Raw genomic sequence first — 115343 nt, forward strand, 5'->3', positions numbered from 1 at the left:
CGATGGTAGTGTGGGGTCTCCCCATGTGAGAGTAGGGAACTGCCAGGCATCAAATAAAGCAGAAAGCTCAGTCGAAAGACTGAGCTTTTTTGCGTTTTTGTCCTCCGGGGAGGGTGCCGGTACGCCTCCCCGGTGGCGCTGCGCTTACCGGGGCTACGGATCCGTAGCCCGGACAAGGTGCGCAGCACCGCCTCCGGGGAAAATCCCGCCATACCCGCACCATTATCTTCATTCAAAGCAACATAAAACCCCGTCATGGCAAACCCTTCGCCATAATCCACTTTTTCCTTGCCTCTGCGCTGGCGTTGATCGCGAAAACCGTGCTTGCGAAAAAAAATGTGAATGCAATCACATATAAAGATATAACAATTATATAACATTTAGTTTACTAACTAATTTGTCTGCGTGACGTGGTACGCCCGACAAGACAGACTGCAGTCTTTGCTGGAGCAATATAACAATGACAGAGAGTAGCATTACCGAACGGGCCGCGCCGGAGCAGGCCGATACCCGTCGTCGTATTTGGGCAATTGTTGGCGCTTCCTCGGGAAATCTGGTTGAGTGGTTTGATTTTTACGTCTACTCATTCTGCTCGCTCTATTTTGCCCATATCTTCTTTCCCTCCGGAAATACCACCACTCAACTTTTACAAACGGCAGGCGTATTCGCCGCCGGATTTCTGATGCGTCCTATCGGTGGGTGGCTGTTTGGTCGGATCGCCGACCGCCGCGGACGTAAAGCTTCCATGCTTATTTCGGTCTGTATGATGTGCTTTGGTTCACTGGTGATTGCCTGCCTGCCGGGCTACGCGGTCATCGGCACCTGGGCTCCAGCGCTGCTGCTGTTGGCCCGTCTGTTTCAGGGGCTGTCGGTCGGTGGAGAATATGGCACCAGCGCGACCTATATGAGTGAAGTGGCGATTGAAGGAAAGAAAGGCTTCTATGCCTCTTTCCAGTACGTCACGTTAATTGGCGGTCAACTGCTGGCGGTATTAGTGGTCGTGGCGCTCCAGCAGGTGCTGAGCGACGAAGATTTGCATGCCTGGGGATGGCGTATTCCTTTTGCTCTCGGGGCAGTACTGGCTATCGTCGCGCTGTGGCTGCGTCGCCAGCTGGACGAAACCTCGAAGCAGGAGACCCGGGCGCTGAAAGAGGCTGGCTCATTTAAAGGGTTGTGGCGTAATCGCCGGGCTTTCGTGATGGTGTTGGGCTTTACTGCCGCCGGATCGCTGACCTTCTATACCTTTACTACCTATATGCAAAAGTATCTGGTCAACACGGCGGGCATGACGGCCAGCACCGCCAGCGTGATCATGACCGCGGCGCTGTTCGTTTATATGCTGGTTCAACCGCTGTTCGGCGCCTTTTCGGATAAAGTTGGCCGCCGTACCTCCATGCTGTGCTTTGGCGTGCTGGCGACATTATTTACCGTGCCTATCCTGAGCGCCTTGCAAAAAGTGAGCTCACCCTATGCTGCCTTCGGCCTGGTGATCTGCGCCTTGCTGATTGTCAGTTTCTATACCTCGATCAGCGGCATCCTGAAGGCCGAGATGTTCCCGGCGCAGGTTCGCGCGCTTGGGGTAGGGCTGTCCTATGCCGTCGCGAATGCCCTGTTTGGCGGCTCGGCGGAATATGTCGCGCTGTCGCTGAAATCGGCGGGGATAGAGCACGCGTTCTACTGGTACGTGACGGTGATGGCGGCCATCGCCTTCCTGGTCTCCCTGATGCTGCATCGCAAAGGCAAAGGCCTGCGTCTTTAGCCGTTACTGGTGCGCCAGTTGCCAAACAGCGTAGCCGGTGGTCGCGCCGGCTACATCCCAGGCGAAATCCTTCCAGCTCCAGCCGCTGCCTGCCGGGCGGCTGTCCCAAAGCTCTTTTGAGGCGCCGAGGCTGACGGAAAACATCAGGCCGATAGCAGCGCTGCGGTCCCGGCTGTAACCCTGATGTTGCGCATATTCATTGCCGGCGGCAGACAGCATCGCCGAGGCCAGAAAATGCTGGGCTTTGTCCTGACCGGACCATGCATCATTTGCCATGTGGCTGCAGCCCGTTAACATCAGCGAAGCAATCACGATTATCGTACGCATAGCGCTTCCAGAAAAAAGCCCCGTCGAGGCGGGGCTGATTGTCAGAGAATACGGCTGATCAGCCGGTCAATGCGGATCCGCCGCAGTCGGCGGATCAGTTTACGCACTTTCACCGGATAGTCGGCAATACTTTGCAGATCCCGATAATGTTTCACCACCGTGGTGTGGGTGCGGATGAGCTTCAGCTCTTTCTCCCGCATGGCTCCCAGCTGCTGCTTTGGATCGTGGATCAGAATGGCATTTTCCAGATCGAGTCGCCAGGCGCGCGGGTTAAGGTTGTTGCCGGTGAGCAGCATCCACTCGTCGTCAACCCACATGCCCTTCAGGTGGTAGCTGTTATCGTCATCCTTCCACAGGCGGACGATCAGCTGATCGGTATTCACATAATACTGCAGCCGGCTGAGGAAACGCCGCAGGTTGATCTCATACAGATAAGGAAGCGCGCCGATGATTTTAAACGGCTGATCTTCCGGAATATAGAAATCGTTCGCGGTTTTATCGCCGACAATAATCTCCACCTGTTTACCGTCGCGCAGCAGCTGGATGATATTTCTTACCAGCACGGCAGGAAGGTTGAAGTAGGGGGTGCAGATCGTTAACTTGTGCTCGGCACAGGGCATCAGGTGAAAGATAGTTTTGTTCAGCAGGCTGGATTTCCCCAGGCCTACCAGCGGGGTGACGGAGAGTTCTTCGTCACCGGCGATGCCGACAAAATGGTAGCTGCGGTCGCGCAGCTCCTGACGGTACTGGCGAATATCGTTTTTGATTTCCGGACTTTTTGGCCGATCCGGTCTGTCGAGACGATTCACGCCGCGTCCCTGAACCAGATTATTGTCGACCCAGTCGAACATGACGTCCGCCATTTTGCCGTTACGGATGCACTGATAGCGGTCATAGCGGTACTTATCATGCTGATGCAGATAAACATCGTTCAGGCTGGCGCCGCTGTAGAGGACGCAGTCATCAATAATAAAGCCTTTGAAATGGAGAACGCCGAGCGCCTCCCGGGTGTTAATCGGCACGCCGTAAACGGGGATCTCTACGCCCGGATTTTCATTGGCCATCCGACAATACCAGTCAGCATTGGTGTTGGAGGCGGCGGCGCCGATACGGCCACGTTGAGCGCGGTGCCAGTCAACGAGGACGCGAACATCCAGTTGCGGACGCTGACGTTTGGCGTCATAAAGGGCCTGCAAAATTCCTTTTCCGCCATCATCTTGCTCCAGGTAGAGCGCAATAATGCATATACGCTGAGTGGCGTTGGCAATCCGGGTCAGTAACGCTTCCCTGAAATCCGCAGGGGCGTAAAAGAACTCTACATCATCAACTGACTGAGAAAGCTTAGGGAGTTGGGCAAGGTGTTGTTGATGTTTATTACGCTTAAATTTTGACAACATCACAGTGCGTTTCTTCTCTGTTTATTGAAGGGTCTTCTGTACCATGCAGACGACGTAAGCGGGCAATAATACCATTACTACCCGCTAATGTGGTCAACAATTGCGGTCAGCGTCGCGCGATTATCCCTGATTCAGGGGCAGCGACAGACTGACAATCCCATCTTCCAGCTGAATATCAACGGTGAATCCCAGCTTTCTGGCGAGGCCGATCATGCCTCGGTTATTCGGCATCGTAATCCCATTCAGCCGTTGCAGGCCATGGCTTTGCGTATAGGCGATCAGCTTTTCCAGCAGCCTTCGCCCCAGGCCTAACCCTTTCAAATCTGAACGGACCAGCACAGCAAACTCGGCATCAATATTGTCAGGGTCGGAGATCGCCCGCGTCACGCCGAGGATCTCGCTCTGTTCCGCGGTGGTCCTGACGGCGACGAACGCCATTTCTCGATCGTAGTCGATCTGGGTCATATTGGCTAAGTCGTCATGGGTAAATTCGTTGATCTCACTAAAATAGCGATAATAGAGATCTTCTTTGGTGACCTGAGCGATAAACGCGAGCAACTGCGGTTCATCTTCCGGAAGGATCGGCCGGAACAGACAGCGATCGCCATTTTTCATCACCACCCACTCCTCCAGCTGGTGCGGATAGGGACGAATAGCGAGACGGCTTTCACTGTCGCCGCTAAAGGGAGCAAGCCCCAGGGTAACGTCCAGCGCCGTAAACTCGTTGCCGGAGGCGAGCAGGGGATGAATATCCAGCCGCTGGATCTCCGGGCAGTCGACGATCAGGTTCGAGACCTGAACCAGCAGCTGGCTTAAGCCTGCGATATCCAGCGGTCGCAATGCGCTGCGGCCGCGGATCTTCTTATTTTTGATCGCCTGGATCACCAGATAACGCGCCAGGTTCATATTCAGCGGCGGCAGCGCCACAGCGGCCTGGTCCTCGGCCCGCCACTCCACGCCGCCTTCGCCCAACATAATCAACGGGCCGAAGAGGGGATCGTGCTCAACCACCACTCTCAGCTCCTGGGCGCCGGCGCGATTGGCCATACTCTGCACCAGCAGGCCATGAATGCGCGCCTGGGGCCAGGCCAGCCTGACGCGATCGATCATCGCATCCGCTGCCTGCTGTACTTCTGCCGCGGTACGCAGATATAACATGACCCCCTGTACTTCTGATTTGTGCGGAATATCCGGGGAACGCAGCTTCAACGCAACCGGAAAGCCTATCTGCTCAGCGATATGCACCGCTTCCGCGCTGTCAGCGGCGATCCAGGTTGGCAGTGTGTGGATACCGTAGGCCCGGAGCACCGGGCTGACCTCATGGGTATCCAGCGTGGTGGCGCCGTCATCTATCGCTTGCTGGAGCAGAGCATGCGCTTCGCTGGTATTGGCGGTTAACGAGTCCGGCAGCACTGGAGTCTCGCGCAGCTGTTTCTGGTTACGGCGGTACTCGACCATATGCATAAAGGCGGTAATGGTGCCCTCCGGCGTGCGGTAGGTGGGAAGGCCGGCATCGCTGAACAGCCGTCGCGCCTCCTGGGAAGAGAATTCGCCGCACCAGTTGGTCAGCACGGTGACATATTTGCCACGCGGATGGTGCTTCAGGGCGTCTATCAGCGCCAGGGCGCTCTCGGTGCCCGGCGCGGCGGCGCTGGGCGAGTGGATCACCAGCAGCGCGTCGTAGTCCTGACTGTTAAGCAGAATGTTCACCGCCCGCTGATAGTGTTCGCTGCTGGCGTCATCGCGTAGATCCAGTGGGTTGGCGATCTCAACGCCGCCCGGCAGCGCCTGGCGCAGGGCGTCGCGCGTCTCCTCGCTGAGGGTCGCCAGCTTACCGTTACGCAACCAAAGCTCATCCAGCGCCAGCGCCGCCGGCGCCGCGCCGTTGCTGACGATCATCAGTTTTTCACCGCGCAGCGGGCGCATATGGCTCAGGGTTTCTACGGCGGAGAACAGCTCATGGGTATCCTGGACCCGCAGCAGACCAGCACGCTGGATGGCTGCGTCCCATGCCGGATCCATCCCTGAATTGACGTGCAACAATTTCTGCGCCGCAGGACTACGGCCGCTTTTGATCACCAGGATTGGCTTGTTTCGCGAGGCGCTGCGCGCGGCGGAGACAAACCGGCGCGCGTCGCTGAGATGCTCAAGGTAAAGCAAAATGGCGCTGGTTTTGCTGTCGCGGGCCAGAAAGTCCAACAGGTCATCGACATCTATATCCAGGCTATCGCCCAGCGCGATGAAGTAGGAAAACCCCATCTCGCGCTGTTGCGCCCAGTCAAGGATGGTGTTGGAGACGGCGGCCGACTGCGAGATAAAGGCCAGTTTACCGCGGTGGATCGCGACCGGCGAAAAGCTGGCGTTCAGGCCTTGCCACGGCGCCAGCAGCCCCAGGCTGTTTGGGCCGAGCAGGCGCATCTGATAGCGTGCAGCGCATTCGAGCAGCGCCGGATACTGTTCCGGCTGCGAAGAGAGGATGATGCAGGTCTTGCAGCCTTTCTGCCCCAGGGCTTCGAGCAACTCGAGATTACGTCGCGCGTTGGTACAAAGCACCGCCAGATCCGGCGTAAACGGCAGCTTCTCGATGGTGGGCCACGCCAGCACCCCAAGCACCGCCTTCCAGGCGGGGGTCACCGGCAGTACCGGGCCATTGAAGCCGCCGGCTAGCAGGTTGCGCATCATGAGATAGCCAGCGCGCTGCGGCTTCATTGATGCGCCAATAACGGCGATGGATTTTGGTCGCAGCAGCGCTTCCAGGCCTCGTTGGCTCATACCGGTCTCCTTTCATCCCAGTGACCGAATGATTTTAAACGTTTTCCACCTGGCCCGCTGTGATACTGCCCTTATGCTGGGTTTTTCCCGCCAGGTAGCGGGTCCGGAAGCGGGTGAAGTGTTCGCCAAGCGCTGCGGCGGCCGGCGCATCGCCCGCCAGATCCAGCAGGGCGATGGCCACTTCCGCGGTACAATATTGTCCGTCGGCGTGCGCCTCGCGCAGATGGTAGGCTGAGATGCGCGACAGATCGACGGAGATGAGCGGCAGCGCGTCCAGATAAGGGCTCTTACGGAACATTTTACGCGCTTCGGTCCAGGTGCCATCGAGCATGATAAACAGCGGCGGTTTGCCGGACGGTGGCGCGCTCAGGACCTGGCGCTCCGGTGCGGCGTAGGAGGCGGGGAACACCACCATCGGCTGGTAATCGGGATGGGCGACCAGATCGAGCAGCCCCTGCGGCGGCTCGGTTCTCGACCATTGATAAGCCTCGGTATTCGGCAGAATATCGGCGATGAGCCGGCCGGTGTTGCTGGGCTTCATCGGCTCCGTATCAAACATCACCAGGCAGAAACGGCTGGTAGCCTGCGCCGGCGTTAACGTGGCGCACAGGCACTGCTTGAGCGGCAGCAGACAGCGCTGGCAGCGGCGGATGCGGTTGCCGCGAGCAAGGAAAGGGCGGGTGGCTCGCGCGAGACGTTCGGCGCGCAGGCGAAGGACAGCGTTATCAGTCATGGGAGTCGCTAGTGAAAAACGCTATTGTCGCAGAGGCGAAAACGGGGCACAAGCGGTGCCCCGGAGGGATTACTGCTGTCCGGCTTCGTTCAGCCAGCTATCAAATGGCGCTTTTGGCACCGCGCCATTGAGCATGTCGATCACTTCGCCATTTTTGAACATCATAATGGTCGGGATGCTGCGGATACGAAACCGTGCGCTAAGCTCACGTTCCGCTTCGGTGTTAACTTTCACAAAACGCATCTTCCCGCTACGCTCTTCCGCGACGTCTTCAAAGATCGGCGCGAAGCTGCGGCAGGGACCGCACCATGGCGCCCAGAAATCGACAACGACCGGCAGATCGTCCTTTAAGAGTTTATCCAGCGTTGCCCCGGTCGCGTTGATGACGTCGCCATCAAAAAGATCGTGACCGCAGCGTCCGCACTTTGCGCCATCCGCGCTACGATCGTCCGGGAGGCGGTTCAGAGCCTGACAACTGGCACAAACGGTATTCATAACTAACCTCTGGTTATGGGTTGCAACGTGGCACGTGGCCGATATGTTTCTGTGATGTTACATATTATCGATTAAGTGTTATTTAAGGACAATGCGTTTTGTTCGATGAGTGCAATAGAGGCCGTCTTTTAAACGAAATCATGGCGAAGCGATGACACATCGGGTAATCTGCGCGCTTCGCGCAGCGCAGGTGGAGAAAATTGATGAGCGACGAACTGAAAAATAAAAGCGGCAAGGTCAAAGTGATGTATGTCCGCAGTGATGATGATTCTGACAAACGCACCCATAACCCACGTACCGGGAAAGGGGGAGGTCGTCCAGGAAAATCTCGTGTTGACGGCCGCAGCCGCCCTGCGCGTGACGAACGAAACAGCCGCGGTGACGATCGTAAACGCGATGACCGCAAGCGTGATGAGCGCAAGCGCGATGATTTTAATCGTGACGATGCGTCCCCGTGGCGTACCGTTTCTCGCGCTCCTGGCGATGAGACGCCGGTAAAAGAGGATCACGGCGGGATCAGCGGGAAGAGCTTTATCGATCCGGAAGTACTGCGTCGCCAGCGCGCGGAAGAGACCCGCGTGTATGGTGAAAACGCCTGTCAGGCCCTGTTCCAGAGCCGCCCGGAAGCCATTGTCCGCGCCTGGTTTATCCAGAGCGTGACGCCGCGCTTTAAAGAGGCGCTGCGCTGGATGGCGGCTAACCGTAAAGCCTATCATGTGGTTGATGAAGCCGAGCTGGCGAAAGCCTCCGGGACCGATCACCACGGCGGCGTCTGCTTCCTGATCAAAAAACGCCACGGTACCTCTGTTGCCCAGTGGGTCGCGAAGGCCGCAGAAGAAGATTGCGTCCTGGCGCTGGAGGACGTGGGTAACCCGCACAACCTCGGGGCGATCATGCGCAGCTGCGCGCACTTCGGCGTGAAGGGTGTTGTGGTTCAGGATGCCGGCGTGCTGGAGTCCGGCGCGGCGATCCGTACGGCGGAAGGCGGTGCGGAACATGTTGAACCGATCACCGGCGACAGCTTCATCGATACTCTGGATCAGTTCCGTCAGGCGGGCTACGCGATTGTCTCGACCTCCAGCCATAATGGTACCCCGCTGTTTAAAGCCGAGCTGCCGAAGAAAATGGTGCTGGTGTTAGGCCAGGAGCGCGATGGCCTGTCGGATGCAGCGATCTCCAGCGCGGACCTCAGCGTCGCCATCGATGGTACCGGCAATGTCGAAAGCCTGAACGTCTCTGTGGCGACCGGCGTCCTGCTGGCGGAATGGTGGCGTCAGAACAAGGCGTAATACCTGTCCCTGAATACAAAAGCCAGCTGATGCTGGCTTTTTTTATGGCTGTCGATCACTCGCTTTCGGCGGGAAGGACCGGCATCCAGTCAATCGGCGCTTCGCCGCGATCGGCCAGCCACTGATTGGTCTGCACGAAATGGTTGCTGCCAAAGAAGCCGCGATGCGCGGAGAGCGGTGAAGGGTGCGGCGCCTTCAGTACGCAGTGGCGCTGGCGATCGATAATCGCGCCTTTCTTCTGCGCATGGGAGCCCCACAGCAGAAAGACCACCCCCTCGCAGTGCTCATTGATTAACGCGATTACCTTATCGGTAAACGTCTCCCAGCCGAGGCTGGCGTGCGAGTGCGCCTGCCCGGCGCGGACGGTCAGGACCGTATTAAGCAGGAGCACCCCCTGGCGCGCCCAGCTTTCCAGGTAACCATGGGTAGGGCGGGTAAAGCCAGGGATAGTGGCCTCCAGCTCTTTGTACATATTCAGCAGCGAGGGCGGGATCGCGACGCCCGGGCGAACCGAGAACGCCAGACCGTGGGCTTGCCCCGGGCCGTGATAGGGGTCCTGACCGAGAATGACGACTTTGACATCGCCCAGTTCAGTAAAGCGAAACGCATTAAAGACATCTTTTTGCGGTGGATAGATGGTGATCCCGGACTGGCGCTCTTCGGCGACGGTCTTCAGAGTATTGAGAAAATAGGGTTGTTGCTTTTCATCCGCCAGCACGTCATGCCAGGTTAAAGGGGTGGTCATCTTGCTCTCCTGCAAAGGGTCATCGCTATAGCTTAACGGCTTCTTTCTACAGAACAAAATCGGCACGGCTTGACGCGGGCCTTTATGCAAAAAAAATTGAAAATTTACAAAATTATTTATAGCGGCTTATGGCGTAACTTGATGTAAAACAATAAAATCCTTGCATACCCACTTAGAGTGAGTGGTTTTTATTGATTTACATCAAAGAATGCCGAGGGTGCGGCTGATATATATACACTCATACAACAATGGTTTTACCAATTGGCCGCGAAGAGGCCAAAATCGAATAAACACTGCCTGGGAGGCATCAAATGATTACTGGTATCCAAATTACTAAAGCGGCAAACGACGACCTGCTGAACTCTTTCTGGCTGCTGGATAGCGAAAAAGGCGAAGCGCGTTGCCTGTGCGCCAAAGGTGGTTTTGCGGAAGATGACGTGGTGGCGGTCAGCAAACTGGGTGAAATCGAATACCGTGAAATCCCGGTAGACGTGAAACCAGAAGTTCGCGTGGAAGGCGGTCAGCACCTGAACGTTAACGTGCTGCGTCGCGAAACCCTGCTGGACGCGGTTGAGCATCCGGAAAAATACCCGCAGCTGACCATTCGTGTTTCCGGCTACGCGGTACGCTTCAACTCCCTGACACCGGAACAGCAGCGCGACGTTATCGCTCGTACCTTTACCGAAAGCCTGTAAGGCTAACGCCAGATGTGAAAACGCCGGGATATCCCGGCGTTTTTTTTACTCTTCGCTGGACGCTGATGGCGTCCCGGTCGCGCTTGGCTTCCGGCGCTTACCGATATTTTTCGTATCGCGGTGGCGCTTCTTCACCCGCGGCTTCTCTTTTTCTTTCTCTTTTTTCTCGGCGCGTTTCGCCAGCACTTTCTTCGATGGTTTACCGGTCAACTTCTCGCTTGGCGCGCGGGTTTTGGGTCGCAATTCATCAATCACGCGAGCTTTCAGCGGTTCTTCAACGTAGCGGCCGATCTTGCCCAGCAGCAGGTGATCGTGCGCTTCAACCAGCGAAATCGCGGTGCCTTTCTTACCTGCACGGCCGGTACGACCGATACGGTGCAGATAGATGTCGGCGGTGCGCGGCATATCGAAGTTAAAGACGTGGCTGACGTCCGGAATATCGATACCGCGGGCGGCGACGTCGGTGGCGATCAGCACGTTTACGCGGCCGTCGGTCAGACGCTTAATGGCTTCGTTACGCTTGGCCTGCACCATCTCGCCTTCCAGCCAGCAGGTGTTAATCCCCGCTTCACGCAGCCAGTTGGCCAACTCATGCACGCGCTCGCGCTTGCGCACAAAGACGATAGCGCGGGTAGCTTCCGGCTGTTGCAGCAGATTCACCAGCAGCCTGGTCTTATGTTCGATATCGTCCGCGCGATAGTACCATTGATGGATTTTCTTACGCTCGCGAGTCGACGGGGTAGCGGAAACTTCAACCGGCTCTTCCAGCAGGCGCTCAGCGAAGTCTTTGATCGCATCGCCTTCCAGCGTCGCGGAGAACAGCATGGTCTGCTTGCGCCAGCGGGTTTCACCAGCGATGGTTTCGATATCCTGCGCAAAGCCCATGTCCAGCATGCGGTCGGCTTCATCGAGGATCAGGGTCTCGACGGCGCGGCAGTCGAAGTTCTCTTCTTTTATATACTGCAGCAGGCGACCAGTGGTGGCGACCACGATGTCCTGGTTTTCGCTGAACACTTCCGCGTGGTTCATGTAGGCTACGCCGCCGGTAATGGTGGCGATATCCAGATGGGTATGCTTCGCCAGCTCGCGGGCGTGGTCAGCCACCTGCATCGCCAGCTCACGGGTCGGCGTCAGGATAAGAATACGCGGCGGGCCGGATTTCTTACGCGGGAAATCGAGCAGGTGCTGCAACGCTGGCAGCAGATACGCCGCCGTTTTACCGGTGCCGGTCGGCGCTGAACCGAGAATGTCACGGCCATCGAGCGCAGGCGGAATAGCGGCGGCCTGAATGGCTGTCGGGCGAGTGAAACCTTTATCCTGGAGGGCTTCCAGCAGGTTTTCATCGAGTTCAAGTTCGGAAAAAGTCGTTACAGTCATGTTCTACCTCTGAGTGGGCCGCCGATTATAGACGTTACTGACGTAATGTTCATCTGTTTGTAAGGCTATCTGTTCTCCGGTATTGTGCATAGCCTTACGTTCAGGAGTTTTTTGTCGGCAAGGTTATTGAGGATGTCTCAGTCGAAGTTTGCGCTGCCGCGCAATGGTTTTACCTTCAAACAGTTTTTTGTCGCCCACGATCGTTGCGCGATGAAGGTGGGTACCGACGGCATTTTGCTCGGCGCCTGGGCGCCGATTGCCGGGGTGAAACATGTGCTGGATATTGGCGCCGGCAGCGGCCTGCTGGCGCTAATGCTCGCGCAGCGTACCGGCGATGATGTGCGTGTCGATGCGGTCGAACTGGATGAGGAGGCCGCCGCCCAGGCGCAGGAAAATGCCCTTGCGTCGCCATGGGCTTCGCGGGTTGAGGTCTGTCAGGCCGATATTCATCAGTGGCAGCCGCCGCAGACCCGACGCTATCAACTGATAATCAGTAACCCGCCCTTTTTTGCGGAAGGGGTGCCTTGCGCCACCTCGCAGCGGGAGCAGGCGCGGTATACCACGACGCTCGATCACGCTTCTCTGCTGACCTGTGCCGCTGAGCATATCACCGAAGAAGGCTTTTTTTGCGTGGTGCTGCCGGTCGATATCGGTAATGCGTTTATCGAACGGGCAACCGCGATGGGCTGGCACCTGCGACTGCGCACTGACGTGGCGGAGACCGAGATGCGGCCGCCGCATCGGGTGCTGCTGGCTTTCTCCCCGACGGCGGGGGAGTGTTTCAGCGACAGGCTGGCGATCCGCGGGCCAGAGCAGCAGTATTCAGAAGGCTTTACCGCTCTGACCGAGGATTTTTATCTCTTTATGTGAGCCAGGGGCGACAATATCGACGGACCGCTGTTCGGCAGCGGCTGCGGATAGTCAAGGGTGTAATGCAGTCCCCGGCTCTCTTTGCGCAACATCGCGCAGCGTACGATAAGTTCCGCCACCTGCACCAGATTGCGCAGCTCCAGCAGATTATTCGAGACGCGGAAGCGGGCGTAATACTCATCCAGCTCCTGCTGCAGCATGGTAATGCGCCGCAGGGCGCGCTCCAGCCTGCGGGTGGTGCGCACAATCCCCACGTAATCCCACATCAGCAGGCGCAGCTCGTGCCAGTTATGCTGGATAACCACCAGTTCATCCGGGATCTCCACCTGACTTTCATCCCACGCCGGCAGGGTGCTGACCTTCTGGGCCAGCGGCAGGCGACGGGCAATATCTTCTGCGGCGGACCAGCCGTAAACCAGACACTCCAGCAGCGAATTCGAGGCCATACGGTTCGCGCCGTGCAGCCCGGTATAGCTGACTTCGCCGATGGCGTATAACCCATCGACGTCGGTGCGGCCATTATCATCCACCATCACGCCGCCGCAGGTGTAATGCGCGGCAGGGACGACCGGCACCGGATCTTTGGTTAAATCAATTCCCAGACCGAGCAGCTTTTCGTAAATCATCGGGAAGTGCTGGCGAACAAACGCCTCGGGTTTATGGCTGATATCAAGGAACATACAGTCAACGCCAAGGCGCTTCATCTCATGATCGATGGCGCGGGCGACGATATCGCGTGGGGCCAACTCGCCGCGTTCGTCAAAGTCCAGCATAAAGCGGGTGCCGTCCGGGCGTTTAAGGTGGGCGCCTTCGCCGCGCAGCGCTTCGGTCAGCAGGAAATTGCGCGCCTGCGGATGATACAGCGCGGTGGGGTGAAACTGGTTGAATTCCAGATTCGCCACCCGGCAGCCCGCCCGCCAGGCCATCGCGATACCGTCTCCGGAAGAGACGTCGGGGTTAGTGGTGTATTGATAAACCTTGGCGGCTCCGCCGGTGGCGAGCACCACCGCCTTCGCGCTGCAGGTTTCCACGCGCTCTTTATTGCGGTTCCAGATCCATGCCCCGACCACCCGGCGCGTGCCCGGCAGGCCAATCTTATCCGATACGATCAAGTCGACGGCATTGCTGCGCTCAAGGATGCGGATATTGGGATGGGCGAGGGCTTTATCGACCAGCGTCGTCTCCACCGCTTTGCCGGTAGCGTCGGCGGCGTGAAGAATGCGCCGATGGCTGTGGCCTCCTTCGCGCGTGAGATGATAGCTCTCTTCGCCATTGGCCTGGACCTGGGTGTCAAACAATACGCCCTGATCGATAAGCCACTGGACGCATGGCCTGGCGTTGCTGGCGACAAAGGTGACCGCATGGCGATCGCATAACCCTGCGCCGGCGATCAGGGTATCTTCGACATGGGATTCAATACTGTCGGTCTCGTCGAAGACGGCGGCAATCCCGCCCTGCGCATAGAACGTCGAACCTTCGCTGATCGGCCCTTTGCTCAACACCGTCACCGAACTGTGCTCTGCCAGGCGCAGCGCAAGAGAGAGGCCGGCAGCGCCGCTGCCGATAATCAACACATCACAAGAGAAGTCAGGAGTGGTATTCATCGTCTTTGTTTAATTTACTAAACACATTTAGCTCACAATAGCACCAGCTCGTGAGGAATCGTACAATTTTTTTTAACGGGCGTTGTGACGGCTAAACAGCAGACGAGCGGAAACGGTCTGGAGCACAGCGAAAATGAGACGCGTGGCAGGTTGATGGCATTGGATTTTATAGTGAAATAAACGCCGTGTTACGATACCCTTCAGACGGGCCTGCGCTTTTTCTTATTGACTAACCTATCGTTTAGCAACCTGGGCATATAATGATTGATAACGATCTGCCGCCGTTGCCAGACAAAAAACAAAAGCGTAACGGAACTTTATTGTTTTCATACACTCCAAGAGTCAGCTTGCTCATAATGCAGATTTTGGGTGGTGTTTTGAAGACGCATGGGAATTGGGTTTGGGGAGACATTACCTCGGATGAGCGAGCAGTTAACGGATCAGGTCCTTGTTGAACGGGTCCAGAAAGGAGATCAGAAAGCGTTTAATTTGCTGGTAGTGCGCTATCAGCATAAGGTCGCGAGCCTGGTTTCCCGCTATGTACCGCCGGGCGATATCGCTGACGTCGTTCAGGAATCGTTCGTTAAGGCATGGCGTGCGCTGGACTCTTTCCGGGGAGATAGCGCTTTTTACACCTGGTTATACCGTATCGCCGTCAATACGGCGAAGAATTATCTGGTTGCTCAGGGACGCCGTCCGCCGTCCAGCGATGTTGACGCCAACGAGGCGGAAAACTTCGAAAGCGGCGGGGCGTTGAAAGAAATTTCGAACCCTGAGAACTTAATGTTGTCAGAAGAACTGAGAAAAATAGTTTTTCGTACCATTGAATCGCTTCCGGAAGATTTACGCATGGCAATTACGTTACGGGAGCTGGATGGCCTAAGCTATGAAGAGATAGCCGCTATCATGGATTGTCCGGTTGGGACGGTGCGTTCGCGTATCTTCCGGGCGCGAGAAGCTATTGATAATAAAGTTCAACCGCTTATCAGGCGTTGACGATAGCGGAATACTGGAAAAGGGTATCAGGCATGCAGAAAGAAAAACTTTCGGCTTTAATGGATGGTGAAACGCTGGATAACGAACTGCTCAACGAGCTGAGTCGTTCTTCTGAGATGCAAAAAACCTGGGAGAGTTATCACCTTATCCGCGATACGCTGCGTGGCGATACCGCAGAGGTGCTGCAATTTGATATCTCCGCCCGGGTGATGGCCGCCATTGAAAATGAGCCCGTTCGTCAGACGGCGCCGCTTATTCCTGAATCTCAGCCCGCACCGCACCAGTGGCGGCAGATGCCGTTCTGGAACAAAGTGCGTCCGTGGGCCAGCTCACTGACCCAGATGGGTGTTGCCGCCTGCGTATCGCTTGCGGTTATCGTCGGCGTCCAGCACTATAATGGGCAGTCTGATGCCGCTCAGCAGCCAGAGGCGCCGGTGTTCAATACGCTGCCGATGATGGGTAAAGCGAGCCCGGTAAGCCTTGGCGTACCGGCTGACGTATCAGCAGGTAGCGGCCAGCAGGCTCAGGTCCAGGAACAGCGTCGGCGGATTAACGCCATGCTGCAGGACTACGAACTGCAGCGCCGCCTGCACGCTGAGCAGCTTCAGTTTGGCCAGGCCCAGACTCAGCAGGCCGCAGTCCAGGTGCCGGGTTATCAAACTTTAGGAACGCAATCGCAGTAATGAAGCAACTTTGGTGTGCCATGTCGCTCATGGCAGGCAGTCTGTTGTTCTCTGTCAACGCCTCGGCTGATACATCGTCCGGGGCGTTGTTGCAGCAGATGAACCTGGCCAGCCAGTCCCTCAATTATGAGCTGTCTTTCGTCAGCATCAGCAAACAAGGCGTTGAGTCGCTGCGCTATCGTCACGCGCGACTGAACAATCAACCGCTGGCGCAGCTTCTGCAGCTGGACGGTCCGCGCCGGGAAGTGGTCCTGCGCGGTACGGAAATCAGCTATTTTGAACCCGGCCTCGATCCGTTCACCCTGAACGGCGACTATATCGTCGATTCGCTGCCGTCGTTGGTTTACAGCGATTTCAAACGTCTCAGCGCAGCCTATGATTTTATCTCCGTGGGCCGTACCCGTATCGCCGACCGCCTCTGCGACGTGATCCGCGTCGTGGCTCGCGACGGCACGCGCTATAGCTTTATCGCCTGGCTGGACGCTGAGACCAAGCTGCCGCTGCGCGTCGATTTGCTCGACCGCGACGGTGAAACGCTGGAGCAGTTCCGGGTCGTCTCTTTCAACGTTGGCGATAACGTCAGCGCCAGCATGGAGACGCTGGCGAAAGCGAATTTGCCGCCGCAGCTGTCGGTGCCTGAAGGGGGCGACAAAGCCAACTTCAACTGGGCGCCAACGTGGCTCCCGCAGGGCATGACTGAGGTCTCCAGCAGCCAGCGTCGTCTGCCCACCTTTGATGGTCCGGTAGAATCACGTCTCTATTCCGACGGCTTGTTCAGCTTCTCGATCAATATCAACCGCGCCACCGCGGCCAGCAGCGACCAGCTGTTGCGCACCGGCCGACGCACCGTCAGCACGACGGTACGCGATAACGCGGAGATCACCGTGGTGGGCGAACTGCCGCCGCAGACGGCGAAGCGTATCTCAGACAGCATTAAATTCAAGGCAGTACAATGATCAAAGAGTGGGCCACCGTGGTTTCCTGGCATAACGGCGTGGCGCAGGTGCACTGCGACGTTAAAGCCTCCTGCAGCAGTTGCGCCTCCCGCGCCGGCTGCGGCAGCCGGGTATTAAACAAGCTGGGGCCGCAGACCAGCCATACCATCAGCGTGCCCTGCGAGCAGCCGTTGACGGCGGGGCAAAAAGTGGAGCTGGGGATCGCCGAGAGCAGTCTGCTGGGTTCGGCGCTGTTGGTCTACATGGCGCCGCTGGTGGGTCTGTTTGTGATGGCGTCGATCTTCCAGGTGCTGTTTGCCAGCGATATCGCTTCGCTGTGCGGCGCGCTGCTGGGCGGCGTCGGCGGGTTTCTGGTGGCGCGCGGTCTGTCGCCGCAGCTGGCAGCGCGCCAGTCGTGGCAGCCGGTGATTCTGAGCGTCGCGTTGCCGCCGGATCTGGTGCGTATCGAAACGCCTTCCTCCGACATGGGTCAGTGATTTCACTGGCCCTTATCTTTATTTACCCTTCCTGTTACAACGCCACAATTTCTGCGGTTATGCTGGATCTAACAGCATTTCCTGGTTTCAAGGATGTAGTGTAGAATGCGGCGTTTTCGGATTAAAAAACGTCAGGCACAGTACAGCGGCCTCATGATACTCGTAAGGCATAATTAACTCTAAATATGAAGAATATACGTAACTTTTCGATCATTGCTCACATCGACCACGGTAAGTCGACGCTGTCTGACCGTATCATCCAGATTTGCGGTGGCCTTTCTGATCGTGAAATGGAAGCCCAGGTTCTGGACTCCATGGATCTTGAGCGCGAACGCGGGATCACCATCAAGGCGCAGAGCGTCACCCTGGACTATAAGGCCAACGACGGTGAGACCTATCAGCTGAACTTTATCGACACCCCGGGCCACGTGGACTTCTCATATGAAGTTTCCCGTTCCCTCGCCGCGTGCGAAGGCGCGCTGCTGGTGGTTGACGCCGGGCAGGGCGTAGAAGCCCAGACCCTGGCCAACTGCTACACCGCCATGGAGATGGACCTGGAGGTCGTTCCGGTACTCAACAAGATCGACCTGCCTGCGGCCGACCCTGAGCGCGTAGCGGACGAAATTGAAGATATCGTCGGGATCGACGCCCACGACGCGGTGCGCTGCTCGGCGAAAACCGGCGTCGGCGTGACCGAGGTGCTGGAGCGTCTGGTGCGCGATATTCCGCCGCCGGAAGGCGATCCGGACGCGCCGCTGCAGGCGCTGATTATCGACTCCTGGTTCGATAACTACCTCGGCGTGGTGTCGCTGGTACGAATTAAAAGCGGCACCATGCGCAAGGGCGACAAGATCAAGGTCATGAGCACCGGCCAGGTCTATAACGCCGACCGTCTGGGCATCTTCACGCCGAAACAGGTTGACCGTACCGAGCTGAAATGCGGCGAGGTAGGTTGGCTGGTCTGCGCGATCAAAGACATCCTTGGCGCGCCGGTGGGCGATACCCTGACCGCCGCCCGCAACCCGGCAGACAAAGCGCTGCCTGGCTTTAAGAAGGTGAAACCGCAGGTGTATGCCGGCCTGTTCCCGGTAAGCTCCGATGATTATGAAGCTTTCCGCGACGCGCTGGGCAAACTGAGCCTCAACGACGCCTCTCTGTTCTACGAGCCGGAAAGTTCTACCGCGCTGGGCTTCGGCTTCCGCTGCGGCTTCCTCGGTCTGCTGCACATGGAGATCATTCAGGAGCGTCTGGAGCGTGAATACGATCTTGACCTGATCACCACCGCGCCGACGGTAGTTTACGAAGTGGAGACCACCTCCAAAGAAGTTATCTACGTCGACAGCCCGTCCAAGCTGCCGCCGCTGAATAATATTCAGGAGCTGCGTGAGCCGATCGCCGAGTGTCACATGCTGCTGCCGCAGGAGTTTCTCGGCAACGTGATCACCCTGTGTGTGGAGAAGCGCGGCGTGCAGACCAACATGGTTTACCACGGTAAACAGGTGGCGCTGACCTACGAAATCCCGATGGCGGAAGTGGTGCTCGACTTCTTCGACCGTCTGAAGTCTACCTCCCGCGGCTATGCGTCGCTGGACTACAACTTCAAACGCTTCCAGGCGTCGAACATGGTACGCGTCGATGTGCTGATCAACGGCGAGCGCGTCGATGCGCTGGCGCTGATCACCCACAACGATAACGCGCCGTATCGCGGCCGCGAGCTGGTGGAAAAGATGAAAGATCTTATTCCGCGTCAGCAGTTCGACATCGCGATTCAGGCGGCCATCGGCAACCACATCATCGCGCGCTCTACCGTGAAACAGCTGCGTAAAAACGTGCTGGCGAAATGCTACGGCGGTGACGTCAGCCGTAAGAAAAAGCTGCTGCAGAAGCAGAAAGAAGGTAAGAAGCGTATGAAGCAGGTCGGTAACGTTGAACTGCCGCAGGAAGCGTTCCTCGCCATTCTGCACGTTGGTAAAGACGGCAAATAACCCTAAGGAGTTGGCATGGCGAACATGTTTGCCCTGATCCTGGTGATTGCAACCCTGGTGACGGGCGTTTTATGGTGCCTGGACAAGTTCATTTTTGCACCGAAACGTCGTGAGCGTCAGGCCGCTGCTCAGGCAGCGACCGGCGAGCAGCTGGACAAAAAGACGTTGAAGAAAGTCGGCCCGAAACCGGGCTGGCTGGAAACCGGCGCATCGGTTTTCCCGGTGCTGGCGATCGTTCTGGTGGTACGTTCATTCATTTATGAGCCGTTCCAGATCCCGTCAGGTTCGATGATGCCGACTCTGCTGATTGGCGATTTCATCCTGGTGGAGAAATTTGCCTACGGCATTAAAGATCCTATCTACCAGAAAACGCTGATCGAGACGGGTCATCCGAAGCGCGGCGACATCGTGGTGTTTAAATATCCGGAAGACCCGCGCCTGGACTACATCAAGCGCGCGGTGGGGCTCCCGGGGGATAAAGTCACCTACGATCCGATTGCCAAGCAGGTCACTATTCAGCCGGGCTGCAGCTCCGGACAGGCCTGCGGCAACGCGCTGCCGGTGACTTACTCCAACGTGGAGCCGAGCGATTTCGTTCAGACCTTCTCCCGCAGCAACGGCGGCGAAGCGAGCAGCGGTTTCTGGCAGCTGCCGAAGGGCGAAACCAAAGCCGACGGCATTCGCCTCACCGAGCGTCAGGAGACGCTGGGCGACGTCACGCATCGTATTCTGATGGTGCCGATTGCTCAGGATCAGGCTGGCATGTATTACCATCAGAGCGGTCTGCCGCTGGCCACCTGGATTGTGCCGCCGGGTCAGTACTTCATGATGGGCGACAACCGGGATAACAGCGCCGACAGCCGTTACTGGGGCTTTGTGCCGGAAGCAAACCTGGTCGGGAAGGCCACCGCTATCTGGATGAGTTTTGAAAAGCAGGAAGGTGAATGGCCGACCGGCGTGCGGTTATCGCGCATTGGTGGAATTCATTAATTTCATCTGCTGAATTCACGCCGCTGCTGTTATCGCAGCGGCGCGAATTATTTAGTATTTAAATCCATTCAAACTAACGACATCCCGTGTCGTTGCGTATAGAATATCCCCCCGAAGTTTTTGGTTGTCGCTCTGCCGGGTGACACTGCACACGAAAGCGTATTGGTCTGTTTCAACTTACTGTTTGAAGCGTATGCTCAGGTCGGTTTCGTGTGCTGCATCTTTGACGCATTCATTTATTGGTAACGCATGAACCCCATCGTAATTAATCGGCTTCAACGAAAGCTGGGCTACACTTTTCATCATCAGGAGCTGTTGCAACAGGCATTAACTCACCGCAGTGCCAGCAGCAAACATAATGAGCGCCTGGAGTTTTTAGGCGACTCCATTTTAAGTTTCGTGATCGCTAATGCGCTGTATCATCGCTTTCCTCGCGTGGATGAAGGCGACATGAGCCGTATGCGCGCGACGCTGGTGCGTGGCAACACGCTGGCGGAAATCGCCCGCGAGTTTGAACTGGGCGAATGCTTGCGCCTCGGGCCGGGCGAACTGAAAAGCGGCGGTTTCCGTCGCGAATCGATTCTCGCGGACACCGTTGAAGCGTTAATTGGCGGGGTTTTCCTCGACAGCGATATTCAGAACGTTGAACGCTTAATCCTCTCCTGGTACCAGACTCGTCTGGACGAAATCAGCCCGGGCGATAAGCAAAAGGATCCGAAGACGCGTCTGCAGGAGTATCTGCAGGGTCGTCATCTGCCGCTGCCGTCCTACCTGGTAGTCCAGGTGCGCGGCGAAGCGCACGATCAGGAATTTACTATCCACTGCCAGGTCAGTGGCCTGAGTGAACCGGTGGTTGGCACAGGTTCCAGCCGTCGTAAGGCGGAGCAGGCTGCCGCCGAACAGGCGCTGAAAAAGCTGGAGCTGGAATGAGCGAAGAAAAAAGTTATTGTGGGTTTGTCGCCATCGTGGGTCGTCCAAACGTTGGCAAATCCACGCTGTTGAATAAGCTGCTTGGGCAGAAGATCTCGATCACCTCCCGTAAAGCGCAGACCACCCGTCACCGCATCGTCGGCATCCATACCGAAGGGCCGTATCAGGCGATTTACGTCGATACCCCGGGCCTGCATATGGAAGAAAAGCGCGCCATTAACCGCTTAATGAACAAAGCGGCCAGCAGCTCTATTGGCGATGTTGAGCTGGTCATCTTCGTGGTGGAAGGCACTCGCTGGACGCAGGACGACGAGATGGTGCTCAACAAGCTGCGCGACGCGAAAGCGCCGGTGATCCTCGCGGTCAACAAAGTGGATAACGTGCAGGAAAAAGCGGATCTGTTACCGCATCTGCAGTTCCTCGCCAGCCAGATGAATTTCCTCGATATCGTGCCGATGTCGGCGGAAACGGGGACCAACGTCGACACCATTGCGTCGATCGTGCGTAAGCATCTGCCGGAAGCGATCCATCACTTCCCGGAAGATTATATTACCGATCGTTCTCAGCGCTTTATGGCTTCCGAAATCATCCGTGAAAAACTGATGCGTTTCCTCGGCGCTGAGCTACCGTACTCCGTCACCGTGGAAATCGAACGTTTCGTGACCAACGAGCGTGGCGGTTACGACATCAACGGCCTGATCCTTGTCGAGCGTGAAGGGCAGAAGAAGATGGTGATTGGCAACAAAGGCGCCAAAATCAAAACCATCGGCATCGAAGCGCGTAAGGACATGCAGGAGATGTTTGAAGCGCCGGTGCACCTCGAGCTGTGGGTCAAAGTGAAATCCGGCTGGGCCGATGACGAGCGCGCCCTGCGCAGTCTCGGTTATGTTGACGACCTCTGAGTTAACGCAACGTGGATGGATGGCAGCGCGCCTTTGTCCTGCATAGCCGACCGTGGAGCGAAACCAGCCTGATGCTGGACGTCTTCACGGAAGAATCCGGTCGCGTGCGCCTGGTTGCCAAAGGCGCACGCTCCAAACGCTCGAATCTTAAAGGCGCTTTACAGCCCTTTACCCCCTTGCTGGTTCGCTTCGGCGGCCGCGGCGAAGTCAAAACCCTGCGCAGCGCGGAAGCTGTCTCGCTGGCGCTGCCGCTCAGCGGCATCACCCTCTACAGCGGTCTTTACGTTAACGAGCTTATCTCCCGTGTGCTTGAGCACGAAACGCGCTTCTCCGAACTCTTTTTTGACTATCTGCACTGCATTCAGGCGCTCGCCGGGGCCAGCGGCTCGCCGGAGCCTGCGCTGCGGCGCTTTGAGCTGGCGCTGCTCGGACACCTGGGCTATGGCGTGGATTTTCTCCACTGTGCCGGGAGCGGCGAGCCGGTGGACGACACCATGACCTACCGCTATCGCGAAGAAAAAGGCTTTATTGCCAGCCTGGTGATTGATAACAACACGTTTACCGGGCACCATTTGAAAGCGTTGGCGAGTCGCGAGTTTCCTGATGTTGATACGTTGCGCGCCGCAAAGCGCTTTACCCGTATCGCCCTGAAGCCCTATCTCGGCGGCAAACCGCTCAAGAGCCGGGAATTGTTTCGCCAGTTTATGCCCGCGCGAAAGGCGCGAGCGGATAATACGAATAATGATTAACGAGGATTGTCATGGCTGAATTACTGTTAGGGGTCAATATTGACCATATCGCGACCTTGCGTAACGCCCGCGGCACCGCTTACCCGGATCCGGTTCAGGCGGCTTTCATTGCCGAACAGGCCGGCGCCGACGGCATAACCGTGCATCTGCGCGAAGACCGCCGCCATATCACCGATCGCGATGTGCGTATCCTGCGCCAGACGCTGCACACCCGCATGAACCTTGAAATGGCGGTCACCGAAGAGATGCTGACGATCGCCTGTGAAACCAAACCGCATTTCTGCTGCCTGGTGCCGGAGAAGCGTCAGGAAGTGACCACCGAAGGCGGACTGGACGTGGCCGGCCAGCGCGACAAGATGCGTGATGCCTGTCAACGCCTGGCGGATGCCGGCATCCTGGTCTCCCTGTTTATCGATGCGGATGAAGCGCAGATCAAAGCGGCAGCGGACGTTGGCGCGCCCTATATCGAAATCCACACCGGCTGCTATGCCGATGCTAAAACCGACGCCGAGCAGGCGAAGGAGCTGGAACGTATTGCCAAAGCGGCCACCTACGCCGCCAGCCTCGGCCTGAAGGTCAATGCGGGTCACGGTCTGACCTATCACAACGTGAAAGCGATTGCTGCGCTGCCGGAAATGCATGAGCTGAATATCGGCCACGCGATTATTGGCCGGGCGGTAATGAGCGGCCTGAAAGAGGCGGTGGCGGAAATGAAACGTCTGATGCTGGAAGCGCGCGGCTAATGGCCATCCTCGGGCTGGGTACCGACATCGTCGAGATCGCCCGCATCGAGGCGGTGATCGCCCGCAGCGGCGATCGCCTTGCCCGCCGGGTGCTAAGCGACCATGAATGGAGCATCTGGGAGCAGCACCAGCAGCCGGTGCGTTTTCTGGCGAAACGCTTTGCGGTCAAGGAAGCGGCGGCGAAAGCGCTGGGGACCGGGATCCGCAACGGGTTGGCCTTTAATCAGTTCGAAGTTTACAACGATGAGCTGGGCAAGCCGAAGCTGCGGCTATGGGGTGAGGCGCAACGGCTGGCGGAACGACTGGGGGTGAGCCATATTCATGTCACGCTCGCCGATGAGCGCCATTACGCCTGCGCCACGGTGATTGTCGAAAGCTAAGCCGGGAAGCGGTTAAATTTTATCCGCGTGGTGCATCAGAACGAATTTATCCCACAGCTGTTCTTCATTCTCGACGTGTGCCGGATCTTTCAGAATGGTATTTGGGATCGGGCACACCTTCTGGCAGGTGGGCGTGTCGTAATGGCCCACGCATTCGGTGCAGCGGTCGCTGTTAATTTCATAAATGCTGTCACCCATCGAAATGGCCTCATTAGGGCACTCCGGCTCGCACATATCGCAGTTGATGCATTTTTTGGTAATTAACAGCGCCATCAGGAAAATCTCAGAAACAACACAAACAGGGCGGGCATTATACGCCCATTTTCTGCTCAGACCAGCTTTTTCACCAGCGCTTCGCTATGGCGAATGCGCTCCGGCGCCCGCTCCAGATCCTGCTGCACCAGCCCCATAAACAGCAGGTCGGTGAGCATCATTTGCGCGCTGGTGGAAGAGATGGCCGCGCTGCGCGTCGCCTGCTCTTCGGCGATGGTGTACAGGCAGTGGGTCGCCTGCTGCTGCAGGGCGTTAGGGCTAAAGCCGGTGATCGCCAGGATCCTGGAGCCCACGCGCAGCGCTTCACCGGCCGCCATATTGATCTCCCGACGCTCGCCGGAGTAAGAGATCGCCAGCAGCAGATCGTCGCTGGACATGGCCTGCACCGTCGCCAGCAGGGCGTGCATATCCTGCTCCGAAACAGCATTAACGCCGATCTTCATCAGCTTCCAGCTAAAGTTACGCGCTACCAGGCCGGACGCGCCAATCCCGGTGACGATCACCCGCCGGGCGTTGCGCAGCAGCGTGACGGCTTCCCGCAGCGTCTCTTCAGTGTTGACGTCCAGCGAGGCATGCATGGCGGCGACATTGTCTTTAATGAGTTTCTCGCCCACCAGACGCAGCGGGTCGTCACCGCGAATGTGGTTATGTACCGGAACGGAGTGCGGATCCGGGCTGCTGGCCAGCGCTTCACTCAGCGCCAGCTTCAGCGCCGGAAAGCCTTTGAACCCCAGTTTCTGGGAAAATTTAACCACGCTGGACTGACTCACACCGGCTTCCACCGCCAGCTGTTGCGAGCTGAGGTGCCGGGTGTCATCGGGTTGGCTCAGAATAAAATCGGCCAACTTTTTGTCGCTCGCCGCCAGGGTGGGATAGCGCTGACGAATACGCGTTAAACAGTTCATTGGAGCTCCGCTGGAGCCGTCCGGCTCGTGTCTGACAGAATTTTTATTCGATTATAAGGGGTATACCACGAATTAAAAATTCATAAGCCACAATTTTTCCTTCGCCTGCTAATTTAATTCTTCCTTAACGGCAGGGATGTTTTCCCTCTTCATGGCATAAGACTGTTAAGCTTACCCTAACGAGAAGCGAATCCTGAGAGAAGGAGGCAGTTTGCAGCACAGTGAACGGAGAGTGGTGTTTTTCGATCTGGACGGAACCTTGCATCAACAGGATATGTTCGGCAGTTTTCTGCGCTACCTGCTGCGCCATCTGCCGCTGAACCTGCTGCTGGTGGTGGCGATGGGGCCGGCGATCCTTGCCGGGTTGGCGGTGTGCGGGCGGGCGGCGCGCTGGCCGATGAGCCTGCTGCTGTGGGCGTCAACCTTTGGCCGTCGCGAGGCGGTACTGAAGCGGCTGGAAGCGGAGTTTGTCGGCTGGTTTCGTCATCATGTGACGGCGTTTCCGGTGGTTCATGCGCGGCTGACGGCCTACCTGACCAGTACCGATGCCGACGTCTGGTTGATCACCGGCTCGCCGCAGTCGCTGGTGGAACAGGTCTATCGCGATACCCTCTGGCTGCCGCGGGTGAATCTGATAGCCAGCCGCACCGCGCGCCGCTGGGGCGGCTGGGTATTGACCCTGCGCTGCCTGGGCCATGAAAAGGTGGTGCAGCTGGAGAAAAAGATTGGCGCTCCGCTGCAGCTGTATAGCGGCTATAGCGATAGCGAGCAGGATAACCCGTTGCTCGGCTTTTGCCAGCATCGCTGGCGGGTCACCCCGCAGGGAGAGCTGCAGCAGCTGGAGTAATAGTGTGTAATTGATAGCTCCCATGTATAATGCGCCCCGCTTTTTCTGCTGGAGTGGCTGCTGTGTCTGACCTCGAACTCAATGATGAATACTGGATGCGTCATGCCCTGACGCTGGCGAAGCGCGCCTGGGAAGAGGGCGAGGTGCCGGTGGGCGCGGTGCTGGTGCATAACAATCAGGTCATTGGCGAGGGCTGGAACCGGCCGATAGGCCGTCACGACCCCACCGCCCATGCGGAAATTATGGCCTTACGCCAGGGCGGGCTGGTGCTGCAAAACTATCGCCTGATCGACGCCACGCTGTACGTGACCCTCGAGCCCTGCGTGATGTGCGCGGGCGCGATGGTGCACAGCCGTATCGCCCGCCTGGTGTTTGGCGCCAGGGATGCCAAGACCGGCGCCGCCGGCTCGCTGATGGATGTTCTGCACCACCCGGGAATGAACCATCGGGTTGAGATTAGCGAAGGCGTGCTGGCGGGATCCTGCTCTGCCATGCTGAGCGACTTCTTCCGCTGGCGGCGGGAAGAGAAAAAAGCGCTGAAGAAAGCCCGGGAGCAGAACGGGGAAAGTTAATACAGGTGGCCGGGGAGTTTCATCCGGGCATTATCCATCTGTTTATCGGCGCGAAACTTGAAAAAGGGCAGGGTGGTCTCCTGCGGCTGTTCGAGCTCATTGGGGAGCACCGCCGGGTAATCCTCCGCCAGGGCCAGCGTTTGCTGCTGCTGGCGCTCCTTTTCTGACAAATAGCCGACAAGGCTTATCTGATATTTGCGGATGTTTTCCACATAAGCGTAGGCCTCATGGCCGCGGGCATAGCCGTATTTAAGTTTGCTGTAATAGGGTTTCTGGCTCAGCAGGGGTAAACGCAGCTTAACGTCTGCCCAGCTGTTGGGATTGCCTTTCTGTTTGCGGGTGAGCGCCATGGCGTCCAGCATATGGGCATAGCCCATATTGTAAGCGGCCAGCGCAAACCAGATGCGTTCATCTTTCGGGATCGAATCCGGCACTTTATCCATCATATCCTGTAGATAGCGCATACCGCCCTCGATGCTCTGCGCCGCATCGGTCCGGTCAGTCAGCCCCAGACTCTGCGCCGTATTACGCGTAAGCATCATCATGCCGCGCACGCCGGTAGGCGAGGTGGCCTGCGGATCCCAGTGGGATTCCTGCCAGGCGATGGCGGCCAGCAGGCGCCAGTCGATCTCGCGGGCGTACTTTTCAAACAGCGGCTGCACCTCCGGAAGAATGTTTTCCACCGCGCGCAGGAAGGTGCGGGTATCGACATAATCGAAATCGTTGCCGTGGCCGAGGTACTTCTCTTCCAGGCGCGCCAGGGTGCCGTCTTCATTAATATTGTTGAAGAAATCAAGCATCGCCGCCGACAGCGAATTATCGTCGTCCCGAGCGCTGAACCAGGTGACCGGCTGTTCGTCGGTGATATCGAGGGCTACCGCCAGCTCCGGATGGACGCGCTGAAACAGGCTGACGGCCACCGAGTCGGCGATGGTGTAATCGAGTTTGCCGTCAATCACCGCCTGCATCAGCGCGGTGGTGCCGCGCTTTTCGTCCACGCGCCAGGCAAGATCCGGGTATTTCTCCGCTTTCAGTACCTGCAGGTCGTTGATCGCCACGTGACCCGGGGCGATGGCGAGCTGCTCGGCGGTCAGCGCCGCGAGGCTGCGCGGCCGGGTATTGCCGACGCGATAGACCAGCTGTTGGGAAACGGAGTAGTAGCCAGGGCCGGCCTGGTAGTTTTTCACCCGCTCCTGGTTATAGACCAGCCCGGCGGCCAGCATATCGGCCTGACCGTCGTCGAGGTCGTCAAACAGCTGGCTGATGTTCTGGCGGACGGTTATCTTAAGCGTCACGCCGAGGTAGTCGGCAAACTGCTTCGCCAGTTCGTAGTCCAGGCCGAAGGTTTTATTGTTCATGGTGGTGAAGGTCATCGGCGAGTTGATGGTGCTGATGCGTAACTCGCCGCGAGCGATAATGCCCGCCACCCGGTTCTCCGGTTTACCGGACCAGGGGATCGACGGCCACAGGGCAGCCGCCAGCAAAAGGGTGACAATGCCGATGAGCAGATAATTAATCTTTAATTTTTTCAGCGCGTTAATCTTCTGCAGCTTCAGGTTCCTCAGCAGGCGATGTCCGGAAAAAACGCAAGGTTGTCGTCGAATGAGCGGCATTCTGCTTAAGAATGCGCCAGTTGGCAACTTATTCGCGATGGACGTCACATTTATTGATAAACAGCATCAATGATTTTATTTCTACGCAAACGGTTTCGTCGGGGCGCAGGATTCACTATAATGACGCCCGTTTCCCCCCCTGGCTCACCCTGAAAGCTTCGAAGACGAGAGACTTATGATGGAAATTTTGCGTGGTTCACCTGCACTGTCGGCATTCCGTATTAATAAACTGCTGGCACGATTTCAGGCGGCCAACCTTCCGGTAAGCGCCATATATGCCGAGTATATTCATTTTGCCGATCTGAACGCCCCGCTGAGCGCTGACGATCGCGAGCGCCTGGCGCGACTGCTTAAGTATGGCCCGAGCTTAAACAGCCATACCCCGACCGGTAAATTACTGCTCGTGACCCCTCGCCCTGGCACCATCTCTCCCTGGTCTTCTAAAGCTACCGATATCGCCCATAACTGCGGCCTGGCTCAGGTTGTGCGTCTGGAGCGCGGCGTGGCGTATTATGTTGAAGCCTCGACCCTGACCGAAGCGCAGTGGGCTGCGGTGGCGGCGGAACTGCACGACCGCATGATGGAGAGCGTCTTCGACGCGCTGGAAGCGGGCGAAAAGCTGTTCGCTCACCATCAGCCGACGCCGGTGACCAGCGTTGACCTGTTGGGCGAAGGGCGTCAGGCGCTGATTGACGCCAACCTCCGTTTGGGGCTGGCGCTGGCAGATGACGAAATTGACTACCTGCAGGACGCCTTTACCCGTCTGGGACGCAATCCGAACGATATCGAGCTGTATATGTTCGCCCAGGCGAACTCAGAGCACTGTCGTCACAAAATTTTCAACGCCGACTGGATCATCGACGGCGAACAGCAGCCGAAGTCGCTGTTCAAAATGATCAAAAACACCTTCGAAAAAACGCCGGACTACGTCCTGTCGGCCTATAAAGACAACGCCGCGGTGATGGAAGGGTCTGAAGTGGGGCGCTATTTTGCCGACCACCAGACCGGACGCTATGACTTCCATCAGGAGCCGGCGCACATTCTGATGAAGGTGGAAACCCATAACCACCCGACGGCCATCTCCCCATGGCCGGGCGCGGCAACCGGCTCCGGCGGCGAAATCCGCGATGAAGGCGCCACCGGCCGCGGCGCGAAGCCGAAAGCGGGCCTGGTGGGCTTCTCGGTTTCCAACCTGCGCATCCCGGGCTTCGAACAGCCGTGGGAAGAAGATTTCGGCAAGCCGGATCGCATCGTCACCGCCCTGGACATCATGACCGAAGGCCCGCTGGGCGGCGCAGCGTTTAACAACGAATTTGGTCGCCCGGCGCTGAACGGCTACTTCCGCACCTATGAAGAGAAAGTCACCAGCCATAACGGTGAAGAGCTGCGCGGCTACCACAAACCGATCATGCTGGCCGGCGGTATCGGCAACATCCGCGGCGAGCACGTGCAGAAGGGCGAGATTACCGTCGGCGCGAAGCTGATCGTGCTGGGCGGTCCGGCGATGAACATCGGCCTCGGCGGCGGCGCGGCCTCTTCCATGGCCTCCGGCCAGTCCGATGCCGACCTCGATTTCGCCTCCGTCCAGCGTGACAACCCGGAAATGGAGCGTCGCTGTCAGGAAGTGATCGACCGCTGCTGGCAGCTGGGCGACGCCAACCCGATCCTGTTTATCCACGACGTCGGCGCCGGCGGTCTCTCCAACGCCATGCCGGAGCTGGTCAGCGACGGCGGCCGCGGCGGTAAATTCCAGCTGCGCGATATCCTGAGCGATGAGCCAGGCATGAGCCCGCTGGAGATCTGGTGTAACGAATCGCAGGAACGTTATGTCCTGGCGGTCGCCCCGGAGCAACTGCCGCTGTTCGACGAGCTGTGCCGCCGCGAGCGCGCGCCTTATGCGGTTATCGGCGAAGCCACCGCCGAGCAGCACCTGAGCCTGAGCGACAGCCACTTTAACGATCAGCCGATCGATCTGCCGCTGGACGTCCTGCTTGGCAAAACGCCGAAAATGACCCGCGACGTGCAGACCCTGAAAGCCCAGGGCAGCGCGCTGGATCGCCAACCGATTACCATCGCCGATGCGGTTAATCGCGTTCTGCACCTGCCGACGGTGGCCGAGAAAACCTTCCTCGTGACCATCGGCGACCGCACCGTGACCGGCATGGTCGCCCGCGACCAGATGGTCGGCCCGTGGCAGATCCCGGTGGCCAACTGCGCGGTCACCACCGCCAGCCTCGACAGCTACTACGGCGAAGCGATGGCGATGGGCGAGCGCGCCCCGGTTGCTCTGCTGGACTTCGCCGCCTCCGGCCGTCTGGCGGTTGGCGAAGCGCTGACCAATATCGCCGCCACGCAGATTGGCGAGCTGAACCGCGTGAAGCTGTCGGCTAACTGGATGGCCGCCGCCGGCCACCCGGGCGAAGACGCGGGTCTGTATGAGGCGGTGAAAGCGGTGGGCGAAGAGCTGTGCCCGGCGCTGGGCCTGACCATTCCGGTCGGCAAAGACTCAATGTCGATGAAAACCCGCTGGCAGGAAGGCAGCGAGCAGCGTGAGATGACCTCTCCGCTGTCGCTGGTGATCTCCGCCTTCGCTCGTGTCGAAGATGTTCGTCATACCGTCACGCCGCAGCTCTCGACGGAAGATAACGCCCTGCTGCTGATCGACCTCGGTAAAGGGCACAACGCGCTGGGCGCGACGGCGCTGGCGCAGGTCTATCGCCAGCTCGGCGACAAGCCGGCTGACGTGCGCGATGTCGCGCAGCTGAAAGGCTTCTGGGATGCGATGCAGGCCCTGGTGGCGCAGCGTAAACTGCTGGCCTACCACGACCGCTCCGACGGCGGCCTGCTGGTCACCCTGGCGGAAATGGCCTTTACCGGCCACTGTGGACTGGAAGCGGATATCGCCGCGCTGGGTGACGACCGTCTGGCGGCGCTGTTCAACGAAGAGCTGGGGGCGGTGATTCAGGTCCGCGCCGCAGACCGTGAGGCAGTGGAAGCCATTCTGGCGGTTAACGGCCTGGCGGACTGCGTGCATTACCTCGGTAAAGCGGTCGAGGGCGATCGCTTCGTGCTGACCGCCAGCGGTCAGACGGTGTTTAGCGAAAGCCGCACCACCCTGCGCATGTGGTGGGCGGAAACCACCTGGCAGATGCAGCGTCTGCGCGACAACCCGGCCTGCGCCGATCAGGAGCATGAGGCGAAAGCCAACGACGCCGATCCGGGCCTTAATGTGAAGCTCTCGTTTGATATTAATGACGACGTCGCCGCGCCGTACATTGCCACCGGCGCGCGTCCGAAAGTGGCCGTCCTGCGCGAGCAGGGGGTGAACTCTCACGTTGAAATGGCGGCAGCCTTCCATCGCGCCGGCTTTGACGCCATCGACGTGCATATGAGCGACCTGCTGGCGGGCCGCACCGGTCTGGGCGATTTCCATGCCCTGGTGGCCTGCGGCGGCTTCTCCTACGGCGACGTGCTGGGGGCAGGCGAAGGCTGGGCAAAGTCGATTCTGTTCAACGAGCGCGTGCGCGATGAGTTCGCGACCTTCTTCCATCGTCCGCAGACCCTGGCGCTCGGCGTGTGCAACGGCTGTCAGATGATGTCCAACCTGCGCGAGCTGATCCCGGGCAGCGACCTGTGGCCGCGCTTTGTGCGCAACCAGTCTGACCGCTTTGAAGCGCGCTTCAGCCTGGTGGAAGTGACGCAAAGCCCGTCTCTGCTGCTGGAAGGCATGGTTGGCTCACAGATGCCGATTGCGGTCTCCCACGGCGAAGGGCAGGTGGAAGTGCGCGACAGCGCGCATCTGGCCCAGCTGGAGAGCAAAGGTCTGGTAGCGCTGCGCTTCGTGGACAACTTCGGCAAAGTGACCGAAACCTATCCGGCGAACCCGAACGGTTCCCCGAACGGTATCACCGCGGTGACCAGCGAAAGCGGGCGCGCGACCATCATGATGCCGCACCCGGAACGCGTCTTCCGCACCGTAAGCAACTCCTGGCACCCGGAAAACTGGGGCGAAGACAGCCCGTGGATGCGTATCTTCCGCAACGCGCGTAAACAGCTGGGTTAATCTTCCCGAAGCGTGTCTCGCGAACGTATCGGCCCCCTGCTCAGGCAGGGGGCTTTTTTTTATCTGTGACGGCCGGCACGCCAGGGTGTCGGGAATCACCGACAACTGGCATATTGCAGTGTCGCCAAAAGGCGACACTTAAGTTGTTGATTTAAATGATGAGTAACCTGGGGCATATTTAGTGTCGCTAATCGGCGACATCATGGATAAAAAGTATACAGCGCTGGAATGGTTGGATTTTATGGTGAAAGTCATATATATCAACGTGTTAATAAAATGTTTTGAAAGATGGCATAGTTCATGCATAATATTAACCAGTGGCTCATTCACCTTCTTATGTCAGCCCCTTCGGGACGCGCTACATAAACTTCGAATGACGCACAAACAGGTGCCTGCCGTCCAACTCCTGATAACAGCCTGGCTTTATCAGACATCGGGCGAAACGTCGAGTAAGGCACCGCCTCATTTCTCAACAAAGCCAGGCCTTGCGCCTGGCTTTGTTGTTTCTGCGGCGCCGTGGCGACGGGTATCGCTTTTCTCCGCCGCGCTCCTCAGTTAGCATCGACCAGAGCTAATGATTGAGACCACACCCTTGAAGCGACTCTCTCTTTTTCCCCGTTCGCTGCGTCAGCTGGTGACGCTCTCCTTTGTGCTGATCCTGCTGCCGTTGCTGGTGCTGGCCTGGCAGGCCTGGCAGAGCCTCAATGCCCTCAGCGCCCAGGCGGCGCATATCAACCGCACTACGCTGGTCGATGCCCGCCGCAGCGAGGCGATGATCAATGCCGCGCTGGAGATGGAGCGCAGCTATCGCCAGTACTGCGTGCTGGACGATCCGACGCTGGCGCGCGTCTATCAAAACCAGCGGCAGCGCTACAGCCAGATGCTGGACGCGCACGCCGGCGTGCTGCCGGACGAGAAGCTCTGGCAGGCGCTGCGCCAGGATGTCAGCGATCTGGCGCAGCTGCAGTGTAACAACAGCGGCCCCGACGCCCAGGCAGCCGCCAGACTGGAACTGTTCGCCAGTAATAACAGCGACATGGTCCAGGCGACCCGGGCGGTGGTCTATTCCCGCGGCCAGCAGCTGCAGCAGGAGATTGCCGAGCGCGGCCAGTTTTTCGGCTGGCAGGCGCTGGTGCTGTTTCTGCTGAGCCTGGCGCTGGTGCTGCTTTTTACCCGCATGATCATCGGCCCGGTGAAAGGCATCGAAAGAATGATCAACCAGCTGGGGGCAGGGAAGTCGCTGGACGACGCGGCATTGTTTACCGGCCCGCGCGAGCTGCGCTCGGTGGGCAAGCGCATTATCTGGCTCAGCGAGCGCCTGGCATGGCTGGAGTCGCAGCGGCATCAGTTTCTTCGCCATCTGTCGCATGAGCTGAAAACCCCGCTGGCCAGTATGCGTGAAGGCACCGAGCTGTTGGCCGACCGTGTCGCCGGGCCGCTGACGCCGGAGCAGCAGGAGATCGTCGAGATCCTCGACAGCAGCAGCCGCAACCTGCAAAAGCTGATTGAACAGCTGCTGGACTACAACCGCAAACAGGCCGACGGCCCGGTAGCCCGGGAAGAAGTGGACCTGGTGGAGCTGGTGGAAAACGTCGTGGCGGCGCACAGTTTGCCCGCGCGGGCTAAACTGATGCATACCGAGCTGGCGCTGCGGGCGCGGCATTGTCTGGCAGAGCCTGCGCTATTGATAAGCGTAATGGATAATCTCTACTCCAATGCGGTGCACTATGGCGCTGAATCCGGTAACATTCGTATCCATAGCTACCGGCACGGAGAGCAGGTGCGTATTGATGTCGCCAACAGCGGCGAACCGATCCCGGCCGCGGAAAAGAATATGATTTTTGAGCCCTTTTACCAGGGGAGTCACCAGCGTAAAGGGGCCGTAAAAGGCAGTGGACTGGGGTTAAGCATCGCCCGCGACTGCGTCCGTCAGATGCAAGGGGAGCTCAGTCTGGTTGACGCCCCCGCCGGGCAGGTCTGTTTTCGCATTACGCTTCCCTCAGCGCCGGAATAATCCAACTAATGAATCGATATCGGGGAACTATGTCCCAATTCCTGGCCTGGCGCCGTTCCCTTAGCGGATGGCTGCTCTCAGGCATTGCTTGTCTGACGCTGGCGGGGTGTTCCGCCGGCTTCTCGCCGCATAGTGCGGAAGGTGCCGCCGCCCCCGGGCAGGCGCAGCATCAGGTGGCCGATTTTGTCGCGGTGGACTGCGCCGATATCTGGGCGCACAGCAGCGATGCCAGCGACAAAAACCCCCTCTACTGGCTGCGGGGCATTGACTGCGCCGATCGTCTCGCGCCGGCGCAGGCGCGAGCGGAGGCGAAACGCCATACCGACGACAGCTGGCAGGACGCGTTCCGCCGCGGCATTCTGCTTGCCGATGCCAAAATTACCCCTGACGAGCGCCGCGAGCTGGTGGCGCGTCTCGACACCTTCAGCCCGCAAATCGCCGTTCAGGTCCGCCCGCTGTATCAGCTCTGGCGCGACGGGCAGACCCGTCAGCTGCAGCTGGTGGAGGAGCGAGCCCGCTACGCGAAGCTTCAGCAGTCCAGCGATAGCGAGCTGGAGACGTTGCGCCAGCAGGAGCAGTCGCTGCGCGAACAGCTGGAGTTGACCACCCGTAAGCTGGAGAATCTGACGGATATTGAACGCCAGCTCTCCAGCCGCAAGCCGGGCGGCAATTTCGGCAGCGAAAAAGTGCCGGAGGTGATCCATGACGATCCGTAAACCGGCGCGTTTGCTGCTGGTGGATGACGATCCGGGGCTGCTGAAGCTGCTGGGCATGCGCCTGGTCAGCGAAGGCTATAGCGTGGTCACCGCCGAGAGCGGCCCGGAAGCGCTGCGCGTGCTGGGGCGTGAGAAGGTGGATCTGGTGATTAGCGATCTGCGGATGGATGAAATGGACGGTCTGCAGCTGTTCAGTGAGATCCAGAAGGGGCAGCCCGGCATGCCGGTGATCATTCTCACCGCCCATGGCTCGATCCCCGACGCGGTGGCGGCCACCCAGCAGGGCGTCTTCAGCTTCCTGACTAAGCCGGTTGATAAAGACGCCTTGTATCAAGCCATTGATGAGGCGCTGGAGCAGCGCTCGCCAGCCACCGACGAAGCCTGGCGTCAGGCCATTGTCACCCGCAGCCCGCTGATGCTGCGCCTGCTCGAGCAGGCCGGGATGGTGGCGCAGTCCGACGTTAGCGTGCTGATTAACGGCCAGAGCGGGACCGGGAAGGAGATAGTCGCCCAGGCGATCCACAACGCCAGCCCGCGTCATGACAAGCCGTTCGTGGCGATTAACTGCGGCGCGCTGCCGGAACAGCTGCTCGAGTCCGAACTGTTCGGCCATGCGCGGGGCGCCTTTACCGGCGCGGTCAGCAACCGCGAAGGGTTATTCCAGGCCGCCGAAGGCGGTACGCTGTTTCTCGATGAGATTGGCGATATGCCGGTCGCCCTGCAGGTGAAGCTGCTGCGCGTCCTGCAGGAGCGTAAGGTACGCCCGCTCGGCAGCAACCGCGATATCGAGATCAACGTGCGGATCATCTCCGCCACCCACCGCGACCTGCCGAAGGCGATGGCTCGCGGCGAGTTTCGCGAAGATCTGTTCTATCGCCTCAATGTGGTTAACCTGAAGATCCCGCCGCTCTCCGAACGCACGGAAGATATTCCGCTGTTGGCCAACCATCTGCTGCGTCAGTCCGCCGATCGCCATAAGCCGTTCGTGCGGGCGTTTTCCAGCGATGCGATGAAGCGGCTGATGGCCGCCAACTGGCCGGGCAATGTGCGCCAGCTGGTGAACGTGATAGAGCAGTGCGTGGCCCTGACCTCGTCGCCGGTGATCGGCGATGCGCTGGTGGAGCAGGCGCTGGAGGGCGAGAACACCGCCCTGCCGACCTTCGTGGAGGCGCGCAATCAGTTTGAGCTGAACTACCTGCGCAAGCTGCTGCAGATTACCAGGGGCAACGTCACCCATGCCGCGCGGATGGCTGGACGCAACCGCACTGAATTCTATAAGCTGCTGTCGCGCCATGAGCTCGACGCCAACGACTTTAAAGAGTAGCTCCGCAACATAGCGCAAGTTATGATACGGTAAGCAACCGGTTACGCGACTAAGACAGGAACACCATGAAAAAGATTGATGCGATTATTAAACCTTTCAAACTGGATGACGTGCGTGAAGCGCTGGCCGAAGTCGGCATCACCGGGATGACGGTAACGGAAGTGAAAGGCTTTGGCCGCCAGAAAGGGCACACCGAACTCTACCGCGGCGCGGAGTATATGGTGGATTTTCTGCCGAAAGTGAAAATTGAAATCGTGGTGACCGACGATATCGTCGATACCTGTGTGGATACCATCATCCGTACCGCGCAGACCGGCAAAATCGGTGACGGTAAAATCTTTGTCTTTGATGTCGCGCGCGTGATTCGTATCCGTACCGGCGAAGAAGACGACGCGGCGATTTAACGCTCGCCGCTCGCTGTAGTATTGCCGGGTGGCGCTGCGCTTACCCGGCCTACAAATCCCCGCGTCGTCGGGGCTTACAGCACCTTATGCGGCCCGAAGCATTCGTAATGAATGTTGCCGCTGCTCACGCCCAGATCTACCAGCTGCTTCGCGGCAAACTGCATAAACGCCACCGGGCCGCAGAGATAGAACTGCATTTGCGGGTCGCCGATCTTGCCGGCCAGGGCCGTTAAATCCATCAAACCTTCGCTATCAAACGCGCCGGATTCACGGTCCGCTTCGCTCGGGCTGCGATACCAGACGTGAGATGTAAACTTCGGCAGGGTTTCACCCAGCGTTTTAACTTCGTCCGCGAAGGCGTGCACGTCGCCGTTCTCTGCCGCATGGAACCAGTTCACCTGACCCTGATGGCGGCTCTTCGCCAGCGCATCCAGCATCGCCAGCATCGGCGTTTGCCCGACGCCGCCGGAGAGCAGAGTGACCGGCGTCTGCGGTTCAACGTTAAGGAAGAAGTCCCCGGCCGGAGCCGCCAGATAGACCACATCGCCTTCGCTGGCATGGTTATGCAGCCAGCTGGAAACCTGGCCGCCTTCTTCGCGTTTAACCGCGATGCGGTAGCCCTTGCCGTCCGCTTTGCGGGTCAGGGAGTACTGGCGAATTTCCTGATATTCGAAATCTTCCGGCTTCAGCCAGATGGCCAGATACTGGCCAGGCTGGTAATCGGCGACCGGCTGGCCGTCGACGGGCTCGAGCTCAAAGCTGGTGATAAGCTGGCTGCGCGGGGTTTTCTTCACGATGCGGAACGCGCGGGTCCCTTCCCAGCCGCCGGTTTTACTGGCGTTTTGCTGATAGATCTCGGCTTCGCGGCCGATAAAGACGTTCGCCAGCACGCCGTAAGCTTTCCCCCAGGCATCAAGGACTTCCTGACCCGGGCTGAACATTTCATCGAGGGTCGCCAGCAGATGGCTGCCCACGATGTTGTACTGCTCCGGTTTGATCTGGAAACTGGTGTGTTTCTGGGCGATTTTTTCCACCGCCGGCAGCAGGGCGGGCAGGTTATCGATATTGCTGGCGTAGGCGGCAATGGCGTTGAACAACGCTTCTCGCTGGTCGCCGTTGCGCTGGTTGCTCATATTGAAGATCTCTTTGAGCTCCGGGTTATGCGCAAACATACGATCGTAGAAATGGGCGGTTAATTTTGGTCCAGTCTCTACCAGCAGGGGGATGGTGGCTTTGACCGTAGCGATGGTTTGAGCGTCGAGCATAGCGTGCTTCCTTGTGTGTTACTTTAATGATGTATTTTAAATGCATCTTAAGGAAATAACCCTGCGTTGTAAATGGTTCTTTAACACTTTCCGCCGTTGCAGTTACAACATGAAGAATTTGCATCACAATCCTGAAAAGAAATCCGTTGATACTGAGAGAGGCGTTATTGCTCAAAGCCTTGTGTCATGCGGAGCCAAACGTTTGCGTAAAATCCTTTGTCAAGACCTGTTATCACAGAATGATTCGGTTATACTGTGGGCCGTTGTCCAATCGGACCGCCTTTTTAGGCCGAAATTTTATTGTTAGCTGAGTCAGGAGATGCGGATGTTAAAGCGTGAAATGAACATTGCCGATTATGATGCCGAACTGTGGCAGGCTATGGAGCAGGAAAAAGTACGTCAGGAAGAGCACATCGAACTGATCGCCTCCGAAAACTACACCAGTCCGCGCGTGATGCAGGCGCAGGGCTCTCAGCTGACCAACAAATATGCTGAAGGATATCCGGGCAAGCGTTACTACGGCGGCTGCGAATATGTCGACGTGGTTGAGCAGCTGGCTATCGACCGCGCGAAAGAGCTGTTCGGCGCTGACTATGCTAACGTCCAGCCGCACTCCGGCTCCCAGGCTAACTTTGCCGTCTACACCGCGCTGCTGCAGCCGGGCGATACCGTGCTGGGGATGAACCTGGCGCAGGGCGGCCACCTGACTCACGGCTCTCCGGTTAACTTCTCCGGCAAACTGTACAACATCATCCCTTACGGTATTGATGAGTCCGGCAAAATTGACTATGACGACATGGCGAAGCAGGCTCAGGAACATAAACCGAAGATGATCATCGGTGGTTTCTCCGCTTACTCCGGTATCGTTGACTGGGCAAAAATGCGTGAAATCGCTGACAGCATCGGCGCATACCTGTTTGTCGATATGGCGCACGTGGCAGGCCTGATTGCCGCTGGCGTGTATCCGAACCCGGTTCCGCATGCTCACGTCGTGACCACCACCACCCACAAAACCCTGGCGGGTCCGCGCGGCGGCCTGATCCTGGCGAAAGGCGGTAGCGAAGAGCTGTACAAGAAACTGAACTCTGCGGTATTCCCTAGCGCGCAGGGCGGCCCGCTGATGCACGTTATCGCGGCGAAAGCGGTGGCGCTGAAAGAAGCGATGGAGCCAGAGTTTAAAGTTTACCAGCAGCAGGTTGCGAAAAACGCCAAAGCAATGGTGGAAGTGTTCCTGAACCGCGGCTACAAAGTGGTGTCTGGCGGTACTGAGAACCATCTGTTCCTGCTGGACCTGGTGGATAAAAATCTGACCGGTAAAGAAGCTGACGCTGCCCTGGGCCGCGCCAACATCACCGTCAACAAAAACAGCGTGCCGAACGATCCGAAGAGCCCGTTCGTAACCTCCGGTATCCGTATCGGTTCTCCGGCAGTGACTCGCCGCGGCTTTAAAGAAGCGGAAGTCAAAGAGCTGGCTGGCTGGATGTGTGATGTGCTGGACAATATCAATGACGACGCGGTCATTGAGCGCGTGAAAGGCAAAGTCCTGGATATCTGCGCCCGCTTCCCGGTTTATGCGTAAGCGTTAGCGTTGACATCAAAAAGGCCGCGTTTGCGGCCTTTTTTGCGTCTGGAGATTAGCGGCGGTCGAGCGAAATCGCTCCGGGGCCGGTTACCGCCAGCAGCAGGAAAGCGCCGGCGATGCTGACGTTTTTCCAGAAGTTAATCATGTTCGGCAATACCGCATCGCCAGTCATATCCCAGTAGTGATGGCCAATCACCGCGGTGCCCAGGGTGTAGAAGATAAAGATGACCGCCAGCGGGCGGGTGAAAAAGCCCAGCACAATTAAAATGGCGGCAGGCACCTCCATAATGACGGCGATAATCGCCGCCAGGGTCGGCATCGGCGCGCCGGAGGCGGCCATGTACTGCACCGTACCGTCAAAGCCCAGCAGTTTGGGGTAGCCAAAAAGAATAAACAGAACTACCACGGCGATGCGGGCGATAAGCAGTAGCAGAGAGCGGGATGCGCCAAAATCAAAATAGCGGAGTGTGTTCATAATCAGCTCGTTATGAGAGAAGTGTCCTTTAAACGTAATACACGTTTTTGCTTCCCGCCACGTTAGTTCTGGCAACATCCCCGGTCCGCTGAACAACGAAATTACCGCATTTTTAACGGGACGCTTTCATCGCATAGCGTTTCGGCGTTCACCGCTTGACCACTCTGGATGAGCTTGCGCAGCGTGCGGATCTCGCGACCGTGATTGAGGGTGACCGCGCCGGTTAACACGCCGTCCGACAGCTGGAACCAGATCGCTTTGCGATCGGCGGGCGCTCCCCGACACCACCGCTGCCTGTTGGATGGCGCTGTTTAATTCTGGTGACAACGAATCTCATTGGCAGGGGCGGGGGCACTTTGATACCCGGTTATATGAATAATTTTAATACCGTACAGGGGGGCGGGTTAAAGGCGAAGCACCGATACTGGCGTTGTTAATGGCGTGGAAAAAGAGCGAACTAAAGCCCGCCCTAAATGATTATATTGAGCTAGCGCATCTACGGCCCATACCGGACGACAACTCAAAAAGTAGTATTTTTTTGAATGTGTCTATTGTAATCAATTATTTCTGTGATTTAAGGTATTCATTAAATTGTTTTTTCGTTTTGTCATCAGCTTTTTGATACCAATACTTAAGCATTTCAGATGTCGTAGCTTGTAACGCCGGATCATCATTTTTATATCTTTTACTGGGAACATTTTCATTATTACCTTCAATCGGTCCTGTCAATAGTGCCGATTGAGAACTGATTGCAGCGGGACCGTTATGATTATTATAATTTCTGACTTCTTTTTCATAATCCCGTGCGATCTGAATTCCGTTTCCAGGAAGCGTATCTTGTGTAACCGAGAGTTGTTCGCCCTTGTCCGTTTTTATTTGCCAGGATAAGTTTTTTATCCCATCTTGTGCTTCAGTGAATGTCCAGTAGTTAGGCATAATCATTCTGGCATGCGTTGAATTGATGGTGAATTTTGCAATGACAGTGTCACTATCATAAGTTCTGAAATCATCGGTACCTTGTTTTACCGTAGTTCTGAATTTAAATACGATCTGATTTTCGCCATCAGGAAGTTTTAAGTCATTTGTAGAGCTAAAGATAAAACGATCTTTATCATAGTTCTGACCATTTACAACATAAATAGTGACTTCATCTGGAATAGTTAATGTTGATTGGGCCAAAACTGGAGTAGTACAGGTAAGTAGGACGGCAGTAAAGATTTTTTTTATATTTTTCATGATGGCTCCAAACTGGTATTTTTATTAAGTTCTTGAGTAAAACTCCCTACCTGTAGCATCGTTAAGTAGGGAGTGTTTTTTTATCAATAGCTATAGAATGCTTTTAAGCTTTCAAGCGCACGATGTGGCGTCTGATAATCAAAGAAGCTGGTATCCTCAACCGCACTCGTTTCCCCAACAACCCATCCAGCTCCCTTAACATCTATGGCAATGGGATCCCAGTACGAGATGCCTTCTACAACGCCTGTGTTATACATGGCTCGGAAATACTCCTTCATATATTTCAACTGTCCTTCAGGCGTAGCCCCATAGTTTTCTGGCCCATCCGGATCAAGGTTGTTAGCGACAATGAGCGATTGAATATCAGCGGCTCCGAACTGTGTTTTTAACGTCCATGGATAGCCTACCTCACAGATCATTACATGCTTATCAGAATATTTTGCGATATGGTTTACAAAGTTTGCCATTTCACCAATAGACATGTTGGTCCAGAATGGATACATGGATGCACCAATAAGGTCATAGTTGAGACCATATTTCCTGGCATCATCAATCCATCCCTCATAAAACTGTTGGTTAGGGACGGTAAGATGGATGACAACTTTCGTTTCAGGAGAAACTGCTTTCACGGCTTCATAGCCTTTCTGCAAAAGTTGGTAGTACTCTTCGCCGCGAGTTACCCCAGCAACACCATCATTAATTTCATTTCCAATGGAAATATATTCAGGCGTAACGTTATTTGCTTTAAGGGTCGTCATCACTTTATAGGTAAAATTATATAATGCTTTTTGTAGCGCGGCACCTTTAAGACCTTCCCAATCTTTTGGAACCGCCTGCTGTGCTGGATTAGTCCAGAAATCACTATAATGAAGTGACAGGAACAGAGTCATGCCATGATCTTTTGCTGCTTTGGCCGTTTTAACTGCATCGTTCAAGTCCTGAAACCCTTCCTGTAAACGATAAGACTTACCGTTAAGATCTACCGGTGTGCCAGGTTTGTTATAAATACGGATCCGCGCGAGATTGAAGGCATTATCCTGAAGAATACTGAGGACATCCTTTTCATTCCCTTTCTCGTCAGCCCATTTACCGCCAACTGAATAAGTGAGATTTCGATATGTGATATCACCACCAACGTGCATAGCGGTGGGGGGGACTCCAGGTTGAGGTTGCGGTAGTAATTCAAAATTATCTGCAAGTAACCATTGACCTGCATTTCCCTTTGAACTCACTCCAATCGTACAGTTACCTCCGGATACCTGGATTTGCTGAGATTCGACAATAGTCCAGTGATCTGTATTCCCTTCGGTTTTAGGAATAGCTGTATGTGAATCTGCCCCACCGCAATTCCGGGTGAATATTTCGGCCACTGATTGCCCGCCACTACTTTGTGTATACGCCCGCAAGTAGTATTTTCCGTCTTTAATGTTTTTCAAGACATGGAAGGATTCAACAGAATACGCACTATCAGACTTATGCCCGAGACTGGTATTATCATAATGGCCCTTAGAGGCAATATAGCTTGCATTCACATCGCCTGTCGACGTCCAGCCATTTTCTGCCAGAGTAGTAGATGATGCCTGAACACATCCCTGAAAACTGAGAAGCGCAGTTGCGAATATGAACAAACCTATTTGTTTTGACGTTTTTTTGTTTCTCATTATAAATCCTCTCGAAATTATAACCGAGTTAAGGTGTGATATGTTTAGTTATGATTAAAACATGAAGATAACACCAGCTGCTGAACGGTCATCATCAATGATGCGATAATTCACAAGTTCTGAATCTTCGTTAACCAGGCTAAAACGATGATCGAACCACAGTTGTACGTTCGCAGTAAGTTTATAAAGCACACCTGCTTGTATATATTCCGCCATGTCAAAGTTACCGGCTGTTTTATCTTTTACTTTACTCTGGACATATGAAATGGAAGGGCGTAACCCGTTATCAAATTGATACTGTAATACAAACTCCATGTTCTGTGTTTTGTCTGCCGTTTTGTAATCAGCCCATGATTTATTTATGGGAGTAAGATTTCTGGTCTCTGAGTAGACCGATGCGAGGTATAGATGATCAGAAGTATAGAGTCCACCAATCCCCCACGCTTCAGCATATTTCTCCCCCTCCGACTCGAGGGTGTTTTGTTTTTGAGTGCGACGAGAATTGCTATAGGCACCCGTCAAGGTTAACCCTTGGGCGATCTGATAACTTAGAGAATAACCATAACCCTCACCATTTTCTTTATCCGGGTCATATCCCTCACGTTTTGCTTGATACTGTAGTCCAAAATCAAGGCCAGAAAGTTTGCCAAAAAAATCCTCATTCCGATAGGTGAGCATGCCATCACCACGGCTAACCATAAAGTTGTCTGATGCATTTGTCCATGTATCACCAGAGAAGTAAGGCGCGATATCGGTATAGCGTTCAACATCGTATAAAACGCCATAGTTTCGCCCATAATCCAGTGAGCCAACATTAACCATTTTTAGGCCAGCAAATTGTTGTCGGACTCCACCATTTGAGCTCCATTCATTTTCACCGCCGGTAATACGGTATTGCCAGAATCCGTAGCCAGTAATATCACTTGTGACCTTTGACTCCCCATAAAACCCCAAATCAACAAGTGATTTATCGTAATTGCCATCACTATTGAACTCTCTACGAGAATTCATTCCACCATATAAATCTACTTTCGTTCCATTCTTGTTGTAAATTTCTATCGCTTGCGCATGATCTATAAATAAGACAATAGGAATCATAACGGCTAATAGCTTAGCTTTATTCACTTTTATCTCCAGTAAAATACAGTAGGCATTGTTAGGCAAGCTGGCGTTGAGTTAATAACACCAGCTTTATTTTTTAATTTGTTAATTTAGATTTTGAATTTATGGTCGTAAATAACGTCCAGATGAATATCTTTTAAGTCCAGTCCGGCCCGCTCCTCTGATTCAATGTAAATATTGTCTTCCGTTTTTTTAGATATGATGAGTTTGACGTTGTTGCCAAACCGTTTTATATGTCGAAGGCTGACGAGCCATGTCGTTCCTTTATAGAAGTCATCGGCAACAAGAATATCGTCAACATATAGCTGAGCAATGTCTCCGATATAGTCAAGACAAATTAATGCATCAGAATTATCGGCTAGGTTGATGTTATCTATATTTAACCGCCAGGATTTAATCTGATCGGTTTTTGATAATAGGAGTTCTTCGCTACCCAGAGTTTCAGGAATCTCAGTAGTAATTTCGTGGTACTCAATACAGTTCGTGAGTGAAGGTTTATGATATTCATGTTCAATAAACTTCGAGCCGTTCCAATGAAACCAGGATAGATCACTGTTAGCTTGTCGGTAAGCAGTAAGATATTCACCATCCCGGAATAGATCTGCTGGTGAATAAAATATCTCTCCTTCGAGGACAAACAGTTGTTCAGCCTGTTGCTGTGTCAATGTAACAACGTTTATGGAAATGCCTTCGCTCTGATGTTTAAAAGTGCTATCAAGACCTGCACGAACTTTATTAGACGAACCATCGGCCCAAGTGAATTCAGCATCAATACCATCCAGAGCCATAAAGAATACTGTGTTGTCATGTTGATATAGCAACTGAGCCGTGGCATAAGCGAGCGTATTGCCGCTGATATTCAGGTTATAGGGTAGAATGAAATAGCTCCCTGACGGAACGTGCAGACCCTGGTGCGGGAATGTCAATGTACCGTTGGCAACCGGAACGACAAATTGTACGCCGTCATGCGCGGAAAGATTACTATGTCTTTGATAGTTATTAACAAAAACATAGCCACTTTGCCCGTTTGTGCGTAACCCATAGCGTAAGGAATGTGTGTCATAGCGTCCATCAAGTTCTATTGCTTGAAACTGTGGATGCATTTTTCCCAGTGAATCACCAAAGGCGTTCAGGAAATGGTGCTGAATTTTTAGCTTACCGTACTGTGGATTTATCTGCCCAAACTCACCAATAGGCGCCTGGAAGTCGTAGCTACGTACGGGCAAATCATTTGGGTAACCCGTTGCTTTTGACTCCTGCATTGTATGCTTTTGGCCAATTGGATTGGTGCCGCCACGGTACATGTAGTATCCCGGCATATTATTGCCACAACCAATCTTAACCATCGCAAGTGATGCTGCGTCATCTGGGCTAATGACAGGGCGGCGATGATGCGTTACCTGAACGCCTGGCCCAATTTCGCAAGTTGCAAAAGGATAAAGGTCGTATTTCATCTGAAACACATCATCATCCGTCTCTTTGGCGATAATGAGATCTTTTCCGATGGAGTGGTCATTTCGCGCAGGCAGGAAAAAATAGTGTGAAACCGGCTCAAGCTGCCTGGTATGCTCTTCCCAGGGGGCATCCGCGTATCCACCAAATACAGGCAGAACATCCCGTTCAGGAATTGCTGCGCCGTAGGTCGCATTCCAGCCCGTGGCGGTATAAATCGGTGCCTTTAGTCCCAGTTCGAGAGCAAGATCTTTTAGCGTTTTGATGTGGGCTGCGTTATCCGTCAGTTCGTTCTCCAACTGAATGGCGCAAATCGGGCCACCTTCCTCAAACAGGAAACCACTCATCTGGGTTTTCAATTGACGCCAGTAGCGTGTTACGTAGTTTAGGTATTCCGGATCATCAGTGCGTGTCCTGCAGCCTTTTTTCACTAACCAATCCGGGAAGCCACCGTTTCGTAGTTCTGCGTGGCACCATGGGCCTATGCGCATAACAACCTCTAATCCGCACTCCTGAATTAGGGTGAGGAAGTGCCGTAAATCATAATTTCCCGTGAAGTTAAACTGTCCTTCCTCCTCTTCATGGAAAATCCAGAAGACATAAGCAGCAATGACGGTGATGCCTCCTGCTTTTATCTTCAATAGTTCATCTTTCCATATCTCACGATTAACACGCCCGTAGTGGATTTCTCCCATTATTGGAATCCAGCACTCGCCATTTTTCTCAAGATAATGATTAGTCACTTCTAGTGAAGTGTTTCCATTATGGCCGCCAAGATTAAGGTGTCCACGCAATAAGTTAGAGGGTTGTTCATTCTTAAAATGATAAATCATTATGCATTCTCCATATATTTTAACTATTTTTTGTTATGCTGGTGTTGACTCTGAATATGGCTTTACTCTTTTTTTGTCTTTATCTTCTAGCATAATTGAAGAGAAAATCGTAAAGGTGCCGGCAATAGAACCAAAGATAATATAAGCGTTAACAAAGCCAACTGAATCGTAGAGATACCCTGCGAGTGGTGAGTAAATAGTGGTAGCTAATGACGCAGAAAATAACATCAGAAGATATACTGTAGAAGAGAGTTTGTTATCGAAGTTAGCTGCGATAAACTTGAAGAGTGATACGACAATTAATGGTTTTTCGATGGCATGTGCCATTTTCATTGATGCTATCCAGATTGGGCCCAGTTCAATCGCAGAACCTAAAATTCTCGCCGTCATGATTGTGCCAGCCAGGATTAATGCTTTTTTTGCACCGATGCGATTAACGAAAAACGGAACTATGGCAAGAAATACCGTTTCGAAGCACACCTGAATAGAGCCTAGAACGCCAAACCAATGGTTGCCTTCTGCTCGAGTAGTAAATTGCATAGAGAAATATTGGGCGAACTGCTGATCGTAAGTATCATATATCTGATTCACAAAAAGCATGAAAATCATCAACATCCAAAATTGCTTGTTTTTGAGCAATTCTAACGCGTTTACTACCTTGAGTGATTCCGTTGCATTAACTTCATCCTTGGTTAAATCAATGCGGGTAAAAAGAAAGCAAAACCCTGCCAGTAGGATGGCTATACTTCCCATCCAGAAAGGAATGTCAGGATTTGAGTCGATATATTTACCGGTCAACCAGGTTGCGAATGCCCAACCTAATGACCCCCACATCCTTACTCTTCCGTATTCGAATTCATACCGTCTGGATACTTTATCAAGATAACTGTCTATAACACCGCAGCCAGTATTAAATATAATGCCCAGATACACACCGCCAAGCACCGCCCCGACCCAAAAGGCATTGACCAGTAATGGTGCATAGACATAGATAAAAAATGGCCCAACAGGCAAAAGTAATAAAATTAAGAACCATACCAGCCTTTTCTTGAGGCCTAGTTTATCTGAAATATAGCCAAAGATAGGCTGCATCAGTAAAGCAATCATGGCATTAATCGAATAGATAATGCCAATGTTGGTGGCACTTATACCTAAGTGTTGAGTGGTCCAAATCACAAAAAATGACATGGTCGCTGACCATGAAAAAAGGTATAAAAAATCAAAGGCACTTAGCAATACATAATTTTTCCTGCTTGTAAGGTTCATCTTAAAGCCTCGCCCACACGAATATTTAAAATGTGCTTTGTCTGGTATTTTTCATGCAAACGACAATGCACGTTATTTATTCTATAAAGATGTATCCACAGATTATGTAAGTGCATAATCTGTTTTTATCCAGAATCTGAGTGGTAGCGTAGAGCAACAAGTGCTGGCGGACTTTGCGCCGAGATTTATATTTCAGTAAACAAAGATTACTAATCGTCTTTTATGCGGTGATGGAAAATGACCGGTCAATCAGGCGTGTGCCAACGCGGCTTCAACATATAGATAGCCAATGCCGGTGATCTGCTGCTGGCGGGTCAGATTGCCGAAGCCTATCTGCGTTTGACGCATGCGAACGGCGTCGCCCTGGTCAAAAGGTGTAAAACCAATCTGCCGATAGATAGTCTGTAGCCATCTGTCGCCGAATTCACAGCTGCGACCATAGAACCAAATTTGGTTAATATTTAGAATATTCAGGAGATTATATAGCGTTAACCCAATGGCATTCGCCGCTTCTTCAACCCACTGCACCACCTGCTCGTCGCCGTTGTGCCAGGCGTCGATGAGCTGGCTGCTGGTCATATTTTCTGGGTCTAAACCGGACGATATAGGTTGTGATTTCAACCACACTCGTGCCTGTTTTTTTAGCGCCGAGAGTGATGCGACGGTTTCCAGACAGCCGTAGCGTCCGCAATCGCAGGCAGTGCCGTCACGATCGAAAATCGTATGCCCAATCTGACCGCTGCCGTTGAGCATCCCGCGGTAGATTTGGCCGTTGATGACAAATGATGAACCAATACCGTAGTCGACATTGACGATACAAAAGTCCTGACGATTACCGCTATTTTGCCACTTCTCAGCCAGCGCTAGCATGATGCAGTCGTTATCGACGCGAACCGATACTCCCAGACGTTCCTCCAGCAGGTACTTAATCTCAATTGGTTTTTTCCACGGTGCCTGCGGCATTGTTTGCGAGACACCCGTATCAGGATCCACCTGACCATGAACCCCAAGCGCAAGATTGATTCGCCGTCCCGGGCATTTTTTTTGCTGTTCACGCCACAATGCTTCAATGGCTGAAAGCAGGTGTTCTGGCGTGGGGGCGTTAATCTGAGTCTGGAGAAATTCGCCGACAGGCGTCATTTGCGCATCGATTAGCTGATTTTCAATGCTGGTGGGCGTGACGTTCATGCACAGAATCAGCGGTCCCTCCTTGGGGATCTGATAGTGCCCGCTGTTCATCCCACGCGAGCTGAGGTTTTCGCTGTAGTGGCTGAGTTTCCCTTCGCCAACCAGTTCGTCGAGGATCTTGCTGATCGCTGGAATAGATAACCCGGTGTGCGTGGCCAGTTGCGATTTACTCAAACGCTTATAGCGCCAAATCAGCGTCATAATTGCTCGGCGGTTGTGCTGCCTCACCGTTTGGTTATTCAGTCCTGCTATCTGCATATTACTAAACCTTGTTAATTGTAATGCGTGAGCATTGCGCAATTTACCGGAAATTAACTCCTCTACACTGCCATCCTATCGTATTTCACTGTGTTTTGTTTACTGGAGAATGATTATGTACGGAGTGGTTAAGGTCTGGAAGGAGACCCTTACGTTACCAACGTGGACAACGGGCAACGAAGACGCAAACCCGATGTTTCTCGAAAAGCGTGTGTATCAGGGGTCGTCGGGCGCGGTGTATCCCTATGGGGTGATTGACACCCTGACCGGCGAACGTGAGATGCGTGATTATCAGGCAGTATGGATGGAGAATGATTTCATTCGAATTATGCTGTTACCGGAACTCGGCGGCCGTATTCATCGTGCGTATGACAAGGCCAAACAGCGCGATTTCGTCTACTACAACGAAGTGGTGAAACCCGCGTTGGTTGGGCTATTAGGGCCTTGGATCTCCGGCGGTATCGAGTTCAACTGGCCTCAGCACCATCGTCCAACCACTTTTATGCCCGTTGATTTCACCATTACGCAGGGTGAACAGGGTGAACAAACGGTGTGGATGGGGGAAGTCGAACCGATGCGCGGCTTACAGTTGATGGCTGGCTTCACGCTGTACCCGGACAGGGCGCTCGTGGAAATTACCGGCAAAGTGTTTAACGGTAACGCCACACCGCGCCATTTCCTGTGGTGGTCAAACCCAGCGGTGAAGGGGGGAGACGATCACCAGAGCGTATTCCCGCCAGACGTCACGGCGGTGTTCGATCACGGTAAACGTGCCGTCTCGTCATTTCCTATTGCCACCGGTACCTATTACAAAGTGGACTATTCCGCGGGTGTCGATATCTCTCGCTATAAGAATGTGCCAGTCCCCACTTCCTACATGGCGGAAAAGTCAGAATATGATTTTGTCGGCGCCTGGCATCACGGCGAGCGCGGTGGCTTGCTGCACGTGGCGGATCATCACATCTCGCCCGGAAAAAAACAGTGGTCATGGGGGCACGGCGAGTTTGGTCAGGCTTGGGATCGTCAGTTGACCGACGAAAACGGCCCTTACATTGAGCTGATGACCGGGGTGTACACCGATAACCAGCCGGACTTCACCTGGCTTGCACCGTATGAAGAGAAGGTTTTTGTACAGAATTTTCTCCCCTACAGTGAGCTATCGTCGGTGCAGAACGCCAGTACCCGGCTGGTGATGCGTCTTGAACGTCAGGCGTCGCAGCTGGCGCTGGGGCTGTATGCCGTTGCGCCGCTGCACGACGTGCGGGTGGAAATTCGCGATGGCGAGCAAACGCTGTGGCGTACGCAGGTGACGCTGGAGCCGGGCGAAAGCTGGCAGGAGACGCTGGCGGAGGGGTGGCCGCAGCGCCTGACCATGGCGGTGTTAGCCAGCGATGGTACGCCGCTGCTGCAGTATGAGGAGCACATTCCCGAAGCGACGCCGCTGCCCAACGCCGCCAGCGCGCCAAAGCAGCCACACGAATTGCATAACCCTGAAGAACTTTATTTCATCGGCCAGCATATTGAGCAGTACAACCACGCCAGCCGTTACGCCGAGGATTATTACCGTAGGGCCATTGAACTGGACCCGGAGGACTATCGCAATAACGTGGCGCTGGGCAATCTGGCGCTGAACCGTGCCGACTGGCTGATGGCGCAGCGCTGTGCTGAATTGGCGCTGGCTCGTGCACATCGACTGAACAAGAACCCACGCGATGGAGAAGCTAGTCTACTGCTGGGGGCGGCTTTCGAGCGTCAGGGCGAAGTGAGCAAAGCATGGGATAGCTACTATAAGGCAAGCTGGAGCGGCAACTGCCGCGATGCGGCGTTTTATTCGTTGGCGCGGCTGGCGATGGTGCGCGGCGATGAGGCTGACGCGCTGGCAAAGGTTGAACTCAGCCTGCAGTTTAATGGCAGTAATAACCTCGCGATGGGGTTGAAAGCGCTGGCGCTTGCAACAACGCAGAGTCAACAGACGGCGTTGACCTACATTGACCTGGCGTTGAAAACGCACCCGCTGAGCTATGTGTTGCACTATGCGCGTTGGGCCATTAGCGGCGATGAGGCGTCGGGCGACGCATTGCGTCAGGTGACCGGGGGACGAGGTATTAACGCCAGTACGCTGGCGGGGTGGCTGGTATCGCTGGGTAAAAAGCAGGCGGCTAGCGAACTGCTGGCGCTGCTGGACTGTCAGGAAACATTGCCGCTGCTTTGGCAGGCTTCGCTCAGCGACAACCCGCAGTCATATCTACTTAATGCCCAGCGCAGTTTTGCCAAATGCGTCCGCTTCCCCAATACGCTCGATGAAGTAGTGATGCTGCAATCTCTGCAACAGGACGCCTTTGCCTGTTATCTGCTCGGTTGCTTCTGGTACAGCAAACGTCGCTATGATGATGCCATTGCCTGCTGGCAGCAGACGCTGGCGCAACAGCCCGACTTTGCGCCCGTGCACCGGTTGTTGGGGATCTACGCCTGGAATAAACAGCATAACGCCCAACTGGCGAGCCGCTATTTACAACAAGCGGTGGCACTGGAGCCAGACAACGCCCGCTTCTTATTTGAGCTGGATTATCTCAACAAACAGCAGGGCCAGAGTCGGGAAGCGCGGCTGGCGTTACTGACGCCGCGTCGCGAAGTGGTGCTCAAGCGTGACGATCTCACTGCCGAGTTGCTCAGCCTGTGGAATGGCGTTGGGGAATATGCCGAGGCGGCGCAGGTGCTGCGCGAACGCGATTTCCATCCTTGGGAGGGCGGGGAAGGGAAGGTAACGGGGCAGTATCTGCTTAACCAAATCCATCGTGCGCTGACGGCGATGTCCCTGGGCGATAGCGGCCTGGCGATAGAATTACTACAGCAGGGGCTACGCTATCCGCTGAACCTGGGGGAAGGGCGCTTGCCGGGGCAGACCGATAACGACATCTGGTATCTGCTGGCGCACTGCCATCAAATGCGAGGCGAAGACGCGCTGGCCGTTCAGGCGCTGTCGCGGGCGCTGCTGGGGGATTACGGCCTGAGCGCCGGGCGTTACTACAATGACCAGCCCGCTGACTATTTGTTCTGGCAGGGTATGGCGATGCGGGCAAACGGTCAGTCTTCTGAAGCGGATGCGCATTTCCACAGCTTCCTCGACTGGGTAGAACAACAGCGTGACTGCGTGCCGGAAACGGACTTCTTTGCCGTATCGCTGCCGGATCTGGTGGCGCTGGACGTCAGCCCGGAGCAGCAACATCAGCAGCACTGCTTGTTTATTGAAGCGCTGGGCCATCTGGGGCTGGGGAATGTATCCGCCAGCCAGCAGGCGATGCAGCGGCTTCTGCAGCTGAACCCGGCTCACGATAAGGCGCATCTGATTCGTCATGCCCTGCAAAGCGGCATTTTTTCCTGAACCTCAATGGGCGGGCCTGGCCCGCCTGAACCCTACTGTTCCCTGCGTTTCCCTTATAGAGGAATCATTATGAATAATGCGCAGACACATCTCAAAATGGGCTACGTCTGGACTATCTGTCTGGTCGCCGCCTGCGGTGGTTTACTGTTTGGCTATGACTGGGTAGTCATTGGCGGCGCAAAGCCATTTTATGAAGCCTGGTTTTCTATTACCGATCCGGCACAGTCCGGCTGGGCGATGAGTTCGGCGTTGGCGGGCTGCGTTTTCGGCGCATTAATCTCGGGATGGTGCGCCGATAAACTCGGGCGCAAGCGGCCCTTAATACTGTCCGCCGTGCTGTTCAGCGCCTCGGCGTGGGGGACGGCGGTCGCCAGCAGTTTCGATATGTTTGTGATTTACCGCATTGTGGGCGGCGTGGGGATTGGTCTGGCTTCCGCTCTCAGCCCGCTTTACATTGCCGAAGTCAGCCCGGCAGAAAAAAGAGGGCGCTTTGTTGCGATAAACCAGCTCACTATCGTGATTGGCGTGCTGGCCGCTCAGCTTATCAACCTGATGATTGCGGAACCCGTGGCGACGGGAGCGACACAGCAAATGATTGTCGAAACCTGGAACGGGCAGATGGGCTGGCGCTGGATGTTCGGCGCAGAACTGGTGCCGGCGCTGGCGTTTCTGATACTAATGTTCTTTGTTCCCGAATCGCCGCGCTGGCTCATGAAGGCCGGGAAGCCCGAGCGCGCCCGCGCCGCGCTGGAACGCATTGGTTCCGCCGACTATGCAGACAAAATATTACGCGATATCGCGCACACGCTGGAAAATGATAACCACAAAATCTCCTATAGCGCGCTGCTGGCTCCGCAGGTAAAACCGATCGTTATCATCGGCATGGTCCTCGCTGTCTTCCAGCAGTGGTGCGGAATTAACGTCATCTTTAACTACGCACAGGAGATTTTTGCCTCGGCGGGATTCGATATTAACAGCACGCTGAAATCGATCGTCGCAACAGGGATCGTCAACCTGGTGTTTACCCTCGCCGCGCTGCCGCTGGTGGATAAGATCGGCCGCCGTAAACTGATGCTGCTCGGCGCTTTCGGATTGACGCTGATCTATGTGCTGATTGCCGGCGCTTACGCCATGGGCATTATGGGCTGGCCGGTACTGTTGTTGGTGCTGGCGGCGATTGCCATTTACGCTTTGACCCTGGCGCCGGTCACCTGGGTGCTGCTGGCGGAAATCTTCCCCAACCGCGTTCGCGGACTCGCCATGTCTTTAGGTACCCTGGCGCTGTGGATTGCCTGTTTCTTGTTAACCTACACTTTCCCGCTGCTTAATGCCGGTCTGGGCGCGGCGGGCAGCTTCCTGCTGTATGGTGTTATTTGCGCCGCCGGCTATCTCTATATCCTGCGCAACGTGCCGGAAACAAAGGGGATCACTCTCGAAGCCCTGGAAGAACAGCTGGCGCAACGCCATACGGGCGTTAATGCGGCGAAGCAGGAGCAGATGCGCTAATGGCGGAAGCGTGGATTCTGGAGAACGCGCATCTGCGGATGTGCGTCTCTTCTCTGGGCGGCAAAGTGCAAAGTTTATTCTCGCGGCACTATCAGGCGCCGGTGCTATATGAAAATCCCGCCGGCGGCATGTTTCCGATGCTGCCGATGGCCAATCGCGTTGCCGGAAATCGCTTTATTTTTCAGGGACGCGAGATAGTCCTGCCACGTCACCACGCCGACGCGCATTTTTTTCTCCACGGCGACGGTTGGCTGCAGCGTTGGGATATCATTGCGCGCGGGGGCGATTTTTGCGTGTTACAGCTACGTCGGCAGCATGTCTGCGGTTTCGATTACCTGGCGCAGATCCGCTATCAGTTGCAGGGTAACCAACTGATAGCGTCGCTGATGCTTACCCACTGCGGTAGTACGCCTATGCCCTACGGCGGCGGTTTTCATCCCTTTTTCTCCTTTGATAAGCGCAGCACGGCGCAGTTTGCCGCCAGTGGCTACTGGCCGGAAGGGGAACAGCACCTGCCGCTGGACTGGCAAAGCCATCTTCCCGGCTATGCCGATTTCAGCCACCCGCAGTACGGTGAGGATCGCTGGCTAAACGTCGGCTATTCCGGCTGGAGCGGGCGGGCGAGGGTGATTAGTGATGTGATGGATGTCACAATTCTTTCGCAAACTCCGTGGTTGATGCTTTTCAGAATGCAGGATGAACCGTTCCTTTGCCTCGAGCCGCAAACTCACCCGGTAAACGCCCATAACATGGACGGCCAACCGGGGCTGCGGGTTTTGGGCACTGGAGATACGCTGAACTTTTCGCTAACAATAGACGTTCAGGGGCGCGGATAGCGCCATTTTTGGGGCGAGGGCCTCTTGCACCCGCCCCGCTTTATCGCCAGACTGTCGCCTCCATTCGGGAGGGAATCATGGTCTTGCACTCCACGCGCTGGCTGGCGCTCAGTTACTTCACCTACTTTTTTAGCTACGGTATTTTTCTGCCCTTCTGGAGCGTCTGGCTGGCCGGTAACGGACTGACCCCGGAAACCATCGGCATCTTGCTCGGCGCCGGTCTGGTAGCCCGTTTTCTCGGTAGCCTGCTGATCGCCCCGCGGGTGAGCGACCCCTCCCGGCTGATCGCCGCGCTGCGCGTGCTGGCGCTGTTAACCTTGCTCTTCGCGCTGGCCTTCTGGGCCGGCAGCCACGTCGCATGGCTGCTGGCGATCATTGTGGGCTTCAACCTGTTCTTTTCGCCGCTGGTGCCGCTGACGGATGCCCTGGCCAATACCTGGCAAAAGCAAATCACCATGGACTATGGCCGGGTGCGGCTATGGGGCTCCATCGCCTTTGTGATTGGTTCGGCGCTGACCGGCAAGCTGGTGAGCCTGTTTGATTACCGGGCGATCCTGCTGATGCTCAGCCTGGGCGTCGCCTCGATGCTGCTCGGCATGCTGCTGAAACCGTCGGTGATGCCCGAGGGGGCGTCGCGCCAGCAGCAGGGGGCCGGACTGGCGGCCTGGCTGACGCTGGTGCGCCAGAGCTGGCGCTTTCTCGCCTGCGTTTGCCTGCTGCAGGGGGCGCACGCCGCCTACTACGGCTTTAGCGCCATTTACTGGCAGCAGGCAGGCTATTCGGCCTCGGCGGTGGGCTATTTGTGGTCGCTAGGCGTGGTGGCGGAAGTGGTGATCTTCGCGCTGAGTAAAAAGGTGTTCCGCCGCTTCAGCGCGCGGGATCTGCTGCTGCTCTCTGCCCTGTGCGGGCTGGTCCGCTGGACGCTGATGGGCTGGACCACGGCGCTGCCGGGGCTTATCCTCGCGCAGATCCTTCACTGCGGCACCTTTACGGTGTGTCATCTGGCGGCGATGCGCTATATCGCCGCCCGCCAGGGCAGCGAAGTGATCCGCCTGCAGGCCGTCTACTCCGCGGTGGCGATGGGCGGCAGTATTGCCATCATGACCGTCTTCGCCGGCTTCCTCTACCAGCACCTGCACCAGGGCGTGTTCTGGGTGATGGCGCTGCTGACCATCCCGGCGCTGGCTATCCGGCCAAAAACGGTGGCGGCCTAGTCTTCGAGCATCGCGCAGATATGCTGCTGCTGGCGTTCAGTGAAGCAGTTCTCCGCGTGGATCAGCGGCGGTGAAAACAGCGGCAGCGCCGTCGCATAGGGGGTGACGATAAGCGTCACCCCTTTGGGCGCCCCCTCTTTCTGAAAGCGCTCTACGCTCTGGTATTTGATGTTCAGCGGCAGCAGCGTCAGTTCGCGCAACTGCTGCTCCAGGGCCGCCTCCATATCCGGATTATCATCGGTCAGCAGCAGGACCTGCTTCTCATGCAGGTCGCTTTTCTGCATCAGCCAGGCGCCAAAGATCACCGCGATTAAGCCGGTCTCTTCCTCATTAAAACGGACGTGCCAGGCCTCCTCGAATTCGCTCAATGCCGCCTGGGTGGTGCGCAGTAAGCGAGGATAGAGCCGGCTCACTTCCTCTGTGAGCGTGTTATCGATGCCGATAGCAAACACGCTGCGGATCAACGCCTGCGACAAGTGAATATAAAGCTGATCGCTCAGCCCCTGCTCGTCACTGAACGACCTGCCGGCGAGCATCTGGAAGCGGTGGATCAGGCCGGAAATAGCCAGCCGCAGGCGTCGATCCTGCGGGTGACCATCGCGAAGCGGATCGGGGGTTTTGAGCATCATAAACAGCAGCGAGAGGAAAAAAGGCTCTCCGACATGCGGCGTCGCGCCGACCCGACGCTGCCAGTGGCGGACAATCTCCTGCGCCAGGGTGAATTCGGCGGCGGTCTGCGCCCAGCGTTGCTGTTCATCATTGAAGTCGGGTGAATATCCCCGGTGATGCTCAAGCAGACAGTACTGCAGGTACAGGCGCAGAAACTGAACGTCCCGGCAGTCGAACTGGCGATTGAGCGCTCGCGCGCAGCGGTTCACCAGCGCCTGCAGGTTAGTATCATCGTACAGGGTACGGGCGATGCCTTCCTGTTTAAGCTGCGTTTTCAGCGCCGGGATAAAATGATGGTTAACGAACTGCGGGCACAGGCGCAGGCCCCGCCGCAGCGCATGCAGCAGGCATAAACGTTGGTCGAGCGCGGCGCCTTCAATCCGATAGCTGCCGTCCACCTGTGACCGAAGGGTCAGGCGGTGGTAACGCTGAATTTCGCGTCCGGTCTCCTCAATATCCTGCCGGGCCGTGGTCTCATCAACGAGGTTGATTCTGCCAAGCCGTTCAGTCGTTACCGACTGTCCGGGCAGATAAAACATCAGGAGCACCTGGCTACGGCGCTGTGGACTGGAAAGCGCAGATGGTGGTTCAATGACGGTCATCATCTGGTAAGTTCCAGTTAGGGTTTCCGCTAAGAATAGACAATGACAGCGGCGGGGGCAGGGAAGTGCGCCCGCTTTAGCTCAGGATTGCTGGCGAAGTTCACAGAATTTTTCACGTGAGGAACAGATGAACAGAGTGAAACAATGCACCAGCGCGGCGTTTTTCATGGTTTTATCATGGACAGCCGCCGCGCATCCGCATAGCTTCATCAGTTTGCAGAGCGAGCCGGTGGTCAAAGAGGGCTTGCTTAGCGGGTTTAAAATGCGCTGGACGATGGATGAAATTACCTCATCGGATCTGCTCTACGACGCCGGAAACGCTAAACCAGGCAGCGAAGTATGGAAAAAACTGGCGGCGGAGGTGATGGCCAACGTGCTCGGCCAGCACTATTTCAGCGAGCTGTGGCACAACGGCCAGCGGGTGAAATTTGAAAATCGCCCCGACGGCTACGGTCTTGAGCGCGACGGCCTGCAGGCGGTACTGACCTTCACCCTGCCGCTGGCGACGCCGCAACCCGTTGCCGGACAGACATTTACCTTTTCCACTTTCGACCCGACCTACTATGTCGACATGTTTTATGACAAAGATAGCGATTTTTCCCTGCCCGCAGCGCTGCAGGCCGACTGTAAGGCAACGGTAATGACGCCAAAACCGAATGACAAAATGCTCTCATACGCCCAGTCGCTGGATAAAGCGGATGCGCCGCCGGAGGATATGGCGCTGGGCAGCTATTTTGCCCAGAAGGTGACCCTGACATGTCAGTAATTTTTACCCCGCGCACGCGCGCGTCGCGCTGGAAAGCGCTGTGGCCGTTGGCGCTACTGCTGGCCGTGAGCGTCACGGGCGGCTTCTGGCTGTGGCAGGCCTGGCCGCAGGTGCTGATGCAGAGCGCGGTCTGGCAGCGCGCGCTCAATCTGGAGCTCAGCCGCCTGCTGCAGGCGGTGGCGGAGAATCCGGCGGCGGCGGGGCTGTCGCTGCTTGGGTTCAGCTTCGTTTACGGGGTGCTCCATGCCTTAGGGCCCGGCCACGGCAAAATTGTCATTACCACCTGGCTTGCCACCCATCCTTCGAAGTTGAAATCGAGTATTAACCTGACGCTGGCCGCCTCTTTATTGCAGGGGCTGGTGGCTATCGCGCTGGTGGTAGTGGTGCTGACGCTGCTGCAGCTGCCGGCGCGCCAGCTGCATCTCAGTAGTTTCTGGCTGGAGAAGGGGAGCTATTTGCTGGTGGGCGCGTTAGGTCTGCTGCTCTGCTGGCGGGCGCTGAAAAAGCTGCGTCTGCTGCTGAGCCGGCCAACGTTTACCGCGTTTACCCCGCATCATGTTCATAACGAACACTGCGGCTGCGGGCATCAGCATCTCCCGGCCCCGGAGCAGCTGCAGGCCGGCGACGACTGGCGGGCTCGGTCCGTGATTGTCCTGTCGATGGGCATGCGTCCCTGCTCAGGGGCGATCATGGTCCTGCTGTTCAGCAAGGTGATCGGGGTGTTCAACTGGGGGATGGCGGCGGCGCTGGCGATGGCGGCAGGGACCTCATTGACTATCACGGCGTTGGCGCTGCTGGTGCACAGTTTTCGCCAGCTGGCGGTGAAGCTGGGTCGGCATCAGGCGCCGCCGCTGTGGCGTCAGGTGGGCTGGCTGACGCTGGCGCTGGCCGGCGGCGTGGCGCTGCTGGTGGCCGCTGTCGTGATGTGGAGTAGCGCGATCGCGCCAGGCGGCGGTTTGCGGCCGTTTTAGAACATAAAAAAAGGAAGCCGCGGCTTCCTTTTTACATCTGCAAGAGATTAACGCTTCAGCGCGTCGCTCAGCTGCTCGCGCATATTCGCCAGCATCGCTTTCACCACACGCGGGTTACCGGCAACGATGTTGCCCGTCAGCATATAGTTATGACCGCCGGTGAAGTCGCAAACGATAGCGCCTGCTTCACGGGCGATCAGCTCGCCTGCGGCGAAATCCCATGGTTTCAGGGCAATTTCAAAGTAACCGTCAACGCGGCCGGCGGCAACGTAGGCCAGATCCAGCGCGGCGGAGCCGGTGCGGCGGAAATCGGCGCATTCGGTGAACATGTTGCCGAGAATATTCATGTAAGTGGTGGCGTGCTGCTTCGCCTTGAACGGGAAACCGGTCGCGATGATGGTGCCGTCGAGGTCGCGAGCGTTGCTGCCGCGCAGACGGTAGCCGTTCAGCTGCGCGCCCTGGCCGCGGGTCGCGGTGAACAGTTCGTTACGCATCGGATCGTAAACCACCGCGACTTCAGTACGGCCTTTGATGCGTACGGCGATGGAAACAGAGAAGTGCGGCAGACGTTTAACGAAGTTGGTGGTGCCATCCAGTGGATCGATAACCCATTGAACATCCTGCTCTTCACCAGCGTGTTCACCGCTTTCTTCGGTGATAATGGTGTGCTGCGGGTAAGATTTGCGAATGGTTTCGATAATAATCGCTTCGGCGGCTTTATCGACGTTGGTCACAAAATCATTGCTGCCTTTCTGGCTGGTTTCTACGGTGTCTGGCGTTTCGTAGTGTTTGGCAATTAAATTACCCGCCTTGCGCGCGGCGCGCACGGCGATGTTCAGCATCGGATGCATCGGTCTCTCTCACTGGATGTTAAAGAACGGGAAAAAACGGCGCATATAATAACAGCGAATTCTGCTTATGTCTCCGTTTTATGGTAGCATGCCCGAATAATCTTTAGCCGAAGAACCATAATGCTGCAAAATATTCGAATCGTACTGGTAGAAACCTCCCACACCGGCAATATGGGCTCCGTTGCCCGCGCGATGAAAACCATGGGCTTAACCAACCTGTGGCTGGTCAATCCGCTGGTGAAACCTGATTCCCAGGCCATTGCGCTGGCCGCGGGCGCCAGCGACGTCATTGGCAACGCGCAGATCGTCGATACCCTTGATGAAGCGCTGGCGGGCTGTAGCCTGGTGGTTGGCACCAGCGCGCGCTCCCGCACGCTGCCGTGGCCGATGCTCGATCCCCGCGAATGCGGCCTGAAAAGCATCGCCGAAGGCCAGCATGCGCCGGTGGCGCTGGTGTTTGGCCGCGAGCGCGTTGGCCTGACCAACGACGAACTGCAGAAGTGTCACTACCATGTGGCCATCGCCGCCAACCCGGAGTACAGCTCGCTGAACCTGGCGATGGCGGTGCAGGTTATCGCCTACGAAGTGCGGATGGCCTGGCTGGCGGCGCAGGAGCAAGCGCAGCCGGCGGTTGAGCACGAAGAAGCGCCGTACCCGCTGGTGGATGACCTGGAGCGTTTCTACGGTCATCTTGAGCAGACGCTGCTGGCGACGGGCTTTATTCGCCCGAATCATCCGGGGCAGGTGATGAACAAACTGCGTCGTCTGTTCACTCGTGCGCGCCCGGAAAGCCAGGAGCTGAACATCCTGCGCGGCATGCTGGCCTCGATTGACCAGCAGAATAAAGGCAAGTAACCGCGTTGATGCCGGATGGTGCTGCGCTTATCCGGCATGCAAATCACGCGGGCCTTGCTATCTCCTGGTGGGTGAGAGCCGGGGTGAGGGCGCCCGGCAACGCGGAAGGAAAACGGCACGGAAAGCCAAATACCTGACTAAAACAGTCAAGTAAATAGTTGACCAAATTACTCGGGAATGTCAGACTTGGCCCTGCTATGCAATACCCATATTAATAAAAAGCCCGGCCAGGGGCGAGTTTGAGGTTAAGTAAGACATGAGACTGACATCTAAAGGGCGTTATGCCGTGACCGCGATGCTTGACGTTGCGCTCAACTCTGAAACGGGCCCGGTGCCGTTGGCAGATATTTCAGAGCGTCAGGGAATTTCGCTTTCCTATCTGGAACAGCTGTTCTCTCGCCTGCGTAAAAATGGCCTGGTTTCCAGCGTTCGTGGCCCAGGCGGCGGTTATCTGTTAGGTAAAGATGCCGGCAGTATCGCCGTCGGCGAAGTCATTAGCGCCGTGGACGAATCCGTTGACGCCACCCGTTGCCAGGGCAAGGGCGGCTGTCAGGGCGGCGATAAATGCCTGACTCACGCGCTGTGGCGCGATCTGAGCGAACGCCTGACCGGCTTCCTGAACAATATCACCCTCGGGGAACTGGTGAATAACCAGGAGATCCTCGATGTTTCCGGTCGTCAGCATCAGCACGAAACCCAGCGCAATGCGCGCACCCAGGACGCGATCGACGTTAAACTGCGCGCCTGAGTGACCCGTCCCGTTTCGGGCTGCGGCTGACAGGGCGAGGCAGCGCGAAACGGCGGGACAACGATTATAAAGAGCTTTCAGAATCAGGCCGGGATGCTCCGACATTCCGTGTACTCGGTCGTACATCAAGCCGGTTGCCTGATTCCTTGCATTGAGTGATGTACGGAGTTTAAGAGCAATGAAATTACCGATTTACCTCGATTACTCCGCAACCACGCCGGTGGACCCGCGTGTTGCCGAGAAAATGATGCAGTTCCTGACCATGGACGGGACCTTTGGTAACCCGGCCTCCCGTTCCCACCGTTTTGGCTGGCAGGCTGAAGAGGCGGTTGATATCGCCCGCAATCAGATTGCCGAGCTGGTCGGTGCCGACCCGCGCGAAATCGTCTTTACCTCTGGTGCGACTGAATCCGACAACCTGGCGATCAAGGGTGCAGCCAACTTTTATCAGAAAAAAGGCAAGCACATCATCACCAGCAAAACCGAGCATAAAGCGGTTCTGGATACCTGCCGTCAGCTGGAGCGCGAAGGCTTCGAAGTGACCTACCTGGCGCCGCAGAGCAATGGGATTATCGATCTGAAAGAGCTGGAAGCGGCGATGCGTGACGACACCATCCTGGTTTCCATCATGCATGTGAATAACGAAATCGGCGTGGTGCAGGATATCGCTACCATCGGCGAGATGTGTCGCGCCCGCGGTATCATTTACCACGTAGACGCCACCCAGAGCGTGGGCAAGCTGCCTATCGATCTGAGCCAGCTGAAAGTTGACCTGATGTCCTTCTCCGGTCACAAAATCTACGGTCCGAAAGGCATCGGCGCGCTGTACGTGCGTCGTAAGCCGCGTATTCGTATCGAAGCGCAAATCCACGGCGGCGGCCACGAGCGCGGTATGCGTTCCGGTACTCTGCCTGTTCACCAGATCGTCGGCATGGGTGAAGCTTACCGTATCGCCAAAGAAGAGATGGAAAGCGAGATGGCGCGTCTGCGCACGCTGCGCAACCGTCTGTGGAACGGCGTGAAGGATATGGAAGAAGTGTACCTCAACGGCGACCTCGAGCAGGGCGCGCCGAACATCCTAAACGTCAGCTTCAACTATGTTGAAGGCGAGTCGCTGATTATGGCGCTGAAAGACCTGGCGGTTTCCTCCGGTTCAGCCTGTACTTCCGCGAGCCTTGAGCCATCCTACGTGCTGCGCGCGTTAGGCATGACTGATGAACTGGCGCACAGTTCTATTCGTTTCTCTTTAGGTCGTTTCACTACCGAAGAAGAGATTGACTACGCCATCAACCTGATTCGTAAATCCATTGGCCGTCTGCGCGAGCTTTCTCCACTGTGGGAAATGTTCAAACAGGGCGTGGATCTGAACAGTATTGAATGGTCACATCACTAATTCGGCACCAATAAGGAGAATTCATCATGGCTTATAGCGAAAAAGTTATCGATCATTACGAGAACCCGCGCAACGTCGGCTCTTTTGACAACAGCGACGAGAACGTCGGCAGCGGCATGGTCGGCGCGCCGGCCTGCGGCGACGTGATGAAGTTGCAGATTAAAGTCAACAATGAAGGTATCATTGAAGACGCGCGCTTCAAGACCTACGGCTGCGGTTCCGCTATCGCTTCCAGCTCTCTGGTCACCGAGTGGGTGAAGGGTAAATCCCTGGACGAAGCGCAGGCGATCAAGAACACCGATATCGCCGATGAACTGGAGCTGCCGCCGGTGAAAATTCACTGCTCTATTCTGGCGGAAGACGCGATTAAAGCCGCGATTGCGGATTACAAAAGCAAACGTGAAGCAAAATAATTAGTTGAGGTTTTGTTATGTCGATTACTCTTAGCGACAGTGCAGCAGCGCGAGTCAATGCCTTCCTGGCAAACCGCGGAAAAGGGTTTGGCCTGCGCCTGGGCGTGAGAACCTCCGGCTGCTCAGGTATGGCCTATGTACTGGAGTTTGTTGACGAGCCGGCGGCTGAAGACACCGTGTTTGAAGACAAAGGCGTGAAGGTCGTGATCGACGGCAAAAGTCTGCAATTCCTCGACGGCACGCAGCTGGACTTCGTCAAAGAAGGCCTTAACGAAGGGTTCAAGTTCACTAACCCTAACGTCAAAGATGAGTGCGGCTGCGGCGAAAGCTTTAACGTATAATCGGTACTCCCCAACCCCACCGCGGTCACGCCGCGCGTGGGGTTTTCGTTTAGATGCATGACCCTGAGGTTACTATGGACTATTTCACCCTCTTCGGGTTACCAGCCAGCTATACCCTCTCGCTTGAACAACTGGCTGTCCGGTATCAGGATCTGCAGCGCCAGTACCATCCGGATAAATTTGCCAGCGCGCCCGCTGCGGAACAGCTTGCGGCGGTTCAGTATTCCGCCACCATTAACCAGGCCTGGCAGACGCTGCGCCATCCCCTGACCCGCGCAGAATACCTCCTCTCGCTGCATGGCTTCGATCTGGCCAGCGAGCAGCATACCGTTCGCGATACCGCGTTCCTGATGGAACAGCTGGAACTGCGCGAAGAGCTGGATGAGATCGGCCAGGCGAAAGACGAAGCGCGGCTGGAAGGCTTTATCAAACGAGTGAAAGCGCTGTTTGATACCCGCCATCAGCTGATGGTTGACCAATTGCATAATGAGAGCTGGGAGGCGGCGGCGGACACGGTTCGTAAGCTCCGTTTCCTCGATAAACTGCGCAGCAGTGCTGAAGAACTCGAAGAAAAACTGCTCGATTTTTAATTTTCGGAAGCAATTATGGCCTTATTACAAATTAGTGAGCCCGGCCTGAGCGCCGCGCCGCACCAGCGTCGTCTGGCTGCCGGTATCGACCTGGGCACCACCAATTCTCTGGTGGCTACCGTGCGTAGCGGCCAGGCCGAGACTCTGCCCGATCATCAAGGCCGCTATCTGCTGCCGTCGGTGGTGAATTACCACGCATCGGGGCTGACCGTCGGCTATGACGCCCGGCTGAACGCCGCCCAGGATCCCGCCAATACCATCAGCTCCGTGAAACGGATGATGGGGCGCTCCCTCGCCGATATCCAACACCGCTATCCGCATCTGCCGTATCAGCTGCAGGCCAGTGAAAACGGCCTGCCGATGATCCAGACCGCCGGCGGCCTGCTGAACCCGATTCGCGTCTCCGCCGATATCCTGAAAGCGCTGGCCGCCCGGGCCACTGAAGCGCTGGCCGGCGAGCTCGACGGCGTGGTCATCACCGTCCCCGCTTACTTTGATGACGCCCAGCGTCAGGGGACCAAAGACGCGGCGCGCCTGGCGGGTCTGCACGTGCTGCGCCTGCTTAATGAACCGACCGCGGCGGCTATCGCCTATGGCCTTGATTCCGGCCAGGAAGGGGTGATTGCGGTCTACGATCTCGGCGGCGGCACCTTTGATATTTCTATTCTGCGCTTAAGCCGCGGGGTGTTTGAAGTGCTGGCCACCGGCGGCGACTCGGCCCTCGGCGGCGATGATTTCGATCATCTGCTGGCGGACTACCTGCGCGAGCAGGCGGGCTTCAGCGACCGTAGCGACAACCGCCTGCAGCGTGAGCTGCTGGATGCCGCCATCGCGGCGAAAATCGCCCTTAGCGATGCCGAGGTGGCGCACGTTGAGGTCGGCGGCTGGCAGGGCGATATCACTCGCAGCCAGTTTAACGATCTGATCGCCCCGCTGGTAAAACGCACGTTAATGGCCTGCCGCCGGGCGCTGAAAGACGCTGGCGTTGAGGCGCAAGAGGTGCTGGAAGTGGTGATGGTCGGCGGTTCCACCCGCGTGCCGCTGGTGCGCGAGCGCGTCGGCGACTTCTTCGGTCGCACCCCGCTGACCTCCATCGACCCTGACAAAGTCGTCGCCATTGGCGCGGCGATCCAGGCCGATATTCTGGTCGGCAACAAGCCGGACAGCGAACTGTTGCTGCTCGACGTTATCCCGCTGTCGTTAGGGCTGGAAACCATGGGCGGCCTGGTGGAGAAAGTGATCCCGCGTAATACCACCATTCCGGTGGCCCGCGCCCAGGAGTTCACCACCTTCAAAGATGGCCAAACGGCGATGTCCATTCATGTGATGCAGGGCGAGCGTGAGCTGGTGCAGGATTGCCGCTCCCTGGCGCGCTTTGCGCTGCGCGGTATCCCGGCGCTGCCGGCGGGCGGGGCGCATATTCGCGTCACCTTCCAGGTGGACGCCGATGGCCTGCTGAGCGTCACGGCGATGGAAAAGTCGACCGGCGTGGAAGCCTCTATTCAGGTGAAACCGTCTTACGGTCTGACCGATGGCGAAATCGCCACCATGATTAAAGATTCGATGAGCTACGCCGAACAGGATATTCAGGCGCGCATGCTGGCTGAACAGAAAGTGGAAGCCGCACGCGTCCTGGAGAGCCTGACAAGCGCGCTGGCCGCCGACGCCGCGCTGTTAAGCGCCGCGGAGCGTCAGGCTATCGATGCCGCTGCGGAGCAGGTACGCGCCGCCGCGGCAGGCGACGACGCCGACGCCATTAAAGAAGCGATTAAAAATATCGACACACAAACCCAGGAATTCGCCGCCCGCCGTATGGATCAGTCGGTCCGTATCGCGCTGAAAGGCCAATCCGTGGACGAGGTTTAAAATGCCAAAAATTGTATTTCTGCCCCACCAGGACCTGTGTCCGGATGGCATCGTTGTGGAAGCTGAGACCGGTGAAACTATTCTGGATGCGGCGCTGCGTAGCGGCATCGAGATTGAACACGCCTGCGAAAAATCCTGTGCCTGCACCACCTGCCACTGCATCGTGCGTGAAGGCTTTGACTCGCTGGCGGAAAGTACCGAAGATGAAGACGATATGCTGGATAAAGCCTGGGGACTGGAGCCTGACAGCCGCCTGAGCTGCCAGGCGCGCGTCACTGACGAAGATCTGGTCGTTGAGATCCCGCGTTACACCATCAACCACGCACGCGAGCACTAATATGGCACTGAAATGGACCGACAGTCGTGAAATCGGCGAAGCGCTGTATGACGCTTACCCTGACCTCGACCCAAAAACCGTTCGCTTTACCGACATGCATCAGTGGATTTGCGATCTGGAAGAATTTGATGATGACCCGAACGCATCCAATGAAAAAATTCTCGAGGCGATTCTGTTAGTCTGGTTAGACGAAGCCGAATAATTTTCGCATCATGATTTATGCGGCGGTATAAAGTCGGATGAATCATTGAGCGAGAGAACGTTACGGGCTGCCATACGGTGGCCCGTTTGCTAAGAAGGATAATGATAATGACCGAAGCCATGAAGATTACGCTTTCCACTCAGCCAGCCGATGCGCGCTGGGGAGAAAAGGCGTCTTACAGCATTAATCATGACGGCATCGCCCTGCATCTCAACGGCAAAGACGACCTGGGCTTGATTCAGCGCGCGGCGCGTAAAATTGACGGCATGGGGATCAAGCATGTCGCGTTAAGCGGCGAAGGCTGGAACACCGACCGCGCGTGGGCGTTCTGGGCGGGTTATAAAGGCCCGAAAGGCACTCGTAAAGTTGAATGGCCGACGCTGGACGATGCGCAGAAAAGCGAGCTGGATAACCGTCTGACCATTATTGACTGGGTGCGCGATACCATCAATGCGCCGGCGGAAGAGCTGGGCCCGGAACAGCTGGCGCAGCGCGCCGTCGACCTGCTGTGCAGCGTGGCGGGCGAGAAGATGAGCTATCGCATCACCAAAGGCGAAGATCTGCGTGAGCAGGGCTATCTCGGCCTGCACACCGTGGGCCGCGGCTCCGAGCGTCCGCCGGTTTTGCTGGCGCTGGACTATAACCCGACCGGCGATAAAGAAGCCCCGGTATACGCCTGTCTGGTAGGTAAAGGCATCACCTTTGATTCCGGCGGCTACAGCATCAAACAGAGCGCCTTTATGGATTCAATGAAATCCGATATGGGCGGCGCGGCGACTATCACCGGCGCCCTGGCCTTCGCTATTACCCGCGGGCTGAACAAGCGCGTGAAGCTCTATCTGTGCTGCGCCGACAACCTGATCAGCGGTAACGCTTTCAAACTGGGCGATATTATTCATTATCGCAACGGCAAAACCGTCGAAGTCATGAACACCGACGCCGAAGGTCGTCTGGTGCTGGCGGATGGCCTGATTGACGCTTCGGCGCAGAAGCCGGAGCTGATCATCGATGCCGCCACCCTGACCGGCGCGGCGAAAACCGCGCTCGGCAACGACTACCACGCGCTGTTCAGCTTTGACGATGCGCTGGCGAATCGCCTGCTGGCGAGCGCCCAGGCGGAAAATGAAGCGTTCTGGCGTCTGCCGCTGGCCGAATTCCACCGTCATCAGCTGCCGTCTAATTTCGCGGAACTGAACAATACCGGCAGCGCCGCCTATCCGGCCGGCGCCAGCACCGCGGCGGGCTTCCTGTCCCACTTCGTGGAAAACTACCACCAGGGCTGGCTGCATATCGACTGTTCGGCAACCTACCGCAAATCTGCCGTTGAGCAGTGGTCGGCGGGCGCGACGGGGCTTGGCGTACGTACTATCGCCAATCTGCTGACGGCTGAGTAATGGCCTTGCCGGGTGGCGCCACGCCTACCCGGCCTGGAAAATCCGCAGGCCCGTGCGGACGTAGCGCCGCCGGGCGATTTTTAAAGTAGCCAAACTATGTCCGAAACCAAAAACGAATTAGAAACCCTGCTGGAAAAAGCGGCTACCGAACCCGCTCATCGTCCGGCATTTTTCAGCGCGCTGCTTGAGGCCACCGTCTGGGTACCAGGCCGTGCAGCCGATGGCGAGCAGATTGTCGAAGATAGCGCGCTGGATCTGCAGCACTGGGAAAAAGATGACGGCACGTCGGTCATTCCGTTCTTCACTTCACTTGAGGCCCTGCAGCAGGCGGTGGAAGACGAACAGGCTTTCGTGATGATGCCGGCCCGCACGCTGATGGCGATGACTCTCGGCGAATCGCTGTTCCTCAACCCGAAGCTGCCGAACGGTAAAGCGTTCACCCCGCGCGAAATCAGCCATCTGCTCGGGGAAGAGGGCAGCCCGCTCAGCACCCAGACGGTGCTGGAAGGGGGCGAAGCGCTGCTGCTGTCTGAAGTCGCCGAGCCGCCGGCGCAGATGGTGGATTCGCTGATCACGCTGTTCAAAACGCTGAAAACCGTCAAGAGGGTGTTCCTGTGCTCGATCAAAGAGCACGCCGACGCGCCCGCTAATCTGCTGATCGGCATTGAAGCGGAAGGGGATATCGAGTCCATCATTCAGACCACCGGCAGCGTGGCCACCGATACCCTGCCCGGCGATGAGCCGATCGATATTTGCCAGGTGGTGGAAGGCGAGAAGGGCATCAGCCACTTTATGATTGCCCATATCACGCCGTTCTATGAAAAGCGCTGGGGCAGCTTCCTGCGCGATTTCAAACAAAACCGTATTATCTGACAGCGGGGGCGGCTGCCCCCGGTTTCAGTATGCTTACAGCTCGATGCAAAAGCGGGGTTGCAAAGGTTAATGCAGGGCGGCAACGATCCGCGGATAGGCTGACACCATGTTATAGAGCAGAAATCCCGTCACGCACAGCGTGACGACGCCGTTGAAGAGCGCCATATCCCCGCGCCAGGCCCGGCACCTTTCCTCTCCCAGCAGATAGCGTAGCGCTGCTACCAGCCCGGCGAGCAGCACCATCAGAAAACCCAGCAGCGCCTGATGACCATAGGTGATCAGCGGGACGTCTGCCAAAGTGACGTCGAGAAAGCGGGTATAAACGGAAACGGGCGCAGGAACCAGGCTTAACCATGTCCGGTTCCATTGCGGCCAAAAATAGAGGATTGCGCCGCCGACCAGCAGGCCAGCGATGCCTCCCAGCCAGGGAAGGCGCGGGGAATAAGCAGAATGTGGGTTGGAGACTAATGCCATTTTCACTCCTTGTGGTGCCATCAGGTTATAGATTAAACGCTCAATCCTGGCGCTGGCCCCGACGGCGCGCGTTAATCGCGCTATCGGTGGGAGATGGTGAATTAGTCAGGACAACCTTCGAGCCTGGCGTAAAGATCCTCATGAATATATTCCAGCTCCAGCAAGGCGCCATCGCGTGACTCGTTGAGGGCTTGTTGATGCTGCCATTCGTCGTGGCTCTCCTTTCCACCGGTAAAAATCCCCTGCAAATATTCAATCAGCGACGATTCTGCCAGCCAAAGCTCATTCTCTTTACCCTCGAAGCGGACGACAGGATATTCACCCTGTTCATCACGCTCGGTGACGTAGATAAATACCTGCTGATCCCCGGGATGGCAGAGGCGAATCAGGGCAGGAAGACGCGGATCGTCATTCCAGACGGGCATTAGCTCTTCAAAATCCAGCCCGATCATATCAAGGCCATTCATATAATAAGCCTCTTCATCCAGTGAGTCGGAAAGCAGGACGCCATGTTCATCAATGGCGTTCAGAACTGATTCCAGCACCCGTTGACCGTAGGGGCTTGTCAGCTGGCAATCGTAGGCCAGCAGCGCTTTCAGACTCTCCGGAAGCGCCACGGTTTCGCTATTTTGCGGATCACGGTATTTCCGGACGCGCAGGCGATCCACTTCGTCTACGGGCATCGGTTTCGGGGTGGGATTGCGGTTGTGCTTGTGTACGACATCCATGAGATCCGCTAATGAAAAAGCCATCATTCAATTTCCTTATATAGTGGGCGGCAGTAAAGCCAACACGGCAGGCGCAAGCCCTGCGGCAGCACAGAGTAGCTGGTTTAGCGACTGGCAGGAGAATGAGGCGGAGAAAATCAGAAATTATTTAGTGGCCGCGGGACGGGACGTCCGCGGCCATGCGGCGTTTACTGAGCGGCAGGAGCCGGTTCAATCGGCAGATCGCTGCGCGCTCCCCATTCGCTCCATGAGCCGTCGTACAGGCAGACGCCGTTCACGCCAAGCGTGGTGAGCGCCAGCACGACCACCGCCGCCGTCACGCCGGACCCACAGCTGGCGATAATGGGCCGATCAAAATCGACGCCCTGACGCAAAAAGATGTCGTTCAGCTCGTCGACGGTCTTCAGCTCGCCGTTAATCACCAGCTCCGTCCACGGGACGTTCAGCGCGCCGGGGATATGCCCGCGCCGCAGGCCGGGGCGCGGTTCGTCAGCCTGGCCGTTAAACCGGGCCGCCGGACGCGCATCGACAATCTGCGCTGATCCTTCATGGCTGACCAGCAGCACGTCGGTCAGGCGCTTAATTTGCTGAGGATCAAACCGCACGTCGAATTCTCCTTCGGCCACCTCCGGCACCCCTTGTTCCAGCGGCAGCTCGTCGCGACGCCAGCCCTCCAGCCCACCGGCCAGAATCGACACTTTCTCCACGCCAAAGGCGCGCAGCATCCACCAGGCGCGCGGGGCGGAAAACAGATTGCCTTCGTCATAGACGACCAGGTGCTTATCGCTGCAGACGCCCAGTTCGCGCATGGCCACGGCAAACGCCTCGGCGCGCGGCATCATATGCGGCAGCGGGCTGGTGTGATCGGACAGCGCCTCGATATCGAAAAACAGCGCGTTCGGCACGTGGCCGGCGCGGTACTCCGCGGCCATATCGCGCAGGGCCTCCTGCCCGGCGGGCGCCATGCGGGCGTCGATAATCTGGATCTCCGGGTCATCAATATGTTCCGCCAGCCAGTCGGCGGCGACAAAAAACGAGGTGGACATAGGTGCCTCCGTTTTACTATTCATGACTGAATTGTCGGCGTTTTATCGGGTGCTGACAAGTTAAGGACGCCAGAGTGGGGACGACGTCACGGCACTTTTCTGATTAATCGGCAGAAACCCGCGTCATCACTGTTGAGAAGCGCCGCCTTAACGCATAATAAAAAGTGATAATTTGCATCAGGCCCACCGGCCGAGGGGTTAGAAGGATGAAACCATTTCGTTTAGCGGCGCTGTCACTGGCGCTCCTTACCGCATTTTCATTAACCGGGTGTGATGACAGCGGTACACCGCAGGCTACGGCCCCGACGCCGGCCGCCGATAGCGGCCCTGGCGCGGCGGCAAAACCGGACAGCGCCCAGCTGGCGGCGCTGGCGGAAAAAAGCCAGGGCAAAGCGCTGACGCTGCTCGACGCCTCGGAGGTCCAGCTGGATGGCGCCGCGACCCTGGTGCTGACCTTTTCCGTACCGCTGCAGCCGGACCAGGATTTCTCCCGCAGCGTGCACCTGGTGGATAAGAAGAGCGGTAAGGTAGATGGCGCGTGGGAGCTGGCGCCGAACCTGAAAGAGCTGCGTCTGCGTCACCTTGAGCCAAAGCGCGAGCTGATTGTCTCGGTCGACCCGACGCTGACCGCCCTGAACAAGGCGACGCTCGATAAACCGTTCGAGAAGATCCTGACTACCCGCGATATCGCGCCAAGCGTCGGATTTGCCAGCCGCGGCTCGCTGCTGCCGGGCAACGTGATCGCCGGGCTGCCGGTGATGGCGCTGAACGTCGATAACGTCGACGTGAACTTCTTCCGCATTAAGCCGGAATCGCTCTCGGCCTTCGTCAGCCAGTGGGAATACCGCAATTCATTAAGCAACTGGGAATCCGACGAGCTGCTGAAGATGGCCGATCTGGTATACAGCGGCCGCTTTGACCTCAATCCGGCGCGCAATACCCGCGAAAAGCTGCTGCTGCCGCTGAGCGACATCAAGCCGCTCCAGCAGCCTGGCGTCTACGTGGCGGTCATGAACCCGGCGGGTCATTATAGCTACAGCAACGCGGCGACGCTGTTTACCCTTAGCGACATCGGCGTGTCGGCGCATCGCTACCACAACCGGCTGGACGTCTTTACCCAGAGCCTGGAAAACGGCGCCGCCCAGTCTGGTATCGATGTCCAGCTGCTCAACGCCAAAGGGCAGACCCTGGCGCAGGCGAAAAGCGATAGCCAGGGCCACGTCACCCTGCAAACCGATAAAGAAGCCGCGCTGCTGCTGGCGCGCAAAGAGGGACAGACCACGCTGCTCGACCTCAAACTGCCGGCGCTGGATCTGGCGGAGTTCTCCATTGCCGGCGCGCCAGGCTTCAGCAAACAGTTCTTTATGTTTGGCCCACGGGATCTCTATCGTCCGGGCGAAACGGTGATCCTCAATGCGCTGCTGCGCGATAGCGATGGCAAGCCGCTGGCGGAACAGCCGGTGAAGCTGGAGGTGGTCCAGCCGGACGGCCAGGTGATCCGCTCGGTGATGAGCAAACCGGTTAACGGCCTGTACCAGTTTACTTATCCGCTCGACAGCGGCGCGGCCACCGGCATGTGGCACATTCGCGCCAGCACCGGCGACAACCAGCCCCGCGAGTGGGATTTCCACGTCGAAGACTTTATGCCGGAACGCATGGCGCTGAAGCTGACGCCGCAGGCGGCGCCTGTCGCGCCGAATGCCGATGTCGCCTTTGATGTCAGCGGCGCTTATCTCTACGGCGCGCCGGCCAGCGGCAACACGCTGCAGGGCAAACTGTTCCTGCGCCCGCTTCGCGACGCCGTCGCCGCGCTGCCGGGCTTTGAGTTCGGCGATATCGCAGAAGAAAATCTCTCCCGCAGCCTTGATGAAGTCCAGCTGACGCTGGATGAAAAAGGTCATGGCGAAGTGACCACCTCCAGCCAGTGGCAGGATAGCCATTCGCCGCTGCAGGTGGTGTTGCAGGCGAGCCTGCTGGAGTCCGGTGGGCGTCCGGTCACCCGTACGGTTAAGCAGCCGATCTGGCCTGCCGAGGCGCTGCCGGGGATCCGCCCGCAATTTACCCTGAAGGACGTTTACGACTACCGCACCGACACCACGGTGAAGCAGCCGGTGGTGGATGAAAACAGCAACGCCGCGTTCGATATCGTCTATGCCGACGCCAAAGGCGAGAAAAAAGCCGTTTCCGGCCTGCAGGTACGGCTGATCCGCGAGCGCCGGGATTATTACTGGAACTGGTCCGATAGCGAAGGCTGGCAGTCGCAGTTCGATCAAAAAGATCTGCAGGAGGGCGAGGAGTCGCTGGATCTGCAGGCCGGCCAGATCGGTAAAGTGAGCTTTCCGGTAGAGTGGGGCTCCTATCGCCTGGAGGTGAAAGGACCGGACGATGTCGTCAGCAGCGTGCGCTTCTGGGCGGGCTACAGCTGGCAGGATAACAGCGAAGGCACCGGCGCAGCGCGCCCGGACCGGGTCACCATGAAGCTGGATAAACCGAGCTATAAGCCGGGCGACACCATCAGGCTGCACATCGCCGCCCCGGCGGCGGGTAAAGGCTACGCGATGGTGGAATCCAGCGAAGGGCCGCTGTGGTGGCAGGAGATTGACGTACCCGCCGAGGGGATGGACCTGTCGATCCCGGTGGATAACGCCTGGAATCGCCACGACCTCTACCTCAGCACGCTGGTGGTTCGCCCCGGCGATAAATCCCGCTCGGCGACGCCGAAACGCGCGGTGGGCCTGCTGCATCTGCCGCTGGGCGATGAAAACCGTCGCCTGACGCTGGCGCTGGAGGCCCCGGATAAAATGCGCCCCAACCAGCCGCTGACGGTGAAAGTGAAAGCCAGCGTCAAAGAGGGAGAGGCGCCGAAGCAGGTTAACGTTCTGCTCTCGGCTGTCGATAGCGGGGTGCTGAATATTACCGATTACGCCACCCCGGATCCGTGGAACGCCTTCTTCGGCCAGAAACGTTATGGGGCGGATATTTATGATATTTACGGCCAGGTGATTGAAGGGCAGGGGCGTGTGGCCAGTCTGCGCTTCGGCGGCGATGGCGACGAGTTAAAACGTGGCGGTAAACCGCCGGTTAACCATGTGACCATCATCGCCCAGCAGGCGCAGCCGGTGGTGCTGAACGATCAGGGCGAAGGGACGGTGACGCTGCCGATCGGTGATTTTAACGGCGAGCTGCGGGTGATGGCTCAGGCCTGGACGGCGGATGACTTCGGCAGCAGCGAAGATAAAGTGGTGGTGGCCGCCCCGGTCATCGCCGAGCTGAATACCCCGCGCTTCCTCGCCAGCGGCGACACCACCCGTCTGGCGCTGGATCTCAGTAACCTGACCGATAAACCGCAAACTCTGCAGGTACACCTTGCCGCCAGCGGACTGGTGACCTTGACCGAGGGTCAACTGCCGTCGGTGCAGCTGGCGCCGGGGGCGCGCAGCACGCTGTTTGTGCCGGTGAGCGCGCTGCCGGGCTTTGGCGATGGCCAGGTGAGCGCCACTATCAGCGGCCTGAGCCTGCCGGGGGAAACCTTCGCCCCGCTGCAGAAGCAGTGGAAAATCGGCGTTCGTCCGGCGTTCCCGGCGCAGACCGTCAACAGCGGCGCCGTGCTGCAGCCCGGCGAAAGCTGGCAGGCGCCAGCGGCGCAATCGGCAGGTTTCGCCCCGCAGACGCTGCAGGGCCAGCTGCTGCTCAGCGGCAAGCCGCCGCTGAATCTCGCGCGCTATATCCGCGACCTGAAAGCCTATCCTTACGGCTGCCTTGAGCAGACCGCCAGCGGCCTGTTCCCGTCCCTGTATACCAGCGCGGCGCAGCTAAAAGCGCTGGGCATCAGCGGGGACAGCGACGAAAAACGTCGCGCGGCAATCGATGTCGGGATCTCGCGCCTGCTGCAGATGCAACTGGAAAACGGCGGCTTTGCGCTATGGGATAAAGAGGGGCCGGAAGAGTACTGGCTGACCGCTTACGCCATGGATTTCCTTGTTCGCGCGGGCGAGCAGGGCTATAGCGTACCGGTCAACGCCATTAATAAAGGTAACGAACGCCTGCTGCGCTATCTTCAGGAGCCGGGGCTGATGACCGTGCGCTACAGCGACGACGCCCAGGCCAGCCGCTTTGCCGCTCAGGCCTATGCCGCGCTGGTGCTGGCGCGTCAGCAAAAAGCCCCGCTCGGCGCATTGCGTGAAATCTGGAGCCGTCACGACCAGGCGCGATCCGGCCTGCCGCTGCTGCAGCTCGGCATTGCGCTGAAAACCATGGGCGATGCGCCGCGCGGCGATGAGGCCATGAAGCTGGCGGTTGCCACGCCGCGCCATGATGAGAATCGCTGGCTGGGCGATTACGGCAGCTCGCTTCGCGATGACGCGCTGAAGCTGGCGCTGCTGGAAGAGAACAAGCTGCTGCCGGAGGCGCAAAACACGCTGTTGAGCACGCTGTCGGAAGAGGCCTACGGCCAGCGCTGGCTGTCGACCCAGGAAACCAACGCTCTGTTCCTTGCCGGGCGCACGCTGGCCGACCTGCCGGGCGACTGGCAGGCGCAAACCTCGCTGCAGGCTGAGCCGCTGGCCGGCGATAAAGCGCAAACCCGTAACCTCGACGGCGATCGGCTGGCGACGTTGCAGGTGAGCAACACCGGCAGTCAACCGCTGTGGCTGCGTCTGGACAGCAGCGGCTATCCGCAAAGCGCGCCGCAGCCGGGCGGCAACGTCCTGGGAATTGAACGCGCCGTTTTCGATACCCAGGGGCGGCAGAAGTCGCTGTCGTCGCTGCGCAGCGGCGAACTGGTGCTGGTCAAGCTGGAGGTGACCGCCAGACGCAACGTGCCTGACGCGCTGGTGGTTGACCTGCTGCCGGCGGGACTCGAGCTGGAAAACCAGAATCTGGCCAACAGCAGCGCCAGCCTGCAGGAGAATGGCGAAGCGGTGCAAAACCTTCTTAACCAGATGCAGCAGGCCGATATTCAGCATATCGAGTTCCGCGACGACCGCTTCGTCGCCGCTGTCGCGGTCAATGAAGGTCAGCCGGTGACGCTGGTCTACCTGGCGCGGGCGGTCACGCCGGGCACCTACCAGGTCCCGCAGCCGCAGGTGGAATCGATGTATGTGCCGCAGTGGCGGGCGACCGGGACCGCCAGCGGTCCGCTCACCGTGACGCCGTAAATGCGCGTAGTGCATCGGGTAAAACGCCGCTGGCGCTGGCTGGCTGCGTTTATTTTTCTGCTGTGGCTGGCGGTTCTGATCGCCGATCGCCTGTGGCCGCTGCCGCTGCATGACGTCACGCCTGCCCGGGTGGTCGTGGCGGAGGACGGGACCCCCCTGTGGCGGTTTGCCGACGCGCAGGGCGTCTGGCGTTATCCGGTGACTCTCGCCGACGTGTCGCCGCGCTATCTGCAGGCGCTTATTCAGTATGAGGACCGCTGGTTCTGGCGCCATCCGGGGGTCAATCCCTTCGCTGTAGTGCGCGCCGCCTGGCAGGATCTCACCTCCGGGCGGGTCATTTCCGGCGGAAGTACCCTCACCATGCAGGTGGCGCGCCTGCTCGATCCCCACCCCCGCACTTTCGGCGGCAAGCTGCGCCAGCTGTGGCGGGCGCTGCAGCTGGAGTGGCATCTGTCAAAGAGCGAAATCCTGACCCTGTATCTGAACCGTGCGCCCTTTGGCGGCACCCTGCAGGGGATCGGCGCGGCCAGTTGGGCTTATCTCGGCAAGCCGCCCGCGCAGCTCAGCTACGGCGAGGCGGCGCTGCTGGCGGTGCTGCCCCAGGCGCCCAGCCGTTTACGTCCGGACCGCTGGCCGCAGCGGGCCCAGGCGGCGCGGGATAAAGTCCTTGCGCGCATGATCAGCCAGGGCGTCTGGCCGAGACTGGCGGTAAAGGAGGCGATGGAGGAGCCGGTGTGGCTGTTTCCGCGGCAGATGCCGCAGCTGGCGCCGCTCTTCGCCCGCCGGGCGCTGGCGACCAGTCGTGAGGAGAAAGTGGTGACGACCCTCGATGCCGGACTGCAGCGGCAGCTCGAGGATCTGGCGCTGAACTGGAAGTCGCGCCTGCCGCCGCGCAGTTCGCTGGCGATGGTTGTCGTCGACCACACGGATATGAAAGTCCGCGGCTGGGTGGGGTCGGCGGATATTACGGACGACAGTCGCTTTGGCCACATTGATATGGCGTCGGCGGTCCGTTCGCCTGGGTCGGTGCTGAAACCCTTTATTTATGCGCTGGCGATGGATGAAGGGCTGATCCATCCAGCGTCGTTATTGCAGGATGTGCCGCGGCGCTTTAGCGATTATCGCCCCGGTAACTTTGACAGCGGCTTTCACGGCCCGGTGAGCGCCAGCGACGCGCTGGTGCGCTCCCTGAATCTGCCGGCGGTCCAGGTGCTCGAAGCCTACGGGCCCAAACGTTTCGCGGCGAATTTGCGCAATGCCGGGTTGCCCCTGATGCTGCCCGCCGGCGCCGAGCCGAATCTGTCGTTGATCCTCGGCGGCGCCGGGGCGAGGCTGGAAGATATCGTCGCGGCGTACAGCGCCTTTGCCCGCCACGGGAAGGCGGCGCGGCTGCGCATGACGCCCGGAGACCCGCTGGTGGAAAGGGCGCTGATATCCCCGGGGGCGGCGTGGATCGTCCGGCGCATCCTGGCCGGCGAAGCGCAGCCGGTTCCCGATGCCTCACTCCCGCAAGTGGTGCCGCTGGCCTGGAAGACCGGCACCAGCTACGGGTATCGCGATGCGTGGGCGGTGGGCCTCAATGCGCGTTATCTGATTGGCATCTGGACCGGGCGTCCGGACGGTACGCCGGTGGTGGGGCAGTTTGGCTTCGCCAGCGCGGTGCCGTTGCTCAATCAGGTCAATAATCTGCTGCTCGCCCGCCCGGCGATGAGCCGCGGCGGCCTGCCGATCGATCCGCGACCGGCAACGGTTAGCCGCGGGACGCTCTGCTGGCCCGGCGGCCAGGCGCTGCCGGCGGGCGACAGCAACTGCCGTCGTCGCCTGGCCAGCTGGCTGCTGGAAGATAGCCAGCCGCCGACCCTGTTGTTGCCGGGGCAGGAGGGCGTGCGCGGGATCCGCTTCCCGGTGTGGCGCAATGAACACGGCGAACGGGTGGCGGCGGATTGTCCCGGGGCGCGCGAAAGTGTGGTGGAGGTCTGGCCGCTGCCGCTGGATCCCTGGCTACCGCCGGGGGAACGTCGCTCCGCGCGTCTGGGGCCGGCATCGAAGGCATGCCCGCCGTTGCAAACTCAGGATGCCGCGCCGCTGGTGCTCTCCGGGGTCCGCGAGGGGGCGGTGATTAAACGTCTGCCGGGGGAGGCGCGGGTGATGTTGCCCCTGCAAACCAGCGGTGGTGAAGGGCGGCGCTGGTGGTTTATCAACGGCCAGCCGATAGATGCCGCCGGCGCGAGAACCACGCTAACTCTGGATAAGCCCGGCGAGTGGCAGCTGGTGGTGATGGATGAGGCAGGACAAACGGCGGCCGCGCGTTTTACCCTGCAATAACCAGGGTAAATTTGTTGTTGGCGGTTTGTGTTTTCAATACTCATCTTATTTTAACAAAATGTTACCTTCAGCCGTAGGCAGGGGCGGGGATGCTCATTATAATGCGCGCCAGGCCATACGATCGTATGCGCAACAACAGAACATTTAATTAGAGGTAATCATGGCTATTGAACGTACTTTTTCCATCATCAAACCAAACGCGGTGGCAAAAAACGTTATTGGCAGCATCTTTTCCCGCTTTGAAGCTGCAGGGTTCAAAATCGTCGGCACCAAAATGCTGCACCTGACCGTAGAGCAGGCTCGTGGTTTCTATGCTGAGCACGAAGGTCGCCCGTTCTTCGACGGTCTGGTTGAGTTCATGACCTCCGGCCCGATCGTGGTTTCCGTCCTGGAAGGCGAAAACGCCGTTCAGCGTCACCGTGACCTGCTGGGCGCCACCAACCCGGCAAACGCCCTGGCGGGTACCCTGCGCGCTGACTACGCTGACAGCTTCACCGAGAACGGCACCCACGGTTCCGACTCTGTAGAATCCGCTGCACGCGAAATCGCGTTCTTCTTTGCTGAAGGCGAGGTTTGCCCGCGCACTCGCTAATCTCCTGCGTCTTTCACGCCACAGCATTGTTGGCTTCCTTCGCGCACCCCGGTCACATAGTTATCTATGCTCCCGGGGATTAGCGAACTCGCCGCCTCGCTGTGGCCTGAAATACTTTGGAGATACGAACCTCGTCTTTTCGACCGTCGCGGCGTTGGCTACGCGCGTTCACCCCGGTCACATAGTTATCTATGCTCCCGGGGATTAATGAGAGGCTCCTGCCTCTCACCGGAGGCCAGCCTACGGCTGGTCAAATTCGTTCCCGACGAATTTGTCACTTGCTTGCCGCCTTGCGACAATCGAAAAGCCATAGAGGATTATGTACGCAGTAACAGATTTTTTATCATTGCTTTGTGCAAACGTGGCAATGATCCGCCAGAATTTGTAGAATATAGCGCCCCTGGACGAGCTGTCGCTCTCCGGGGCGTTTCTTTTTCAACCCACCTGGGGCCATAACGTGTAATAACGAGGCCGGAAAACATTATGTCTGAACAAATTGTCACGCCTGATACCGCCGCTCTGACGGTGCCGAACAAAGATGCCAAAATCAACCTGCTGGATTTAAACCGTCAGCAGATGCGCGAGTTTTTCAAAAACATGGGCGAGAAGCCTTTCCGCGCCGATCAGGTGATGAAATGGATGTATCACTACTGCTGCGACGACTTTGATGAGATGACTGACATCAACAAAGTCCTGCGCAGTAAACTGAAAGAAGTGGCGGAGATCCGCGCCCCGGAAGTGGTTGAAGAGCAACGCTCAACCGACGGGACCATTAAATGGGCGATTGCCGTTGGCGATCAGCGCGTCGAGACCGTCTATATCCCGGAAGAAGACCGCGCCACCCTGTGCGTCTCCTCCCAGGTAGGCTGCGCGCTGGAGTGTAAATTCTGCTCCACCGCCCAGCAGGGCTTTAACCGCAACCTGCGGGTTTCCGAAATTATCGGCCAGGTCTGGCGCGCGGCGAAAATCGTCGGCGCGGTGAAGACCACCGGCGTACGTCCGATCACCAACGTGGTGATGATGGGCATGGGCGAGCCGCTGCTGAACCTCAACAATGTCGTTCCGGCAATGGAAATCATGCTCGACGATTTCGGCTTTGGCCTCTCCAAACGTCGCGTCACCCTGTCGACTTCCGGCGTGGTGCCGGCGCTGGATAAACTCGGCGATATGATCGACGTCGCGCTGGCCATCTCCCTGCACGCGCCGAACGACACCATTCGTGACGAAATCGTCCCGATCAACAAAAAGTACAACATCGAGACCTTCCTCAACTCGGTGCGCGGCTATATTTCGAAGTCCAACGCCAACCAGGGCCGGGTGACCATCGAGTACGTGATGCTGGATCATGTCAACGACGGCACCGAGCACGCCCACGAACTGGCGGCGCTGCTGAAAGATACGCCGTGCAAGATCAACCTGATCCCATGGAACCCGTTCCCGGGCGCGCCGTATGGCCGCAGCTCCAACAGCCGCATCGACCGTTTCTCCAAAGTTCTGATGGAGTACGGCTTTACGACCATCGTGCGTAAAACGCGCGGCGACGATATCGATGCCGCCTGCGGTCAGCTGGCGGGCGACGTCATCGACCGTACCAAGCGCACGCTGCGTAAGCGGATGCAGGGCGAAGCGATTGACGTAAAAGCGGTCTGACAAATGATGGCCCGTGCAGCGCAGGCGGCACGGGTCATATTTATGACCAATAGCCAGGCGAAATACGCTGATTCGGTTAATAATTACGGTGCGTTTTTGTCGACTTTGAGGCAGTATGTAGCGGCACAACAACCGCTTAGCATTCAATTTTGATTCGTCTCTGTGATCGCGCGGCTGACAGTCCTATACTGTGAGGCTGACGTACCACAGATGTCTCGCGGCGCCGGCTTTTTCCCGCGCTGAACTTTAAATTTCACGTACCAGTAGTTGTAGCGAATGAATACTGAAGCCACTCAAGATCATCAAGAAGCAAACACCACGGGCGCGCGTCTGCGTCACGCCCGCGAACAACTCGGACTTAGCCAGCAAGCGGTGGCAGAACGCTTATGCCTGAAGGTGTCCACGGTTCGTGATATTGAAGACGATAAGGCGCCTGCCGACCTCGCTTCCACCTTCCTGCGCGGGTACATCCGCTCCTATGCTCGCCTCGTACATATCCCGGAAGACGAGCTGCTGCCGATGATGGCCAAGCAAGCGCCCATCCGCGCGGCGAAAGTCGCGCCAATGCAGAGCTTCTCTTTAGGTAAACGTCGCAAAAAACGCGACGGCTGGCTGATGAGCTTCACCTGGCTGGTGCTGTTTGTGGTTATCGGCCTGAGCGGCGCCTGGTGGTGGCAAGACCATAAGGCGCAGCAGGAAGAGATCTCCACCATGGCCGATCAGTCTTCCGCTGAGCTGAACAGCGGCGACACCAGCAGCCAGAGCGTGCCGCTGGATACCAGCGCCCCGGCAGCCCCGACCGCCGATAGCGCTGCGAACAGCGCGCCAACCGATACCGCCAGCGCCCCGACCACCAGCGCCCCGACCACCAGCGCCCCGGCCCAGACGCCGGCGGACAATAACGCCGTTGTCGCGCCTTCCCAGGCCAATGTCGATACCGCAGGCGCGGCGCCGGCTACCCCGGCCTCGCCATTGCCGACCGATCAGGCGAACGTGACGAACCCGGCGGCGGCGGCGCAGGATCTGGTGATGAACTTTTCCGCCGATTGCTGGCTGGAAGTGAGCGATGCCACCGGCAAAAAACTGTTCAGCGGCCTGCAGCGTAAAGGCGGCAACCTGAACCTGAGCGGTCAGGCGCCGTATAAGCTGAAAATTGGCGCCCCGGCTGCGGTAGAGATCCAGTATCTGGGCAAGCCTGTCGATTTAAGTCGTTTTATCAGAACTAACCAGGTTGCGCGTCTGACCCTTAATGCCGAATCATCACCGGCGCAGTAACAGACGGGTAACGCGGGAGATTTTTCATGCATAACCAGGCTCCGATTCAACGTAGAAAATCTAAACGTATTTACGTTGGTAATGTGCCAATTGGCGATGGGGCTCCCATCGCCGTTCAGTCAATGACTAATACGCGCACCACTGATGTGGCGGCAACCGTAAATCAAATCAAAGCGTTAGAGCGCGTGGGCGCGGATATTGTCCGCGTCTCTGTTCCGACGATGGACGCCGCCGAGGCGTTCAAACTGATCAAACAGCAGGTCAACGTCCCGCTGGTCGCCGATATCCACTTTGACTACCGTATAGCGCTGAAAGTCGCGGAATACGGCGTCGACTGCCTGCGTATCAACCCGGGCAACATCGGCAACGAAGAGCGCATCCGCATGGTCGTAGATTGCGCGCGCGATAAAAATATCCCGATCCGCATCGGCGTTAACGCCGGCTCGCTGGAAAAAGATCTGCAGGAAAAATATGGCGAGCCGACGCCGCAGGCGCTGCTCGAATCCGCCATGCGCCACGTCGATCATCTCGATCGCCTCAATTTCGATCAGTTTAAAGTCAGCGTTAAAGCCTCCGACGTCTTCCTGGCGGTAGAGTCTTATCGCCTGCTGGCGAAACAGATCGATCAACCGCTGCACCTCGGGATCACCGAAGCGGGCGGCGCGCGCAGCGGCGCGGTGAAATCGGCGATCGGTCTTGGGCTGCTGTTGTCCGAAGGGATCGGCGATACGCTGCGCGTCTCGCTGGCGGCGGATCCGGTGGAGGAGATCAAGGTCGGCTTCGATATCCTCAAATCGCTGCGTATTCGTTCCCGCGGTATTAATTTCATCGCCTGCCCGACCTGTTCGCGTCAGGAGTTTGACGTTATCGGGACGGTGAACGCCCTGGAGCAACGTCTGGAAGATATCATCACTCCGATGGATGTTTCGATCATCGGCTGCGTGGTGAACGGCCCGGGCGAAGCGCTGGTTTCCACCCTCGGCGTGACCGGCGGCAACAAGAAAAGCGGCCTGTATGAAGACGGCGTGCGTAAAGATCGCCTGGACAACAACGACATGATCGACCAGCTGGAAGCGCGGATCCGCGCCAAAGCCTCGATGCTCGATGAAGCCCGTCGGATTGACGTTCAACAGCTTGAAGCAAAATAACGTGTTGGGAAGCGATACGCTTCCCGTGTATGATTGAACCTGCGGGCGCGAGGCGCCGGGGTTCATTTTTGTATATATAAAGAGAATAAACGTGGCAAAGAACATTCAAGCCATCCGTGGCATGAACGATTATCTGCCGGGCGAAACCGCTCTCTGGCAGCGCATTGAAGGCTCACTGAAGCAGGTGCTCGGTAGCTACGGTTACAGCGAAATCCGTTTGCCGATTGTAGAGCAGACCCCGTTATTCAAACGCGCGATCGGCGAAGTGACCGACGTGGTTGAAAAAGAGATGTACACCTTTGAGGACCGCAACGGCGACAGCCTGACGCTGCGTCCGGAAGGGACGGCGGGCTGCGTACGAGCCGGCATCGAACATGGTCTGCTGTACAATCAAGAACAGCGCCTGTGGTACGTCGGGCCGATGTTCCGCCACGAGCGTCCGCAGAAAGGCCGTTACCGCCAGTTCCATCAGATCGGCGCCGAAGTTTTCGGCCTGCAGGGGCCGGACATCGATGCGGAGCTGATCATGCTGACCGCGCGCTGGTGGCGTGAGCTGGGCATCTCCGATCATGTCAGCCTTGAGCTGAACTCCATCGGTTCTCTTGAAGCCCGCGCCAACTACCGCGACGCACTGGTGGCTTATCTCGAGCAGTTTACCGATAAGCTTGATGAAGACAGCAAACGCCGGATGTATACCAATCCGCTGCGGGTGCTGGACTCCAAAAACCCGGACGTGCAGGCGCTGCTGAACGACGCGCCGGCGCTCGGCGATTATCTCGACGAAGAGTCGAAAGCCCACTTTGCCGGCCTGTGCGCGTTGCTTGACGATGCCGGGATCCGCTATACCGTCAACCAGCGCCTGGTGCGCGGCCTCGACTACTATAACCGCACCGTGTTTGAGTGGGTGACCACCAGTCTCGGTTCTCAGGGCACCGTCTGCGCCGGCGGCCGTTACGACGGCCTGGTTGAGCAGCTTGGCGGTCGTGCCACCCCGGGCGTGGGCTTCGCCATGGGTCTGGAACGTCTTGTTTTACTGGTCCAGGCAGTGAATCCGGAATTTAAAGCCGATCCTGTTGTCGATATATACCTGGTAGCCTCCGGGACCGATACTCAGTCCGCCGCCATGCGTCTGGCTGAGCAGGTTCGCGATGCGCTGCCCGGCGTGAAACTGATGACCAACCACGGCGGCGGCAACTTTAAGAAGCAGTTCGCCCGTGCCGATAAATGGGGCGCACGTATCGCCCTGGTGGTGGGTGAGTCAGAGATCGCTGACGGAAACGTGGTAGTGAAGGATTTACGCTCAGGTGAGCAAACTACCGTAACGCAGGAGAGCGTTGCCGCGCATTTGCGCACACTTCTGGGTTAATCTCCCGGGAATTATTAGTCAGGAGAAGGACTGCGTGGAAACTTTTAACAACGAGAACGATCAGGTCGATGCGCTGAAGCGCTTCTTTGCCGAAAACGGCAAAGCGCTGGCGGTCGGGGTGATTTTAGGGATTGGCGCGCTGGTTGGCTGGCGTTACTGGACCTCCCATCAGCAGGATACCGCCAGAGACGCGTCGCTGGCTTACGAAAAGGCGACTTCCGCGCTGAAATCAAATACGCCAGACGTGCTGTCAGGGGCGGAGAAGTTCGCGGCTGACAATAAAAATACCTACGGCGCCTTCGCCTCTCTCGAGCTGGCACAGCATTTTGTTGAACAGAACGATCTGCCGAACGCCGAAAAGCAGCTTCAGCAGGGGCTGGCGGCCGCGTCTGATGATAACCTGAAATCGGTTATCAGTATGCGTCTTGCCCGCGTTCAGCTGCAGATGAAGCAGGCTGATGCGGCGCTGAAAACCCTCGACAGCATTAAAGGCGAAGGTTGGACCGCGATTGTGGCTGATTTGCGCGGCGAAATTCTGTTGAGCAAAGGCGATAAGCAAGGGGCCCGTGCGGCGTGGGAAGCTGGCGTGAAAAGCGATGCTTCTCCTGCGCTCAGCGAAATGATGCGTATGAAAATGAATAATTTGTCCATCTGAGAGGGACTCGATGCAATTGCGTAAATTACTTTTGCCAGGGCTGCTTTCCGTTACCTTGCTGAGCGGGTGTTCGCTGTTTAATAGCGAAGAAGATGTGGTGAAAATGTCACCGCTGCCGACGGTAGAAAACCAGTTTACGCCGTCCACGTCCTGGAGCACCTCGGTTGGCGATGGTATCGGCGAATTTTACTCTAACCTTCATCCGGCCTTCGCCGACGGCGTGGTTTATGCCGCTGACCGTAAAGGCACCGTCAAAGCGCTGAGCGCTGACGACGGCAAAGAGGTGTGGTCGGTGAATCTGGCGGAGAAAGATGGCTGGTTCTCGCGTACCCCGGCGCTGCTTTCCGGCGGTGTGACCGTCTCGGGCGGCCATGTTTATATCGGCAGTGAGAAAGCGCAGCTGTATGCGCTGAATACCAGCGATGGTACCGTTGCCTGGCAAACCCGCGTCGCCGGCGAAGCGCTGTCGCGCCCGGTGGTGAGCGATGGCATGGTGCTGGTCCACACCAGTAACGGCCAGCTGCAGGCGCTGAATGAGACCGATGGCGCCGTGAAGTGGACGGTTAACCTGGATATGCCTGCGCTCTCCCTGCGCGGCGAATCCGCTCCGGCCACCGCCTACGGCGCGGCGATCGTGGGCGGCGACAATGGCCGCGTCAGCGCGGTATTGATGCAGCAGGGGCAGATGATTTGGCAGCAGCGTATTTCCACGGCCACCGGGCCGACGGAAATCGACCGTCTGAGCGACGTCGACACCACGCCGATTATCGTCAACGGCGTTGTCTATGCGCTGGCTTACAACGGTAACCTGACCGCGCTGGATCTGCGCAGCGGCCAGATTATGTGGAAGCGCGAGCTGGGTTCGGTGAATGATTTCATCGTCGATGGCAACCGTATCTATCTGGTTGACCAGAATGACCGCCTGCTGGCGCTGACTACCGATGGCGGCGTGACCCTGTGGACACAAAGCGATCTGCTGCACCGTTTGCTGACCGCGCCGGTGTTGTATAATGGCAATCTGGTGGTCGGCGATAGCGAAGGCTATATGCACTGGGTGAACCCGGAAGATGGCCATTTTGTGGCGCAGCAGAAAGTGGACAGCTCCGGTTTCCTGACCGACCCGGTTGTGGCCGATGGTCGACTGCTGATCCAGGCGAAAGACGGTACGCTGTACGCGATTACGCGTTAATTACCGCTGTCGTGAGTGATTAAGAAACGGCCCCTGGCAGACAGGGGCCGTTTTGACTTTTTTAAAAACGTCGTTATGACGATGTTGCTTAGTGATTGTATGAGGCATTTAACATGATACCTGTGGTCGCGCTTGTCGGGCGCCCTAACGTTGGAAAATCCACGCTCTTTAACCGCCTGACGCGCACTCGTGATGCGCTGGTTGCGGATTTCCCGGGGCTGACTCGTGACCGTAAGTACGGTCGGGCCGAAGTCGAAGGCCGCGAATTCATCTGTATCGATACCGGTGGTATTGATGGTACGGAAGAGGGCGTGGAAACCCGGATGGCGGAGCAGTCGCTGCTGGCAATCGAAGAGGCCGATGTGGTGCTGTTTATGGTCGATGCGCGCGCGGGCCTGATGCCGGCGGACATCGCGATCGCTAAACATCTGCGCTCTCGTGAAAAGCCCACCTTCCTGGTGGCTAACAAAACCGACGGCATCGACGTCGACCAGGCGATGGCGGACTTCTGGTCGCTCGGCCTGGGCGATATCTATCCTATTGCCGCTTCGCACGGCCGCGGCGTGACCAGCCTGCTTGAGCAGGCCCTGCTGCCATGGGTCGATGAGGTTAATCCTCAGGAAGAAGTGGATGAAGACGCCGAATACTGGGCAAAATTCGAAGCTGAGCAGAACGGTGAAGCGGAAGAAGAGCCGGAAGACGATTTCAATCCGCAGGATCTGCCGATCAAGCTGGCGATTGTCGGACGTCCTAACGTCGGTAAATCGACGCTCACCAACCGCATCCTCGGCGAAGATCGCGTGGTGGTCTACGATATGCCGGGCACCACCCGCGACAGCATTTACATCCCGATGCAGCGTGACGAGCGCGAATACGTGCTCATCGATACCGCCGGGGTGCGCAAGCGCGGTAAAATTACTGACGTGGTGGAGAAATTCTCGGTCATCAAGACGCTGCAGGCGATTGAAGACGCCAACGTCGTGCTGCTGGTGATTGATGCCCGCGAAGGCATCTCCGATCAGGATCTGTCGCTGCTGGGCTTTATCCTCAACAGCGGCCGCTCCCTGGTGATCGTCGTCAACAAATGGGACGGCCTGAGCCAGGAAGTGAAGGAGCAGGTGAAAGAGACCCTCGACTATCGTCTGGGCTTTATCGACTTTGCCCGGGTGCACTTCATCTCCGCCCTGCACGGCAGCGGTGTCGGCAACCTGTTTGAATCGGTACGTGAAGCCTACGATAGCGCAACCCGCCGCGTAAGCACCGCGATGCTCACCCGAATCATGAACATGGCGGCGGAAGATCATCAGCCACCGCTGGTTCGCGGCCGTCGCGTGAAGCTGAAATATGCCCACGCCGGGGGCTACAACCCGCCTATCGTGGTGATCCACGGTAACCAGGTGAAGGATCTGCCGGATTCCTACAAGCGCTATCTGATGAACTATTTCCGTAAATCCCTGGACGTGATGGGTACACCAATCCGTATCCAGTTCAAGGAAGGGGAAAACCCGTTCGCCAACAAGCGCAACACCCTGACGCCGAACCAGATGCGGAAACGTAAGCGCCTGATCAAGCACATCAAGAAAAGCAAATAATCATTAAACCCGCTTCGGCGGGTTTTTTTGTGGCCGCCATGCCGGTAAATGTCAAAACCATCCGCCATAATCCCGCGATACTTCGCCGGGAATAGATCGGCTCAGGGGTGGACTAAACATGCAAATTGGATTTATCGGCCTCGGCGCGGTGGTGGAAACCGCCTATTTACCCGCGCTGCGTCGCCTCGGATACCGTATTGACAGCTGCCAGGGCTATGACCTGGACAGCAGCAGAGCGCTGCCGGGGATCCAGCGCTGCAGTTCGCTGTCGGCGTTGCTGGCCAAACCCCTGGATACGCTCTTCATCACCACGTCGTCCCTCCAGCACCTGCCCGTGCTGGAGAGGGCGTTAGCCAGCGCCATTCCCCGCATCGTGGTGGAGAAACCGATAGTGGCCAACCTTGAGCAGGCCGCGCGGCTGCGGGCGCTGCTGGCGCCGGCGGGGGAGGCCGGTCGGGTGCTGGCCCTCGACCACTGGATGGCGCGTGGGTTAGCCCTGAACGCTCTTGCTCCGCCGTGGCAGGCGGAAGAGGAGGGCAGCGGCCTGCCGCCGCCGCACCTTTCAGCGCAGGATATCGCCTGGATAGCAGGCTATTTGCAGGAGCCAAGCGGCTTTAACGCTGCCGGAGAACCGGTCGCGCTTAACTTCGCCACCGGCGAGCTGGATACCCGGCGGCTGCGTCATCCTGACGGCGTGATCCTCGATATCGGTACCCATGTCCTGGCGATGCTGCGGGAAACGCTGCTCGGCTGCGGAGGCGATGTGACGCTGGACCTCGCCGTTCGGGCGGCGAAAGACCGTCTCGGCCGAGATATTGCTCATGGGGATACGATCACTGCCGAGGGAGAGGCGCATCTGCAGGGACGCCTGGGCGATATCCCGCTGAATATCTGGCTTAACAAATATGCCGGTCCCGCGGGCGGGCAAAAGGGAATGCGGATAGGGCTGCGGGACGGGCGACTGCTTGCCCTCGATCGCGCCCCTGATGGCGAGGTGGCGACGCTACAGGACGGCGAGCGGATCCAGCGCTGGACCCGACCCGGAGCGATCTATGCGCACTGTCTCGATGAGCAGATCCTTGGCGCGGAGAATGTGTTTACCCGGGCGCCCGAAAGCGTGGCCGGGCTGACGAGGCGTCGGCTTGAGGAAGTGGAATGGCTGCTCAGGTTGCAGCAGCAATTACGCGGCCCTCATTAAACCCGGAACATGATAAAATAGGTGCAGATAAACGTTGAAAGGAATGGTTATGGAACTTGATTGCCCTCTGTGCCACGCGCCGTTAGATGTCAAAGGCAGCAGCGCGCATTGCGCTCAGTGCGAAAGGGTATTTGCCCTTGAGGCGCGCTGCCCGGAATGCCACCAGCCGCTGGAGGTGCTGAAGGCGTGCGGCGCGGTGGATTACTTTTGCCAGCACGGGCACGGCCTGATCTCGAAAAAACGGGTGGAGTTTATTCCGCTGGTTTAGGCGGCGATGGCTTTCTGGCCCGCGTTTTTTTCACCGGCGCAATCTGCCTCACTTCGCTTTCGACCCAGCCGTCTTTCAGGCGGGTGGTGAGCAGATCGCCGGTTTTGACCTGTTTTGTCTGCTTCAACACCGTGCCGTCGCTCACCGAAGTGACGCTATAGCCGCGCGCCAGGGTGGCTAAGGGACTCACCGCCTCCAGATGGGTCACCGCGTGACCAAACCGTTCACGCCGCTCGCTGAGGCGGCTACGCATCGTTTCCGCCAGCCGGTATTCCAGCTGCTGGACGCGCGATTGCGCCCGGTGGATACGCGGCTGCGGGTTATAGTGATTCAGGCGCTGAACAGTGCGCTTTTGCCGCTGCTCGGCGCGTTTAAGCTGCGATTCCACGGCGATGCGCATCCGCTGGCGCAGGCGTTCCAGTGCGGTCTGCTGGCGGGCCAGCCGCAGCTGCGGGTGCTGCTGCTGCAGACGATGGAACAACTGGGTAAAACGGCGCTGGCGACTGGCGAGGAAATAGTCCATCGCCATCTCCAGCCGCTGCTGCCCGGCCTGCAGCTGGCGCAGCAGCTCCTGCTGATTACGGCTGACGATCTCCGCGGCGGCAGAAGGGGTCGGCGCTCGCAGGTCGGCAACAAAATCAGCGATAGTGACGTCGGTTTCATGACCGACGGCGCTGACGATAGGGATCTGGCTGGCGAAGATAGCGCGCGCCACCCGCTCATCGTTAAAACTCCACAGATCCTCCAGCGAACCGCCGCCGCGTCCGACAATCAGCACGTCACACTCCTGACGCGCGTTCGCCAGCGCGATGGCGCGCACAATCTGCCCGGGGGCATCGTCACCCTGGACCGCGGTCGGGTAGACGATCACCGGCAGCCCGGGGTCGCGGCGTCTGAGGACATGAAGAATATCGTGCAGCGCGGCGCCGGTTTTCGAGGTGATGACCCCGACGCAGCGGGCGGGGGAGGGGAGCGCCTGCTTATGTTTTTGATCGAACAGCCCTTCCGCGGTTAACTGCGCTTTCAGCTGCTCATACTTCTGCTGCAGCAACCCTTCGCCGGCGGGCTGCATGCTTTCGACGATAATCTGGTAGTCGCCGCGCGGCTCATACAGGGTGATGTTGGCGCGAACCAGCACCTGCTGCCCATGCTGTGGGCGAAACGTGACCCGGCGGTTGCTGTTGCGGAACATCGCGCAGCGCACCTGGGCGTTATCGTCTTTTAAGGTGAAGTACCAGTGGCCGGAAGAAGGCTGGCTGAAGTTAGAGATCTCGCCGCTGATCCAGACCTGGCCCATTTCGCGCTCAAGCAGCAGACGCACCGTCTGATTGAGGCGGCTAACGGTAAAAATTGCGGGGGATTGAGAGGGTAACATGTGAGCAAGATCAAACTTTAAATCAGCAGGTTATTCAGTCGATAGTAACGCGCTCAGAGGGGATGGCAAGTATTATTTGCAAAAAAGGGTAGATGCAATCGGTTACGCTCTGTATAATGCCACGGCAATATTTATCCACCCTGGTCGAGATATTGCCCATGCTACGTATCGCTAAAGAAGCCCTGACGTTTGACGACGTCCTCCTCGTTCCCGCTCATTCTACCGTTCTGCCGAATACAGCCGATCTCAGCACTCAGCTGACGAAAACCATTCGTCTGAATATTCCTATGCTCTCCGCAGCCATGGATACCGTAACGGAAGCGCGTCTGGCTATTGCCCTGGCACAGGAAGGCGGCATCGGCTTTATTCACAAAAACATGTCCATCGAGCGCCAGGCGGAAGAAGTTCGCCGCGTGAAGAAACATGAGTCCGGCGTGGTCACCGACCCGCAGACCGTTCTGCCGACCACCACCCTGCGTGAAGTGAAAGAGCTGACCGAGCGTAACGGCTTCGCCGGCTACCCGGTGGTTACCGAAGAGAACGAGCTGGTCGGCATCATCACTGGCCGCGACGTGCGTTTCGTCACCGATCTGAACCAGCCGGTCAGCGTCTACATGACCCCGAAAGAGCGTCTGGTTACCGTTCGTGAAGGCGAAAGCCGTGAAGTGGTCTTTGCGAAGATGCACGAAAAACGCGTTGAGAAGGCGCTGGTTGTGGATGAGAGCTTCCACCTGCGCGGGATGATCACCGTAAAAGACTTCCAGAAAGCGGAACGTAAACCGAATGCCTGTAAAGATGAGCAGGGCCGTCTGCGCGTAGGCGCTGCGGTCGGCGCCGGCGCGGGCAACGAAGAGCGTGTTGACGCGCTGGTAGCTGCGGGCGTTGACGTCCTGCTGATCGACTCCTCTCACGGCCACTCCGAAGGCGTTCTGCAACGTATTCGTGAAACGCGCGCGAAATACCCGGACCTGCAAATCATCGGCGGCAACGTCGCCACTGGCGCAGGCGCGCGCGCGCTGGCGGAAGCCGGCTGCAGCGCGGTGAAAGTGGGCATCGGCCCGGGCTCCATCTGTACTACCCGTATCGTGACCGGCGTAGGCGTGCCGCAGATCACCGCGGTTTCCGACGCGGTGGAAGCGCTGGAAGGCACCGGTATTCCGGTTATCGCCGACGGCGGTATCCGTTTCTCCGGCGACATCGCTAAAGCGATCGCGGCCGGTGCGGCGGCAGTGATGGTCGGCTCCATGCTGGCCGGTACCGAAGAATCCCCGGGCGAAATCGAACTTTACCAGGGGCGCTCTTACAAATCCTATCGCGGGATGGGCTCCCTCGGCGCGATGTCGAAAGGCTCCTCTGACCGCTACTTCCAGAGCGATAACGCCGCTGACAAACTGGTGCCGGAAGGTATCGAAGGCCGCGTGGCCTATAAAGGCCGCCTGAAAGAGATCATTCACCAGCAGATGGGCGGCCTGCGCTCCTGTATGGGTCTGACCGGCTGTGGTACCATTGACCTGCTGCGTACCAAAGCTGAATTCGTACGCATCAGCGGTGCGGGCATTCAGGAAAGCCACGTTCACGACGTGACCATCACCAAAGAGTCCCCGAACTACCGTCTGGGCTCCTGATTTCTTCGCCCGACCTTGCGTCGGGCGATTTATTTACTCTGTTTCACTTGCCTCGGAATTAGCGTCAATGACGGAAAACATTCATAAACATCGCATTCTCATTCTCGACTTCGGGTCACAGTATACTCAGCTGGTGGCGCGTCGCGTGCGTGAGCTGGGCGTCTACTGTGAGCTGTGGGCATGGGATGTCACGGAAGCACAGATCCGCGAATTTAATCCAAGCGGCATCATTCTTTCCGGCGGCCCGGAAAGCACCACCGAAGAGAACAGCCCGCGCGCGCCGCAGTATGTGTTCGAAGCCGGCGTGCCGGTATTTGGCGTCTGCTACGGTATGCAGACCATGGCGATGCAGTTGGGCGGCCATGTAGAAGGCTCTAACGAGCGTGAGTTTGGCTACGCGCAGGTTGAAGTGGTTAACGACAGCGCGCTGGTGCGCGGTATCGAAGACTCTCTGACCGCGGACGGCAAACCGTTGCTGGACGTGTGGATGAGCCACGGCGACAAAGTCACCGCCATCCCTTCTGACTTCGTCACCGTCGCCAGCACCGACAACTGCCCGTTCGCCATTATGGCCAACGAAGAAAAACGCTTCTATGGCGTGCAGTTCCACCCGGAAGTGACCCATACCCGTCAGGGGATGCGTATGCTGGAGCGCTTCGTGCGCGACATCTGCCAGTGCGAAGCCCTGTGGACCCCGGCGAAAATAATCGACGACGCCGTTGAGCGTATCCGCCAGCAGGTTGGCGATGACAAAGTGATCCTCGGCCTCTCCGGCGGCGTGGACTCTTCGGTGACCGCGATGCTGCTGCACCGCGCCATCGGCAAAAACCTGACCTGCGTATTCGTGGATAACGGTCTCCTGCGTTTGAACGAAGCCCAGCAGGTGATGGACATGTTCGGCGACCACTTTGGCCTGAACATTGTTCACGTCGAAGGCGAGCAGCGCTTCCTCGACGCGCTGAAAGGCGAGAACGATCCGGAAGCGAAACGTAAGATTATCGGCCGCGTCTTCGTGGAAGTGTTCGACGAAGAAGCGCTGAAGCTGGACGACGTCAAATGGCTGGCGCAGGGCACCATCTACCCTGACGTTATCGAATCTGCCGCTTCCGCTACCGGTAAAGCGCACGTCATCAAATCTCACCACAACGTGGGCGGCCTGCCGAAAGAGATGAAGATGGGGCTGGTTGAGCCGCTGCGCGAGCTGTTCAAAGACGAAGTGCGTAAGATCGGTCTGGAGCTGGGTCTGCCGTACGATATGCTCTACCGTCATCCGTTCCCGGGTCCGGGCCTCGGCGTGCGCGTGCTGGGCGAAGTGAAGAAAGAGTACTGCGACCTGCTGCGTCGCGCCGACGCTATCTTCATCGAAGAGCTGCACAAAGCTGACCTGTACAACAAAGTGAGCCAGGCGTTCACCGTGTTCCTGCCGGTTCGCTCCGTCGGCGTGATGGGCGATGGCCGTAAATACGACTGGGTGGTTTCCCTGCGTGCGGTGGAAACCATCGACTTCATGACCGCGCACTGGGCGCACCTGCCGTATGATTTCCTCGGCCGCGTCTCTAACCGCATTATCAATGAAGTGAACGGTATCTCCCGCGTGGTGTATGACATCAGCGGTAAGCCGCCAGCAACGATCGAGTGGGAATAATCCCCGGCGTGAGTTGAATAAATCAAAACCCTCTTTTGTTACAGAGGGTTTTTTAATTTATGCCTATCCTCAATCCCGTCATCCCTGAATGCTATCCGCCATTGCGGGCTTTCCGACGGATCTACCTGTCCCCGGTGAATGTAGCCGTTTACGGTTCCGGCAGATGTTCAGCCGGCCCGCGTTTTGCCTCCGGGCGGAGGGCTGGACGCTTGCCCGGCTCTGTTTTACCCGCCGAGCGCACCATCGCCAGCGCCAGTCCGGCAACGATCAGCGTTAACCCGGTGGAAATCCACATTCCCCCTACGATGCCCAGCCGATGGTTAAGCCATGCATAGGCAAAGGGTGCGGCCGCCGCCATGAGTTGCCCGGGTATCAGCAGGAGACCCGTGCGGCTGGCGTAACTTTCTGCGCTAAACAGCGCCAGCGGCAGCGTCGCTTTAACAATCGTCACCAGCCCGTTTATCGCGCCATAGCCGAGCACAAACCCGGCTGCGCACCCGGCATAAGCCGTGCTGCTCACGCCAACGAGAAAACAGAGCGGCATGGCGAGCGCGGTAAAACGCGTCAGCGCGAGCGGGGTGACGCGTCGACCGGCCAGCACTTCCCCCAGCCGGGCGCCGGTCTGGCCCAATCCCCACAGCATTCCGAGGGCAACCGGCAGGCCAAAGTGGCTGATAAACTCCGGCAGATGGGTGGAGGTGCCGGTGGAGATGAAGGTGATCAGCGCAATAAAGAGCGCATAACGTATGCCGTTACGCCGATCGCCATCCGCTGTCGGAGCTTTCGCTTTCGTCGGTGAGCCGAGCCGCTGGCGGGGCAGCTGATAACTCAGCCATGCGCTCAGCAGGCCAAACAGCGCATAGATCCGCAGGGCATCCTGCCAGGACATCACCGTGAGTAAAGCCTCCCCCAGCGGCCAGAAGAGGGCAGAGGCCAGGCCGCCGGCGAGGGTGATGTGAGAGATGGTTTTCCGCGCCTGCTGGCCGTAAAGATTCACTACCGCGGCGAACAGGGCGTCATACAACGACAGCCGCATGCCGACGCCGGTCAGCAGCCAGGCGCCGTACCAGCCGACCAGCGAAGGGCGCCAGGCCATCATCGCGCAACTGGCGGCTATCAGTAAGGTTCCGCTGGTGACCACCAGCCGTCCGCCAAAGCGAGCCAGCAGCCTGGCGACCAACGGGGAGACCGCCGCCATGATCAGCATCGCAAGCGTCAGGCCAAGATAAATCTGCGGCGAGCTCCATCCCTTGTCGGCGGCGATTGCTCCGGCAAAAGTGCCGGGCATATAAAAAGAGATACCCCAGTTGATCAGTTGCTGAGCGCCCGCCGTGAAGGCGAGGCGTCGGGGAATAGCCGGTGTTTCCATGGTTTTTCATTCCGTTAAGACAGTTGTCCTGAGCATACCCGGCAGGCTATTGTTCTGGCAGAGCGGCCACCTTATGCGCGGTATAAGAGAAACTTTGCATGACAACACTGAACCTGGGAAACCTGGCGACCTTCCGGCTGGTCGTACAGCGCGGCAGCTTCTCCGCCGCCGCCGACGCGCTGGGGATCTCCCAGCCTGCCGTCAGCCTGCAGGTGCGTCAGCTGGAGCAATTTTTACAGACTCGGCTGCTGGAGCGCACCGGGCGTGGGATCAAGGCGACGGCGGCGGGTATGGCGCTGCTGGCCCACAGCGAGCAGATCGATCGGGCGGTGAATAGCGCGGTGCAGTCGGTCAGCGCATTTAGCCAGGAAGTTAATGGCTCGTTGACACTGGGGACCGGCGCGACGGCCTGCATTCATCTTCTTCCGCCGCTGCTGCAGCATCTTCGTCAGCAGCACCCGCTGCTGACGGTGGGGGTGACCACCGGCAACACGCTGGATATCGTCCGGGCGGTGGAGGAAAACCGGCTCGATCTTGGACTGGTTACCCTGCCCGTGCAGGGGCGCAGTCTGGCAGTGACCGCAGTGGTTGACGAGGAGTTCGTGGTCATTCATCCCAGCCACGAGGCGGGGATCCCGGCGGTGTGCACCCCTGAAGCGCTGCAGGCGCTGCCGCTCATTGCCTTCGAGGCGGGCAGCGGCACGCGGGATCTGATTGACCGCTGGTTCCGTTCGGCGGGCCTGGCGGTCACGCCGGTGATGCAGCTGGGGAGCATCGAGGCGATCAAACGCATGGTGCGGGCCGGGCTGGGCTACAGTATTGTGCCCCGCATGGCGGTGGAGCAGGCGGAGGATCGCTGTGGCTTAACGGTGCATTCTCTGGCCCCGTCGCTGTACCGTCAGCTGGCGGTTGTCATGCGTCAGGATAAAGTGATTACCAAAGGAATGGCGGAAATGCTGCGTCTGCTCCAGGCCGTGCGCTTATAAATCGCCAGCGGCAACACATGCCTCGTCAGGGATAGTGTCTCGAAAACGGGCGTCTCTGACAGCGGTTGGGGGCGCACCCGGCATCGGGCTCAACGGGTTACTCGCGGGCGGAAGGCTCGACGGTGAGCGTTGACTCCTGCGACGCTTTTTTATCCTGGTGATGGTACCAGGCGCCAATGGAGGAGTAGACAAAGCGTCCAAAGAAGAAGAGAAAGCTGATAAGCAGTACGATACGGGTCATGCGACGGTTAAATCGATGTCGTTTACGCATACTGGGTGCCTGACTCACAAAAGGTTCCTTGAAGTATACCCGAAGATGGGCGATGGGGGTATTAAGGCACAGGAACGAGGTGGGGTCAATTGATGCAGATGTAAAAGTGCGGCAGTGAAAACATTAATTAATGTTATATAAGATAATCGGCGTATTTACATGCTCACTTTATTAGCCAGGGAAAGGTGAAAAAATAAGTTTTATTAATGTTGGTGTCAGCATTTGTTGATTTATATCAACAGCCTCATTCTCTTGGCCACTAAAATCAGCGGACGTTACCGTATCGTAATTACTTATGCGGTCAGCATGGGGTGGTTGGATGCCTGCCTGAATATGCCTCGCAGGATCAGAGGCTCTCTGTAGAGCACCTATGAATTTATTAAAATACTATCAACAATATCGCGACAAATGGTGGGCCTTACCGCTTCTCCTGCCTGTGCTGTTATTACCCCTTGCCAGAGGGATGAATACATATACCGTGCTGAATGGTCACATGGTTTATCTTTATTATCTTCCCCTGGCGCTGGTGCTCAGCCTGATGATGTTTTTCGGCTGGGCGGCGATCCCCGGTATTATCGTTGGCCTGCTGCTTACGCTGGCCCGGGGCATGACGCCGGAACAGGCCTTTGGCGTACTGTTCCATTTTCTGATCCCCTGCGTACTCTGCTGGGGCGGATACCGCATCTTTGTTCCTCAACGGCAGCAGGTATCGCACGGTAACGTCAGACTGATGCCGCATCGTTTGTTCTGGCAAATGCTGCTCCCTTCGGTCATTTTTCTGATTCTTTCGCAGATCGCCGAGTTTCTGGGGCTGCATCCGCGCACAACGGAGATGACCGGCGTCTCGCCGTTTAGTTTACGGTCGTTAATCACCTTTCAGGCGCTGATGGTAGGGTGCCTGACCGGCGTGCCCTTATGTTATTTACTGCTGCGGGTAATTCGTAACCCTTTTTATTTGCGCGGATTTATTTCTCAGGTTCGCTTACAAATTGATCCAAAAATAAAAAGAATTGAAATCATCAGCTGGGTGGCGATATTAATCCTGCTGCTGGGGCTATTATTGATGCCGCTTAATGATAGCAGCACTATATTTAGTACAAATTATACATTATCCTTACTGATGCCGGTGATGCTGTGGGGAGCGATGCGTTTTGGCTATCGCTTTATCTCGCTGATTTGGACGCCGGTACTGATCGCCGTGATCCATTTTCATTACCGTTATTTACCCATTTATCCAAGTTATAACACTCAGCTGGCGATCACCTCGTCAAGCTATCTGGTGTTCTCGTTTATTGTCGCCTATACGGCGATGCTGGCGACACAGCAGCGGCTGATCTACGCCCGCGTCCGACAGATGGCCTTCCTCGACCCGGTGGTACATATGCCGAATTTGCGGGCGCTGAGCCGGGCGCTGAACGGCGCGAGCTGGTCGACGCTCTGTTTTTTGCGTATTCCTGAGCTTGAGCTGCTGGGCCGCCACTATGGGGTGCTGTTGCGCATTCAATATAAGCAAATGCTGGCGAATCACCTGCGTGCGCTGCTGCAGCCGAACGAAGCGGTATATCATCTTGCCGGTCACGATTTAGTGTTTCGTCTCAACAGCGAAGGGCACCAGGCGCGCATTCACTTAATCGAGCGCTCCCTGCGACAGTTCCGTTTTCACTGGGACGGGGTCCCCCTGCAGCCGAGGATCGGCATGAGCTATTGCAACGTCCGCTCGCCGGTGAAGCATCTGTATTTGCTGCTTGGCGAGCTGAACACGATTGCCGACATGTCGCTGGCCAGCGGCCATCCGGAGAATTTGCAGCGCCGCGGCGCCGGGCATGTCCAGCAGGATCTGAAAGACAAAGTGGTGATGATGAACCGCATCCTCAAGGCGCTGGAGCAAGACCATTTTGTCCTGATGGCGCAACCTATCCAGGGCATTCGCGGCGACAACTACCATGAAGTGTTGTTGAGGATGAAAGGGGAGTCGGGGGAGCTGACGGGGCCAAACGAGTTCCTGCCGGTGGCGCACGAGTTTGGGCTGTCCACGCGCGTGGATCAGTGGGTCATTGAGCACACCCTGGCCTTTATGGATGCCAACCGGCGGTCGCTGCCCGGTCTGCGGCTGGCGATCAACCTCTCTCCGGTCTCGCTGAGCCGCAGTCAGTTTCCCGAGGAGGTGGAAAACCTGCTGCAGGCCTATAACATTGAGCCATGGCAGATTATCTTCGAGCTGACCGAAAACTATGCGCTCAGCAACCCCGAGCTGGTTTGCCAGACTTTAGAGCGTCTGCGTGCGCTGGGCTGCCGGGTGGCGATCGATGATTTTGGTACCGGCTACGCCAGCTATGCGCGGTTAAAAACGATGAACGTCGATATTCTTAAAATCGACGGCAGCTTTATTCGCAATCTGCTCGCCAGCAGTCTTGATTACCAGGTGGTGGACTCTATCTGTCGTCTGGCGCGGATGAAGAACATGCAGGTGGTGGCCGAATATGTCGAGTCGCCGGAGATACGCCAGGCGGTCATCGCGCTGGGGATAGATTATATGCAGGGCTATGATATTGGCGTTCCGGTACCTCTGGCGCAGCTGGCGGAGGGGATGAGCGCCTGAAGCGGTAAAAAGCCGGGCGCGATGGCCCGGCTCGAATGCTATCCACAGAGGCGATCAGGCGTCTGGCTCTTCTTCCGCAATCTTCAGCAGCCACTCCGGCACACCTTCCCAGTACTGCTGCTCTTTTTCCAGATCCAGCAGCACCAGCGCATTCTGGCTAAACCAGTTGTGCGGGAAGGTCAGCGTCCAGTGGTGAGCTTCCGTCTGCAGCCGTAGCGTCGGCGGCGTGGTGGTGGCCTGACGCTGGTTATTCAGCAGCACGCCGAGGCGCAGCAGCTGGATCAGCGGCAGAAACTGCTTTTTCCTGAACAGCGTAAAGCGCGGCAGGTCGTCGAGTTTTATCGCTTTGCGATGATAGCGCACCAGCGTGGCCATCAGCATCTGCTGCTCCTGGTTGAAGCCCGGCAGGTCGCTGTTCTGCAGAATGTAGGCCGAGTGGCGGTGCATGCCGCTGTGGTTAATATTCAGGCCCACCTCATGGAGCATCACCGCCCACTTCAACAGCGCCGCGAGGTGTGGATTGGCCAGCTTCGGATTCTGCTCCTGCCACTGCTCCAGCATAAGGGTGGTGGTTTCCAGCACCCGGCGCGCCTGTTCGCGATCGATGTTGTACTGATTCGCCAGACTCTGCGCCGTGCGGCTACGAATATCCTGGTGGCGGAAACGGCCTTCCATTTCGTACAGCACGCCTTCACGCAGCGCGCCATCAGACAGACGAAGCTCTTTAATGGCTAACGCGTCAAACACGCCGCATAGGATCGCCAGCCCCGGGGCAAAGACCGCTTTACGGTCTTCCGAGAGGCCGGGCAGGCTGAGCGCGTCGAAGTTTTTATGCTTCAGCAGCTCACTGACCAGCATTTCGAGGCGTTCCGGCGTAATAAACCCGTCCTTCTCGCCCATCGCCACCAGCACTTCCTGGGCGGCTTTAATGGTGCCGGAGGCGCCCAGCGCCACGGTCCAGCCCTGAATACGGAACTGCCAGGCCAGGGTTTCCAGCTTTTGTACCGCCGCCAGGCGAGCGCGCTGGAAATTTTCCTTATTGATCGTCCCGCCCGGGAAGTAGGCCTGGGAGAAACTCACGCACCCCATGCGGCGGCTTTCCACCAGGCGGGGCTCAAAATCTTCACCGATGACCAGCTCAGTCGAACCGCCGCCGATATCAATCACCAGCTTACGGCCGCGCTCCGGCTGCGTGTGCTCCACGCCCATAAATATCAGGCGCGCTTCTTCATTACCGGAGATGATCTCGATCGGGTAGGGGATCACTTTTTCCGCGCGTTTAAGAAACTCCGCCGCATTGGTCGCCTGACGCAGCGTATGCGTCCCAACGATGCAGACGCTGGAGGGAGAAAATCCCTGCAGGCGTTCGGCAAACAGCGACAGGCAGTTCAGCCCGCGGGTCATGGCTTCTTCGCTCAACACCGAGTTTTCATCGAGGCCATCGGCCAGATGTACGCGCTGTTTCAGGCGTCCGATGATCTGCATGGCGCCGTCGACGACACGGGCGATCACCATATGAAAACTGTTCGAACCAAGGTCAACCGCAGCGAACTCCTGCGGTCGAGGGGTTTTTTCGTTTATTGGCATAGGTTAGTCGGGTTGTTCGAGTGATTTGAGATAATCGTAAATCGCCATCTGAGCGCGCACTTTACGGCGATTGCCGCGCGGCACATAGCGATTACTCAGTTCTTTATCAAGATAGCGCGCTTTTACCGTATCGTTGAACAGGATATCAAAAATATCCAGCACCCGCTGTTTCAGGCGCGGGTCGAGCAGCGGAGCGGCAACTTCGATACGATAATCGATATTACGCGTCATCCAGTCGGCAGAGGAGAGCCAGACCTGCTTATCGCCACCGTTTTCAAAACAGTAGACCCGGTCGTGCTCGAGGAAACGGTCCACAATGCTGATGACGCGAATATTTTCGCTGATGCCTTCCAGACCGGGGATCAGCGAGCACATGCCGCGGATCAACAGGTTGACCGGCACGCCGGAGCTGGAGGCGGCATACAGTCTGTCCACCAGCCCTTTGTCCACCAGGTTGTTCAGCTTCAGGGTAATACCGGACGGCTGCCCGTTCTGCGCATTAGCGATCTCGCGGTCGATCATCTCATACAGCAGACGACGCGAGTTCTGCGGCGACACCAGCAGGTAATCGAAGCTAACCGGGCGGTAGGGGTTTTCAATAAAGTTAAACACCCGGCGGACTTCATTGGTAATGCGCGCATCGGCGGTTAACAGCGAATAGTCGGTATAGATCCGCGCGGTCTTCTCGTTGAAGTTACCGGTGCCGATGTGGGCGTAGCGCACCACCTCATCGCCTTCTTTACGCGAGATAAGGAACAGCTTGGCGTGGATCTTCAGGCCCGGCGCGGAGAAGATCACGTGAACGCCCGCTTCCGTCAGGCGCTTCGCCCAGTGAATGTTGGCCTCTTCGTCAAAACGCGCCTGCAGCTCCACCACCACGGTGACTTTTTTACCGTTGTGGGCGGCGTGGATCATCGCGTCGATGATGCGCGAATCCTTGGCCACGCGGTAGATGTTGATTTTGATCGCCAGTACGCTGGGGTCGAACGAGGCCTGGCGAAGCAGCTCCAGCACATGCTCAAAAGTATGATAGGGGTAGTAGAGAAGCACATCGCGTTCGCGAATGGCGTCGAAGCCGTTGCGGAATTTATCAAACCACAGATGGCGCAGGCGCGGCATAGGTTTATTGACCAGATTGGCCTTACCCACGTTCGGGAAGCCGATAAAGTCTTTAAAGTTGTGATAGCGGCCGCCCGGCAGCATTGAGTCATAGTTGGAGATGGAGAGCTTATCGCGCAGCATTTCGACCATCGCGTCCGGCATATCGCGCTGGTAGACGAAGCGAACCGGCTCGGCGGTCAGGCGCTGTTTCAGGCTGGAGGACATCAGCTCCATCAGGCTCGACTCCATCTCATGCACCAGATCGTATTCGGCGTCACGGGTCATTTTCATCGAGTAGGCGTTCAGCGCATCGTAATCAAAGAAGCCTTTAAAGATGTCGTCCAGGCAATATCGCAGAATGTTATCCAGCAGGATCATTGGCTTACGGCGACGAGGCGCTTCCGGCGGCAGGTTTACGAAGCGCGGGACCTTATCCGACGGAATTTCCAGCAGGGCATAGTTGATGTTTTCCCCGCGGATAATCTCCACCGCCAGATAGGTGTAATCATCTTTCAGAAACTGCACGAGGTCCGTTTCGCGGTTAATCAGGATCGGCGAGATATGCTGGCGCAAATACTGTTTAAAGTAGTTGCGCAGCCAGGCCTGCTGATTGACGGACAGCTGACGCTCATTGATCAGGAAGATCTGGTTGCGCGCCATCTCCAGCAGCAGTTCGTTATACAGACTATCGAATTCCTGATCGGCCTTCAGAACGCGGGCCTGGATTTTGCCTAACAGGTGGCGAGAATGGGCGGTACTGCCTTGTTCTTCACTGATAATAATCCGGCGCTTAAGCTCAGCGAAGCGCACTTTGTAAAACTCATCAAGGTTGTTGGAGTAGATCCCTAAGAAGCGCATGCGCTCAATCAGCGGGTTACTCTTGTCCGCCGCTTCCTGCAGCACGCGCTCGTTAAAAGACAACCAGCTGAGTTCTTTTTCGATGTATAGCTTTTCCTGGCCCATTACCGCTCACACTCCGTTTTACTCACAGGACGTAGACTATTATGACGAATTTTTCTGCATAGCGATTTACTGTGTCACAACTATATGACAGTAAGAAGAATTATTTCTGTGAGATGTTTGATTAATAAACAATTTTAATTAAAAAAAAGCCCCGCGATGGCGAAAGGCGGGGCTGTTGTTCATTCTTCAGCGGCATAGCCCTGGGGGGGAAGCTGTCGTTCATCCAGCCAGGCGTGGTTGCCCTCCATGCGCAGACGTCCCTCGACGAACCAGCTTATCACCAGCGGATAAATGGCATGTTCCTGGGTCTGAACCCGCGCCGTGACCTCTTCCTCGCTGTCGCCAGCAAAGACCGGCACTTTGGCCTGCAGGATAACCGGACCGCCGTCCAGCTCGTCGGTGACGAAGTGCACCGAGGTCCCATGCTCCTCGTCACCGTTTTCCAGCACCTGGCGATGGGTATGCAGGCCAGGATACTTCGGCAGTAACGAAGGGTGGATGTTCAGCAGACGTCCCTGATAGTGGCTGACGAAGGCGGGGCTAAGGATACGCATATAGCCCGCCAGCACCACCAGATCCGGGGCGTAGGCGTCAATTTCATGCATCAGCTGACGATCGAACGCTTCCCGGTCGGCAAACTGACTTTGCGCCAGCGCGTGGGCCGGGATCCCGGCCGCGCGCGCGCGCTCAAGGCCGAACGCATCGGCCTTGTTACTGAATACCGCACGCAGGGTGCCGTTGATCTGTTTCCGGCCGCAGGCGTCGATGATCGCCTGCAAATTACTGCCGCTACCGGAAATCAGCACCACAATGTTTTTCATGCAATGACCACACGCTGTTCGGAATCGGAGGCTTTGATATACCCGATTTTCCACGCGTTTTCACCTTTCTCGTTCAGCAGGGCAATGGCCTTGTCTGCTTCTGCAGCCGGCAGGGCGATAACCATCCCCACGCCGCAGTTAAAGGTACGGTACATCTCATGCTGGCTGACGTTACCGGCGGTTTGCAGCCAGTTGAAGACGGACGGCCACTGCCAGGAAGACTCATCAATCACCGCCTGGGTGTTGTCCGGCAGCACGCGCGGAATATTTTCCCAGAAGCCGCCGCCGGTCAGATGGGCGATGGCGTGGACGTCAACGCTGGCAATCAGGTCGAGAACCGATTTCACATAGATGCGGGTCGGCGCCAGCAGATGGTCGGCCAGCGGTTTGCCGTCAAGGTCGGTGGTCTGCGGGTCAACGCCGCTAACTTCAATAATCTTACGCACCAGCGAATAGCCGTTAGAGTGCGGGCCACTGGAGGCCAGCGCCACCAGCACGTCGCCGTCAGCGACTTTGCTGCCGTCGATGATTTCTGATTTTTCCACCACCCCGACGCAAAAACCCGCCACGTCGTAATCTTCGCCGTGGTACATCCCCGGCATCTCTGCGGTCTCACCGCCCACCAGCGCGCAACCGGACTGCAGGCAGCCTTCGGCGATGCCGTTGATGACGCTGGCTGCGGTATCGACGTCCAGTTTACCGGTGGCGTAATAATCAAGGAAAAACAGCGGCTCAGCGCCCTGAACCACCAGGTCGTTCACGCACATGGCGACCAGGTCGATGCCGATGGTGTCGTGACGCTTCAGATCCATTGCCAGACGCAGCTTGGTACCGACGCCGTCGGTGCCGGAGACCAGTACCGGCTCGCGGTATTTCTGCGGCAGTGCGCACAGCGCGCCGAATCCGCCAAGTCCACCCATCACTTCCGGGCGACGGGTTTTCTTCACCACGCCCTTAATACGGTCGACGAGAGCGTTGCCTGCATCAATATCCACGCCGGCATCTTTATAGCTGAGAGAGGTTTTGTCGGTCACTGCGAAGTCTCCACGCGTTTGCGGTAAGCAAGAAAAATCGGCGCAATTCTAACAGGGAAAGCAAACGTTTGCGAGCCTGCTTTACAGTCGGCGTAAAACCGTTGGCGGATGGTCAAATTTGATACTGCTCACGAAAATGAAACCGGGTACAGCCTTGTGCTTGCCTCAGTGCCAGGGAATCCTCATCATACGACTGAAACCGGTTTCTGTGGTTGACCGCCGTGTGGATCACCGGTGCATTATGCTCGACAGGGGAGGGATGAATGAAGATTGCGGCATTTGATATCGGCGGCACCGCGCTAAAGATGGGCGTCATGACCCGCGACGGCAGGTTGCTGGAAACCGCGAAGCAGTCAATCAATGACAGCGATGGCGATCATATCTTACAGACCATCCTGTCGTGGCTGGCGGCCCACCCGTCGTGCGAAGGTATAGCCATCAGCGCGCCGGGCTATGTCGATCCGCACAGCGGCTTTATCACCATGGGCGGCGCTATCCGTCGATTTGACAACTTCGCCATGAAATCGTGGCTCGAGACGCGAACCGGGCTGCCGGTCTCGGTGGAAAACGACGCCAACTGTGTGCTGCTGGCTGAGCGCTGGCAGGGCAAAGCGGCGGAAATGGCCAATTTTCTGGTGCTCACTATCGGCACTGGCATCGGTGGAGCGATTTTTTGCCAACATCAGCTGATCCACGGGGCGCGTTTTCGCGCCGGTGAGTTCGGCTATATGCTAACCGATCGTCCCGGCGGACGCGATCCCCGTCGCTACTCGATGAATGAAAACTGCACCCTGCGGGTGCTGCGCCATCGCTATGCGGAACATATTGGCGCACCGCTGGATAGCGTCACTGGTGAAATGATTTTTGACCGCTACGACGCCGGCGACCCGGTTTGCCAGCGTTTGGTCGCCGAGTTCTTCAATGGCCTGGGCCATGGCCTTTATAACCTCGTCAATATCTTCGATCCGCAGACTATTTATATCGGCGGCGGCATTGTGGAACGCCCTGGATTTCTGACGCTGCTGCGCCAGCATCTGGCCTGGTTCGGCATTGCCGACTATCTCGATACCGTCAGTCACGGCAATGATGCCGGCCTGATTGGCGCGGTTTACCATTTCAATCAGCACTATCGTTCGCCTGGCGACGATCGACCTTAGGGAGAGATTATGTCCGGATTTAAAGAAGGTTTTCTGTGGGGCGGCGCGGTGGCGGCGCATCAGTTAGAGGGCGGCTGGCAGGAGGGGGGCAAGGGGGTCAGCGTGGCGGATGTCATGACCGCCGGCGCCCACGGGGTGCCGCGGGAAATCACCGATGGCGTGGTAGCGGGGAAAAACTACCCGAACCATGAGGCGATCGATTTTTATCATCGCTACCCGCAGGACCTGGCGCTGTTTGCCGAAATGGGCTTTAAATGTTTCCGCACCTCGATTGCCTGGACGCGTATTTTCCCGCAGGGCGATGAACAGGAGCCGAACGAGGCTGGCCTGCAGTTTTATGACGATCTGTTCGACGAATGTCTGAAACACGGTATTGAACCGGTCATTACGCTGTCGCATTTTGAAATGCCCTATCACCTGGTCACCGAGTACGGCGGCTGGCGTAACCGCAAGCTGATCGACTTTTTCGTGCGCTTCGCCAGGGTCGTCTTCACCCGCTACCAGCATAAAGTGAAGTACTGGATGACCTTCAACGAGATCAACAACCAGGCCAACTACCATGAGGACTTTGCCCCCTTCACCAACTCCGGTCTGAAGTATGTGCCGGGTGAAGATCGGGAACCGGTGATGTACCAGGCCGCACATTATGAGCTGGTGGCCAGCGCCCTGGCGGTGAAAGCGGCGCGCGAGATCAACCCTGCTCTGCAGATAGGCTGCATGATCGCCATGTGTCCCATCTATCCGCTGACCTGCGCGCCGGACGATATGATGATGGCGATGAACGCCATGCACCGCCGGTACTGGTTCACCGACGTCCACGTGCGCGGCCGCTATCCGCAGCATCTGCTCAACTATTTTGCCCGCCGCGGCTTTAGCCTGGACATGACCGAAGCCGATCGTCAGGCGTTAACCGAAGGCTGTGTCGACTACATCGGCTTTAGCTACTATATGTCCTTCGCCACCAAAGCCACCGAAGACAACCCATTGCTCGATTATGATGAAACCACCAGCCTGGTCTCCAACCCGTACGTGAAAAAGTCGGACTGGGGCTGGCAGATAGATCCGGTCGGCCTGCGCTATTCGCTGAACTGGTTCTGGGATCACTATCAGCTACCGCTGTTTATTGTCGAAAACGGTTTTGGCGCGATCGATGTTCGTGAAGCGGACGGCAGCGTGGATGACCAGTACCGTATCGATTATCTCTCCGCCCATATCGCGGAGATGAAAAAGGCGGTGGTCGAAGATGGTGTTGACCTGATGGGCTATACCCCGTGGGGCTGTATCGATCTGGTTTCCGCCGGCACGGGGGAGATGAAAAAACGCTACGGCTTTATCTACGTGGATAAAGATAATGAAGGCAACGGCACGCTGGACCGCAGTAAGAAGAAGTCATTCGACTGGTATAAGAAGGTGATTGCCAGTAACGGGGAGCAGCTATAATTTCCCGATGGCGCTGCGCTTATCGAGCCTGCGTGGTTTCCAGTCCGGGTAAGCGTTAGCGCCGCCCGGCAGAACCCCGCGCTAAAACCGGAGCCTCGTCTCCGGTTTTTTTGTCTCTAAATCACTTTGCTTGATATACGTCAAGCAAGATGGGTATGGCCTAATCCGAAAAAAGCGGTATAATCCCGCGATTTTTTTTGTGGCTGCCCCTCAGAGGAGAAAGAGAATGAAGATTGTGGAAGTCAAACACCCACTCGTCAAACACAAGCTGGGCCTGATGCGCGAGCACGACATCAGCACCAAACGCTTCCGTGAACTCGCCTCAGAAGTGGGCAGCTTACTGACTTATGAAGCCACCGCCGATCTGGCAACCGAGAAAGTGACCATCGAAGGCTGGAACGGCCCGGTGGAAGTTGAGCAGATCAAGGGCAAGAAAATTACCGTCGTGCCTATCCTGCGCGCAGGCCTCGGCATGATGGAAGGGGTGCTTGAGCACGTGCCAAGCGCGCGTATCAGCGTGGTGGGTATTTATCGCAATGAAGAAACCCTCGAGCCGGTACCTTACTTCCAGAAGCTGGTGTCCAACATCGATGAGCGTATGGCGCTGGTGGTTGACCCGATGCTGGCCACCGGTGGGTCGATGATCGCCACTATCGATCTGCTGAAAAACGCCGGCTGCACCAGCATCAAGGTACTGGTGCTGGTGGCGGCGCCGGAAGGGATTGCCGCGCTGGAGAAAGCGCACCCGGACGTTGAGCTGTATACCGCCTCTGTCGATAAGGGACTGAACGAGCACGGGTACATCATTCCCGGTCTCGGCGATGCCGGCGACAAGATCTTTGGTACGAAATAATCGAATAACGATAAATAAGCCGACTTTGAGAGTCGGCTTTTTTTTGAATAAAACACACATAACTAACCATCTCAGAGGAAAACACTATGACGCGCCGTGCTATCGGGGTGAGTGAAAGACCGCCGCTTTTACAGACTATCCCGCTTAGTTTGCAGCACCTGTTTGCCATGTTCGGCGCAACGGTGCTGGTGCCAATCCTGTTCCACATCAACCCGGCCACCGTGCTGCTGTTCAACGGTATTGGTACGCTGCTGTACCTCTTTATCTGTAAAGGCAAAATCCCGGCGTATCTGGGATCGAGTTTCGCCTTTATCTCTCCGGTGCTGCTCCTGCTGCCGCTGGGCTATGAAGTGGCGCTGGGCGGTTTCATTATGTGCGGCGTGCTATTCTGCCTCGTCTCCTTTATTGTCAAAAAAGCCGGTACCGGCTGGCTGGATGTGATGTTCCCCCCGGCGGCGATGGGGGCCATCGTGGCGGTTATCGGTCTGGAGCTGGCAGGCGTGGCGGCCAATATGGCCGGGCTGCTGCCAGCCGACGGCCAGTCACCGGACAGCAAAACCATTATTATCTCGATGGTAACCCTGGCGGTGACGGTGTTTGGTTCGGTCCTGTTCCGCGGCTTCCTGGCGATTATCCCGATCCTGATTGGCGTTCTGGTGGGCTATGCGCTGTCGTTTGTGATGGGCGTGGTTGATACCACCCCGATCGCCGAAGCGCACTGGTTCGCGCTGCCAACCTTCTACACGCCGCGTTTTGAATGGTTCGCCATCTTCACCATTCTGCCCGCTGCGCTGGTGGTGATTGCCGAGCACGTCGGTCACCTGGTGGTGACGGCCAATATCGTCAAACGCGATCTGATCCGCGACCCGGGCCTGCATCGTTCGATGTTTGCCAATGGCCTGTCGACGATCATTTCCGGCTTTTTCGGCTCGACGCCTAACACCACCTACGGGGAAAATATCGGCGTGATGGCGATTACCCGCGTCTACAGCACCTGGGTTATCGGCGGCGCGGCGATCATTGCGATTCTGCTCTCCTGCGTCGGCAAACTGGCGGCGGCGATCCAGATCATCCCGGTGCCGGTGATGGGCGGCGTGTCGCTGCTGCTGTACGGGGTGATCGGCGCCTCGGGGATCCGCGTACTCATTGAATCGAAGGTGGATTACAGCAAAGCGCAGAATCTGATCCTCACCTCCGTGATCCTGATCATCGGCGTCAGCGGTGCCAAAGTGCACATCGGCGCCGCTGAGCTGAAAGGGATGGCGCTGGCCACCATCGTGGGTATCGCGCTCAGCCTGATTTTCAAGCTTATCAGCGTCCTGCGTCCGGAAGAGGTGGTTCTCGACGCCGTGGATAGCGAAGAGGTTAAATAACGATCGCCTGACCGGGCGGCGATCCCGCCCGGTTCTCTCCTGACCTAAATCTGTGATAAACTCTTCGCGTTTTTCTGTAAGCCTATGTTGAGGTCCATCTGAACGCACCGGCACAGCTCTCTTTGCCACTGTATCTTCCTGACGACGAAACCTTCGCGAGTTTCTGGCCGGGTGATAATCCTTCTCTACTTGCTGCCCTCCAGAACGTACTGCGCCAGGAACACAGCGGGTATATTTATATCTGGTCACGTGAAGGGGCGGGTCGCAGCCACCTGTTACACGCCGCCTGCGCCGAGCTTTCCCAGCGCGGGGATGCCGTGGGCTACGTGCCGCTGGATAAACGCACCTGGTTTGTGCCGGAGGTGCTGGAGGGGATGGAACAGCTGGCCCTGGTCTGCATCGATAACATCGAGTGCGTCGCCGGGGATGAGCCCTGGGAAATGGCCATCTTTAATCTCTACAACCGGATCCTGGAATCAGGTAAAACCCGGCTGCTGATCACCGGCGACCGGCCGCCGCGGCAACTGAATCTTGGTCTGCCGGATCTTGCCTCGCGGCTTGACTGGGGGCAGATCTATAAGCTGCAGCCGCTGTCGGATGAAGACAAACTGCAGGCCCTGCAGCTGCGCGCCAGACTGCGCGGCTTTGAGATGCCGGAGGACGTGTGCCGCTTCCTGCTGAAGCGGCTGGATCGCGAGATGCGCTCGCTATTTATGACCCTCGATCAGCTGGATCATGCCTCGATTACCGCTCAGCGCAAGCTGACGATCCCCTTCGTGAAAGAGATCCTTAAACTCTAGTCCGCCTGCGGAGTCAGTTCTTCCTCCGTCAGCCCGGTCAACCGGGCGACCAGGTCGCGCGCCAGGCCACTGTGTAGCATAGCGGCGGCGATACGCTGCGCCTCTTCTTTCCGGCCTTCCTGACGGCCCTGCGCCAGGCCCTGCGCCAGGCCCCGCTCCAGACCCTGCTGTTCCAGATATTCCGCAATTGTCATCAACGTCTCCTTGTGCTGCGGCGTACGTAACGCCAGCTCGCGAATGAACTTGATCGGCTCTCGCGCGTTGCCTGCCTGCACCAGATAGTGCATCAGGGCTTGTACCTGCGATTCCGTCGCCAGACCAGTCAATAATAATTCGCTCAGTTTGTCGAGGAGCTGCGCCAGATCGCGTTGTCGAATATGTTTTTGCAGTAACTCCAGCGTCGCCATGCGCTGGTGGGTGGCAATGTCGTCATCCGGAATGACGGTAATGTCCGCCAGCGGAAACGCCCCGTGATAAAGGTGGCCGGCCAGCTCCGGAGCGACGAATTCATCGAGCCAGCGCAGTGAGAACGGGTAGGGGCTTACCAGACCGTGGTAGAAGAGAACAGGGATCACCAGCGGCAGCCGATCGTGGCCGGCATCAAGGTGGCGCTGCATGGCGGCGATGGCGTAGCGCATCAGACGAAAGGCCATATGCCGGTCGGGCGTGCTCTGGTGTTCGATAAGCGCATAAATATAGCCGTCTCCCGCCGTGGTTTTCAGGGAATACAGAATGTCGGCGTAAAAGGGACGCAGATCGTCTTCGACAAAATGCCCGGACTCGAGATGCAGCGTACGCAGATCGCACACTTTAAGCAGCGTCTCGGGCAGGTACAGCCGCAGAAAATCGCGGGCGGTATCAGGGTGGGAGAGATAGGTCTTAAATACGGCATCGTGAGGCGTTGAGGTTGGTTTTTTCATGTTCATCCGTCCAGTGGATTGAGCGTTAGATGAACAGTAGCACTGCAAGACGGGCGGGAGGGATTGGCGTGGAAGATCTGGAATCAGCTACGTAAAAAAAGCGCCGCGTAAGCGCGGCGCGGGTGGCTTAGCTCACGATCTCAAGGACCTGCTCCGGCGGTCGGCCAATACGCGCCTGGCCGCGGCTGACGACAATTGGGCGTTCGATGAGCTTAGGGTTGTCGACCATCGCCTGTATCAGCGCGGCGTCGCTGAGCGCCGGGTCGGCAAGATTGAGCGATTTATACAGATCCTCTTTCTGGCGCATGAGTTCGCGGGGGCTCTCCATACCCAGCAGCTGCAGCAGTTGACGCAGCGTCCCGGCATCCGGTGGCGTCTCAAGATAAAGCACCACCTCAGGATCGATGCCGTGGCTCTTCAACAGGCTCAGCGTTTCGCGGCTCTTCGAGCAGCGTGGGTTATGGTAAATTTTTACCGCGTCGGTCATGGGGTCTCCTTACATTTTTTGGTAGGGGCGGAAGCGGGCCTGTAGCTCACGTAGCTGGTCGATGCGGGCATCGTAGCGGGCCTGCTGCAGACTACCGAGTTTCACTTGCGAGCTGGCGCTGCTGAGCAGGGAAATCGCCTGTTCCAGCTGGCCGACCAGCGCCATGCTTTCTGCCCGCGCCGCCAGCTCCTGGTCGCGATTGCCCAGGGCGCCTTCCGCCTGCGCCAGCAGGTCCCAGCCGTTGCCATCCTCTTTATAGGTAAAGGTATAACGATTCAGGATGGTCGCCGCTTCCCCGGGCTGTCCGCCCTGCAGGAGGGCGTTGGCCAGGTTCAACTGCAGCACCGGATTGGTGCGCAGTTCACGAGCGTTTTTAAGACGGTTGATGGCGTCGCCGGTTTTCTTCTGCCCGAGGTCGATATCGGTGGCCAGATCGAGATACCAGGGATTTTGCGGATCGGCGCTGAGCAGCGGCTGCAGCGTTTTGCGCGCCTGGTCAAAGTTGTTGCTTTCCATCGCCAGCAGGGCGCGGCCATACTGCGCGGCATGCTGCTGGCGGATATTGCCTTTATCCCAGGCGTTGAGCAGATCGGTGCCTAGCTTATTGTCGCCGTTGGTGTACATTCCGAGGGTACGCGCCTTCGCCAGATAGAAGTCCGCTGAGGACTGTACGACAACCGGGCGCATCTGGTTGGCGCGGTTACGGGCATCGGCAAGCCGGCTTTCCGGCAGGGGGTGGGTGAGCAGCATTTCCGGCGGCCGCGTTGAGTAGCGCGACTCATCAAGCAGTTTACCCATAAACATCGGCATGGCCTGCGGGTCGAATCCTGAGCGTTGCAGAACCTGAATACCGATCCGGTCGGCCTCTTCTTCGTTCTGACGGGTGAAGCTGATCATGCCCTGTTGGGTGCCAGCCAGCGTCCCGGTCAGCGCCGCCATCCCGGCCTGCGGGCTGGCCATCGCCAGCAGAATTGAACCCAGCGCGCCGACCCAGGTCAGCGGCGCATTGCGTTTCTGATCTTCCATTGCGCGGGCGAGATGCCGCTGCGTAACGTGGGAAATTTCGTGCGCCATGACAGAGGCCAGTTCGCTCTCGTTATCGGAGTAGCGGAACAGGGCGGAGTGGAGGACCACATTGCCGCCGAAGAAGGCGAAGGCGTTAATTTGGTCGTTATTAATCAAATAGAAGTGGAACGGGGTGCGCACCGAATTCGCATGCGAGACCAGACGCATGCCCAGCCCGTTGATATATTGCACCAGCAGAGGGTCGTTGATCAGCGGCGCGCTGCCGCGCAGCTGGCGGACGTAGTAATCCCCCATCTGCATTTCCTGACCAATCGACAACGTGCTTCCTGCGGAGGTCCCCATGTCCGGCAGGGTATCTGCGGAGTCAGCAAAAGCAGGGCCTAACGAACCCAGCGTCAGCGACGCGATCACGGTCGCCACCAGCGTTTTCTTCAACTGCCTGAACATAACCTCTGTCCTGTAATGTGGGTGTGCCAGTTTGACCGATTGTGCGACGCAATGTTCCCTGGCCGCATCCCAGCGAGTTTAGCTGGCGTTAGACGCATTGAAAATAGGTTCTTCACGGCGGAGACGGGTTTGTCTGCTGCGCATCAAAAAGCGAAGTCTTTTTTGTGACATTTCGATACAATTCCCCCGTTTGTCGCCGCGTTGCGCTTCAGGGAAGGTTTTATGCTCGAGATGTTAATGCAGTGGTACCGCCGTCGATTCAGCGACCCTGAGGCGATAGCGCTGCTGGTTATTTTGCTTGCCGGTTTCGGCATCATGTTCTTTTTCAGCGGCCTGCTGGCCCCGTTACTGGTGGCTATCGTGCTGGCCTATCTGCTGGAGTGGCCGACCGTTCGCCTGGAGCGCATCGGCCTGTCGCGCACCTGGGCGACCTCGCTGGTGCTAATCCTCTTTGTGGGTATTCTGCTCTTGCTGGCCTTTGTGGTGCTGCCGGTGGCCTGGCAGCAGGGGATCTACCTTATCCGCGATATGCCGGGCATGCTTAACAAGCTCTCTGATTTCGCCGCCACGCTGCCGCGGCGCTATCCGGCGTTGATGGATGCCGGCATCATCGATGCGATGGCGGAAAATATGCGCACCCGGATGCTGACGGTGGGCGACTCGGTGGTCAAGTATTCTCTCGCCTCGCTGGTGGGGCTGCTCACGCTGGCGGTCTATCTGGTGCTGGTGCCGCTGATGGTCTTCTTCCTGCTGAAGGATAAAGAGCAGATGCTCAACGCGGTACGCCGCGTGCTGCCGCGAAACCGCGGTCTGGCCGGGCAGGTATGGAAGGAGATGAACCAGCAAATCACCAACTACATTCGCGGTAAGGTGCTGGAGATGATTGTCGTCAGCGTCGCCACCTGGATAGGCTTTATCCTTTTCGGCCTCAACTACTCGCTGCTGTTGGCGGTGCTGGTGGGCTTCTCGGTGCTGATCCCCTATATCGGCGCGTTTGTGGTGACCATTCCGGTGGTAGGGGTGGCGCTGTTTCAGTTTGGCGCAGGCACCGAGTTCTGGAGTCTGTTCGCGGTCTATCTGATTATTCAGGGACTGGACGGTAACCTGCTGGTACCGGTGCTGTTCTCGGAAGCGGTGAATCTGCACCCGCTGGTGATTATCCTGTCGGTGGTGATCTTTGGCGGTTTGTGGGGATTCTGGGGCGTCTTCTTCGCCATTCCGCTGGCCACGTTAATTAAAGCGGTGGTGCATGCCTGGCCGGATGGCCTGGTCGTCGACGACGACTAAGGCATTGAGGATAAAAAAAGACGCCGGGCGAGGTTTTCTCCCCCGGCGTCTTGCTTTGCATCAGGCGTTTTCTTTCAGCCAGTTCAACACCACGTCGTGGTGATTGCTGGTTTTGAAGTCATCAAAGACGTGTTCGATTTTGCCATCGGCATCGACGAGGAAGCTGATACGGTGGATCCCGTCGTAGGTTTTCCCCATAAAAGATTTTTCGCCCCAGACGCCAAACTGCTCGCAAACCTGATGGTTTTCATCAGACAGCAGCGTAAAGTTCAGCAGCTCTTTTTCGGCGAAACGGGAGAGCTTTTCCGGTTTATCGGTGCTGATGCCCAGCACTTCCACACCGGCTTTTTTCAGGTCGTCCATATTATCGCGCAAGCCGCACGCCTGGACGGTGCAGCCCGGGGTCATGGCTTTCGGGTAAAAATAAACCAGGACACGCTGTCCCTGGAAGTCGGTTAAATTTACTTCCTCGCCGTCCTGGTCCGGTAAGCTAAATTTCGGTGCAAGATCACCGGCTTTCAGTGGGGTCATGGGTTAAACTCCATCCTGTTCATCATGCTGTGAATAATTAACGATGTTAATACTGCCTTGTGCGTTGAGTTCTGTACATAGGGCTTTGAACGCTTGTTCGATATTTGCTGCATTTTGCGTCGCAGGGCTGTGAGCCGTTATCTGGATAAAAAGCTGCGCGGAATCGCCGTCTCCCGGCTGCGTGCGGGACACCAGTTCCGCGATATTCATATTCCATGTATCGCACAGGGCAGTGAAGCGCTCGATGATATGC

99 protein-coding genes and 3 pseudogenes (1 of these 102 running past the window's edge) are annotated in these 115343 nt (G+C 57.4%); 64 read left to right on the forward strand and 38 right to left on the reverse strand.

The features are described 5' to 3' along the window. The coding region (locus ABLV52_RS17895; protein ID WP_348890709.1) for a hypothetical protein at positions 1–281 on the reverse strand (281 nt) is incomplete at its 3' end. A gap of 179 nt (positions 282–460) precedes the next feature. Here ABLV52_RS17895 and ABLV52_RS17900 point away from each other — a divergent pair. Further along, complete coding sequence (locus ABLV52_RS17900; protein ID WP_023290679.1) at positions 461–1759, forward strand: MFS transporter; 1299 nt, start codon at positions 461–463, stop codon at positions 1757–1759. 3 nt (positions 1760–1762) lie between these two features. Here the strand turns inward: ABLV52_RS17900 and ABLV52_RS17905 are convergent, their stop codons facing one another. The 5 genes from ABLV52_RS17905 to trxC form a co-directional block, all read right to left on the reverse strand. Further along, a complete protein-coding gene (locus ABLV52_RS17905; protein ID WP_004201811.1) occupies positions 1763–2086 on the reverse strand; it encodes a YfiM family lipoprotein in 324 nt (107 codons plus the stop codon). A 41-nt stretch (positions 2087–2127) separates the two neighbouring features. After that, positions 2128–3483 (reverse strand): CDP-diacylglycerol--serine O-phosphatidyltransferase, encoded by a 1356-nt coding sequence (gene pssA / locus ABLV52_RS17910; RefSeq protein ID WP_348890742.1) that lies wholly within the window; start codon positions 3481–3483, stop codon positions 2128–2130. A 120-nt stretch (positions 3484–3603) separates the two neighbouring features. Next, a complete protein-coding gene (gene pat, locus ABLV52_RS17915) occupies positions 3604–6255 on the reverse strand; it encodes a protein lysine acetyltransferase (RefSeq protein ID WP_348890710.1) in 2652 nt (883 codons plus the stop codon). A 34-nt stretch (positions 6256–6289) separates the two neighbouring features. Further along, positions 6290–6988: a tRNA-uridine aminocarboxypropyltransferase gene (gene tapT, locus ABLV52_RS17920; RefSeq protein ID WP_023290675.1), complete on the reverse strand. Its 699-nt coding sequence runs from the start codon at positions 6986–6988 to the stop codon at positions 6290–6292. 69 nt (positions 6989–7057) lie between these two features. Further along, entirely contained in the window at positions 7058–7483 is a 426-nt protein-coding gene (gene trxC, locus ABLV52_RS17925) for a thioredoxin TrxC (RefSeq protein ID WP_002914091.1), read from the reverse strand. Positions 7484–7686: 203 nt separating this feature from the next. Between trxC and ABLV52_RS17930 the strand changes: the two genes are divergently transcribed. Beyond that, positions 7687–8772, forward strand: coding sequence for a tRNA/rRNA methyltransferase (locus ABLV52_RS17930; RefSeq protein ID WP_023290674.1), 1086 nt, complete (start codon positions 7687–7689; stop codon positions 8770–8772). A 55-nt stretch (positions 8773–8827) separates the two neighbouring features. Here ABLV52_RS17930 and ung read toward each other — a convergent pair whose 3' ends face one another. Further along, positions 8828–9517, reverse strand: coding sequence for a uracil-DNA glycosylase (ung, locus tag ABLV52_RS17935; RefSeq protein WP_023290673.1), 690 nt, complete (start codon positions 9515–9517; stop codon positions 8828–8830). Between the two features lie 311 nt (positions 9518–9828). Here ung and grcA point away from each other — a divergent pair, with 311 nt between their 5' ends. After that, entirely contained in the window at positions 9829–10212 is a 384-nt protein-coding gene (gene grcA, locus ABLV52_RS17940) for an autonomous glycyl radical cofactor GrcA (RefSeq protein ID WP_002914084.1), read from the forward strand. A gap of 45 nt (positions 10213–10257) precedes the next feature. On the opposite strand, the gene srmB is transcribed toward grcA, so the two are convergent. Next, the gene (gene srmB / locus ABLV52_RS17945) at positions 10258–11589 is read right to left on the reverse strand and encodes an ATP-dependent RNA helicase SrmB (protein WP_032453738.1); all 1332 of its coding nucleotides are present in this window, start codon (positions 11587–11589) and stop codon (positions 10258–10260) included. Positions 11590–11721: 132 nt separating this feature from the next. Here srmB and ABLV52_RS17950 point away from each other — a divergent pair, with 132 nt between their 5' ends. After that, entirely contained in the window at positions 11722–12459 is a 738-nt protein-coding gene (locus tag ABLV52_RS17950) for a tRNA1(Val) (adenine(37)-N6)-methyltransferase (protein ID WP_048298029.1), read from the forward strand. Here ABLV52_RS17950 and nadB read toward each other — a convergent pair. Beyond that, positions 12444–14063, reverse strand: a complete 1620-nt coding sequence (gene nadB, locus ABLV52_RS17955) for an L-aspartate oxidase (RefSeq protein ID WP_348890711.1) — start codon at positions 14061–14063, stop codon at positions 12444–12446. The genes ABLV52_RS17950 and nadB overlap by 16 nt on opposite strands. Before the next feature lie 420 nt (positions 14064–14483). Between nadB and rpoE the strand changes: the two genes are divergently transcribed. The 11 genes from rpoE (at position 14484) to acpS (ending at position 23853) form a co-directional block, all read left to right on the forward strand. After that, positions 14484–15059, forward strand: a complete 576-nt coding sequence (rpoE, locus tag ABLV52_RS17960; protein ID WP_348890712.1) for an RNA polymerase sigma factor RpoE — start codon at positions 14484–14486, stop codon at positions 15057–15059. A 32-nt stretch (positions 15060–15091) separates the two neighbouring features. Beyond that, positions 15092–15742, forward strand: coding sequence for an anti-sigma-E factor RseA (gene rseA / locus ABLV52_RS17965; protein WP_032453736.1), 651 nt, complete (start codon positions 15092–15094; stop codon positions 15740–15742). Further along, complete coding sequence (gene rseB / locus ABLV52_RS17970) at positions 15742–16698, forward strand: sigma-E factor regulatory protein RseB (protein WP_004201821.1); 957 nt, start codon at positions 15742–15744, stop codon at positions 16696–16698. Before rseA ends, rseB begins: the two co-directional genes overlap by 1 nt. After that, positions 16695–17174, forward strand: coding sequence for a SoxR-reducing system protein RseC (gene rseC / locus ABLV52_RS17975; RefSeq protein WP_004201822.1), 480 nt, complete (start codon positions 16695–16697; stop codon positions 17172–17174). Before rseB ends, rseC begins: the two co-directional genes overlap by 4 nt. A gap of 185 nt (positions 17175–17359) precedes the next feature. Next, entirely contained in the window at positions 17360–19159 is a 1800-nt protein-coding gene (lepA, locus tag ABLV52_RS17980) for a translation elongation factor 4 (RefSeq protein WP_348890713.1), read from the forward strand. Between the two features lie 15 nt (positions 19160–19174). Then, positions 19175–20149, forward strand: coding sequence for a signal peptidase I (lepB, locus tag ABLV52_RS17985; RefSeq protein ID WP_004201827.1), 975 nt, complete (start codon positions 19175–19177; stop codon positions 20147–20149). Between the two features lie 249 nt (positions 20150–20398). After that, complete coding sequence (gene rnc, locus ABLV52_RS17990) at positions 20399–21079, forward strand: ribonuclease III (RefSeq protein WP_002914065.1); 681 nt, start codon at positions 20399–20401, stop codon at positions 21077–21079. After that, positions 21076–21981: a GTPase Era gene (gene era / locus ABLV52_RS17995; RefSeq protein ID WP_023290667.1), complete on the forward strand. Its 906-nt coding sequence runs from the start codon at positions 21076–21078 to the stop codon at positions 21979–21981. Before rnc ends, era begins: the two co-directional genes overlap by 4 nt. An 11-nt stretch (positions 21982–21992) precedes the next feature. Next, positions 21993–22730, forward strand: coding sequence for a DNA repair protein RecO (recO, locus tag ABLV52_RS18000; RefSeq protein ID WP_002914062.1), 738 nt, complete (start codon positions 21993–21995; stop codon positions 22728–22730). Between the two features lie 11 nt (positions 22731–22741). Continuing rightward, positions 22742–23473, forward strand: a complete 732-nt coding sequence (gene pdxJ / locus ABLV52_RS18005; RefSeq protein WP_004201834.1) for a pyridoxine 5'-phosphate synthase — start codon at positions 22742–22744, stop codon at positions 23471–23473. Beyond that, positions 23473–23853 (forward strand): holo-ACP synthase, encoded by a 381-nt coding sequence (acpS, locus tag ABLV52_RS18010; RefSeq protein WP_004201835.1) that lies wholly within the window; start codon positions 23473–23475, stop codon positions 23851–23853. Before pdxJ ends, acpS begins: the two co-directional genes overlap by 1 nt. A 12-nt stretch (positions 23854–23865) precedes the next feature. Here the strand turns inward: acpS and ABLV52_RS18015 are convergent, their stop codons facing one another. Continuing rightward, positions 23866–24126: a YfhL family 4Fe-4S dicluster ferredoxin gene (locus tag ABLV52_RS18015; RefSeq protein ID WP_023290665.1), complete on the reverse strand. Its 261-nt coding sequence runs from the start codon at positions 24124–24126 to the stop codon at positions 23866–23868. A 56-nt stretch (positions 24127–24182) separates the two neighbouring features. Further along, positions 24183–25031, reverse strand: coding sequence for a MurR/RpiR family transcriptional regulator (locus ABLV52_RS18020; protein ID WP_348890714.1), 849 nt, complete (start codon positions 25029–25031; stop codon positions 24183–24185). A 211-nt stretch (positions 25032–25242) separates the two neighbouring features. Here ABLV52_RS18020 and yfhb point away from each other — a divergent pair, with 211 nt between their 5' ends. Next, positions 25243–25878, forward strand: coding sequence for a phosphatidylglycerophosphatase C (gene yfhb / locus ABLV52_RS18025; RefSeq protein WP_017900418.1), 636 nt, complete (start codon positions 25243–25245; stop codon positions 25876–25878). A gap of 62 nt (positions 25879–25940) precedes the next feature. After that, positions 25941–26450 carry a tRNA adenosine(34) deaminase TadA gene (gene tadA / locus ABLV52_RS18030; RefSeq protein WP_023290663.1) on the forward strand — a complete coding sequence of 170 codons (510 nt, stop codon included), beginning with the start codon at positions 25941–25943 and terminating at the stop codon, positions 26448–26450. On the opposite strand, the gene mltF is transcribed toward tadA, so the two are convergent. Beyond that, positions 26447–28063 (reverse strand): membrane-bound lytic murein transglycosylase MltF, encoded by a 1617-nt coding sequence (gene mltF / locus ABLV52_RS18035; RefSeq protein ID WP_255988912.1) that lies wholly within the window; start codon positions 28061–28063, stop codon positions 26447–26449. The two genes, tadA and mltF, sit on opposite strands and share 4 nt — an antisense overlap. 175 nt (positions 28064–28238) lie before the next feature. On the opposite strand from mltF, the gene purL reads away from it, so the two are divergent. The 5 genes from purL to glnB all read left to right on the forward strand — a co-directional run bounded on the left by purL (position 28239) and on the right by glnB (position 36584). Next, complete coding sequence (gene purL / locus ABLV52_RS18040; protein WP_064157320.1) at positions 28239–32126, forward strand: phosphoribosylformylglycinamidine synthase; 3888 nt, start codon at positions 28239–28241, stop codon at positions 32124–32126. A 592-nt stretch (positions 32127–32718) separates the two neighbouring features. After that, the gene (locus tag ABLV52_RS18045; protein ID WP_348890743.1) at positions 32719–34140 is read left to right on the forward strand and encodes a HAMP domain-containing sensor histidine kinase; all 1422 of its coding nucleotides are present in this window, start codon (positions 32719–32721) and stop codon (positions 34138–34140) included. 29 nt (positions 34141–34169) lie between these two features. Continuing rightward, entirely contained in the window at positions 34170–34856 is a 687-nt protein-coding gene (gene qseG / locus ABLV52_RS18050; protein ID WP_049013880.1) for a two-component system QseEF-associated lipoprotein QseG, read from the forward strand. Continuing rightward, positions 34843–36180, forward strand: a complete 1338-nt coding sequence (gene glrR / locus ABLV52_RS18055; protein WP_023290658.1) for a two-component system response regulator GlrR — start codon at positions 34843–34845, stop codon at positions 36178–36180. Before qseG ends, glrR begins: the two co-directional genes overlap by 14 nt. Before the next feature lie 65 nt (positions 36181–36245). Next, positions 36246–36584, forward strand: a complete 339-nt coding sequence (gene glnB / locus ABLV52_RS18060) for a nitrogen regulatory protein P-II (protein WP_002914032.1) — start codon at positions 36246–36248, stop codon at positions 36582–36584. Between the two features lie 74 nt (positions 36585–36658). On the opposite strand, the gene hmpA is transcribed toward glnB, so the two are convergent. Then, complete coding sequence (gene hmpA / locus ABLV52_RS18065; RefSeq protein WP_048298024.1) at positions 36659–37849, reverse strand: NO-inducible flavohemoprotein; 1191 nt, start codon at positions 37847–37849, stop codon at positions 36659–36661. A 325-nt stretch (positions 37850–38174) separates the two neighbouring features. On the opposite strand from hmpA, the gene glyA reads away from it, so the two are divergent. Further along, on the forward strand, positions 38175–39428 hold the full coding sequence (glyA, locus tag ABLV52_RS18070) for a serine hydroxymethyltransferase (protein WP_002914027.1): 1254 nt from the start codon (positions 38175–38177) through the stop codon (positions 39426–39428). 55 nt (positions 39429–39483) lie between these two features. On the opposite strand, the gene ABLV52_RS18075 is transcribed toward glyA, so the two are convergent. Together ABLV52_RS18075 and ABLV52_RS18080 are read right to left on the reverse strand one after the other, a co-directional pair. Continuing rightward, positions 39484–39906, reverse strand: coding sequence for a DoxX family protein (locus tag ABLV52_RS18075; protein ID WP_023290656.1), 423 nt, complete (start codon positions 39904–39906; stop codon positions 39484–39486). Between the two features lie 101 nt (positions 39907–40007). Further along, positions 40008–40193, reverse strand: a pseudogene (locus ABLV52_RS18080) (oxidoreductase C-terminal domain-containing protein); the annotation flags it as partial. A 27-nt stretch (positions 40194–40220) separates the two neighbouring features. Between ABLV52_RS18080 and ABLV52_RS18085 the strand changes: the two are divergent. Next, positions 40221–40396 (forward strand): annotated as a pseudogene (locus ABLV52_RS18085) (transcriptional regulator); the annotation flags it as partial. Positions 40397–40467: 71 nt separating this feature from the next. On the opposite strand, the gene ABLV52_RS18090 reads toward ABLV52_RS18085, so the two are convergent. The 6 genes from ABLV52_RS18090 to ABLV52_RS18115 form a co-directional block, all read right to left on the reverse strand. Beyond that, positions 40468–41142, reverse strand: a complete 675-nt coding sequence (locus ABLV52_RS18090; RefSeq protein ID WP_348890715.1) for a DUF2057 family protein — start codon at positions 41140–41142, stop codon at positions 40468–40470. Between the two features lie 83 nt (positions 41143–41225). Next, on the reverse strand, positions 41226–42803 hold the full coding sequence (locus tag ABLV52_RS18095) for a glycosyl hydrolase 53 family protein (protein WP_077274032.1): 1578 nt from the start codon (positions 42801–42803) through the stop codon (positions 41226–41228). 54 nt (positions 42804–42857) lie between these two features. Beyond that, positions 42858–43928 carry a porin gene (locus ABLV52_RS18100; protein WP_064162340.1) on the reverse strand — a complete coding sequence of 357 codons (1071 nt, stop codon included), beginning with the start codon at positions 43926–43928 and terminating at the stop codon, positions 42858–42860. 86 nt (positions 43929–44014) lie between these two features. Then, positions 44015–46210, reverse strand: coding sequence for a beta-galactosidase (locus ABLV52_RS18105; RefSeq protein WP_348890716.1), 2196 nt, complete (start codon positions 46208–46210; stop codon positions 44015–44017). Between the two features lie 33 nt (positions 46211–46243). After that, positions 46244–47476 carry an oligosaccharide MFS transporter gene (locus ABLV52_RS18110; protein ID WP_064162342.1) on the reverse strand — a complete coding sequence of 411 codons (1233 nt, stop codon included), beginning with the start codon at positions 47474–47476 and terminating at the stop codon, positions 46244–46246. A gap of 249 nt (positions 47477–47725) precedes the next feature. Beyond that, entirely contained in the window at positions 47726–48922 is a 1197-nt protein-coding gene (locus ABLV52_RS18115; RefSeq protein WP_049013886.1) for an ROK family transcriptional regulator, read from the reverse strand. Between the two features lie 115 nt (positions 48923–49037). Between ABLV52_RS18115 and ABLV52_RS18120 the strand changes: the two genes are divergently transcribed. The 4 genes from ABLV52_RS18120 to ABLV52_RS18135 all read left to right on the forward strand — a co-directional run bounded on the left by ABLV52_RS18120 (position 49038) and on the right by ABLV52_RS18135 (position 55860). Further along, the gene (locus tag ABLV52_RS18120; RefSeq protein WP_348890717.1) at positions 49038–52304 is read left to right on the forward strand and encodes a DUF5107 domain-containing protein; all 3267 of its coding nucleotides are present in this window, start codon (positions 49038–49040) and stop codon (positions 52302–52304) included. A gap of 69 nt (positions 52305–52373) precedes the next feature. After that, the gene (locus ABLV52_RS18125) at positions 52374–53810 is read left to right on the forward strand and encodes a sugar porter family MFS transporter (protein ID WP_348890718.1); all 1437 of its coding nucleotides are present in this window, start codon (positions 52374–52376) and stop codon (positions 53808–53810) included. After that, positions 53810–54646, forward strand: a complete 837-nt coding sequence (locus ABLV52_RS18130) for an aldose 1-epimerase (RefSeq protein WP_032453727.1) — start codon at positions 53810–53812, stop codon at positions 54644–54646. Before ABLV52_RS18125 ends, ABLV52_RS18130 begins: the two co-directional genes overlap by 1 nt. Positions 54647–54723: 77 nt before the next feature. Continuing rightward, on the forward strand, positions 54724–55860 hold the full coding sequence (locus tag ABLV52_RS18135; RefSeq protein WP_048336304.1) for a 3-phenylpropionate MFS transporter: 1137 nt from the start codon (positions 54724–54726) through the stop codon (positions 55858–55860). On the opposite strand, the gene csiE is transcribed toward ABLV52_RS18135, so the two are convergent. Next, positions 55857–57134: a stationary phase inducible protein CsiE gene (csiE, locus tag ABLV52_RS18140; RefSeq protein WP_348890719.1), complete on the reverse strand. Its 1278-nt coding sequence runs from the start codon at positions 57132–57134 to the stop codon at positions 55857–55859. The genes ABLV52_RS18135 and csiE overlap by 4 nt on opposite strands. A 124-nt stretch (positions 57135–57258) precedes the next feature. Here csiE and ABLV52_RS18145 point away from each other — a divergent pair, with 124 nt between their 5' ends. Both ABLV52_RS18145 and ABLV52_RS18150 read left to right on the forward strand, forming a co-directional pair. Beyond that, complete coding sequence (locus ABLV52_RS18145; RefSeq protein ID WP_032453725.1) at positions 57259–57897, forward strand: DUF1007 family protein; 639 nt, start codon at positions 57259–57261, stop codon at positions 57895–57897. After that, complete coding sequence (locus ABLV52_RS18150; protein WP_348890720.1) at positions 57888–58868, forward strand: nickel/cobalt transporter; 981 nt, start codon at positions 57888–57890, stop codon at positions 58866–58868. The genes ABLV52_RS18145 and ABLV52_RS18150 overlap by 10 nt, the downstream gene beginning before the upstream one ends. A 47-nt stretch (positions 58869–58915) precedes the next feature. Here the strand turns inward: ABLV52_RS18150 and suhB are convergent, their stop codons facing one another. Next, complete coding sequence (suhB, locus tag ABLV52_RS18155) at positions 58916–59719, reverse strand: inositol-1-monophosphatase (protein WP_002913995.1); 804 nt, start codon at positions 59717–59719, stop codon at positions 58916–58918. A 120-nt stretch (positions 59720–59839) separates the two neighbouring features. On the opposite strand from suhB, the gene trmJ reads away from it, so the two are divergent. From trmJ to sseB, 11 genes are all read left to right on the forward strand, one after another. Then, complete coding sequence (gene trmJ, locus ABLV52_RS18160; protein WP_023290645.1) at positions 59840–60574, forward strand: tRNA (cytosine(32)/uridine(32)-2'-O)-methyltransferase TrmJ; 735 nt, start codon at positions 59840–59842, stop codon at positions 60572–60574. A 256-nt stretch (positions 60575–60830) separates the two neighbouring features. Further along, entirely contained in the window at positions 60831–61322 is a 492-nt protein-coding gene (iscR, locus tag ABLV52_RS18165; RefSeq protein WP_002913993.1) for a Fe-S cluster assembly transcriptional regulator IscR, read from the forward strand. 178 nt (positions 61323–61500) lie between these two features. Then, the gene (gene iscS / locus ABLV52_RS18170; RefSeq protein ID WP_017900428.1) at positions 61501–62715 is read left to right on the forward strand and encodes a cysteine desulfurase; all 1215 of its coding nucleotides are present in this window, start codon (positions 61501–61503) and stop codon (positions 62713–62715) included. Positions 62716–62741: 26 nt separating this feature from the next. Beyond that, positions 62742–63128 carry a Fe-S cluster assembly scaffold IscU gene (gene iscU, locus ABLV52_RS18175; RefSeq protein WP_002913991.1) on the forward strand — a complete coding sequence of 129 codons (387 nt, stop codon included), beginning with the start codon at positions 62742–62744 and terminating at the stop codon, positions 63126–63128. A 17-nt stretch (positions 63129–63145) separates the two neighbouring features. Next, positions 63146–63469: an iron-sulfur cluster assembly protein IscA gene (iscA, locus tag ABLV52_RS18180; RefSeq protein ID WP_002913979.1), complete on the forward strand. Its 324-nt coding sequence runs from the start codon at positions 63146–63148 to the stop codon at positions 63467–63469. Between the two features lie 74 nt (positions 63470–63543). Next, positions 63544–64059 (forward strand): co-chaperone HscB, encoded by a 516-nt coding sequence (hscB, locus tag ABLV52_RS18185; protein WP_023290644.1) that lies wholly within the window; start codon positions 63544–63546, stop codon positions 64057–64059. 15 nt (positions 64060–64074) lie between these two features. Further along, positions 64075–65925: a Fe-S protein assembly chaperone HscA gene (hscA, locus tag ABLV52_RS18190; protein ID WP_023290643.1), complete on the forward strand. Its 1851-nt coding sequence runs from the start codon at positions 64075–64077 to the stop codon at positions 65923–65925. Position 65926: 1 nt separating this feature from the next. Beyond that, positions 65927–66262: an ISC system 2Fe-2S type ferredoxin gene (fdx, locus tag ABLV52_RS18195; RefSeq protein WP_004201872.1), complete on the forward strand. Its 336-nt coding sequence runs from the start codon at positions 65927–65929 to the stop codon at positions 66260–66262. A gap of 1 nt (position 66263) precedes the next feature. Continuing rightward, on the forward strand, positions 66264–66464 hold the full coding sequence (gene iscX, locus ABLV52_RS18200; protein WP_002913954.1) for a Fe-S cluster assembly protein IscX: 201 nt from the start codon (positions 66264–66266) through the stop codon (positions 66462–66464). A 107-nt stretch (positions 66465–66571) separates the two neighbouring features. Continuing rightward, positions 66572–67858, forward strand: coding sequence for an aminopeptidase PepB (gene pepB / locus ABLV52_RS18205; protein WP_023290642.1), 1287 nt, complete (start codon positions 66572–66574; stop codon positions 67856–67858). A 96-nt stretch (positions 67859–67954) separates the two neighbouring features. Next, complete coding sequence (gene sseB, locus ABLV52_RS18210) at positions 67955–68731, forward strand: enhanced serine sensitivity protein SseB (RefSeq protein ID WP_348890722.1); 777 nt, start codon at positions 67955–67957, stop codon at positions 68729–68731. A gap of 66 nt (positions 68732–68797) precedes the next feature. Here the strand turns inward: sseB and ABLV52_RS18215 are convergent, their stop codons facing one another. From ABLV52_RS18215 to sseA, 3 genes are all read right to left on the reverse strand, one after another. Continuing rightward, positions 68798–69205 (reverse strand): hypothetical protein, encoded by a 408-nt coding sequence (locus ABLV52_RS18215; RefSeq protein ID WP_348890723.1) that lies wholly within the window; start codon positions 69203–69205, stop codon positions 68798–68800. Between the two features lie 101 nt (positions 69206–69306). Then, the gene (locus tag ABLV52_RS18220) at positions 69307–69957 is read right to left on the reverse strand and encodes a DUF5066 family protein (RefSeq protein ID WP_023290639.1); all 651 of its coding nucleotides are present in this window, start codon (positions 69955–69957) and stop codon (positions 69307–69309) included. 164 nt (positions 69958–70121) lie between these two features. Next, the gene (gene sseA, locus ABLV52_RS18225; protein WP_023290638.1) at positions 70122–70979 is read right to left on the reverse strand and encodes a 3-mercaptopyruvate sulfurtransferase; all 858 of its coding nucleotides are present in this window, start codon (positions 70977–70979) and stop codon (positions 70122–70124) included. A gap of 206 nt (positions 70980–71185) precedes the next feature. Between sseA and ABLV52_RS18230 the strand changes: the two genes are divergently transcribed. From ABLV52_RS18230 to ABLV52_RS18285, 12 genes are all read left to right on the forward strand, one after another. Then, positions 71186–76135 (forward strand): alpha-2-macroglobulin, encoded by a 4950-nt coding sequence (locus ABLV52_RS18230; RefSeq protein WP_348890724.1) that lies wholly within the window; start codon positions 71186–71188, stop codon positions 76133–76135. Continuing rightward, positions 76136–78460 (forward strand): peptidoglycan glycosyltransferase PbpC, encoded by a 2325-nt coding sequence (gene pbpC, locus ABLV52_RS18235; RefSeq protein ID WP_348890725.1) that lies wholly within the window; start codon positions 76136–76138, stop codon positions 78458–78460. 160 nt (positions 78461–78620) lie between these two features. Next, a complete protein-coding gene (gene ndk, locus ABLV52_RS18240) occupies positions 78621–79052 on the forward strand; it encodes a nucleoside-diphosphate kinase (protein WP_004144312.1) in 432 nt (143 codons plus the stop codon). Between the two features lie 483 nt (positions 79053–79535). Then, the gene (locus ABLV52_RS18245) at positions 79536–80702 is read left to right on the forward strand and encodes a bifunctional tRNA (adenosine(37)-C2)-methyltransferase TrmG/ribosomal RNA large subunit methyltransferase RlmN (RefSeq protein WP_002913894.1); all 1167 of its coding nucleotides are present in this window, start codon (positions 79536–79538) and stop codon (positions 80700–80702) included. A 276-nt stretch (positions 80703–80978) separates the two neighbouring features. Next, a complete protein-coding gene (rodZ, locus tag ABLV52_RS18250; RefSeq protein ID WP_232689638.1) occupies positions 80979–81977 on the forward strand; it encodes a cytoskeleton protein RodZ in 999 nt (332 codons plus the stop codon). A 26-nt stretch (positions 81978–82003) separates the two neighbouring features. Beyond that, the gene (ispG, locus tag ABLV52_RS18255; RefSeq protein WP_004201890.1) at positions 82004–83125 is read left to right on the forward strand and encodes a flavodoxin-dependent (E)-4-hydroxy-3-methylbut-2-enyl-diphosphate synthase; all 1122 of its coding nucleotides are present in this window, start codon (positions 82004–82006) and stop codon (positions 83123–83125) included. Between the two features lie 91 nt (positions 83126–83216). After that, entirely contained in the window at positions 83217–84491 is a 1275-nt protein-coding gene (hisS, locus tag ABLV52_RS18260) for a histidine--tRNA ligase (RefSeq protein ID WP_012540880.1), read from the forward strand. A gap of 34 nt (positions 84492–84525) precedes the next feature. After that, on the forward strand, positions 84526–85146 hold the full coding sequence (locus ABLV52_RS18265) for a YfgM family protein (protein WP_023290633.1): 621 nt from the start codon (positions 84526–84528) through the stop codon (positions 85144–85146). Between the two features lie 10 nt (positions 85147–85156). Next, positions 85157–86335: an outer membrane protein assembly factor BamB gene (bamB, locus tag ABLV52_RS18270; protein ID WP_023290632.1), complete on the forward strand. Its 1179-nt coding sequence runs from the start codon at positions 85157–85159 to the stop codon at positions 86333–86335. A gap of 113 nt (positions 86336–86448) precedes the next feature. Further along, positions 86449–87927: a ribosome biogenesis GTPase Der gene (gene der / locus ABLV52_RS18275; protein ID WP_004144309.1), complete on the forward strand. Its 1479-nt coding sequence runs from the start codon at positions 86449–86451 to the stop codon at positions 87925–87927. 118 nt (positions 87928–88045) lie between these two features. Beyond that, positions 88046–89125 (forward strand): Gfo/Idh/MocA family oxidoreductase, encoded by a 1080-nt coding sequence (locus ABLV52_RS18280; protein WP_348890726.1) that lies wholly within the window; start codon positions 88046–88048, stop codon positions 89123–89125. A gap of 49 nt (positions 89126–89174) precedes the next feature. Further along, positions 89175–89393, forward strand: coding sequence for a zinc ribbon domain-containing protein (locus tag ABLV52_RS18285; protein WP_004201901.1), 219 nt, complete (start codon positions 89175–89177; stop codon positions 89391–89393). Here ABLV52_RS18285 and xseA read toward each other — a convergent pair. Next, positions 89377–90768 (reverse strand): exodeoxyribonuclease VII large subunit, encoded by a 1392-nt coding sequence (xseA, locus tag ABLV52_RS18290; RefSeq protein ID WP_023290630.1) that lies wholly within the window; start codon positions 90766–90768, stop codon positions 89377–89379. The genes ABLV52_RS18285 and xseA overlap by 17 nt on opposite strands. A gap of 158 nt (positions 90769–90926) precedes the next feature. Here xseA and guaB point away from each other — a divergent pair, with 158 nt between their 5' ends. Together guaB and guaA are read left to right on the forward strand one after the other, a co-directional pair. Continuing rightward, positions 90927–92393, forward strand: coding sequence for an IMP dehydrogenase (gene guaB, locus ABLV52_RS18295; RefSeq protein ID WP_004151980.1), 1467 nt, complete (start codon positions 90927–90929; stop codon positions 92391–92393). A 67-nt stretch (positions 92394–92460) separates the two neighbouring features. Then, positions 92461–94038: a glutamine-hydrolyzing GMP synthase gene (guaA, locus tag ABLV52_RS18300; protein WP_008803811.1), complete on the forward strand. Its 1578-nt coding sequence runs from the start codon at positions 92461–92463 to the stop codon at positions 94036–94038. Positions 94039–94186: 148 nt separating this feature from the next. Here guaA and ABLV52_RS18305 read toward each other — a convergent pair whose 3' ends face one another. Beyond that, complete coding sequence (locus tag ABLV52_RS18305; protein ID WP_117136871.1) at positions 94187–95407, reverse strand: MFS transporter; 1221 nt, start codon at positions 95405–95407, stop codon at positions 94187–94189. A gap of 73 nt (positions 95408–95480) precedes the next feature. Between ABLV52_RS18305 and ABLV52_RS18310 the strand changes: the two are divergent. Continuing rightward, positions 95481–96393: pseudogene (locus tag ABLV52_RS18310) on the forward strand (LysR family transcriptional regulator). Between the two features lie 97 nt (positions 96394–96490). On the opposite strand, the gene ABLV52_RS18315 reads toward ABLV52_RS18310, so the two are convergent. Further along, positions 96491–96664 carry a YfgG family protein gene (locus ABLV52_RS18315; RefSeq protein WP_017900441.1) on the reverse strand — a complete coding sequence of 58 codons (174 nt, stop codon included), beginning with the start codon at positions 96662–96664 and terminating at the stop codon, positions 96491–96493. Between the two features lie 370 nt (positions 96665–97034). Here ABLV52_RS18315 and ABLV52_RS18320 point away from each other — a divergent pair, with 370 nt between their 5' ends. Next, positions 97035–99263, forward strand: coding sequence for an EAL domain-containing protein (locus tag ABLV52_RS18320; RefSeq protein WP_348890727.1), 2229 nt, complete (start codon positions 97035–97037; stop codon positions 99261–99263). A 54-nt stretch (positions 99264–99317) separates the two neighbouring features. Here the strand turns inward: ABLV52_RS18320 and ppx are convergent, their stop codons facing one another. From ppx to purM, 4 genes are all read right to left on the reverse strand, one after another. Next, positions 99318–100850 (reverse strand): exopolyphosphatase, encoded by a 1533-nt coding sequence (gene ppx, locus ABLV52_RS18325; RefSeq protein WP_004201914.1) that lies wholly within the window; start codon positions 100848–100850, stop codon positions 99318–99320. A 3-nt stretch (positions 100851–100853) separates the two neighbouring features. Then, positions 100854–102914, reverse strand: a complete 2061-nt coding sequence (ppk1, locus tag ABLV52_RS18330; RefSeq protein WP_002913838.1) for a polyphosphate kinase 1 — start codon at positions 102912–102914, stop codon at positions 100854–100856. 179 nt (positions 102915–103093) lie between these two features. Further along, the gene (gene purN / locus ABLV52_RS18335; RefSeq protein WP_023290625.1) at positions 103094–103735 is read right to left on the reverse strand and encodes a phosphoribosylglycinamide formyltransferase; all 642 of its coding nucleotides are present in this window, start codon (positions 103733–103735) and stop codon (positions 103094–103096) included. Continuing rightward, on the reverse strand, positions 103732–104769 hold the full coding sequence (gene purM / locus ABLV52_RS18340; protein ID WP_004201922.1) for a phosphoribosylformylglycinamidine cyclo-ligase: 1038 nt from the start codon (positions 104767–104769) through the stop codon (positions 103732–103734). Before purM ends, purN begins: the two co-directional genes overlap by 4 nt. 263 nt (positions 104770–105032) lie before the next feature. Here purM and bglK point away from each other — a divergent pair, with 263 nt between their 5' ends. The 5 genes from bglK to ABLV52_RS18365 all read left to right on the forward strand — a co-directional run bounded on the left by bglK (position 105033) and on the right by ABLV52_RS18365 (position 110392). Beyond that, entirely contained in the window at positions 105033–105926 is an 894-nt protein-coding gene (gene bglK / locus ABLV52_RS18345) for a beta-glucoside kinase BglK (RefSeq protein ID WP_348890728.1), read from the forward strand. Between the two features lie 9 nt (positions 105927–105935). Beyond that, on the forward strand, positions 105936–107366 hold the full coding sequence (locus ABLV52_RS18350; protein ID WP_023290622.1) for a 6-phospho-beta-glucosidase: 1431 nt from the start codon (positions 105936–105938) through the stop codon (positions 107364–107366). Positions 107367–107592: 226 nt separating this feature from the next. Further along, positions 107593–108219: a uracil phosphoribosyltransferase gene (gene upp, locus ABLV52_RS18355; protein WP_004201927.1), complete on the forward strand. Its 627-nt coding sequence runs from the start codon at positions 107593–107595 to the stop codon at positions 108217–108219. An 86-nt stretch (positions 108220–108305) separates the two neighbouring features. Beyond that, positions 108306–109592 carry a uracil permease gene (gene uraA, locus ABLV52_RS18360; protein WP_023290621.1) on the forward strand — a complete coding sequence of 429 codons (1287 nt, stop codon included), beginning with the start codon at positions 108306–108308 and terminating at the stop codon, positions 109590–109592. Positions 109593–109690: 98 nt separating this feature from the next. Then, positions 109691–110392: a DnaA inactivator Hda gene (locus ABLV52_RS18365; RefSeq protein WP_020947395.1), complete on the forward strand. Its 702-nt coding sequence runs from the start codon at positions 109691–109693 to the stop codon at positions 110390–110392. On the opposite strand, the gene ABLV52_RS18370 is transcribed toward ABLV52_RS18365, so the two are convergent. The 3 genes from ABLV52_RS18370 to bepA all read right to left on the reverse strand — a co-directional run bounded on the left by ABLV52_RS18370 (position 110389) and on the right by bepA (position 113272). Then, the gene (locus tag ABLV52_RS18370) at positions 110389–111312 is read right to left on the reverse strand and encodes an Rpn family recombination-promoting nuclease/putative transposase (RefSeq protein ID WP_023290620.1); all 924 of its coding nucleotides are present in this window, start codon (positions 111310–111312) and stop codon (positions 110389–110391) included. The two genes, ABLV52_RS18365 and ABLV52_RS18370, sit on opposite strands and share 4 nt — an antisense overlap. A 127-nt stretch (positions 111313–111439) precedes the next feature. After that, positions 111440–111799, reverse strand: coding sequence for an arsenate reductase (glutaredoxin) (gene arsC / locus ABLV52_RS18375; protein ID WP_048297992.1), 360 nt, complete (start codon positions 111797–111799; stop codon positions 111440–111442). Between the two features lie 9 nt (positions 111800–111808). Continuing rightward, complete coding sequence (bepA, locus tag ABLV52_RS18380; protein WP_004201932.1) at positions 111809–113272, reverse strand: beta-barrel assembly-enhancing protease; 1464 nt, start codon at positions 113270–113272, stop codon at positions 111809–111811. 51 nt (positions 113273–113323) lie between these two features. Between bepA and ABLV52_RS18385 the strand changes: the two genes are divergently transcribed. Together ABLV52_RS18385 and ABLV52_RS18390 are read left to right on the forward strand one after the other, a co-directional pair. Continuing rightward, positions 113324–113440: a hypothetical protein gene (locus ABLV52_RS18385; RefSeq protein ID WP_032429201.1), complete on the forward strand. Its 117-nt coding sequence runs from the start codon at positions 113324–113326 to the stop codon at positions 113438–113440. Between the two features lie 54 nt (positions 113441–113494). Beyond that, the gene (locus tag ABLV52_RS18390) at positions 113495–114559 is read left to right on the forward strand and encodes an AI-2E family transporter (RefSeq protein ID WP_004201933.1); all 1065 of its coding nucleotides are present in this window, start codon (positions 113495–113497) and stop codon (positions 114557–114559) included. Positions 114560–114619: 60 nt separating this feature from the next. Here ABLV52_RS18390 and bcp read toward each other — a convergent pair whose 3' ends face one another. Together bcp and ABLV52_RS18400 are read right to left on the reverse strand one after the other, a co-directional pair. After that, positions 114620–115090, reverse strand: coding sequence for a thioredoxin-dependent thiol peroxidase (bcp, locus tag ABLV52_RS18395; protein ID WP_004201935.1), 471 nt, complete (start codon positions 115088–115090; stop codon positions 114620–114622). 3 nt (positions 115091–115093) lie between these two features. Further along, a protein-coding gene (locus ABLV52_RS18400; protein WP_002913804.1) for a glycine cleavage system transcriptional repressor crosses the window boundary here: on the reverse strand, positions 115094–115343 show its 3' portion. The gene runs 317 nt beyond the window's last position; the window shows 250 of its 567 coding nt (coding positions 318–567); the start codon falls outside the window, past its right edge — the gene reads right to left on this strand; its stop codon occupies positions 115094–115096.

The sequence above is a fragment of the Klebsiella sp. GB_Kp056 genome (assembly GCF_040064755.1).
Taxonomy (GTDB): Bacteria; Pseudomonadota; Gammaproteobacteria; order Enterobacterales; family Enterobacteriaceae; genus Klebsiella; species Klebsiella quasipneumoniae.

Coding starts and splice junctions, on each gene's coding strand:
- ABLV52_RS17900 (WP_023290679.1), top strand. CDS start 461: ATGACAGAGAGTAGCATTACCGAACGGGCCGCGCCGGAGCAGGCCGAT.
- ABLV52_RS17905 (WP_004201811.1), bottom strand. CDS start 2,086: ATGCGTACGATAATCGTGATTGCTTCGCTGATGTTAACGGGCTGCAGC.
- pssA (WP_348890742.1), bottom strand. CDS start 3,483: ATGTTGTCAAAATTTAAGCGTAATAAACATCAACAACACCTTGCCCAA.
- pat (WP_348890710.1), bottom strand. CDS start 6,255: ATGAGCCAACGAGGCCTGGAAGCGCTGCTGCGACCAAAATCCATCGCC.
- tapT (WP_023290675.1), bottom strand. CDS start 6,988: ATGACTGATAACGCTGTCCTTCGCCTGCGCGCCGAACGTCTCGCGCGA.
- trxC (WP_002914091.1), bottom strand. CDS start 7,483: ATGAATACCGTTTGTGCCAGTTGTCAGGCTCTGAACCGCCTCCCGGAC.
- ABLV52_RS17930 (WP_023290674.1), top strand. CDS start 7,687: ATGAGCGACGAACTGAAAAATAAAAGCGGCAAGGTCAAAGTGATGTAT.
- ung (WP_023290673.1), bottom strand. CDS start 9,517: ATGACCACCCCTTTAACCTGGCATGACGTGCTGGCGGATGAAAAGCAA.
- grcA (WP_002914084.1), top strand. CDS start 9,829: ATGATTACTGGTATCCAAATTACTAAAGCGGCAAACGACGACCTGCTG.
- srmB (WP_032453738.1), bottom strand. CDS start 11,589: ATGACTGTAACGACTTTTTCCGAACTTGAACTCGATGAAAACCTGCTG.
- ABLV52_RS17950 (WP_048298029.1), top strand. CDS start 11,722: ATGTCTCAGTCGAAGTTTGCGCTGCCGCGCAATGGTTTTACCTTCAAA.
- nadB (WP_348890711.1), bottom strand. CDS start 14,063: ATGAATACCACTCCTGACTTCTCTTGTGATGTGTTGATTATCGGCAGC.
- rpoE (WP_348890712.1), top strand. CDS start 14,484: ATGAGCGAGCAGTTAACGGATCAGGTCCTTGTTGAACGGGTCCAGAAA.
- rseA (WP_032453736.1), top strand. CDS start 15,092: ATGCAGAAAGAAAAACTTTCGGCTTTAATGGATGGTGAAACGCTGGAT.
- rseB (WP_004201821.1), top strand. CDS start 15,742: ATGAAGCAACTTTGGTGTGCCATGTCGCTCATGGCAGGCAGTCTGTTG.
- rseC (WP_004201822.1), top strand. CDS start 16,695: ATGATCAAAGAGTGGGCCACCGTGGTTTCCTGGCATAACGGCGTGGCG.
- lepA (WP_348890713.1), top strand. CDS start 17,360: ATGAAGAATATACGTAACTTTTCGATCATTGCTCACATCGACCACGGT.
- lepB (WP_004201827.1), top strand. CDS start 19,175: ATGGCGAACATGTTTGCCCTGATCCTGGTGATTGCAACCCTGGTGACG.
- rnc (WP_002914065.1), top strand. CDS start 20,399: ATGAACCCCATCGTAATTAATCGGCTTCAACGAAAGCTGGGCTACACT.
- era (WP_023290667.1), top strand. CDS start 21,076: ATGAGCGAAGAAAAAAGTTATTGTGGGTTTGTCGCCATCGTGGGTCGT.
- pdxJ (WP_004201834.1), top strand. CDS start 22,742: ATGGCTGAATTACTGTTAGGGGTCAATATTGACCATATCGCGACCTTG.
- acpS (WP_004201835.1), top strand. CDS start 23,473: ATGGCCATCCTCGGGCTGGGTACCGACATCGTCGAGATCGCCCGCATC.
- ABLV52_RS18015 (WP_023290665.1), bottom strand. CDS start 24,126: ATGGCGCTGTTAATTACCAAAAAATGCATCAACTGCGATATGTGCGAG.
- ABLV52_RS18020 (WP_348890714.1), bottom strand. CDS start 25,031: ATGAACTGTTTAACGCGTATTCGTCAGCGCTATCCCACCCTGGCGGCG.
- mltF (WP_255988912.1), bottom strand. CDS start 28,063: ATGCCGCTCATTCGACGACAACCTTGCGTTTTTTCCGGACATCGCCTG.
- purL (WP_064157320.1), top strand. CDS start 28,239: ATGATGGAAATTTTGCGTGGTTCACCTGCACTGTCGGCATTCCGTATT.
- qseG (WP_049013880.1), top strand. CDS start 34,170: ATGTCCCAATTCCTGGCCTGGCGCCGTTCCCTTAGCGGATGGCTGCTC.
- glrR (WP_023290658.1), top strand. CDS start 34,843: ATGACGATCCGTAAACCGGCGCGTTTGCTGCTGGTGGATGACGATCCG.
- glnB (WP_002914032.1), top strand. CDS start 36,246: ATGAAAAAGATTGATGCGATTATTAAACCTTTCAAACTGGATGACGTG.
- hmpA (WP_048298024.1), bottom strand. CDS start 37,849: ATGCTCGACGCTCAAACCATCGCTACGGTCAAAGCCACCATCCCCCTG.
- glyA (WP_002914027.1), top strand. CDS start 38,175: ATGTTAAAGCGTGAAATGAACATTGCCGATTATGATGCCGAACTGTGG.
- ABLV52_RS18075 (WP_023290656.1), bottom strand. CDS start 39,906: ATGAACACACTCCGCTATTTTGATTTTGGCGCATCCCGCTCTCTGCTA.
- ABLV52_RS18090 (WP_348890715.1), bottom strand. CDS start 41,142: ATGAAAAATATAAAAAAAATCTTTACTGCCGTCCTACTTACCTGTACT.
- ABLV52_RS18095 (WP_077274032.1), bottom strand. CDS start 42,803: ATGAGAAACAAAAAAACGTCAAAACAAATAGGTTTGTTCATATTCGCA.
- ABLV52_RS18105 (WP_348890716.1), bottom strand. CDS start 46,210: ATGATTTATCATTTTAAGAATGAACAACCCTCTAACTTATTGCGTGGA.
- ABLV52_RS18110 (WP_064162342.1), bottom strand. CDS start 47,476: ATGAACCTTACAAGCAGGAAAAATTATGTATTGCTAAGTGCCTTTGAT.
- ABLV52_RS18115 (WP_049013886.1), bottom strand. CDS start 48,922: ATGCAGATAGCAGGACTGAATAACCAAACGGTGAGGCAGCACAACCGC.
- ABLV52_RS18120 (WP_348890717.1), top strand. CDS start 49,038: ATGTACGGAGTGGTTAAGGTCTGGAAGGAGACCCTTACGTTACCAACG.
- ABLV52_RS18125 (WP_348890718.1), top strand. CDS start 52,374: ATGAATAATGCGCAGACACATCTCAAAATGGGCTACGTCTGGACTATC.
- ABLV52_RS18130 (WP_032453727.1), top strand. CDS start 53,810: ATGGCGGAAGCGTGGATTCTGGAGAACGCGCATCTGCGGATGTGCGTC.
- ABLV52_RS18135 (WP_048336304.1), top strand. CDS start 54,724: ATGGTCTTGCACTCCACGCGCTGGCTGGCGCTCAGTTACTTCACCTAC.
- csiE (WP_348890719.1), bottom strand. CDS start 57,134: ATGATGACCGTCATTGAACCACCATCTGCGCTTTCCAGTCCACAGCGC.
- ABLV52_RS18145 (WP_032453725.1), top strand. CDS start 57,259: ATGAACAGAGTGAAACAATGCACCAGCGCGGCGTTTTTCATGGTTTTA.
- ABLV52_RS18150 (WP_348890720.1), top strand. CDS start 57,888: ATGTCAGTAATTTTTACCCCGCGCACGCGCGCGTCGCGCTGGAAAGCG.
- suhB (WP_002913995.1), bottom strand. CDS start 59,719: ATGCATCCGATGCTGAACATCGCCGTGCGCGCCGCGCGCAAGGCGGGT.
- trmJ (WP_023290645.1), top strand. CDS start 59,840: ATGCTGCAAAATATTCGAATCGTACTGGTAGAAACCTCCCACACCGGC.
- iscR (WP_002913993.1), top strand. CDS start 60,831: ATGAGACTGACATCTAAAGGGCGTTATGCCGTGACCGCGATGCTTGAC.
- iscS (WP_017900428.1), top strand. CDS start 61,501: ATGAAATTACCGATTTACCTCGATTACTCCGCAACCACGCCGGTGGAC.
- iscU (WP_002913991.1), top strand. CDS start 62,742: ATGGCTTATAGCGAAAAAGTTATCGATCATTACGAGAACCCGCGCAAC.
- iscA (WP_002913979.1), top strand. CDS start 63,146: ATGTCGATTACTCTTAGCGACAGTGCAGCAGCGCGAGTCAATGCCTTC.
- hscB (WP_023290644.1), top strand. CDS start 63,544: ATGGACTATTTCACCCTCTTCGGGTTACCAGCCAGCTATACCCTCTCG.
- hscA (WP_023290643.1), top strand. CDS start 64,075: ATGGCCTTATTACAAATTAGTGAGCCCGGCCTGAGCGCCGCGCCGCAC.
- fdx (WP_004201872.1), top strand. CDS start 65,927: ATGCCAAAAATTGTATTTCTGCCCCACCAGGACCTGTGTCCGGATGGC.
- iscX (WP_002913954.1), top strand. CDS start 66,264: ATGGCACTGAAATGGACCGACAGTCGTGAAATCGGCGAAGCGCTGTAT.
- pepB (WP_023290642.1), top strand. CDS start 66,572: ATGACCGAAGCCATGAAGATTACGCTTTCCACTCAGCCAGCCGATGCG.
- sseB (WP_348890722.1), top strand. CDS start 67,955: ATGTCCGAAACCAAAAACGAATTAGAAACCCTGCTGGAAAAAGCGGCT.
- ABLV52_RS18215 (WP_348890723.1), bottom strand. CDS start 69,205: ATGGCATTAGTCTCCAACCCACATTCTGCTTATTCCCCGCGCCTTCCC.
- ABLV52_RS18220 (WP_023290639.1), bottom strand. CDS start 69,957: ATGGCTTTTTCATTAGCGGATCTCATGGATGTCGTACACAAGCACAAC.
- sseA (WP_023290638.1), bottom strand. CDS start 70,979: ATGTCCACCTCGTTTTTTGTCGCCGCCGACTGGCTGGCGGAACATATT.
- ABLV52_RS18230 (WP_348890724.1), top strand. CDS start 71,186: ATGAAACCATTTCGTTTAGCGGCGCTGTCACTGGCGCTCCTTACCGCA.
- pbpC (WP_348890725.1), top strand. CDS start 76,136: ATGCGCGTAGTGCATCGGGTAAAACGCCGCTGGCGCTGGCTGGCTGCG.
- ndk (WP_004144312.1), top strand. CDS start 78,621: ATGGCTATTGAACGTACTTTTTCCATCATCAAACCAAACGCGGTGGCA.
- ABLV52_RS18245 (WP_002913894.1), top strand. CDS start 79,536: ATGTCTGAACAAATTGTCACGCCTGATACCGCCGCTCTGACGGTGCCG.
- rodZ (WP_232689638.1), top strand. CDS start 80,979: ATGAATACTGAAGCCACTCAAGATCATCAAGAAGCAAACACCACGGGC.
- ispG (WP_004201890.1), top strand. CDS start 82,004: ATGCATAACCAGGCTCCGATTCAACGTAGAAAATCTAAACGTATTTAC.
- bamB (WP_023290632.1), top strand. CDS start 85,157: ATGCAATTGCGTAAATTACTTTTGCCAGGGCTGCTTTCCGTTACCTTG.
- der (WP_004144309.1), top strand. CDS start 86,449: ATGATACCTGTGGTCGCGCTTGTCGGGCGCCCTAACGTTGGAAAATCC.
- ABLV52_RS18280 (WP_348890726.1), top strand. CDS start 88,046: ATGCAAATTGGATTTATCGGCCTCGGCGCGGTGGTGGAAACCGCCTAT.
- ABLV52_RS18285 (WP_004201901.1), top strand. CDS start 89,175: ATGGAACTTGATTGCCCTCTGTGCCACGCGCCGTTAGATGTCAAAGGC.
- xseA (WP_023290630.1), bottom strand. CDS start 90,768: ATGTTACCCTCTCAATCCCCCGCAATTTTTACCGTTAGCCGCCTCAAT.
- guaB (WP_004151980.1), top strand. CDS start 90,927: ATGCTACGTATCGCTAAAGAAGCCCTGACGTTTGACGACGTCCTCCTC.
- guaA (WP_008803811.1), top strand. CDS start 92,461: ATGACGGAAAACATTCATAAACATCGCATTCTCATTCTCGACTTCGGG.
- ABLV52_RS18305 (WP_117136871.1), bottom strand. CDS start 95,407: ATGGAAACACCGGCTATTCCCCGACGCCTCGCCTTCACGGCGGGCGCT.
- ABLV52_RS18315 (WP_017900441.1), bottom strand. CDS start 96,664: ATGCGTAAACGACATCGATTTAACCGTCGCATGACCCGTATCGTACTG.
- ABLV52_RS18320 (WP_348890727.1), top strand. CDS start 97,035: ATGAATTTATTAAAATACTATCAACAATATCGCGACAAATGGTGGGCC.
- ppx (WP_004201914.1), bottom strand. CDS start 100,850: ATGCCAATAAACGAAAAAACCCCTCGACCGCAGGAGTTCGCTGCGGTT.
- ppk1 (WP_002913838.1), bottom strand. CDS start 102,914: ATGGGCCAGGAAAAGCTATACATCGAAAAAGAACTCAGCTGGTTGTCT.
- purN (WP_023290625.1), bottom strand. CDS start 103,735: ATGAAAAACATTGTGGTGCTGATTTCCGGTAGCGGCAGTAATTTGCAG.
- bglK (WP_348890728.1), top strand. CDS start 105,033: ATGAAGATTGCGGCATTTGATATCGGCGGCACCGCGCTAAAGATGGGC.
- ABLV52_RS18350 (WP_023290622.1), top strand. CDS start 105,936: ATGTCCGGATTTAAAGAAGGTTTTCTGTGGGGCGGCGCGGTGGCGGCG.
- upp (WP_004201927.1), top strand. CDS start 107,593: ATGAAGATTGTGGAAGTCAAACACCCACTCGTCAAACACAAGCTGGGC.
- uraA (WP_023290621.1), top strand. CDS start 108,306: ATGACGCGCCGTGCTATCGGGGTGAGTGAAAGACCGCCGCTTTTACAG.
- ABLV52_RS18370 (WP_023290620.1), bottom strand. CDS start 111,312: ATGAAAAAACCAACCTCAACGCCTCACGATGCCGTATTTAAGACCTAT.
- arsC (WP_048297992.1), bottom strand. CDS start 111,799: ATGACCGACGCGGTAAAAATTTACCATAACCCACGCTGCTCGAAGAGC.
- bepA (WP_004201932.1), bottom strand. CDS start 113,272: ATGTTCAGGCAGTTGAAGAAAACGCTGGTGGCGACCGTGATCGCGTCG.
- ABLV52_RS18385 (WP_032429201.1), top strand. CDS start 113,324: ATGTTCCCTGGCCGCATCCCAGCGAGTTTAGCTGGCGTTAGACGCATT.
- ABLV52_RS18390 (WP_004201933.1), top strand. CDS start 113,495: ATGCTCGAGATGTTAATGCAGTGGTACCGCCGTCGATTCAGCGACCCT.
- bcp (WP_004201935.1), bottom strand. CDS start 115,090: ATGACCCCACTGAAAGCCGGTGATCTTGCACCGAAATTTAGCTTACCG.